This window comes from Pseudomonas sp. MWU16-30322, from assembly GCF_020515535.1.
GTDB classification, from domain to species: Bacteria; Pseudomonadota; Gammaproteobacteria; order Pseudomonadales; family Pseudomonadaceae; genus Aquipseudomonas; species Aquipseudomonas fluorescens_H.
In genome coordinates, this window is sequence record NZ_JAIWYL010000002.1 from 285,286 (window position 1) to 397,261 (window position 111,976).

General features: G+C 59.2%; 109 protein-coding genes, 5 tRNA genes and 1 riboswitch (1 of these 115 cut by a window edge). Of the genes, 64 read left to right on the forward strand and 50 right to left on the reverse strand.

Going from position 1 to position 111,976, the window contains the following annotated elements:
- Positions 1–121, forward strand: partial view of a DUF2025 family protein gene (locus LCH64_RS04210; protein ID WP_226499579.1) — the final stretch only. 206 nt of this gene lie to the left of the window's left edge; only the last 121 of its 327 coding nucleotides appear in the window; its start codon lies off the left edge, out of view; the stop codon is at positions 119–121.
- A 196-nt stretch (positions 122–317) separates the two neighbouring features.
- On the opposite strand, the gene LCH64_RS04215 is transcribed toward LCH64_RS04210, so the two are convergent.
- Together LCH64_RS04215 and LCH64_RS04220 are read right to left on the reverse strand one after the other, a co-directional pair.
- A complete protein-coding gene (locus tag LCH64_RS04215; RefSeq protein ID WP_226499580.1) occupies positions 318–632 on the reverse strand; it encodes an antibiotic biosynthesis monooxygenase in 315 nt (104 codons plus the stop codon).
- Positions 629–1,330, reverse strand: a complete 702-nt coding sequence (locus tag LCH64_RS04220; protein ID WP_226499581.1) for a CTP synthase — start codon at positions 1,328–1,330, stop codon at positions 629–631. Before LCH64_RS04220 ends, LCH64_RS04215 begins: the two co-directional genes overlap by 4 nt.
- A 43-nt stretch (positions 1,331–1,373) precedes the next feature.
- Here LCH64_RS04220 and LCH64_RS04225 point away from each other — a divergent pair, with 43 nt between their 5' ends.
- A complete protein-coding gene (locus tag LCH64_RS04225; RefSeq protein ID WP_226499732.1) occupies positions 1,374–2,315 on the forward strand; it encodes a LysR family transcriptional regulator in 942 nt (313 codons plus the stop codon).
- Here LCH64_RS04225 and LCH64_RS04230 read toward each other — a convergent pair whose 3' ends face one another.
- From LCH64_RS04230 to LCH64_RS04245, 4 genes are all read right to left on the reverse strand, one after another.
- Complete coding sequence (locus LCH64_RS04230; protein WP_103522549.1) at positions 2,316–2,849, reverse strand: DUF1003 domain-containing protein; 534 nt, start codon at positions 2,847–2,849, stop codon at positions 2,316–2,318.
- Positions 2,850–2,993: 144 nt separating this feature from the next.
- A complete protein-coding gene (locus tag LCH64_RS04235) occupies positions 2,994–4,313 on the reverse strand; it encodes a PAS domain-containing methyl-accepting chemotaxis protein (protein WP_226499582.1) in 1,320 nt (439 codons plus the stop codon).
- A gap of 184 nt (positions 4,314–4,497) precedes the next feature.
- The gene (locus LCH64_RS04240) at positions 4,498–5,571 is read right to left on the reverse strand and encodes a diguanylate cyclase (RefSeq protein ID WP_201137090.1); all 1,074 of its coding nucleotides are present in this window, start codon (positions 5,569–5,571) and stop codon (positions 4,498–4,500) included.
- A gap of 156 nt (positions 5,572–5,727) precedes the next feature.
- Entirely contained in the window at positions 5,728–6,336 is a 609-nt protein-coding gene (locus LCH64_RS04245; RefSeq protein ID WP_103520091.1) for a TetR/AcrR family transcriptional regulator, read from the reverse strand.
- A gap of 216 nt (positions 6,337–6,552) precedes the next feature.
- Between LCH64_RS04245 and LCH64_RS04250 the strand changes: the two genes are divergently transcribed.
- Positions 6,553–7,608: an MBL fold metallo-hydrolase gene (locus LCH64_RS04250; RefSeq protein ID WP_226499583.1), complete on the forward strand. Its 1,056-nt coding sequence runs from the start codon at positions 6,553–6,555 to the stop codon at positions 7,606–7,608.
- A gap of 59 nt (positions 7,609–7,667) precedes the next feature.
- Here the strand turns inward: LCH64_RS04250 and LCH64_RS04255 are convergent, their stop codons facing one another.
- Together LCH64_RS04255 and LCH64_RS04260 are read right to left on the reverse strand one after the other, a co-directional pair.
- On the reverse strand, positions 7,668–7,982 hold the full coding sequence (locus LCH64_RS04255; RefSeq protein ID WP_123588732.1) for an XRE family transcriptional regulator: 315 nt from the start codon (positions 7,980–7,982) through the stop codon (positions 7,668–7,670).
- Positions 7,983–8,075: 93 nt separating this feature from the next.
- Positions 8,076–8,843, reverse strand: a complete 768-nt coding sequence (locus LCH64_RS04260; RefSeq protein ID WP_226499584.1) for a helix-turn-helix transcriptional regulator — start codon at positions 8,841–8,843, stop codon at positions 8,076–8,078.
- Between the two features lie 112 nt (positions 8,844–8,955).
- On the opposite strand from LCH64_RS04260, the gene LCH64_RS04265 reads away from it, so the two are divergent.
- Both LCH64_RS04265 and LCH64_RS04270 read left to right on the forward strand, forming a co-directional pair.
- Positions 8,956–9,771 (forward strand): sulfite exporter TauE/SafE family protein, encoded by an 816-nt coding sequence (locus LCH64_RS04265; protein ID WP_226499585.1) that lies wholly within the window; start codon positions 8,956–8,958, stop codon positions 9,769–9,771.
- Positions 9,772–9,834: 63 nt separating this feature from the next.
- The gene (locus LCH64_RS04270; RefSeq protein WP_226499586.1) at positions 9,835–10,971 is read left to right on the forward strand and encodes a hypothetical protein; all 1,137 of its coding nucleotides are present in this window, start codon (positions 9,835–9,837) and stop codon (positions 10,969–10,971) included.
- 3 nt (positions 10,972–10,974) lie between these two features.
- On the opposite strand, the gene LCH64_RS04275 is transcribed toward LCH64_RS04270, so the two are convergent.
- The 5 genes from LCH64_RS04275 to LCH64_RS04295 form a co-directional block, all read right to left on the reverse strand.
- The gene (locus tag LCH64_RS04275) at positions 10,975–11,958 is read right to left on the reverse strand and encodes a hypothetical protein (RefSeq protein ID WP_226499587.1); all 984 of its coding nucleotides are present in this window, start codon (positions 11,956–11,958) and stop codon (positions 10,975–10,977) included.
- Between the two features lie 251 nt (positions 11,959–12,209).
- On the reverse strand, positions 12,210–12,923 hold the full coding sequence (locus LCH64_RS04280; protein WP_226499588.1) for an HNH endonuclease signature motif containing protein: 714 nt from the start codon (positions 12,921–12,923) through the stop codon (positions 12,210–12,212).
- Between the two features lie 113 nt (positions 12,924–13,036).
- On the reverse strand, positions 13,037–13,570 hold the full coding sequence (locus tag LCH64_RS04285; RefSeq protein ID WP_226499589.1) for a Bro-N domain-containing protein: 534 nt from the start codon (positions 13,568–13,570) through the stop codon (positions 13,037–13,039).
- A gap of 346 nt (positions 13,571–13,916) precedes the next feature.
- Positions 13,917–15,167, reverse strand: a complete 1,251-nt coding sequence (locus tag LCH64_RS04290; RefSeq protein ID WP_003227292.1) for a ribonucleotide-diphosphate reductase subunit beta — start codon at positions 15,165–15,167, stop codon at positions 13,917–13,919.
- A gap of 553 nt (positions 15,168–15,720) precedes the next feature.
- Positions 15,721–15,981 (reverse strand): DUF2790 domain-containing protein, encoded by a 261-nt coding sequence (locus LCH64_RS04295; protein ID WP_003227290.1) that lies wholly within the window; start codon positions 15,979–15,981, stop codon positions 15,721–15,723.
- Between the two features lie 462 nt (positions 15,982–16,443).
- Between LCH64_RS04295 and acs the strand changes: the two genes are divergently transcribed.
- The 7 genes from acs to argR all read left to right on the forward strand — a co-directional run bounded on the left by acs (position 16,444) and on the right by argR (position 24,573).
- Entirely contained in the window at positions 16,444–18,399 is a 1,956-nt protein-coding gene (gene acs / locus LCH64_RS04300; protein WP_047599664.1) for an acetate--CoA ligase, read from the forward strand.
- Between the two features lie 795 nt (positions 18,400–19,194).
- Positions 19,195–19,968, forward strand: coding sequence for an ABC transporter substrate-binding protein (locus tag LCH64_RS04305; RefSeq protein ID WP_003227288.1), 774 nt, complete (start codon positions 19,195–19,197; stop codon positions 19,966–19,968).
- Positions 19,969–20,059: 91 nt separating this feature from the next.
- A complete protein-coding gene (locus LCH64_RS04310) occupies positions 20,060–20,749 on the forward strand; it encodes an ABC transporter permease (protein ID WP_003227287.1) in 690 nt (229 codons plus the stop codon).
- Positions 20,746–21,444, forward strand: a complete 699-nt coding sequence (locus LCH64_RS04315; protein WP_226499590.1) for an ABC transporter permease — start codon at positions 20,746–20,748, stop codon at positions 21,442–21,444. Before LCH64_RS04310 ends, LCH64_RS04315 begins: the two co-directional genes overlap by 4 nt.
- A 1-nt stretch (position 21,445) precedes the next feature.
- The gene (locus LCH64_RS04320) at positions 21,446–22,558 is read left to right on the forward strand and encodes a M14 family metallopeptidase (protein ID WP_226499591.1); all 1,113 of its coding nucleotides are present in this window, start codon (positions 21,446–21,448) and stop codon (positions 22,556–22,558) included.
- 27 nt (positions 22,559–22,585) lie between these two features.
- Positions 22,586–23,350, forward strand: coding sequence for an ATP-binding cassette domain-containing protein (locus LCH64_RS04325; protein WP_003227281.1), 765 nt, complete (start codon positions 22,586–22,588; stop codon positions 23,348–23,350).
- Between the two features lie 230 nt (positions 23,351–23,580).
- The gene (gene argR, locus LCH64_RS04330; protein ID WP_003227280.1) at positions 23,581–24,573 is read left to right on the forward strand and encodes a transcriptional regulator ArgR; all 993 of its coding nucleotides are present in this window, start codon (positions 23,581–23,583) and stop codon (positions 24,571–24,573) included.
- 26 nt (positions 24,574–24,599) lie between these two features.
- Here the strand turns inward: argR and LCH64_RS04335 are convergent, their stop codons facing one another.
- Positions 24,600–29,645: a DUF6543 domain-containing protein gene (locus LCH64_RS04335; protein WP_226499592.1), complete on the reverse strand. Its 5,046-nt coding sequence runs from the start codon at positions 29,643–29,645 to the stop codon at positions 24,600–24,602.
- Positions 29,646–29,954: 309 nt separating this feature from the next.
- Here LCH64_RS04335 and LCH64_RS04340 point away from each other — a divergent pair, with 309 nt between their 5' ends.
- From LCH64_RS04340 to astE, 7 genes are all read left to right on the forward strand, one after another.
- Complete coding sequence (locus LCH64_RS04340; protein ID WP_103522294.1) at positions 29,955–31,175, forward strand: aspartate aminotransferase family protein; 1,221 nt, start codon at positions 29,955–29,957, stop codon at positions 31,173–31,175.
- A 202-nt stretch (positions 31,176–31,377) separates the two neighbouring features.
- Complete coding sequence (gene aruF, locus LCH64_RS04345; RefSeq protein WP_007951057.1) at positions 31,378–32,397, forward strand: arginine/ornithine succinyltransferase subunit alpha; 1,020 nt, start codon at positions 31,378–31,380, stop codon at positions 32,395–32,397.
- A 51-nt stretch (positions 32,398–32,448) separates the two neighbouring features.
- Positions 32,449–33,474: an arginine N-succinyltransferase gene (astA, locus tag LCH64_RS04350; protein WP_103485851.1), complete on the forward strand. Its 1,026-nt coding sequence runs from the start codon at positions 32,449–32,451 to the stop codon at positions 33,472–33,474.
- Positions 33,471–34,940 carry a succinylglutamate-semialdehyde dehydrogenase gene (astD, locus tag LCH64_RS04355; protein WP_226499733.1) on the forward strand — a complete coding sequence of 490 codons (1,470 nt, stop codon included), beginning with the start codon at positions 33,471–33,473 and terminating at the stop codon, positions 34,938–34,940. Before astA ends, astD begins: the two co-directional genes overlap by 4 nt.
- A gap of 163 nt (positions 34,941–35,103) precedes the next feature.
- The gene (gene astB / locus LCH64_RS04360; protein ID WP_226499593.1) at positions 35,104–36,450 is read left to right on the forward strand and encodes an N-succinylarginine dihydrolase; all 1,347 of its coding nucleotides are present in this window, start codon (positions 35,104–35,106) and stop codon (positions 36,448–36,450) included.
- Positions 36,451–36,507: 57 nt separating this feature from the next.
- Positions 36,508–36,798 carry a hypothetical protein gene (locus tag LCH64_RS04365; RefSeq protein ID WP_003227270.1) on the forward strand — a complete coding sequence of 97 codons (291 nt, stop codon included), beginning with the start codon at positions 36,508–36,510 and terminating at the stop codon, positions 36,796–36,798.
- A gap of 12 nt (positions 36,799–36,810) precedes the next feature.
- On the forward strand, positions 36,811–37,821 hold the full coding sequence (gene astE / locus LCH64_RS04370) for a succinylglutamate desuccinylase (protein WP_226499594.1): 1,011 nt from the start codon (positions 36,811–36,813) through the stop codon (positions 37,819–37,821).
- Positions 37,822–37,943: 122 nt separating this feature from the next.
- On the opposite strand, the gene LCH64_RS04375 is transcribed toward astE, so the two are convergent.
- Complete coding sequence (locus LCH64_RS04375; RefSeq protein WP_003227266.1) at positions 37,944–38,453, reverse strand: 6,7-dimethyl-8-ribityllumazine synthase; 510 nt, start codon at positions 38,451–38,453, stop codon at positions 37,944–37,946.
- 101 nt (positions 38,454–38,554) lie between these two features.
- A riboswitch (FMN riboswitch) is annotated at positions 38,555–38,725 on the reverse strand.
- A gap of 277 nt (positions 38,726–39,002) precedes the next feature.
- Between LCH64_RS04375 and ltaE the strand changes: the two genes are divergently transcribed.
- The 8 genes from ltaE (at position 39,003) to LCH64_RS04415 (ending at position 45,114) form a co-directional block, all read left to right on the forward strand.
- Complete coding sequence (gene ltaE / locus LCH64_RS04380) at positions 39,003–40,007, forward strand: low-specificity L-threonine aldolase (RefSeq protein ID WP_226499595.1); 1,005 nt, start codon at positions 39,003–39,005, stop codon at positions 40,005–40,007.
- 146 nt (positions 40,008–40,153) lie between these two features.
- The gene (gene alaS / locus LCH64_RS04385) at positions 40,154–42,772 is read left to right on the forward strand and encodes an alanine--tRNA ligase (RefSeq protein ID WP_226499596.1); all 2,619 of its coding nucleotides are present in this window, start codon (positions 40,154–40,156) and stop codon (positions 42,770–42,772) included.
- Between the two features lie 90 nt (positions 42,773–42,862).
- Entirely contained in the window at positions 42,863–44,104 is a 1,242-nt protein-coding gene (locus LCH64_RS04390; RefSeq protein WP_003227260.1) for an aspartate kinase, read from the forward strand.
- Between the two features lie 187 nt (positions 44,105–44,291).
- On the forward strand, positions 44,292–44,480 hold the full coding sequence (csrA, locus tag LCH64_RS04395; RefSeq protein WP_002554426.1) for a carbon storage regulator CsrA: 189 nt from the start codon (positions 44,292–44,294) through the stop codon (positions 44,478–44,480).
- A gap of 62 nt (positions 44,481–44,542) precedes the next feature.
- Positions 44,543–44,633, forward strand: a tRNA-Ser gene (locus tag LCH64_RS04400).
- 107 nt (positions 44,634–44,740) lie between these two features.
- Positions 44,741–44,817 (forward strand) — tRNA-Arg (locus LCH64_RS04405).
- A gap of 71 nt (positions 44,818–44,888) precedes the next feature.
- A tRNA-Arg gene (locus LCH64_RS04410) sits at positions 44,889–44,965 on the forward strand.
- A 72-nt stretch (positions 44,966–45,037) separates the two neighbouring features.
- A tRNA-Arg gene (locus LCH64_RS04415) sits at positions 45,038–45,114 on the forward strand.
- A gap of 18 nt (positions 45,115–45,132) precedes the next feature.
- Here the strand turns inward: LCH64_RS04415 and LCH64_RS04420 are convergent.
- Positions 45,133–45,651 carry a cell envelope protein SmpA gene (locus LCH64_RS04420; RefSeq protein ID WP_226499597.1) on the reverse strand — a complete coding sequence of 173 codons (519 nt, stop codon included), beginning with the start codon at positions 45,649–45,651 and terminating at the stop codon, positions 45,133–45,135.
- 321 nt (positions 45,652–45,972) lie between these two features.
- Here LCH64_RS04420 and mgtE point away from each other — a divergent pair, with 321 nt between their 5' ends.
- Positions 45,973–47,415, forward strand: a complete 1,443-nt coding sequence (gene mgtE / locus LCH64_RS04425; RefSeq protein WP_003227256.1) for a magnesium transporter — start codon at positions 45,973–45,975, stop codon at positions 47,413–47,415.
- A 224-nt stretch (positions 47,416–47,639) separates the two neighbouring features.
- Here mgtE and LCH64_RS04430 read toward each other — a convergent pair whose 3' ends face one another.
- Positions 47,640–47,966 (reverse strand): Arc family DNA-binding protein, encoded by a 327-nt coding sequence (locus LCH64_RS04430; RefSeq protein ID WP_003178899.1) that lies wholly within the window; start codon positions 47,964–47,966, stop codon positions 47,640–47,642.
- A 389-nt stretch (positions 47,967–48,355) separates the two neighbouring features.
- On the opposite strand from LCH64_RS04430, the gene phnN reads away from it, so the two are divergent.
- Positions 48,356–48,925: a phosphonate metabolism protein/1,5-bisphosphokinase (PRPP-forming) PhnN gene (gene phnN, locus LCH64_RS04435; RefSeq protein WP_003227252.1), complete on the forward strand. Its 570-nt coding sequence runs from the start codon at positions 48,356–48,358 to the stop codon at positions 48,923–48,925.
- On the opposite strand, the gene LCH64_RS04440 is transcribed toward phnN, so the two are convergent.
- Positions 48,900–49,079, reverse strand: coding sequence for a PA3371 family protein (locus tag LCH64_RS04440; protein ID WP_003227249.1), 180 nt, complete (start codon positions 49,077–49,079; stop codon positions 48,900–48,902). The genes phnN and LCH64_RS04440 overlap by 26 nt on opposite strands.
- A 20-nt stretch (positions 49,080–49,099) precedes the next feature.
- On the reverse strand, positions 49,100–49,330 hold the full coding sequence (locus LCH64_RS04445; protein ID WP_226499598.1) for a hypothetical protein: 231 nt from the start codon (positions 49,328–49,330) through the stop codon (positions 49,100–49,102).
- 294 nt (positions 49,331–49,624) lie between these two features.
- On the opposite strand from LCH64_RS04445, the gene LCH64_RS04450 reads away from it, so the two are divergent.
- From LCH64_RS04450 to LCH64_RS04460, 3 genes are all read left to right on the forward strand, one after another.
- Positions 49,625–49,701 (forward strand) — tRNA-Arg (locus LCH64_RS04450).
- Positions 49,702–49,926: 225 nt separating this feature from the next.
- Positions 49,927–50,205: a type II toxin-antitoxin system RelE/ParE family toxin gene (locus LCH64_RS04455; RefSeq protein WP_226499599.1), complete on the forward strand. Its 279-nt coding sequence runs from the start codon at positions 49,927–49,929 to the stop codon at positions 50,203–50,205.
- A 16-nt stretch (positions 50,206–50,221) separates the two neighbouring features.
- Positions 50,222–50,506, forward strand: a complete 285-nt coding sequence (locus LCH64_RS04460) for a HigA family addiction module antitoxin (RefSeq protein ID WP_226499734.1) — start codon at positions 50,222–50,224, stop codon at positions 50,504–50,506.
- Between the two features lie 48 nt (positions 50,507–50,554).
- Here the strand turns inward: LCH64_RS04460 and LCH64_RS04465 are convergent, their stop codons facing one another.
- Positions 50,555–51,172, reverse strand: coding sequence for a recombinase family protein (locus tag LCH64_RS04465; protein WP_226499600.1), 618 nt, complete (start codon positions 51,170–51,172; stop codon positions 50,555–50,557).
- A gap of 175 nt (positions 51,173–51,347) precedes the next feature.
- Here LCH64_RS04465 and LCH64_RS04470 point away from each other — a divergent pair, with 175 nt between their 5' ends.
- Positions 51,348–52,004 (forward strand): DUF4145 domain-containing protein, encoded by a 657-nt coding sequence (locus tag LCH64_RS04470; protein ID WP_226499601.1) that lies wholly within the window; start codon positions 51,348–51,350, stop codon positions 52,002–52,004.
- A gap of 357 nt (positions 52,005–52,361) precedes the next feature.
- Here LCH64_RS04470 and LCH64_RS04475 read toward each other — a convergent pair whose 3' ends face one another.
- The 6 genes from LCH64_RS04475 to LCH64_RS04500 are packed head-to-tail and all read right to left on the reverse strand — an operon-like array spanning position 52,362 to position 55,245.
- A complete protein-coding gene (locus tag LCH64_RS04475) occupies positions 52,362–52,946 on the reverse strand; it encodes a tail assembly protein (protein WP_226499602.1) in 585 nt (194 codons plus the stop codon).
- A gap of 2 nt (positions 52,947–52,948) precedes the next feature.
- On the reverse strand, positions 52,949–53,311 hold the full coding sequence (locus LCH64_RS04480; protein WP_226499603.1) for a hypothetical protein: 363 nt from the start codon (positions 53,309–53,311) through the stop codon (positions 52,949–52,951).
- Between the two features lie 52 nt (positions 53,312–53,363).
- Positions 53,364–54,197: a hypothetical protein gene (locus LCH64_RS04485; protein WP_226499604.1), complete on the reverse strand. Its 834-nt coding sequence runs from the start codon at positions 54,195–54,197 to the stop codon at positions 53,364–53,366.
- 4 nt (positions 54,198–54,201) lie between these two features.
- Entirely contained in the window at positions 54,202–54,414 is a 213-nt protein-coding gene (locus LCH64_RS04490) for a hypothetical protein (protein WP_226499605.1), read from the reverse strand.
- On the reverse strand, positions 54,401–54,832 hold the full coding sequence (locus tag LCH64_RS04495) for a hypothetical protein (protein ID WP_226499606.1): 432 nt from the start codon (positions 54,830–54,832) through the stop codon (positions 54,401–54,403). Before LCH64_RS04495 ends, LCH64_RS04490 begins: the two co-directional genes overlap by 14 nt.
- Positions 54,829–55,245, reverse strand: a complete 417-nt coding sequence (locus LCH64_RS04500; protein ID WP_150647854.1) for a DUF5681 domain-containing protein — start codon at positions 55,243–55,245, stop codon at positions 54,829–54,831. The genes LCH64_RS04495 and LCH64_RS04500 overlap by 4 nt, the downstream gene beginning before the upstream one ends.
- 784 nt (positions 55,246–56,029) lie before the next feature.
- Between LCH64_RS04500 and LCH64_RS04505 the strand changes: the two genes are divergently transcribed.
- Positions 56,030–56,428, forward strand: a complete 399-nt coding sequence (locus tag LCH64_RS04505; protein ID WP_226499607.1) for a hypothetical protein — start codon at positions 56,030–56,032, stop codon at positions 56,426–56,428.
- A 253-nt stretch (positions 56,429–56,681) separates the two neighbouring features.
- Here the strand turns inward: LCH64_RS04505 and LCH64_RS04510 are convergent, their stop codons facing one another.
- Positions 56,682–58,532, reverse strand: coding sequence for a hypothetical protein (locus tag LCH64_RS04510; RefSeq protein ID WP_226499608.1), 1,851 nt, complete (start codon positions 58,530–58,532; stop codon positions 56,682–56,684).
- 547 nt (positions 58,533–59,079) lie between these two features.
- Here LCH64_RS04510 and LCH64_RS04515 point away from each other — a divergent pair.
- The 4 genes from LCH64_RS04515 to LCH64_RS04530 all read left to right on the forward strand — a co-directional run bounded on the left by LCH64_RS04515 (position 59,080) and on the right by LCH64_RS04530 (position 60,161).
- Positions 59,080–59,307, forward strand: coding sequence for a hypothetical protein (locus LCH64_RS04515; RefSeq protein ID WP_226499609.1), 228 nt, complete (start codon positions 59,080–59,082; stop codon positions 59,305–59,307).
- 103 nt (positions 59,308–59,410) lie between these two features.
- The gene (locus LCH64_RS04520) at positions 59,411–59,596 is read left to right on the forward strand and encodes a hypothetical protein (protein WP_226499610.1); all 186 of its coding nucleotides are present in this window, start codon (positions 59,411–59,413) and stop codon (positions 59,594–59,596) included.
- On the forward strand, positions 59,593–59,838 hold the full coding sequence (locus LCH64_RS04525; protein ID WP_226499611.1) for a hypothetical protein: 246 nt from the start codon (positions 59,593–59,595) through the stop codon (positions 59,836–59,838). The genes LCH64_RS04520 and LCH64_RS04525 overlap by 4 nt, the downstream gene beginning before the upstream one ends.
- Complete coding sequence (locus LCH64_RS04530) at positions 59,835–60,161, forward strand: hypothetical protein (RefSeq protein ID WP_226499612.1); 327 nt, start codon at positions 59,835–59,837, stop codon at positions 60,159–60,161. Before LCH64_RS04525 ends, LCH64_RS04530 begins: the two co-directional genes overlap by 4 nt.
- A gap of 451 nt (positions 60,162–60,612) precedes the next feature.
- Here the strand turns inward: LCH64_RS04530 and LCH64_RS04535 are convergent, their stop codons facing one another.
- The 4 genes from LCH64_RS04535 to LCH64_RS04550 form a co-directional block, all read right to left on the reverse strand.
- Positions 60,613–61,014, reverse strand: coding sequence for a MarR family transcriptional regulator (locus tag LCH64_RS04535; protein WP_085730383.1), 402 nt, complete (start codon positions 61,012–61,014; stop codon positions 60,613–60,615).
- 63 nt (positions 61,015–61,077) lie between these two features.
- The gene (locus tag LCH64_RS04540; protein ID WP_226499613.1) at positions 61,078–61,314 is read right to left on the reverse strand and encodes a helix-turn-helix domain-containing protein; all 237 of its coding nucleotides are present in this window, start codon (positions 61,312–61,314) and stop codon (positions 61,078–61,080) included.
- Positions 61,315–61,417: 103 nt separating this feature from the next.
- On the reverse strand, positions 61,418–61,606 hold the full coding sequence (locus LCH64_RS04545; RefSeq protein ID WP_226499614.1) for a hypothetical protein: 189 nt from the start codon (positions 61,604–61,606) through the stop codon (positions 61,418–61,420).
- Entirely contained in the window at positions 61,603–61,803 is a 201-nt protein-coding gene (locus LCH64_RS04550; protein ID WP_161776283.1) for a helix-turn-helix domain-containing protein, read from the reverse strand. Before LCH64_RS04550 ends, LCH64_RS04545 begins: the two co-directional genes overlap by 4 nt.
- A 162-nt stretch (positions 61,804–61,965) precedes the next feature.
- Here LCH64_RS04550 and LCH64_RS04555 point away from each other — a divergent pair, with 162 nt between their 5' ends.
- On the forward strand, positions 61,966–62,463 hold the full coding sequence (locus LCH64_RS04555) for a hypothetical protein (protein WP_226499615.1): 498 nt from the start codon (positions 61,966–61,968) through the stop codon (positions 62,461–62,463).
- Here LCH64_RS04555 and LCH64_RS04560 read toward each other — a convergent pair.
- Positions 62,460–63,671: a site-specific integrase gene (locus tag LCH64_RS04560; RefSeq protein ID WP_226499616.1), complete on the reverse strand. Its 1,212-nt coding sequence runs from the start codon at positions 63,669–63,671 to the stop codon at positions 62,460–62,462. The genes LCH64_RS04555 and LCH64_RS04560 overlap by 4 nt on opposite strands.
- Before the next feature lie 254 nt (positions 63,672–63,925).
- Positions 63,926–65,401 carry a lysozyme inhibitor LprI family protein gene (locus LCH64_RS04565; RefSeq protein ID WP_226499617.1) on the reverse strand — a complete coding sequence of 492 codons (1,476 nt, stop codon included), beginning with the start codon at positions 65,399–65,401 and terminating at the stop codon, positions 63,926–63,928.
- 114 nt (positions 65,402–65,515) lie between these two features.
- Between LCH64_RS04565 and LCH64_RS04570 the strand changes: the two genes are divergently transcribed.
- The 4 genes from LCH64_RS04570 (at position 65,516) to LCH64_RS04585 (ending at position 70,691) form a co-directional block, all read left to right on the forward strand.
- A complete protein-coding gene (locus LCH64_RS04570; protein WP_003227240.1) occupies positions 65,516–67,120 on the forward strand; it encodes a tetratricopeptide repeat-containing response regulator in 1,605 nt (534 codons plus the stop codon).
- Positions 67,117–67,809, forward strand: a complete 693-nt coding sequence (locus LCH64_RS04575; protein WP_103521700.1) for a HAMP domain-containing sensor histidine kinase — start codon at positions 67,117–67,119, stop codon at positions 67,807–67,809. Before LCH64_RS04570 ends, LCH64_RS04575 begins: the two co-directional genes overlap by 4 nt.
- A 200-nt stretch (positions 67,810–68,009) precedes the next feature.
- Positions 68,010–69,251, forward strand: a complete 1,242-nt coding sequence (locus tag LCH64_RS04580; protein WP_193774894.1) for a glutamine synthetase family protein — start codon at positions 68,010–68,012, stop codon at positions 69,249–69,251.
- A 69-nt stretch (positions 69,252–69,320) separates the two neighbouring features.
- Positions 69,321–70,691, forward strand: coding sequence for an MFS transporter (locus LCH64_RS04585; RefSeq protein WP_226499618.1), 1,371 nt, complete (start codon positions 69,321–69,323; stop codon positions 70,689–70,691).
- Between the two features lie 229 nt (positions 70,692–70,920).
- Here LCH64_RS04585 and LCH64_RS04590 read toward each other — a convergent pair whose 3' ends face one another.
- From LCH64_RS04590 to flgA, 4 genes are all read right to left on the reverse strand, one after another.
- Positions 70,921–71,667 carry a flagellar brake protein gene (locus LCH64_RS04590; RefSeq protein WP_003227230.1) on the reverse strand — a complete coding sequence of 249 codons (747 nt, stop codon included), beginning with the start codon at positions 71,665–71,667 and terminating at the stop codon, positions 70,921–70,923.
- Positions 71,668–71,759: 92 nt separating this feature from the next.
- Complete coding sequence (locus tag LCH64_RS04595; RefSeq protein ID WP_226499619.1) at positions 71,760–72,227, reverse strand: flagellar protein FlgN; 468 nt, start codon at positions 72,225–72,227, stop codon at positions 71,760–71,762.
- 48 nt (positions 72,228–72,275) lie between these two features.
- A complete protein-coding gene (gene flgM, locus LCH64_RS04600) occupies positions 72,276–72,602 on the reverse strand; it encodes a flagellar biosynthesis anti-sigma factor FlgM (RefSeq protein WP_003227226.1) in 327 nt (108 codons plus the stop codon).
- A gap of 159 nt (positions 72,603–72,761) precedes the next feature.
- Positions 72,762–73,523 carry a flagellar basal body P-ring formation chaperone FlgA gene (gene flgA, locus LCH64_RS04605; protein ID WP_080593261.1) on the reverse strand — a complete coding sequence of 254 codons (762 nt, stop codon included), beginning with the start codon at positions 73,521–73,523 and terminating at the stop codon, positions 72,762–72,764.
- 82 nt (positions 73,524–73,605) lie between these two features.
- On the opposite strand from flgA, the gene LCH64_RS04610 reads away from it, so the two are divergent.
- From LCH64_RS04610 to flgE, 6 genes are all read left to right on the forward strand, one after another.
- Positions 73,606–74,538 carry a chemotaxis protein CheV gene (locus tag LCH64_RS04610; protein WP_003227223.1) on the forward strand — a complete coding sequence of 311 codons (933 nt, stop codon included), beginning with the start codon at positions 73,606–73,608 and terminating at the stop codon, positions 74,536–74,538.
- A gap of 46 nt (positions 74,539–74,584) precedes the next feature.
- A complete protein-coding gene (cheR, locus tag LCH64_RS04615; RefSeq protein WP_003227220.1) occupies positions 74,585–75,412 on the forward strand; it encodes a protein-glutamate O-methyltransferase CheR in 828 nt (275 codons plus the stop codon).
- 371 nt (positions 75,413–75,783) lie between these two features.
- Positions 75,784–76,191, forward strand: a complete 408-nt coding sequence (gene flgB, locus LCH64_RS04620) for a flagellar basal body rod protein FlgB (protein ID WP_108592368.1) — start codon at positions 75,784–75,786, stop codon at positions 76,189–76,191.
- A gap of 3 nt (positions 76,192–76,194) precedes the next feature.
- Positions 76,195–76,638 carry a flagellar basal body rod protein FlgC gene (gene flgC / locus LCH64_RS04625; protein ID WP_003227217.1) on the forward strand — a complete coding sequence of 148 codons (444 nt, stop codon included), beginning with the start codon at positions 76,195–76,197 and terminating at the stop codon, positions 76,636–76,638.
- 15 nt (positions 76,639–76,653) lie between these two features.
- Positions 76,654–77,379: a flagellar hook assembly protein FlgD gene (gene flgD / locus LCH64_RS04630; RefSeq protein WP_003227214.1), complete on the forward strand. Its 726-nt coding sequence runs from the start codon at positions 76,654–76,656 to the stop codon at positions 77,377–77,379.
- Between the two features lie 30 nt (positions 77,380–77,409).
- Entirely contained in the window at positions 77,410–78,741 is a 1,332-nt protein-coding gene (gene flgE / locus LCH64_RS04635; RefSeq protein ID WP_003227213.1) for a flagellar hook protein FlgE, read from the forward strand.
- Between the two features lie 698 nt (positions 78,742–79,439).
- Here the strand turns inward: flgE and LCH64_RS04640 are convergent.
- On the reverse strand, positions 79,440–82,334 hold the full coding sequence (locus LCH64_RS04640) for a ribonucleoside-diphosphate reductase subunit alpha (protein WP_003227212.1): 2,895 nt from the start codon (positions 82,332–82,334) through the stop codon (positions 79,440–79,442).
- A gap of 849 nt (positions 82,335–83,183) precedes the next feature.
- On the opposite strand from LCH64_RS04640, the gene LCH64_RS04645 reads away from it, so the two are divergent.
- Both LCH64_RS04645 and LCH64_RS04650 read left to right on the forward strand, forming a co-directional pair.
- On the forward strand, positions 83,184–83,906 hold the full coding sequence (locus LCH64_RS04645; protein WP_003227210.1) for a response regulator: 723 nt from the start codon (positions 83,184–83,186) through the stop codon (positions 83,904–83,906).
- Positions 83,903–85,513 (forward strand): ATP-binding protein, encoded by a 1,611-nt coding sequence (locus LCH64_RS04650; RefSeq protein WP_226499620.1) that lies wholly within the window; start codon positions 83,903–83,905, stop codon positions 85,511–85,513. Before LCH64_RS04645 ends, LCH64_RS04650 begins: the two co-directional genes overlap by 4 nt.
- Before the next feature lie 115 nt (positions 85,514–85,628).
- On the opposite strand, the gene LCH64_RS04655 is transcribed toward LCH64_RS04650, so the two are convergent.
- Both LCH64_RS04655 and LCH64_RS04660 read right to left on the reverse strand, forming a co-directional pair.
- Positions 85,629–86,354, reverse strand: a complete 726-nt coding sequence (locus LCH64_RS04655; protein WP_226499621.1) for a 4'-phosphopantetheinyl transferase superfamily protein — start codon at positions 86,352–86,354, stop codon at positions 85,629–85,631.
- A gap of 191 nt (positions 86,355–86,545) precedes the next feature.
- The gene (locus tag LCH64_RS04660; protein ID WP_226499622.1) at positions 86,546–87,337 is read right to left on the reverse strand and encodes a dienelactone hydrolase family protein; all 792 of its coding nucleotides are present in this window, start codon (positions 87,335–87,337) and stop codon (positions 86,546–86,548) included.
- 220 nt (positions 87,338–87,557) lie between these two features.
- Between LCH64_RS04660 and LCH64_RS04665 the strand changes: the two genes are divergently transcribed.
- Positions 87,558–88,235, forward strand: a complete 678-nt coding sequence (locus LCH64_RS04665; RefSeq protein ID WP_103485452.1) for a response regulator transcription factor — start codon at positions 87,558–87,560, stop codon at positions 88,233–88,235.
- A complete protein-coding gene (locus tag LCH64_RS04670; protein ID WP_045122590.1) occupies positions 88,232–89,578 on the forward strand; it encodes an ATP-binding protein in 1,347 nt (448 codons plus the stop codon). Before LCH64_RS04665 ends, LCH64_RS04670 begins: the two co-directional genes overlap by 4 nt.
- Positions 89,579–89,689: 111 nt before the next feature.
- On the opposite strand, the gene LCH64_RS04675 is transcribed toward LCH64_RS04670, so the two are convergent.
- Positions 89,690–90,688: an AraC family transcriptional regulator gene (locus LCH64_RS04675; RefSeq protein ID WP_103485453.1), complete on the reverse strand. Its 999-nt coding sequence runs from the start codon at positions 90,686–90,688 to the stop codon at positions 89,690–89,692.
- 351 nt (positions 90,689–91,039) lie between these two features.
- On the opposite strand from LCH64_RS04675, the gene LCH64_RS04680 reads away from it, so the two are divergent.
- Positions 91,040–92,374, forward strand: a complete 1,335-nt coding sequence (locus LCH64_RS04680; RefSeq protein WP_226499623.1) for a dicarboxylate/amino acid:cation symporter — start codon at positions 91,040–91,042, stop codon at positions 92,372–92,374.
- 257 nt (positions 92,375–92,631) lie between these two features.
- On the forward strand, positions 92,632–93,813 hold the full coding sequence (locus LCH64_RS04685; protein ID WP_226499624.1) for a CaiB/BaiF CoA-transferase family protein: 1,182 nt from the start codon (positions 92,632–92,634) through the stop codon (positions 93,811–93,813).
- Positions 93,814–93,925: 112 nt separating this feature from the next.
- Here the strand turns inward: LCH64_RS04685 and LCH64_RS04690 are convergent, their stop codons facing one another.
- Complete coding sequence (locus tag LCH64_RS04690; RefSeq protein WP_041067555.1) at positions 93,926–94,420, reverse strand: SprT family zinc-dependent metalloprotease; 495 nt, start codon at positions 94,418–94,420, stop codon at positions 93,926–93,928.
- A 148-nt stretch (positions 94,421–94,568) separates the two neighbouring features.
- Positions 94,569–95,171 carry a Yip1 family protein gene (locus LCH64_RS04695; protein WP_003227189.1) on the reverse strand — a complete coding sequence of 201 codons (603 nt, stop codon included), beginning with the start codon at positions 95,169–95,171 and terminating at the stop codon, positions 94,569–94,571.
- A 444-nt stretch (positions 95,172–95,615) separates the two neighbouring features.
- Here LCH64_RS04695 and ttcA point away from each other — a divergent pair, with 444 nt between their 5' ends.
- Positions 95,616–96,440: a tRNA 2-thiocytidine(32) synthetase TtcA gene (gene ttcA / locus LCH64_RS04700; RefSeq protein WP_003227187.1), complete on the forward strand. Its 825-nt coding sequence runs from the start codon at positions 95,616–95,618 to the stop codon at positions 96,438–96,440.
- Between the two features lie 131 nt (positions 96,441–96,571).
- The gene (locus LCH64_RS04705) at positions 96,572–97,246 is read left to right on the forward strand and encodes a DNA-3-methyladenine glycosylase I (RefSeq protein WP_103485456.1); all 675 of its coding nucleotides are present in this window, start codon (positions 96,572–96,574) and stop codon (positions 97,244–97,246) included.
- A gap of 90 nt (positions 97,247–97,336) precedes the next feature.
- Here the strand turns inward: LCH64_RS04705 and LCH64_RS04710 are convergent, their stop codons facing one another.
- From LCH64_RS04710 to arsC, 3 genes are read right to left on the reverse strand one after another with little or no spacing between them, the layout of a single operon-like run.
- Entirely contained in the window at positions 97,337–97,762 is a 426-nt protein-coding gene (locus LCH64_RS04710) for a DUF2069 domain-containing protein (RefSeq protein WP_103485457.1), read from the reverse strand.
- A gap of 2 nt (positions 97,763–97,764) precedes the next feature.
- Entirely contained in the window at positions 97,765–98,361 is a 597-nt protein-coding gene (gene wrbA, locus LCH64_RS04715; RefSeq protein WP_003227181.1) for an NAD(P)H:quinone oxidoreductase, read from the reverse strand.
- Positions 98,358–98,711 (reverse strand): arsenate reductase (glutaredoxin), encoded by a 354-nt coding sequence (gene arsC / locus LCH64_RS04720; protein WP_201136851.1) that lies wholly within the window; start codon positions 98,709–98,711, stop codon positions 98,358–98,360. Before arsC ends, wrbA begins: the two co-directional genes overlap by 4 nt.
- A gap of 114 nt (positions 98,712–98,825) precedes the next feature.
- Here arsC and LCH64_RS04725 point away from each other — a divergent pair, with 114 nt between their 5' ends.
- On the forward strand, positions 98,826–99,293 hold the full coding sequence (locus LCH64_RS04725) for a TlpA disulfide reductase family protein (protein WP_096796797.1): 468 nt from the start codon (positions 98,826–98,828) through the stop codon (positions 99,291–99,293).
- 173 nt (positions 99,294–99,466) lie between these two features.
- On the opposite strand, the gene LCH64_RS04730 is transcribed toward LCH64_RS04725, so the two are convergent.
- Positions 99,467–99,871: an META domain-containing protein gene (locus LCH64_RS04730; protein ID WP_003227175.1), complete on the reverse strand. Its 405-nt coding sequence runs from the start codon at positions 99,869–99,871 to the stop codon at positions 99,467–99,469.
- Positions 99,871–100,305 carry a hypothetical protein gene (locus tag LCH64_RS04735; protein WP_226499625.1) on the reverse strand — a complete coding sequence of 145 codons (435 nt, stop codon included), beginning with the start codon at positions 100,303–100,305 and terminating at the stop codon, positions 99,871–99,873. Before LCH64_RS04735 ends, LCH64_RS04730 begins: the two co-directional genes overlap by 1 nt.
- Positions 100,306–100,438: 133 nt before the next feature.
- Here LCH64_RS04735 and LCH64_RS04740 point away from each other — a divergent pair, with 133 nt between their 5' ends.
- Complete coding sequence (locus LCH64_RS04740) at positions 100,439–100,891, forward strand: hypothetical protein (RefSeq protein ID WP_226499626.1); 453 nt, start codon at positions 100,439–100,441, stop codon at positions 100,889–100,891.
- Positions 100,892–100,902: 11 nt separating this feature from the next.
- Here the strand turns inward: LCH64_RS04740 and LCH64_RS04745 are convergent, their stop codons facing one another.
- On the reverse strand, positions 100,903–101,892 hold the full coding sequence (locus tag LCH64_RS04745; protein ID WP_201136853.1) for a 2-hydroxyacid dehydrogenase: 990 nt from the start codon (positions 101,890–101,892) through the stop codon (positions 100,903–100,905).
- Between the two features lie 82 nt (positions 101,893–101,974).
- Complete coding sequence (locus LCH64_RS04750; protein ID WP_003227166.1) at positions 101,975–104,728, reverse strand: response regulator; 2,754 nt, start codon at positions 104,726–104,728, stop codon at positions 101,975–101,977.
- A gap of 217 nt (positions 104,729–104,945) precedes the next feature.
- On the opposite strand from LCH64_RS04750, the gene LCH64_RS04755 reads away from it, so the two are divergent.
- From LCH64_RS04755 to relA, 5 genes are all read left to right on the forward strand, one after another.
- A complete protein-coding gene (locus LCH64_RS04755) occupies positions 104,946–105,668 on the forward strand; it encodes a response regulator transcription factor (RefSeq protein ID WP_103521841.1) in 723 nt (240 codons plus the stop codon).
- The gene (locus tag LCH64_RS04760) at positions 105,655–107,079 is read left to right on the forward strand and encodes a sensor histidine kinase (RefSeq protein ID WP_226499627.1); all 1,425 of its coding nucleotides are present in this window, start codon (positions 105,655–105,657) and stop codon (positions 107,077–107,079) included. Before LCH64_RS04755 ends, LCH64_RS04760 begins: the two co-directional genes overlap by 14 nt.
- Positions 107,080–107,272: 193 nt before the next feature.
- Positions 107,273–108,175 carry a cysteine synthase CysM gene (gene cysM / locus LCH64_RS04765; protein ID WP_027612303.1) on the forward strand — a complete coding sequence of 301 codons (903 nt, stop codon included), beginning with the start codon at positions 107,273–107,275 and terminating at the stop codon, positions 108,173–108,175.
- Positions 108,175–109,551, forward strand: a complete 1,377-nt coding sequence (gene rlmD / locus LCH64_RS04770; protein ID WP_226499628.1) for a 23S rRNA (uracil(1939)-C(5))-methyltransferase RlmD — start codon at positions 108,175–108,177, stop codon at positions 109,549–109,551. The genes cysM and rlmD overlap by 1 nt, the downstream gene beginning before the upstream one ends.
- Before the next feature lie 101 nt (positions 109,552–109,652).
- Complete coding sequence (relA, locus tag LCH64_RS04775) at positions 109,653–111,896, forward strand: GTP diphosphokinase (protein ID WP_003227159.1); 2,244 nt, start codon at positions 109,653–109,655, stop codon at positions 111,894–111,896.
- Positions 111,897–111,976 lie beyond the last annotated feature (80 nt).

Consider the following 111,976-nt stretch of genomic DNA (forward strand, 5'->3'; position numbering starts at 1 on the left):
CCAGTTGTTGCTGGATCAGAACATTGATGACCGGATCAACATCACCGAGCCGTTGCGGGTGTACATGAGCAAGGTTGAGGTGCCGGAGATTGTGGCGGCGCGCAGTCTGGTGAAAGGCTGAAGTTTTTGTAGTGGCTGTTGCGGCCTCTTCGCGAGCAAGCCCGCTCCCACATTGGATCTGTGGCGTTCACAAATTCCTGTGGGAGCTGGCTTGCCAGCGATGAGGCCAGTGAGAACACAACCAAATTCAAAGCCCAAACGCTGTACCTGTGGGAGCGGGCTTGCTCGCGAAGAGGCCAGTCAGCACGCCGCCATCGTCACTGCCCAAACCGGTATTCCCGCTCCACCCGACACACCCGCGTCTGAAACTTGGAATACCACTCTGCCCGCCCACGCGCCTGAATCACCCGGTGCTCGGGATGCTCGCGCCAGGCCAGAATCGCCGCCTCGCTTTGCCAGTACGAAATGGTGATTCCGACCCCGTCTTCCCCGCGAATCGAATCAATGCCGAGAAACCCCGGTTGCTCGCTGACCAGTTCCATCATGCGCTCGGAGGCCGCGGTGTAACCGTTGTCACCCTCGGTGCGGGTCGAGGTGAAAATCACGGCGAAACAGGTTTGGTCCGGCTTCATGGGCGCTGCGCCACGCACGCTTCGACGAACGCCCGCACCAGCGGCGGGATCTGGCCCTTGAGCGCGGCGCGTTCCGGCTGGAACAGCGTGGCGATAAAAAACACATGGTCTTTCAATTCGATCGCCCGCAAGTCGCCCGCCGAATCGTGCCCCACGGCGTGTAACTGATGAGTCAGCAATTCTCGTTCGAACTGCGGATTCACCCCGAATCGGCAGCGATAGCCTTCATGAATCTCCGACGTTTCGTACGCCTTGGCAATCAACGAGCCGGCGACCAGATGAATGCTGTCCACTGCCTCCACCAATGAGCAGGTAAGCGGCGTGAGCACCGCTCGCTGCGAGTCCGGCGACGTTTCACCATGCTCGGCATCGGCCCAGCCCAGCACGTTGCGGGAAAATTCCAGCACCGCATGCTGAAAACCGCCGCAGGTGCCGAGGAAAGGACGCTGTTGTTCGCGGGCAAAACGGATGGCCCTGAGTGCGCCAGCTTCACTCTTGTAGGGACTGGCCGGGACGCACCAGAAACCGTCGAAGTTTTGCAGCGGAGTATCGGCGTGGATCTGCTCGGTGGGCAGCCATTCGAATTGCACATCGCAGCCGCTCTGCTCGGCGATCAGGCCGAGGGCAACGGGGATCGCCTGGTGGGCGGTGACTTGGGGATCGTGATCGCCGATCAGGGCGATGGAAATAGCGTCCATGGGATTTCCTTGATTTGAGTGAGTGATGAATCTCTGTGTGCAGTTGTCGATCACCGGGGCTCACTATAGATTGGCGTTCACGCACTCAATATTGGCGTTTCCCCAAGTGATCAATGCAGCGACGCACTATCGGCTCGACTATCCGGATCTGGCGCTGATCCTCGCTTTGGTGCGTGGCGGCTCTCTGGCCCGGGCGTCGCAGTTGCTCAGGGTCGATGTGTCGACGGTGTTTCGCGCGGTGCGTCGTCTGGAGTCAGCGCTGGGTCAGCAATTGTTCGAAAAGAGCCGCGCCGGTTACCTGCCAACCACCCTCGCGCAGACTTTGGCCGAGCAGGCCGAACGCGCCGAGCAGGCACTGGAAGCGGCGCGAATCGGCGTGGAGCAGGGCGGCGAAGTGGTCAGCGGCACGGTGCGCCTGACCTGTACCGATTCGGTGCTGCAAGGTCTGCTGCTACCGGCGTTGGCGCAGTTCATGCCGAACTATCCGGCGCTGACCATCGAGCTGAGCACCACCAACGATTTCGCCAACCTCAGCCGCCGCGATGCCGACATCGCCCTGCGCCTGACGCGTACGCCGCCGGAGCACCTGGTCGGACGGCAATTGGCGAAGGTTTCCTACCGGGTCTGCGCCAGTGCGCGCTACCTGCAAAACGTCGATGCGACGGATCTGGCGGCGCTGACCTGGATTGCTCCGGACGAGTTTTTGCCCGATCACCCGACCGTCGCCTGGCGGCGCCAACAGTTGCCCGGCGTGACCCCGAGTTATCGCTGCAACAGCATGCTTTCGGTCACTGAACTGGTGCGTGCCGGGCTGGGCGTGGCGGCGTTGCCGGACTTTCTGATGACCGAGGGTTTACAGGCCTTGAGCGAACCGCTGCACGGTTATGACACCGCGCTGTGGTTGCTGACCCGCCCGGACTGCCGGGCGTTGCGCTCGGTGGTCACGCTGTTCGATGAACTCGGGCGGGCGCTGCGACTGGCGTGATCAGGGCTGGCGAGTCTGGCAAATGTGTTCGTGCAACTCGCGGGTCAAACCCTCAATGCGTTCGGTCAGGCTTTTGGTCATTTTGGTGAGCTGGGTGTTCTGCTCCAACAACTCGAGCAGTTGCGCAGTGGTCTTCGCCGCCTGCGCCTGACGTTCGGTGTTGGCCTCCGCCAGCGCTTCGCGGTGCTGTGCATCGGCATCCGCTTGCGCTTTGTCGCGCGCGGCCTGACGGGTTTGTGCCAGCAGAATCAACGGTGCGGCATAAGCCGATTGCAGGCTGAACGCGAGGTTCAGAAGAATAAACGGGTAAACGTCGAAGGTGGTGACGCCCGTCACGTTGAGTGCAACCCATAACAGCACGATCAGGGTTTGCGCGCCCAGAAACGTCGGCGTGCCGAAAAATCGCGCGAACGCCTCGGCGCGCAGGGCGAACTTGTCGTTGCCGAAAGTGGTGTTCAAGTGGGCGTGAGTGCGGTGGAAACGCAGGTGATCGACTGGGGCAGCGGCGGGCGTGTCAGGTTTTTCTGTGGTCATGATGGGCTCGGCAGGACTTGGGACTGAAGGTCACTATAGTCCTGCATCGAGGCTTATGGCCCTTTCGCGAGCAGGCTCGCTCCTACAGGGGAACGCATTCCAATGTGGGAGCGAGCCTGCTCGCGAAGGCCGCGACGCGGTCTCTCAGCCCGGCGCCCGCTCATTGGCAAACATGCTCACCGCCTGCACCGCTTCACTGGCGCCATCGCGAATCTGCAGAATCACGCTGCCGGCCTGATCCGCCAGTTCAACGCCTTGTGCTGCCCGCCCTCGGGTGCCTTCCATGCTTTTGATCGCCTGGCGGGTTTCGCTCTGGATCAAACCGATCATGTTGGAAATCTCCGCCGTCGAGCCGCTGGTGCGCGCCGCCAGTTGCCGCACCTCATCCGCCACCACCGCAAAGCCGCGGCCCTGATCCCCGGCGCGCGCCGCTTCAATGGCGGCATTGAGCGCCAGCAGGTTGGTCTGGTCGGCAATCGCGCGGATCGTGTTGACGATCGCCGTGATCTGCTCCGAACGTTCGCCGAGTTGCGCGATCAAGGTCGACGACTGCGCGATGTCGTCAGCGATCTCCCGCATTTCACTGGCCGCTTGCTGGATCACCTGGGTGCCTTGCTCGGCGACTTTCCGGGTTTCCACGGAGATGTGATAAGCCGCGCTGGCGCTGCGGGCATCCTGCTCATGTTGCTCGACGCGGGTGGTGACGTCCGTGGCGAATTTCACCACTTTGCACAGGCGCCCGGAGGCGTCGTACACCGGGTTGTAGTTGGCCTCGAGCCACACTGTCTGCCCGCGCTTGTCGACGCGCTCGAACTGACCCTGAAACAACTCACCCTGGTTCAGCCGCCGCCAGAAATCCTCGTAAGCGCTGCTGTTGACCAGCTCCGGTCGGCAGAACAAGCGGTGATGTTTACCCTTGAGTTCGGCGAGTGTGTAACCCATGCGCGTCAGAAAATTCTGGTTCGCTGTGAGAATACTGCCGTCGAGGTTGAATTCGATCACCGCCATCGCCCGGTCGATTGCCTGAAGCTTGGCGTTGGCCTCGCTTTCCTGCTGCACCTTGGTCGTCACGTTCATGGCGAACTTGACCACTTTGACCACGCGCCCCGACGCATCCTTGATCGGGTTGTAGTTGGCTTCGAGCCAGATCGGCTGCCCCTTGCTGTCCACGCGCTCGAAGGTACCGGACTGGAACTGGCCGTTTTTCAGGCGAGACCACAATTCGGTGTATTGCGCGCTACGGCCAAACTCCGGGGTGCAGAACAAGCGATGAGGCTGGCCGATCACCTGTTCGGCGTGGTAGCCCATGGTTTTGAGGAAGTTGTCATTGGCCTTCAACACCACGCCATCGAGGTCGAACTCGATCACCGCCATGGAGCGGTTGATGGCTTCGAGCAGGCCATTCTGTTCGGTGATGGTGTGTTGAAGGTCGTTGAGAGCGGACTGATGGCGATTGAAAAACATGTGAGCAGTACCTGGAAGTAGGGAAAGACGAGGTTTGTGTCCCTGTTTCCGCGCTGGCAGAGCAAATGCCGGATGAACATTTGCCATTAACTGCAAAGTGCCAGCATCCAGGCTGACGCGCCAATCTTATACAAACTAATTAGTCTTGTACAAGAAAGTGCGCGCCAACATGTGTAGAGCTTTTTCAAAGGCTGAATTGGCTGGCGTCGTTTGAGCTCGGACGACCCAGCGCCACGCTGATCGTGTTGCGCCCCGTGTGTTTGGCGGTGTACAGCGCCTTGTCGGCGTCATCCAGCCAGGCAATCGCATCGGTGTAGGAAGGCTGAAAGCGCGCCAGGCCGATACTCAGGCTGACCCGCAATTCCGGCACATCGGGATGACGGTACTGGTGCAAGGCCTGGCGCAATTGTTCCATCCGCGCCTCGGCCTTGAGCAGTGGTTGGTCGGGCAGGATCACGCAGAACTCGTCGCCGCCATACCGGCCCGCCGGTTCACCTTCGGCCAACAGTTTGAGTTCACGGGCCAGATGGCGCAGCACGGCGTCACCAATGATGTGCCCGTAGTTATCGTTGATGGTCTTGAAGTGATCGATGTCGATCAGCGCCAGAATGTCCGGGACGTGCTGCTGCTGGCAGCGCTCGAATTTGCTGTGCAGCAGATCTTTCCAGGCGCCGTGATTGAGCAGCCCGGTGAGGCTGTCGGTGCGGCTCAGGGCGCTCAACGCTCGTTTGTGCTGGGCGAGTTTGATCGCCAGTTGATAAGACACCATGCCCAGTGCCAATGGATAAAGGGTGAGCATCGGCAGGCAGGCCCAGACCTGGATCTGCGTCATGGTCAGGCTGAACTTGAAACCGAAAATTGCCCAGCCCAGCAGCACCCCGGCGAACTGGGCGAGTGCACCGAATACGAACAGGCGTCGGCCCCCGGCGGCGACATTGTTCATGGTCATCATCGACAGGATGGTCACGGTGGTCAGCGGGTTGAACTGAAAACACGCGGTCCAGAAGCCGCCGCACAACGAGTCGTACAACAGATTGCGACGTTCGGCGTGGTAGGGAAAGTTCGAGCGGGTCGAAACCTGAAAGGCCAGATGCGGCCAGATAAAACCGTTGAACACCAGCAGCGCCCATAGCCAGGCCGGCATGTGCAGCGGATACAGTGCTGCCGCGACGCTGAAAAAGCCGACGCCCAGACCGATGGCCCTGGGCAGATAGATGCGTCTGGCGAATGACAAGCCTTTGCCGCGTTGGTTTTCCATGATGTCCTGCGCCAGATTCATCCTGAAATACTTTGCAGTGTCTTTTTCAGGCTGACCGTTCGTCGGTCAAATGTCGGACATTGTCATTTATTCCAGCGGGAATAATCAGTGTCCTTCCGAGCCATTTAATCGCGGTGTCCGCAGGAGAGGGGCGGTCTAGAGATGGTAGCGCGCCAGAAACATCTCCATTGCCGACTCGGCCACGGCTTGTTGTGTTGCCGCATCCAGCGGCGCCTGGCCCATGGAAATCTGCGGCCAGAAACCAAACGACTTCAACAGCCCCTGCACCTGCTGCGCGGCGAACTCCGGATCAACGGCTTTGAGCCGACCATCCGCCTGAGCGGCGCGAATCCACACCGTCAAGCCTTCTTCCCGCTCGCCCATGCGCGCCACCATATCCTGCGCGCGCTCCGGAGAATGGATGGTGGCGGCAATCGCCACCCGCGCCAGACCGAGAAAATTGTCATCGGCCATCATCTGCAGTTTAGCCAACAACATCTGCTGCAGTTGCTCGCGCAGCGGCTGATCCGGGCGATAGGTCACGGCCTGTTCGGCAGTGATGCGTGCCCAGAGCTGGTTGAGAATTTCGGCGAACAGTTCTTCTTTGCTCGGGAAATGGTTGTACACCGTGCGCTTCGACACCCCGGCGGTGGCCGCGATCTTGTCCATGCTGGTGATCTCGAACCCGTTGGCACGGAATTCGGCAATCGCCGCCTGAATGATGGCTTCGCGTTTGCGGTCGGTGAGGCGCTTTGGAGCTGTCATAAGTACGCTTCGGCAGAGAAGGGGGGGAATTACACTTGGCAGTTTACTTGTCATCCGGTTTGATGCAACCTAGAAACTACACCGCCCAGTGTAATGTTGCGTTAATCCGCGCAACCTAAAAACCAGACAGTTCGGCTGATGCGTGCGTGCCTTGGCCATTTATCGTCCCACCGTGAAAAACCGTGAATTGCGCGGTTTTTCTGGAGTCTCTCAGTCATGGCCAATCCAGATTTCCCTGCGGATCAAACTTCCACGCCTGAAGCCTCTCGCCAGGATCAAGGACTGTTCCGTAACCATGCGCCGGTACAACGCGAAGGCCTGCGCAAGATGCTGCGGATCATGTGGAACATGATCTTTCACAAGCCACACAATACCCGTCCCGCCGCTGCGATCCCGGTGCATGCGCTGACGCGTGAAGACTTGCTGGCAGCCCCCAACCACAGCGTCTATCGCCTCGGACACTCGACCTTGCTGCTGAAGCTGCGCGACAAATTCTGGATCACCGATCCGGTCTTCGCCGAGCGCGCCTCGCCAGTGCAATGGGCCGGCCCGAAACGCTTTCACCAGCCGCCGATCAGCATCGACCAGTTGCCGCCGATCGAAGCGGTGATCCTGTCGCACAACCACTACGACCACCTCGATTATCAGGCGGTACTGAAACTGGCGGCTAAAACCAATTACTTCCTGACCCCGCTGGGCGTCGGCGATACCCTGATCAAGTGGGGCATCGACGCCAGCAAAGTCCGTCAATACGACTGGTGGCAGGGCACTGAAATTGCCGGCATCCGCTTCGTCGCCACCCCGTCGCAGCACTTCTCCGGCCGTGGCCTGTTCGACGGCAACAGCACCCTCTGGGCCTCATGGGTGATGATCGACGGCGACACGCGGATCTTCTTCAGCGGCGACAGCGGCTACTTCGACGGTTTCAAACGCATCGGCGAACAGTACGGCCCGTTCGACCTGACCCTGATGGAAACCGGCGCCTACAACGTCGAATGGCCGCACGTGCATATGCAACCCGAAGAAACCCTGCAAGCGCACATCGACCTCAAGGGCCGTTGGCTGTTTCCGATCCACAACGGCACCTTCGACTTGGCGATGCACGCCTGGCACGAACCGTTTGATCGCATCCTGTCACTGGCCTGGGAACGCAGTGTTGCGATCACCACGCCGCAAATGGGCGAGGCGTTCAACCTGATGCAGCCGCAGCGCGGGAGTGCGTGGTGGTTGGCGGTTGAAGGGGAGAGTGAGGGCGTGGTTCAGAACGCGTGACCCCCATTAGTGATGCTGATGTTTGGTGGTGAGGGGGTAAATCCCCTCACCACAAATGTTCATTCAGCCATCGCATAATCCCCACGCCCCACTGCTTCCGATGGCGCGCCCATACTCGCACTGCGACCCGGCGCAAACCCCGGAAAAAACACCAGCCCCTGCGCCTCAAACCGGTAAGCCAACGCCAGCCGCGCCGCATCCGCCACGTCCTGCTGCGCTTCAAACCGCTGAATATCGTCCACCGCAACCTGCGCCTCGCGCGACAGCTGTTCCACGCTCCAGCCCAGCATCGCTCGGGCCTGGACGCAGTGCGTCGGGGTGAACTGGAAAAGGGCAATGCGTTCGAGGATGTGGTTCATCGCAAGAGAGGCCATGGTGTGCTCCGGGCTCAAGAGTGCTGATTGAAAATGTACTGTGTTTTTGTACAGTTGTTTTCGGCCGGGATCAAACGCATTTTTTGATTTGCCCTAGTTCGCCGCCTCCAACCAGACGGACGGTGCCTGTCCGAGGATGCGCCGGAACATCGTCGAGAATGCCGCCGGGCTCTCATAACCGAAATCCAGAGCGATCCGCGTCACCGCCTCACCGGCGGCCAACCGCGCCAGCGCCAGCACCACGCAGGCCTGTTGCCGCCATTGGCTGAAGCTCAACCCGGTCTGCTGCCGAAACAGTCTGTTGAAGGTGCGCAAGCTTATGTGCAACTGCTCGGCCCAGTATTGCGGCGACTGATGGGCGTTCGGCTGAAGCAGAAAGGTCTGACACAAAGCCAGGAGCTTTCCGTCAGTCGGCAGCGGAATGTGCAAGGGCAGGGGCGCACTGCGCGCCAGTTCATGCAGCAGCAGGTCGATCAATACCCCGTCGCGTCCTTCGAGGTCATAAGTCAGCGGCACTTCCACGGCTTCCATCAACAAGTGCCGCATCAACGGCGAAACGCTGATCACCTGGCAGCGCCCACCCAAGTCCACCGCCCCCGGCTCGATGTACAAACTGCGCGTACTCACGCCGAGCATCAGCACCTCATGCGCCACTCCCGGCGGAATCCACACTGCCCGTTGCGGCGGCACCACCCAGTTGCCGTCATGGGTGCGAACCTGCATGACCCCGGTCGCGCCGTACAACAATTGCGCCCGTCGATGCGTATGAAATGGCAACAGATGGCCGTGGGAATAATCCGTACCGATCGCCACCACCGGGCGTGGCGTGTCATCCAGCTGATTGATCGAAACATTGCGCATCGAGCGTTTTCCGGTAGTTGGCGTAAACGCAAACATTATTGGCTGAGTTGCTGAAGCAGGCCAAGCCGCGTCGTTCTATCGTCGACCGCTCGCCACCACCGGAAGACGCGCCATGTTCTACCTCCTGCTGACTCTCTTCGGCTGCCTGACCGGCATCACCGCCGTCCTGTTCGGCTTCGGCGGCGGCTTCGTCGTTGTGCCGTTGCTCTATCGCATGCTCAGCGCCAGCCACGGCACCGACGACCCCATCGGCCAATCGGCCATGCACATCGCCGTCGCCACTTCGACCTGCGTGATGATCGTCAACGCACTGATCGCCACCGACAAACACCGCCGGGCCGGCAACCTGATCCGCCAATACCTGTGGCCGCTCGGCGGTTTCATCGCCCTCGGCGCGATCATCGGCGCGATAGCCGCGGTGTGGGCCAGCGGCGAAATCATTCGCTACGCCTTCATCGCCTACCTCGGCGTGACCATCATCGACTGCCTGCTCAGACGCGGCTTCCTCACCCGCAGCGAAGGCGTCATCCCACGCCGACTCCGCAGAACAGAAATGTCCGCCGGCGGTGCAGGCATCGGCGCCATCGCCACGTTCCTCGGTGTAGGAGGAAGCGTCATGACCGTGCCGCTCCTGCGCCGCTGCGGACTGAGCATGTCCCAGGCCACGTCCATGGCGAACCCGTTGAGCGTGCCGGTGGCAGTGGCCGGGACGCTGACCTACATGGCACTGGCCGGTTTCAGCGAGACGGATCTGGGCGCATGGTTTGTCGGGTATGTGGACTTGCTGGCGTTTGCGGTGCTGACGGCGGGGTCGTTGGTCGGGATTCGCTTGGCCACGCCGTGGATCGGGCGGATACCGGATCGGCTGCATGCTTGGGTGTATATCGGTCTGTTAATCGTCGTGATGCTGGGCATGCTGCTCAAGTAGAGCCTCGATTCCTCCGCGCATCCTCTGCATACTTCGCAGCCTCATTCATTCAGGGATCGATCCATGCTCAAGGGACTGCTGCGCCTGGCGCCATACGCTGCGGCGCTGTTCACACTGATTTCCACCGCCCATGCCGAAGATGGCCGGCGCGTGTTCACCGGTACGCTGGGCAAGATGCCGATTGTGGTGGAGCTCAACACCACGCAGCAGGACGAAGTCACCGGCCGCTACTTCTATGAGAAGTATCACCGCGACCTGGAACTCAGCGGCTCGCTGCAGGACAGCACGTTGAACTTGGTTGAAGGCAACAACCGCTATGGCGACGACAAACCGCTGCCAACCCTGAAGTTGAAATCCACCGCCAATGGCTGGCAGGGCGAATGGCAAAACCCCAAGGGCAAGAAGCTGCCGGTGCAACTGACCGAAGCCAAACTTCCTGCGCCGAGCGCAACTACGCTGCCCTTTATTGCCACTTTGCCGAAGAGCGATCCCTACGAGTATTTGCGCTTGCAGGGACTCAAACTCAAACCGGAGAAGAAAGAAAACTTCATGGGCTACGACCTGCAATGGTGGACGGAGCCTGAGTCGAAGATATCGTTGTTCAGTGTCGAGTCCGGCTATACGAAAGAAGAGCAGCAGCGGATCAATAACCACTTGCTCGGACGGCTCTGGACTGAAGTCATCGACTATCACCGTTGCATGATGGATGGCGGGGAATACGCCGAGTTCGATCAAGGTGCTGCCCCGGAGTTTTTCTCGCCCGACGTGGTCAGCCTGGACATCTCCACCGGTTACAGCTGCGGCGGTGCCCACCCGGATTTCGGCAGTTCGCCAATCAACCTCGACGTCCACACCGGCGAATTGTTGAAACTCAAAGATGTACTGTGGATTGGTGAACCGAATAGCGCGGCCACCGAATACGATCAGATGAAAGTCATGGCGCCGTGGCTGGTCAAACAGTTCGCCACGCTCTATCCCGAAGAGATGAAGAAGCCCGCCGAAGATGACGGCAGTTGCGATTACTCCGATGAAAGTGTCTGGGGTTATTCCAACTGGCACTTCACGCCGAAGGGGATTTACCTGGGTGCTTACTTCGCCCGTTACCAACGTAACTGCGACAACCCCGATTGGTCAGTGCTGCCGTACTCGCTGGTCAACCAGCACCGTGGCGCAGCCAAACTGCAATTGCCCAAAGGCTAACCGTCACGCCAACCCCGGCGCCTCCCGCACAATAAAGTGATCCAGGTTCTCGATGTTGGCACTGAACACCCCGAACGTCTGTTCGGGGTTCTTCTTGCTCGGCACTTGCTTCAACTCCGGCGTCACGCCATAGAAGAAACAGAACAACTCCTTGTCGCTATCGATCGCGTGCTTGATCTCCTCCAGAAACGCCTTGCGCTTGCGGTAGTTGTCGATCAACTTCTTGCTCAAGTAAACGTTCACCGAATACGGCTTCTTCTTCGCCTCATCCGCCTGCTTGAACCAGACCTTCTGCTCGAAATCGATGCGAAAACTCTGGGTGTAATCCTTGATCTCCTTGATCCTGCCCCAGTAAATCAGCCCCTTGTTGTCCGTCAGATACTCGATCTTCTTGAAGAACGAGCCATAAGGCGCCGTGTGCTCGCCGATCTTCAACGGCATGCGCTTGAGCAACTCCTTGTCGGCGAAGTTCGACACAAAACACTCCACCGGATGCGCAAACACACTGGTCTTGTCCGGCGCCGTCTCACGCCCCGGCGACTCCCTGGAACTCACCTGCGCCACCCGCACCGGATCATCCCGCAACACATCCGCCGCCCCCGCAGGCGCAGCAGGCTTGCGCACATACTCACGCCGCGTCAGCAACAACTCCGATGGGAAATGTTCCTCGCGAGCGTCATCCGTTTCGCCATCCGCCGTCTCAACGCCAGATGCCGACGCCTTCAAACTCACATACGGACAACCCGCCACATGCTGCGTCGTGGGCAGATTCTTGAAGTGCGGTGTACGCACGTAATTCACGTTCTTGGCGTTGAACGTGCCCAACTCGTTGGAGGTATCAAATGCCAAACGACAGGCATCGTTGGGGCACTGGAAATGCTCCTTGGCCGAATCGAACGCTACCGTCTCATCGAAATTGAGATCGCGAACGTCATAGATCGACAACTTGTCGTCGAGGCTGAGGCAGTAGGCGAGATCGAATTTCATGGCGGGGCTCGGATCCTTGAGTGGGGGAGGGGTATTAATAGCGGGCGGCGGCGCGGGTTGCACTGATTGTTTTCAGGATGATGCGGAATCTGTAGGAGTCAGCCTGCTGGCGATTCCAGGCATCAACCAGATTTCAATCCTCACCCCGCCACTGCGGTCCACACATCACCCCTGTGGCGAGGGAGCTTGCTCCCGCTGGGCTGCGAAGCAGCCCCAAGATCAGCCAATACGGGTAGTCAGATAAACCGCGATTATTCCTTTTCGAGTCTTCCAACGTTGTCATACAGCCAAGCAGTGAAAGCCTCTCTGTCGTCCGAATGGTGGCAACGTTGGTGACAGTTGGGACACAACGCCACAACATTCGAAGGAAGGTCAGAACCCTCTTGCGACATATGTTTAACGTGATGCGCTTCCAGAAACGGTTTCCCATTCTTTTTAAATGGCGCTTCTTCGCCACAGCCTTCGCACTTTCCATTGGCCTGCTGACGAACCCAGCCCCTCAATTCAGGATCGCGAAAGTAAGTCTTCCTGGTGGACTCGGTCCAAACAGGATTTTTTATCCCTTTTGGGACGTACAGGAATGGTTGCCGCTCAAATTTGGCCGCACGCTGTTCTAGCTTTTCTTCGTCCGCCGTGGGATCAGAGTCCTCAGGAGTAACAACGCTAGAAGCATCGAGCGCTGTACGAATACTACGCGCGACATTAGCGCCGACATTCTTGGCAGGTTTGTAACCCTTGATAGGTTCACGGCCCAACTCGACCATGACGGAAGAAATGTTCTGCATCCGAAATTCGATAGAGCTCTTGGTTCGGTCAGCCAGTACGCCCTCGCGAAGCACGCGATTCTCGTGTGCCTTGTTGTATGCCTGCTCTTTCTGTTCACACGACCTCATCCGTAGATAGGCGTCGACCGCCGCCTGAATCTCTACGTCGCTCCAGTCGCTATTACTTTTTTCCATAACCATACAGTCGCCGAGGGTTGAAAACCCTCGGACGATACTGAGTGGCCATTACTGCTGTCTACGAAAATTCCTACAGAAAATAGCGACGGATCCCGCGCGATCCTACAAACCCATGCCTAGCCCATCGAGTGCTTCGAGGACTGAAACACCTGCGTAACTCTTCGCCACCAGGGTTTCTCTAGAGAAGCTCGTCGTGGATTTTGATCGTTCAACAGACAAGGCATATCCCGAAGCCGAATCCAGCCCTCATCCTGCCAATGCAGCAAACTCAAAGACATCTCCGGCCAATCCAACAAGCTCAACATTGGCCGATTCGAATCTCCTGAATCCGCAGCATCGCGCAATGTCGGCACCACCTCATTGGTCAGCCATTCCCGCAACAACCGATTACCCGGAACGTAGTGATAGACCAACAGCGCGTACACCCCGGACTCACTGAGCATCAGATGCTGTTCTGGTTCTCGAAAGTACTCAATCCACATGACGCGGCGCTGATCGCTATCTAGCTTGTTGACCACCCGATCATTCAGATAGAAACCCATCAAGCGGCCGACATCGCGAGCGGAGAACCAAGGCTGGTTTTCTAATAGAAGGGCATGGAGAGAAAGGTTGTGGCGAGAGAACACTATTACCGGGAGCGGATCAGACATATCTATGACCTCTACGTTAGATTTTGGGAGGGCCTGACCCCAACGTAGAGCGGACTTAAGAAATCCCAACGAGCAGAGCAGTTGTCACCGACGAATCACACGTCTGTGTCACTGACCAAGCTTTCTACGTTGGGCGTTTCTTAGGCACCTGCGATAGAGCTTAGTAGTGCTTGTAGCGGGCTTCAACGGGACGCGGCTGTAAGTGCTGTAGGAGATTGAGCGCTGTGACGTAGGCGTAAAAAACGATTACCAATCGTCCATAAAAAAGCCCCGATCAAATCGGGGCTTTTGATTTCTCGACTTTTCGACTCAAGCAGCAATCATCAAATCGTGCCGAGCGAGACCATTAGTCCCAGCTCAACGCACCACCAGTTTGGTATTCGATCACTCTCGTCTCAAAGAAATTCTTCTCTTTCTTCAAGTCCATAATCTCGCTCATCCAAGGGAACGGGTTCGTAGTCCCTGGGTATTCCTCTTTCAAACCAATCTGCGACAGACGACGGTTAGCGATGAACTTCAGGTAGTCCTCCATCATCGCCGCGTTCATGCCCAACACGCCGCGAGGCATGGTGTCGCGCGCGTATTCGATCTCCAGCTGCGTACCCTGCAGGATCATCTGGGTCGCTTCTTCTTTCATCTCGGCATCCCACAGGTGTGGGTTTTCGATTTTGATCTGGTTGATCACGTCGATGCCGAAGTTCAGGTGCATGGATTCGTCGCGCAGGATGTATTGGAACTGCTCGGCGACGCCGGTCATTTTGTTGCGGCGGCCCATGGACAGGATCTGGGTGAAGCCGCAGTAGAAGAAGATGCCTTCCAGAACGCAGTAGTAGGCGATCAGGTTGCGCAGCAGTTCTTTGTCGGTGTCCGGGGTGCCGGTTTCGAACTTCGGATCGGAGATCGAACGGGTGTATTTCAGGCCCCAGGCTGCCTTTTTCGCGACCGATGGGATCTCGTGGTACATGTTGAAGATCTCGCCTTCATCCATGGCCAGCGATTCGATGCAGTACTGGTAGGCGTGGGTGTGGATCGCCTCTTCGAACGCCTGGCGCAGGATGTACTGGCGGCATTCCGGGTTGGTGATCAGGCGGTACACGGCCAGGACCAGGTTGTTGGCAACCAGGGAGTCGGCGGTGGAGAAGAAGCCGAGGTTGCGCATCACGATGCGGCGCTCGTCGTCGGTCAGGCCTTCCGGGTTTTTCCAGAGGGCGATGTCGGCGGTCATGTTGACTTCTTGCGGCATCCAGTGGTTTGCGCAGCCGTCCAGGTACTTCTGCCAGGCCCAGTCGTACTTGAAAGGTACGAGTTGGTTGAGGTCGGCGCGGCAGTTGATCATGCGCTTTTCGTCAACGGCGACACGGGCGGAGGCGCCTTCGAGTTCGGCGAGGCCTTCGGCGACGTCGAGGGAATCCAGTGCTGCCTTGGCGCGGGCCACGGCGGCCGAGTCGTCGGCGGTCACGGCGCGGGCTTCCAGCGCTGCGGCACCGCCGGCGCTGTCGAGGCGGTCCATGTTGGCTTCAGTAGCGTGGCCGGCGTTGGCGCCTTTCACGGTTGCTACTTCACTGTCTTCTTTGTCGAATTCGTCCCAGCTCAGCATGACGTGTCGTCTCCTGCGTGAGGGCCTGTCGCCCCGTGTGAAACCTGATTGGTTGGTTGTTCACACGGTCGTACAGACCGCGTTGGATCTTAAGGAATCGTTTTTTGCGGCAGCCAAGGCAGGCAATAAAACAGAATTTTGTACGGGTTTCCGAGAGCCTCTGACGGGCGCAGATCAGCGTTGACGCTGCTGCGGGGCTTCAGAATGGCTTTTGCTCCCTGTAAGGGAATATTGCTGACCCGATTAGGGCGGCATTATAGGGAAAAAAACACGGCTGTGCTGAGGCGAATCCGCGCATGGAGCGGTCGAGGAGGCTGGTTTTTCGATGAGAGTGCGGGTTTACAGGGCTTTGGCGGGGATAGATTTTTTTTCGTAAAAATCTCGCGATTGTGGATTTGCTCAAAAAACGAACAAAAAAACCGGTTTTTCACTACATCTAGTGTTTTGCAAGCATTTTTGACGACTCCAGACACAACTGAGCCCGACCGAAGTCGGGCTGGAATCGGCCCTCAAATGAGGCGCTGAGCGGTCCGATTCGGTGCAGTCTCAATCATCAATTGGTGCAGCCGTTACCCATGACGCTGTAGCGCAGGATGTGACGCTGACCCTTGGAGTCGTCGTATTCCATTTTCATCGGAACAACTTCGCAGACGTTTGGAACTTCGCTCATGGACACTACGTTGGCGATGTCCAGGTGAGTCGAGTAAGTGTATTCCTCGATAGCCGGTTGCTGCTGTGCGACATCAGTCGGGACCTCGTCTGCCATGGCGGTTGCGCACAGACTGCTGAGGGCCAGAACCAATAAAGCTTTCATTTCAGATTTACCTTTTTGAGGTCGAGTGGGGTCACGCAACCTTTTTAGGGTTGCGTGTGGAACTTCATTACTTGGATAAGTTGATTAACGGCCTTCGTGGGGGCTGTAACGTTGTTAATCGGTTTGCCTTGTCGGCGATGCGGATTTTAGGGAGGTGGGGTGGGGGTAAACAGGTGGGGTTTTGATAAACACTTTTCGCGGTTTTGGTAACAATCGGTCGTTAGGGTGGGGAAGAGCGTTTTCTGGCGATGCAATTTGTATGGGACACCGAGTTGTCTGGATCGCTTGCAGGCAAGCTCCTACAAGGGGTTTGGGGTGTTTGGGGGTAGTGCGCTGGGCTTGCTGTCTGGGTATCGCCATGTTTTGTAGGGGCTTGTTACTACCATCGTCGAATGGTTCTATGGGCCCGGCCCGGCTACAACGGGGTCATACAAAAACAACTATTTCACCGAGGTAAGAAAGATGAGTGCGGCTTCTCTGTATCCCGTTCGTCCCGAGGTTCTGGCCAATACGCTGACTGACGAGGCGACCTACAAAGCCATGTACCAGCAGTCGGTCGTCAACCCTGACGGTTTCTGGCGCGAGCAAGCCAAGCGCCTCGACTGGATCAAGCCTTTCACCACGGTGAAGCAGACTTCCTTCGACGATCACCATGTCGACATCAAATGGTTCGCCGACGGCACTCTGAACGTTTCCTACAACTGCCTCGACCGTCATCTGGCCGAGCGCGGCGATCAGATCGCAATCATCTGGGAAGGCGATGACCCTTCCGAAAGCCGCAACATCACCTACCGCGAACTCCACGAACAAGTCTGCAAACTGGCCAACGCCCTGCGTGGTCAGGACGTGCACCGCGGCGACGTGGTGACTATCTATATGCCGATGATCCCCGAAGCCGTGGTCGCCATGCTGGCCTGCACGCGGATCGGCGCGATTCACTCGGTGGTGTTCGGCGGCTTCTCGCCGGAAGCGCTGGCGGGGCGGATCATCGACTGCAAATCGAAAGTGGTGATCACCGCTGACGAAGGCATTCGCGCCGGCAAGAAGATCTCGCTGAAAGCCAACGTCGACGACGCGCTGACCAATCCGGAAACCAGCAGCATCCAGAAAGTCATCGTGTGCAAGCGCACCGGTGGCGACATCAAGTGGAACCAGCATCGCGACATCTGGTACGAAGACCTGATGAAAGTGGCGGGCACCGTCTGCGCGCCGAAAGAGATGGGCGCTGAAGAGGCGCTGTTCATCCTTTACACATCCGGTTCGACCGGCAAGCCGAAGGGCGTGCAGCACACTACCGGCGGTTATCTGCTGTATGCGGCGATGACCCACGAGCGCGTGTTCGACTACCGCCCGGGCGAAATCTACTGGTGCACCGCCGATGTCGGCTGGGTCACCGGTCACAGCTACATCGTCTACGGCCCGCTGGCCAATGGCGCGACCACCCTGCTGTTCGAAGGCGTGCCGAACTATCCGGACATCACCCGGGTGGCGAAGATCGTCGACAAGCACAAGGTCAACATCCTCTACACCGCGCCGACCGCGATCCGCGCGATGATGGCTTCGGGCACCGCCGCCGTTGAGGGCGCGGATGGCAGCAGCCTGCGTCTGCTCGGTTCGGTGGGCGAGCCGATCAACCCGGAAGCCTGGGACTGGTACTACAAGAATGTCGGCAAGTCGCGTTGCCCGATCGTCGATACCTGGTGGCAGACCGAAACAGGCGGCAACATGATGAGCCCGCTGCCGGGGGCGCATGCGCTGAAGCCGGGTTCGGCGGCACGTCCGTTCTTTGGTGTGGTACCGGCGCTGGTCGACAACCTCGGCAACATCATCGAGGGCGAGGCCGAGGGCAATCTGGTGATTCTCGATTCGTGGCCGGGTCAGGCGCGTACGCTGTATGGCGATCATGACCGCTTTGTCGACACCTACTTCAAGACCTTCCGTGGCATGTACTTCACCGGTGACGGTGCGCGTCGTGACGCCGATGGTTACTACTGGATCACCGGGCGGGTCGACGACGTACTCAACGTCTCCGGCCACCGCATGGGCACCGCCGAGATCGAAAGCGCCATGGTTGCGCACCCGAAAGTCGCCGAAGCGGCGGTGGTCGGTGTGCCGCACGACATCAAGGGGCAGGGGATTTATGTCTATGTCACCCTGAAGAATGGCGAGGAGCCGAGTGAGCAACTGCGTCTGGAGCTGAAGAACTGGGTGCGCAAAGAGATCGGCCCGATTGCTTCGCCGGATGTGATCCAGTGGGCGCCTGGGTTGCCAAAGACCCGTTCGGGCAAGATCATGCGGCGGATTCTGCGCAAGATTGCTACGGCTGAGTACGATGGGTTGGGGGACATCTCGACCCTGGCGGATCCGGGTGTGGTGCAGCATTTGATTGATACGCACAAGACGATGAATGTGGCGTAAGCGTTAGCTCTGTAGAAGCCCTGTCCGGTGATGCCGGGCGGGGCTTTTTTGTGTCTGGAGGGTTTGTGTTGGCTGTGCCGGCCTCATCGCGAGCAAGCCCGCTCCCACTGGTTGATGTGTGTTCTGTCTGGAAGAATGCAATCCAGCTGAGGGTTTGCGTTGGCTGTGCTGGCCTCATCGCGAGCAGGCTCACTCCTACAGTTGATTGGAGCGCGATCACTGTAGGAGTGAGCCTGCTCGCGATAGCCATCTGTCAGACACCGGTGCAATCCGCTGTCGGAATCCAAACCCACCCAACCAATAATTATCGATTTCCTGCGCAAGCCCTTTCCCGCTGTTACCCGCACTCATCCGAGTAACCAAATGTGTAACCGCCCGCCCCGCAGCGGGGCGAAGGGAAACGCAATGCCCCGTTTTAGAGCCTTAAAACGCCCAGTGAAAAATAAGACACAACGCTGCGCTTGCCGGATTAGAAGGGTTTGCGAATAATAGGCCCGCAATTTGCAGCATAGATCGGTTCACTGTCTTTCGCTCTTGCATGAATTTGCAAGGCTGTCAATGCGCTCAAGCGGGTTTCTCTGTGCATCTGTAATTAGTTGTCGCATTGAAGAAATATCGGCTTCGGGCCTGTCGTTAGAATGCCGATCACTCGCTCATCGTGGCTGACGTTGAAAACCCCGAGGGTTTCAATGGGAAATTTCCCACCGATGCTGCGCCGCTTTCCCGATTCACCCATTCGCATATTGGGCTGTCGCTCACTCTGCCGTTTTTGCCCTTTACCGATGGAGTCCCAAGATGAAGAAACTTGTGCTGCTTGGCGCCCTGGCACTGTCCGTGCTGTCGCTGAATTCCTTCGCTGATGAAAAACCTCTGAAGATCGGTATCGAAGCGGCTTACCCTCCGTTCGCTTCCAAAGCGCCGGATGGCAGCATCGTCGGTTTCGACTACGACATCGGCAACGCCCTGTGCGAGCAGATGCAGGTCAAGTGTGTGTGGGTCGAGCAAGAGTTCGACGGTCTGATCCCGGCACTGAAAGTGCGCAAGATCGACGCGATCCTGTCGTCCATGTCGATCACCGAAGACCGCAAGAAATCCGTGGACTTCACCAACAAGTACTACAACACCCCGGCCCGTCTGGTCATGAAGCAAGGCACCGTTGTCAGCGACAACCTGTCTGAGCTCAAGGGCAAGAACATCGGTGTGCAACGTGGTTCGATCCACGAGCGTTTCGCTCGCGAAGTCCTGGCCCCGCTGGGTGCCGAGATCAAGCCATACGGCTCGCAGAACGAAATCTACCTCGACGTGGCCGCTGGTCGCCTCGACGGTACCGTGGCTGACGCCACCCTGCTGCAGGACGGTTTCCTGAACACTGATTCCGGCAAAGGCTTCGCCTTCGTTGGTCCGCAGTTCACCGACGTCAAATACTTCGGCGACGGCGTAGGCATCGCTGTGCGCAAGGGCGACGCGCTGAAAGACAAGATCAACGCGGCCATCGCGGCCATCCGTGAAAACGGTAAATACAAAGCCATCCAGGACAAGTACTTCGCCTTCGATATCTACGGCAAGTAACACGTCTCTGCGACAAGTCAGAAATGGCGCAAGCAACAGGATCTCTGCGGTTTGCGCCATTTTTTCATCCCAACTTTCGAGGACCTGAATCATGTTGAAAGGCTACGGGGCTGTCATCCTCGATGGCGCATGGCTGACGCTTCAGCTCGCCTTGTCGTCCATGGCCCTGGCCATCGTTCTCGGGCTGATCGGGGTCGCGTTGCGCCTGTCGCCGATTCGTTGGCTGGCGTGGCTGGGCGATCTGTACTCCACGGTGATCCGCGGGATTCCCGACCTGGTACTGATCCTGCTGATCTTTTACGGCGGTCAGGACTTGCTCAACCGTGTTGCGCCGATGCTCGGTTATGACGACTACATCGACCTGAACCCGCTGGCCGCCGGTATCGGCACCCTCGGTTTCATCTTCGGTGCGTACCTGTCCGAGACGTTCCGTGGCGCGTTCATGGCCATCCCCAAGGGCCAGGCCGAAGCCGGCATGGCCTACGGCATGAGCAGTTTTCAGGTGTTCTTCCGGGTGATGGTGCCGCAGATGATTCGTCTGGCGATCCCTGGTTTCACCAACAACTGGCTGGTGCTGACCAAGGCCACCGCGCTGATTTCGGTGGTCGGTCTGCAAGACATGATGTTCAAGGCCAAGCAGGCGGCGGATGCCACCCGCGAGCCTTTCACCTTCTTCCTCGCAGTGGCGGCGATGTACCTGGTGATCACCAGTGTCTCGTTGCTGGCGCTGCGTCACCTTGAGAAGCGCTACTCGGTAGGCGTAAGGGCGGCTGATCTATGATCTTCGACTACAACGTCATTTGGGAGGCCATGCCGCTGTACCTCGGCGGCCTGCTGACCACCCTCAAACTGCTCGCGCTGTCGCTGTTGTTCGGTCTGTTGGCGGCACTGCCGCTGGGCCTGATGCGCGTCTCCAAGAACCCGATCGTCAACGGCTCCGCGTGGCTCTACACCTACGTGATCCGCGGCACGCCGATGCTGGTGCAGCTGTTTTTGATCTACTACGGTCTGGCGCAATTCGAAGCAGTACGTGAAAGCTTCTTGTGGCCGTGGCTGTCCAGCGCGACGTTCTGTGCGTGCCTGGCGTTCGCGATCAACACCAGCGCCTACACCGCCGAGATCATTGCCGGCAGCCTCAAGGCCACGCCGAACGGCGAGATCGAAGCCGCCAAGGCCATGGGCATGTCGCGCTTCAAACTGTACAAGCGCATCCTGTTGCCATCGGCCCTGCGCCGGGCGCTGCCGCAGTACAGCAACGAAGTGATCATGATGCTGCAGACCACCAGTCTGGCGTCCATCGTGACCCTGATCGACATCACCGGCGCGGCCCGTACCGTCAACGCGCAGTACTACCTGCCGTTCGAGGCGTACATCACCGCCGGCGTGTTCTACCTGTGCCTGACCTTCATTCTGGTGAAGCTGTTCAAGCTGGCCGAGCGCCGCTGGTTGAGCTACCTGGCCCCGCGGAAGCACTGATATGGAACGCATCGACCACGTATTGCCGTGGAGCCACTTGGGCAGCGAGCGCAAGATCTCGGTCTTCCGCTTCGGTCAGGGCGAGCGCAAGGCTTACATTCAAGCGAGCCTGCACGCTGACGAACTGCCCGGCATGCGCACCGCCTGGGAGCTGAAAAAGCGTCTCGGCGAGCTCGAAGCCCAAGGCTTGCTCAACGGCGTGATCGAACTGGTGCCGGTCGCCAACCCGCTAGGCCTCGGCCAGTTGCTGCAAGGCAATCATCAGGGGCGTTTCGAGGCAGGCAGCGGCAAGAATTTCAACCGTGATTTCGTCGAGCTGAGCGCACCGGTCGCGGCGGCGCTGGCCGAGCGTCTCGGTGACGATCCGCACGCCAACATTCGCCTGATCCGTCAGGCCATGGCTGATCATCTGGCGGCACTGCCCGAAGCGAGCAGCCAGTTGCAAGGCATGCAGCGCGTTTTGCTCAGCCACGCCTGCACCGCCGATGTGGTGCTCGACTTGCATTGCGACGCTGAAGCCGCGCTGCACATGTATGCGCTGCCGCAGCACTGGCCGCAATGGCGTTCGCTGGCCGCGCACCTGAATGTGAAGGTCGGTCTGCTGGCGGAAGATTCCGGTGGCAGCTCCTTCGATGAAGCGTGCTCGTTGCCGTGGTTGCGTCTGTCGCGGCAGTTCCCGGACGCGCAGATTCCGCTGGCGTGCCTGGCGACTACCGTCGAGCTCGGCGGTCAGGCCAATACCGACCGCGCTGATGCGGTGGCCTGGGCCGAAGGCATTCTGGCGTTCCTTGCCGAGCAGGGCCTGATCACGGGCGAGTGGCCGAAACCGGCCAACGAAGCGTGCGAAGGCATGCCGTTCGAAGGCACTGAATTACTGTTGGCACCGCACCCCGGTGTGGTGAGTTTTCTGCGTAAGCCCGGCGAGTGGGTTGAAGCCGGGGATGAGATTTTCGAAGTGATCGACCCTGTGTCCGATCGGGTCAGCACGGTGTGTGCTGGTACGTCCGGGGTGCTGTTTGCCATTGAACGGCTGCGCTATGCCCAACCCGGTTTCTGGCTGGCCAAGGTGGCGGGGCGCGAAGCGCTGCGTCACGGGCGCTTGCTCAACGACTGACTGACTGTTTTTGTGAGAACCGACCGCATGTACAAACTTGAAGTCCAAGACCTGCATAAACGCTATGGCAGTCACGAAGTGCTCAAGGGCGTGTCCCTGAAAGCGGCAGCCGGCGATGTGATCAGCATCATCGGCTCCAGTGGCTCCGGCAAAAGTACTTTCCTGCGCTGCATCAACCTGCTTGAGCAGCCGCACGCGGGCAAGATCCTGCTCAACAACGAAGAGCTGAAGCTGGTCGCCAACAAGGACGGCGCGCTGAAAGCCGCTGATCCGAAACAGCTGCAGCGCATGCGCTCGCGCCTGTCGATGGTGTTCCAGCATTTCAACCTGTGGTCGCACATGACCGCGCTGGAAAACATCATGGAAGCGCCGGTCCACGTACTGGGCGTGTCCAAGGCTGAAGCGCGCGAGAAGGCCGAGCACTACCTGAACAAGGTTGGCGTGGCCCATCGTAAAGACGCGTTCCCGGGGCACATGTCCGGTGGCGAGCAGCAACGCGTGGCAATTGCCCGTGCGCTGGCGATGGAACCGGAAGTGATGCTGTTCGACGAACCGACTTCGGCCCTCGACCCGGAGCTGGTTGGCGACGTGCTGAAAGTGATGCAAGCGCTGGCTCAGGAAGGCCGCACCATGGTCGTGGTCACGCACGAAATGGGCTTCGCCCGTGAAGTGTCGAACCAGTTGGTGTTCCTGCACAAAGGTGTGGTGGAAGAGAGCGGCAACCCGCGCGAAGTGCTGGTCAATCCGCAATCCGAGCGCTTGCAACAATTCCTGTCGGGTAGCCTCAAGTAATCGCTCCCGTTATGCACCAAATTAGGTCATGCTTCGCGACCTGAAGACTTGCTCGGCCCTCTGTGGGAGCGGGCTTGCTCGCGAAAGCGGTGTTTCAGTCGACATCATTGGTGTCTGATCTACCGCATTCGCGAGCAAGCCCGCTCCCACAATGGATCTGCGACAGTTTCGATTACGGGCTAGCATTGGCCCTTGCCTCATCACCGTTCTTCGTTTCGGATTGCCCGCCCATGACTGCCCATCGAATTGGTTTCCTGATTTGGCCCAGCACTAAAGCTCTGACGCTGGCGCTGGCGGAGGAGGCCTTGCGTGTTGCTCAGCGGGTGCACCCGGAGGTGGTTTACGAGCTGTCGTTCCTGCAGGCCGAAGCCAGCACCGAAGCCACGGCCGAAGGCGCCTGGCAACTGCCGGGCGAGGCCTGGACCGGCAAGCTGGAAAACTTCCAGAAACTGTTCCTGCTCGCCGACGAGCCGCCGACCACCCTGGCCCCGGCACTCAGCAGCGCGCTCAAGCAACTGGTGCGGGCCGGTTGCGTGATCGGTGGCCTGTCGGCGGGCGTGTATCCGTTGGCGCAACTCGGTCTGCTCGACGGCTACCGCGCGGCCGTGCACTGGCGCTGGCAGGACGATTTCGCCGAGCGCTTCCCGAAAGTCATCGCCACCAGTCACCTGTTCGACTGGGATCGCGATCGCCTGACCGCGTGCGGCGGCATGTCGGTACTCGACCTGCTGCTGGCAGTGCTGGCCCGTGATCATGGAGCAGAACTGGCCGGTGCTGTCTCCGAAGAACTGGTGGTCGAGCGCATCCGCGAGGGCGGCGAGCGTCAGCGCATCCCATTGCAGAACCGCCTCGGTTCCAGCCATCCGAAGCTCACGCAAGCCGTGTTGCTGATGGAAGCCAATATCGAAGAGCCGCTGACCACCGACGAAATCGCCCAGCACGTGTGCGTGTCCCGTCGACAGCTGGAGCGGATCTTCAAGCAATACCTCAACCGCGTGCCGAGCCAGTACTACCTGGAACTGCGCCTGAACAAGGCCCGGCAGATGTTGATGCAGACCAGCAAGTCGATCATCCAGATCGGCCTGTCCTGCGGTTTCTCCTCGGGACCGCATTTCTCCAGCGCCTATCGCAACTTCTTCGGCGCCACGCCGCGGGAAGATCGCAACCAGCGGCGCAGCAGCAGTCCGTTCGAACTGTCGTCGGTGCCGCCGGAGCGCGGTTGACGCGTCCCGGCCAATCGCGCTGAACATCACTCGTCGGCTTCGGATTCTTCGGACGTCGACACCTCCATTTCCGCCCGGTCGATGACCGCCTCCACGCCAAAGTCGATGCGGTATTTTCTGAAGTAGGCGATCAGCCGTTGAATGCTGATTTCAGAGAGCGGGTTGTCCCGCAGGTTGATTTTGTCTGCGCGCTCCTCGGGCAGTTCAAGGATGTCGCTGGGGATATCGCTGATGGCGTTGCCATCCAGCGCGACGACATCCAGATGTTCGAGCTGCAGCAAGCCACGGGGCAGGCCGGTAATGCCGGTGTTGTCCAGCAGCAGAGTCGACAGGTCGCTCATCTGGCTGACATCCGGAATTTCTCCCAGTGGGTTGTCGCTCAGATCCAAATGATCCAGGCGCTCCATTTGCGCCAGCTCCAGAGCTGTTTCGCGGGTCAGGGTGATGTGGCATTCCGAGAGCGACAGGTAGCTGAGGTCGGCCATCCGGAATATCGCCGCAGGAATCTGTTCGAGCCGGAACTGGTAGAGCGTCAGCGCCTTCAGGTTGGGAAAGGTTTGCAGAAACTCCGCAGTGCCAGAGGTGTGTCCCGGTCGGCTCCTCATGTAGAGATGCGTGAGGTGGGAAAAGTCGGCGTTGAGCGCGGGCAGATCACCGGTGATGGTCATGGACAGGTTCAGGTCGTAGAGCGGTTGGCTGTCCTGATCAAAATCATCCTGTTCGGTTTCCCGGCGCCAGCTCTGTTCGATGCGGTTCTTGAATTCGAGGCGCGCTTCCTGCTCGTTCAATACCTCTTCGAGGGTAAAGGGTTCGCCACTGATCGGATGCAGCAAGGGGTGTTCGGTGCTCCAGTCGGCGAGGCTGTCGCTCATGTTGCGAAACTCGGACTCGCGGCGCGTCAGCTCGACTCGGCCCTCAGCCAGCGTGCCGGGCAGCAGGTAGAAGAGCTCGCTGGCCTGTTCCTGATCCATCTGGGTGTACAGCGCTTGCACGCGCTGCAGGTCGGCGGACTCGGCCAGTACGCCGAAGTCCTGACGGGTTTGATTGAAGTGATGTTTGATCCGTTCGCGGTCTGCGGCACCGATCGGGTTACCCCCGAGGTCGAAGCCCTCCGGAATGTTGTTGGGCAGTTCGAAAAGTGCCGGGGGTAACGCTTCGATCGCGTTGTCATTGAGCAATGCGGTGCGCAGTTGCTGGCGCGACAACAGGCCGGCCGGCAGCGTCGAAATGCCGGTTTCCGAGACGTCGATGTAACTCAGCCTGGCCATTCTCTCGACGTTGGGCGCAAGGCCCAGCGGGTTATGGAACAGGTCGAGGATTTTCAGATTTGTCTGGGCTGCCAGTGTTGCTTGAGTTTCGGGCGTCAGGGTAATGCCGCACTCGCTGAGCACCAGTTCGCGCAGTTGCGGTGAACGGTTGATGGCTTGCGGCAGTTCGCCCAGAGGCATGCTGCGCAACACCAGGCGCCGCAGGCCGGAGAAGTTGTTGAGGAACCCGTGCACCCCCCGAGTGCCGGCGACACCTTCGATCGTCAGGTAATCCACGTGACTGAAATTGACCTCCACTTGCGGCAGCTCGCCGAGAATCGGATGGGACAGGCGCAGGTCGATCGTGTGCTCGGTGTCTTCCGGCAGCACCACCTGTTGCTTCCAGCAGTCGATGAGGTCGACGCGCATTTGCCGTCGGCGCTGGCGCTGGATGGCGTACTGCTCGGTGTTGAGCTGGCCCCCGGTTTCCGGGTGCACTTGCGGCACCGCATCGACCCACGGATCGAGGACTGCGACCAGGCGCTGACGCTCGGTGATCAACCGGTACAGCTCGCTGCGCGGACCATTCGGGTGGCGTTGCAGGCGGGTGACAAATTCTTCCAGCTCTTCCGGAAGCAAGTGCGGCAGCAGCCAGTGCGCGTGTGTTTGCAAGGTCGGCGTGTCGGTGGGCATGCGCCGATGGCCGGTGGCGCCTCCGCGCAAGCGCATGATCGTCGGGTCGTAGGCAGGTTTGCGGTTCGGGTTTTGTGCGAGCAGTGCCAGTAGCGTTTCCCGGGGCAGCGAGTGTTGGCGAATCAGCTGTTCGAACGCTGTCATTTCGCCAATGCCGATGTTCAGCGCCGAGCGCTCGGTGTCTGGCAAGGCTTGCAGCAGGCTGGATGACAGTGAACCGGAGGTGCGCAGCGGTTGGTCGGTCTCATCGAAGGGCTGATAGTCACCCTGTTCAGTCAGCACCAGTGTCCTGCGAATGGTAGCGCTCTGCGGGCCAATGCTGTCGAGCAGGCGCCCGTTGCGGCTGTAATGCCTGACTTCAAGGCGCAACGAATCCGACCAGCCCGGCAGGCGTGGCAGCGTGTGCAGGATCAGGCGATCCGTGTCGAGATTGTGCGCTGTGGCTTTCAGCGTCAGGCCCTCCAGGGCTCGGCTTGCGCGCACTTGCAGGCGCGCCTCCTGAGTCAGTTCGACCAGACGCTGGGACAGCGTCGAGCGCTGCAGTTGCTGGCACTCGGCGTCACTCGCGGTTTCGACGATCGCCTGGGCCAGATGCCTGGGCAGGCCGGGTTCGGCGTCCATCAATGCCTGGGTCAGCGCGCCGGCACCCCGTTGCAGTTGGCGATAGCGATCTTCGAACAGGCGTTGGCGCTGCTGTTGCGCCAGTTCGGCAACGGTGTGGCGCAGGCGCGTGGCACCGGCCTCTGGCGTGGGGGCCGTTGCCTGCGGGGCTTCGCCCAGCAGTGTGTTTCTTTGTGCAGGGGTCAGACGTTGCAGCCAGGTTTTCAGCAGGTCGCCATCGTCCAGCCGTGTTCCTTCAATCTGGATGAATGGCACATCGGCGACGGGACTGCGCCACAGGGTTCGCCCCTGGCGATCAATCAGTTTCAGGCCGCAGTCGGCGGGCCAGTGGCCGTGGTCAAACAGCAGTTGCAGTTGCCTGGCGGGATCGGCCTTGAGGTAGTCCTCGGCGCGGTGGCTGCCGACCTGTTCGATGAACAGTTGAAGGTCCTGGTCGATCTGCCAGCGTTCGAGCGTGTCGACCAGCAGCGGTGGCAACTGACCGAGCTCGACATGCATCTGGCGCAAGGCGTTTTCTTCGCAGCCGCTGATGTTCAGCAGACGTTCTTGCAGCTCGGCGGGAAGACGCTGCATCAACGGGCTGCTGCGGCTCAGCACGGTGGCGCGGTCCCAGCCCAGTGGCTGGTCGAGTTCGCTTTGCCAGGCGCCGGCGGCGTTGTGCCGCAGGGCCGGTTTGTAGGCCTCGGGACGCGTCGGATGGTCGATGCGATGCGCGCCCGTTTCGGCGGCGCGGCTGACGGCATAGCGCTTTTGTCCCAGGGGCAGCAGGGTCTTGCCTTGGTGGTGTTGCAGGCCCAATGCGTCGGTTTGCAGGTCTTTGGGCAAGGCGCCGGGCAATTCGTAGGGGCGCAAGTCGGGCTTCCAGTAGAGGGTCTTGCCATTCGCGGCCTTCACCGGAATGAAACGGTCGATGAACTTGACGACATCGCTCGGCAGCAGTGCACGAAACTCGCCGGCCGTGATGACGCCACCGGCTGCAAAGGTGCCGACTTGCACAACGGCTTCCACGGCGCCCATGAAGTGCCCGAGGGCTTCACGTGGCAGTCCTTCAGCCCAGTCGACGATACTTTCGAACGCCTCGTCGAGCATCTGGTAGGCGGTGTAGGCGAGCATCAGTTCACCGAGAAACGGCACGAATGGCAGGGCGACGAAAGCGACGATATTGAGCAGGGTCTGAGCGATTTCGGTGAAGGAATCCCAGAGTGCCCAGCGCGCTTTGCGATCGACCGTGGCGGTCGAAACGGCGACGACGCGGGCATCGTTGAGCATCTTGTCGAGCTTGCGTTGGTACAGATGGGTGAACAGCTCAGCGCGAATCGGGGTCGCGGCTATTTGCAGGAGCGGGCGTTCAGTCGCGGTCTCGCGCCAGGTGGGACGTGGGTCGCCGGTCTGTACCGGTTGCCAGGTGACAGGGCCGAGGAGGTTGTTCAACCGGCCGAAAAAATGACCGCGCTCGGCATGCTCGATAAAGCGGCTGAAAAAGGCCTGGTATTGCGGATCGCGCAGGCGCTGGGCCAGCTCCTCGGTAAAGGCGCCGGTGCTGGCGTACTCCTTGATCGGGTGCAGCGGGTCATCGGGAATGTACACCACCACCCGCGCTGGCGCGTTTGCTGCTTCAAGGTTCGGCGCGAACAGCACGATGCCGGTCAGGCTGGCGTCCAGCATCGTCAGCGCATGGCATTGCCACGCCTGACGATTGAGGCGCAAATGCTGCAAGCCATCGAGCAGGCCGAGAATCAGGCGATGCACATCGGCGCCGAGGTTTTTTTGCATGTAGGCCATCTGCAGGGCGGCGACCAGCGCGGCTTTTTCGCTGGCGCAGACTCTGGCTTGCAGCACCGCCGCGACCAGCGGATTGCTCAAGCCCAGGTTGTCTTGCAGATACACGCTGTAGCGCCGGCCGATATCCAGTTCGCGGCACAGGCGGGTGAAGGCGATGATCGGCATCGACTCAAGCATGCCCGGCAATATGCGGAACCGGCCTTCGGGTGAAGGCTGGCTGATATAGGCCGAAGCGGGTTCGAAAGCGTCATCGGTGGTCTCGCTGCTTTCAAAATTGTGCAGCGCGGCGTCCAGCAGCGAGACGGTCCAGGTGCGCGCGGCGCCGGATTTGATTCGCAGCCACGGAACTTGAGCTGGCAGGTACAGGCGCAGGAAAACCTGTCTGACATCCAGCAGCAGGCCAAAGCGTTTTTGCAGCTCGGCGCGCAGTAACGGTTCGGCGAAGGTTTTGGCGTCTTGCAGGCGGGCAAGGCTTTGCTCGACTCGGTTGTGTGCAGTCCAGTGCGCGGCATTCAGCGTGCGCAGCTTTTCATGGTCGTTGCGCGATGCTCGCACGAGGCTGACGGGCAGTAGAGGACTGGCCTGTTTCAAAGCTTCGCGCTTGTGTGCTGCAGCCTTGCTCAACCATGTCGGAATGGCTTGGAGCAGCGGTTGATAGTGTGCGTCCTGCCGGGGAAGCAGCAGTGCGTCGGGCAGTGTCGCGAGGGTGGAGGTGGTTTCGTGAATCATGGGGTGAGGCCATTTGCCTGGGAAAGGTCCATAGCAAACACCGGCCGTTGATTCGATGTGCGGTACATATATACCGCACCCCATAAAACTCTCTTGCGTAAGATCCCGAGTACGTCTGCGCAAACGGCGGCGCGCAGTTTAAACTGCGCCTTTGCGACGCTATATGTCGCATTGCCGTAAACCCGGGAAAATCCGGGGTTTGCGCTATAAGAAGTTGTCGCTTGGCGGCAAGGCCGGGCTGAAAACTGTCCTTACAATCCCCCCATCGCTCGCCAGTTTCAGGCGGGTGGCCCTCATCAGGAGACTCCGATGTCCGTTGAGCACGCTGCGGTACAACGCGCCGATTTCGACCAGGTAATGGTTCCCAACTACGCGCCTGCCGCTTTCATTCCGGTGCGTGGCGCCGGTTCCCGCGTCTGGGATCAGGCCGGCCGCGAGCTGATCGACTTTGCCGGCGGCATCGCCGTTAACGTATTGGGCCATGCGCATCCGGCGCTGGTCGGTGCCTTGACCGAGCAAGCGAACAAGCTGTGGCACGTATCCAACGTGTTCACCAACGAGCCGGCCCTGCGCCTGGCGCACAAGCTGATCGACGCCACGTTCGCCGAGCGCGTGTTCTTCTGCAACTCCGGCGCTGAAGCCAACGAGGCCGCATTCAAGCTGGCCCGTCGCGTAGCGTTCGACCGTTTCGGCAGCGAGAAGTACGAGATCATCGCCGCGCTCAACAGCTTCCACGGCCGTACCCTGTTCACCGTCAACGTCGGTGGCCAGTCGAAGTACTCCGACGGTTTCGGTCCGAAAATCACCGGCATCACCCACGTCCCTTACAACGATCTGGCCGCGCTGAAAGCGGCGGTTTCCGACAAGACCTGTGCGGTCGTGCTCGAACCGATCCAGGGCGAGGGCGGTGTACTGCCGGCCGAGCTGGCTTACCTGCAAGGTGCCCGCGAACTGTGCGACGCGAACAACGCGCTGCTGGTGTTCGACGAAGTGCAGACCGGCATGGGCCGTACCGGCCACCTGTTCGCCTATCAGCATTACGGCGTGACCCCGGACATCCTGACCAGCGCCAAGAGCCTGGGCGGTGGTTTCCCGATCGCCGCGATGCTGACCACCGAAGCGCTGGCCAAGCATCTGGTCGTCGGCACCCACGGCACCACTTACGGCGGCAACCCGCTGGCGTGCGCCGTTGCCGAGGCAGTGATCGACGTGATCAACACCCCTGAGGTGCTGAACGGCGTCAACGCCAAGCACGACAAATTCAAGACCCGCCTGCAGCAGATCGGCGAGAAGTACGGCCTGTTCACTCAGGTGCGTGGCCTCGGTCTGTTGATCGGTTGTGTGCTGAGCGAAGCCTGGAAAGGCAAGGCCAAGGACATCTTCAACGCCGCTGAAAAAGAAGGCCTGATGATTCTGCAAGCCGGCCCGGACGTGATTCGTTTCGCCCCGAGCCTGGTGGTGGAAGACGCCGATATCGACGCCGGTCTGGACCGCTTCGAACGCGCCGCCGCAACACTGACGCAAGCCTGATAGACCCTTCGACGCCCGAGGATTTGGGCGTCGATCAAAATTTTATGCCGGACCAGATCAACTGTAGGAGTGAGCCTGCTCGCGATTGCGGTATGTCAGTCGACTTATTGGTTTCTGACAGGCCGCAATCGCGAGCAGGCTCACTCCTACAAGGTCCGGTGTTTTTTCTTCTGTAAATTTATAAGAGAAAAGGAGTGACACCATGCTGGTGATGCGCCCTGCGCAAATGGCTGATCTGGGCGAGGTACAGCGTCTGGCCGCGGACAGCCCGATTGGTGTCACTTCCTTGCCGGATGACGTGGAACGCCTGAGCGACAAGATCGCCGCAAGCGAAGCCTCGTTCGCCGCCGAAGTGAGCTTCAACGGTGAAGAGAGCTACTTCTTCGTCCTCGAAGACACCGCCACCGGCAAACTGGTCGGCTGCTCGGCGATCGTTGCCTCGGCCGGTTACTCGGAGCCGTTCTACAGCTTCCGCAACGAGACCTTCGTCCACGCGTCCCGCGAGCTGAAGATCCACAACAAGATCCACGTGCTCTCGCAATGCCACGACCTGACCGGCAACAGCCTGCTGACCAGTTTCTACGTGCAACGCGAGCTGGTCGGTTCGCCGTGGTCTGAGCTCAACTCCCGGGGTCGCTTGCTGTTTGTCGCCAGCCACCCGGAGCGTTTCGCCGATTCGGTGGTGACCGAGATCGTCGGCTACAGCGACGAGAACGGCGACTCGCCGTTCTGGGATGCCATCGGTCGCAACTTCTTCGACCTCAACTACGCCGAGGCCGAGCGCCTGTGTGGCCTGAAGAGCCGCACGTTCCTCGCCGAACTGATGCCGCATTACCCGATCTACGTGCCGCTGCTGCCGGATTCCGCTCAAGAAGCGATGGGCCAGGTGCACCCGCGTGCGCAGATCACCTTCGACATCCTGATGCGCGAAGGCTTCGAGACCGATCACTACATCGACATTTTTGACGGTGGCCCGACCCTGCATGCGCGTGTTTCGGGGATCCGTTCGATCGCTCAGAGCCGTGTGGTGCCGGTGAAGATCGGCGAGCCGGTCAAAGGCGCCGGGCGCCAGTATCTGGTGGCCAACGCGCAGTTGCAGGATTACCGCGCGGTGCTGCTGGAACTCGATTACGCGCCGGGCAAACCGGTGACCCTGGATCTGGAAGCAGCCGAAGCCCTGGGCGTCGGTGAAGGTGCCAGCGTGCGCCTGGTGGCGGTTTAACGCCTTAGCGAGTTTCACGGGTGGCGAAGGCGGCCCGTTTGAGGAGATAGCATGATTGTTCGTCCCGTACGCAGCAGCGATTTATCCGCGCTGATCGACCTGGCCCGCAGCACCGGCACCGGCCTGACCACTTTGCCGGCCAACGAAGAGCGCCTGACCCACCGGGTCGGCTGGGCCGAGAAGACCTTTCGCGGCGAAGCCGGCCGTGGCGATGCGGACTACCTGTTCGTGCTCGAAGACGACAACGGTCGCGTGGTGGGGATTTCCGCCATCGCCGGCGCGGTCGGTCTGCGTGAGCCGTGGTACAACTTCCGCGTCGGCCTGACCGTCAGCGCCTCGCAAGAGCTGAACATCTATCGCGAGATTCCGACGCTGTTCCTCGCCAACGACCTGACCGGCAACTCCGAGCTGTGCTCGCTGTTCCTGCACGCCGATTACCGCACCGGTCTGAACGGCCGCATGCTGTCCAAGGCGCGCATGCTGTTCATCGCCGAGTTCCCTGAGCTGTTCGGCAACAAGATCATCGCCGAGATGCGCGGTGTGTCCGATGAAGCCGGACGTTCGCCGTTCTGGGAGAGCCTGGGCCGGCACTTCTTCAAGATGGAATTCAGCCAGGCCGATTACCTGACCGGGGTTGGCAACAAGGCGTTCATCGCCGAACTGATGCCGAAATTCCCGCTGTACACCTGCTTCCTGTCGCCGGATGCGCGCAACGTTATCGGTCAGGTGCACCCGGACACCGAGCCGGCGCTGGCGATGCTCAAGAGCGAAGGTTTCAGCTATCAAGGCTATGTCGACATCTTCGACGCCGGCCCGGCCATCGAATGCGAAACCAGCAAGATCCGCGCAGTCCGCGACAGCGAAGCGCTGGTGCTGGCGGTCGGTACGCCGGGCGATGACGCCACGCCGTTCATCATCCATAACCGCAAGCGCGAAGACTGCCGCATCACAGCTGCGCCGGCCCGTCTGGCTGCCGGCACACTGGTGGTTGATCCGCAGACCGCCAAACGTCTTCAACTCAACGCCGGCGATCAAGTGCGCGCCGTGGCGTTGTCTGCTGCTCGGGAGTCGAAATAATGAATTCGCTATACATCGCAGGTGAATGGCTGGCCGGTCAGGGTGAAGCCTTTCAGTCGCTGAACCCGGTGACCCAGCAAGTGCTGTGGTCGGGGGAGGGCGCCACCGCCGCTCAGGTCGAGTCCGCCGTGCAGGCTGCGCGTCAGGCGTTTCCGGGCTGGGCGCGGCATTCGCTGGACGAGCGTATCAGTGTGCTCGAAGCCTTTGCTGCCGCTCTGAAAAACCACAGTGACGAACTGGCCCGCACCATTGGCGAGGAAACCGGCAAGCCTCTGTGGGAGGCTGCGACCGAAGTCACCAGCATGGTCAACAAGATCGCGATCTCGGTGCAGAGCTACCGCGAGCGTACCGGCGAGAAGAGCGGCCCGCTGGGCGACGCCACCGCCGTGCTGCGCCACAAGCCACACGGTGTGGTTGCAGTGTTCGGCCCTTACAACTTCCCTGGCCACTTGCCGAACGGACACATTGTGCCAGCACTGCTGGCCGGCAACAGCGTGCTGTTCAAGCCAAGCGAACTGACGCCGAAAGTCGCCGAGCTGACGGTCAAGTGCTGGATCGAAGCCGGTTTGCCGGCTGGCGTGTTGAACCTGCTGCAAGGCGCTCGCGAAACCGGTATTGCGCTGGCGGCGAACCCGGGCATCGACGGTCTGTTCTTCACTGGCTCCAGCCGCACCGGCAATCACCTGCACCAGCAGTTCGCCGGGCGTCCGGACAAGATTCTTGCTTTGGAAATGGGCGGCAACAACCCGCTGGTGGTCGATCAGGTCGCTGATCTGGACGCGGCGGTTTACACGATCATTCAGTCGGCCTTCATCTCCGCCGGTCAGCGCTGCACCTGTGCGCGTCGTCTGCTGGTGCCGCAAGGCGCGTGGGGCGACAGCCTGCTCAAGCGTCTGGTGGAAGTCAGCTCGACGATTGAAGTCGGTGCGTTCGATCAACAGCCGGCGCCGTTCATGGGCTCGGTGATTTCCCTTGGCGCGGCGAAAGCGCTGATGGATGCCCAACAACATCTGCTGGCCAATGGCGCGGTGTCGCTGCTGGAGATGACGCAGCCGCAGGCGCAGTCGGCATTGCTGACCCCGGGCATTCTTGACGTGACGGCGGTGGCCGAGCGTCCGGACGAAGAGCTGTTCGGCCCGTTGCTGCAGGTGATTCGCTACGCCGATTTTGCTGCGGCGATCGCTGAGGCCAACGATACCGCTTATGGTCTGGCGGCAGGTTTGCTGTCGGATTCCGAAGCGCGTTATCAGCAGTTCTGGCTGGAAAGCCGCGCCGGCATCGTCAACTGGAACAAACAGCTGACCGGCGCTGCGAGCAGCGCGCCGTTCGGCGGTGTCGGGGCTTCGGGCAACCATCGCGCCAGCGCTTACTACGCCGCAGATTACTGCGCGTACCCGGTGGCCTCGCTGGAAACGCCGAGCCTGACGTTGCCGGCGGCGCTGACGCCTGGCGTGAAAATGGCGTAACGGCCATCGCGAGCAGGCTCACTCCTACAGGATTTGTGTCGTACACAACATGTGTGTTCCCCGCCAAACCTGTAGGAGTGAGCCTGCTCGCGATAGCCGCGACGCGGTCTGACTGAATTGTTACTTGAAGCCTATAACAACAGATTCTCGTGGAGCCTCGCTGATGAAATCCTATGAAGTCAATTTTGACGGTCTAGTGGGGCCGACCCATAACTACGGCGGTCTGTCCTACGGCAACGTTGCGTCCCAGAGCAACAGCCAGCAATCTTCGAATCCGAAGGAAGCGGCGCTGCAAGGTCTGGCGAAAATGAAAGCGCTGATGGAAATGGGCTTTCAGCAAGGCGTGCTGGCGCCGCAGGAGCGTCCGGACGTGGCCGCGTTGCGCCGCTTGGGTTTCAGCGGCACCGACGCGCAAGTGATTGAGCGCGCCGCGAAGGAAGCCATGCCGTTGCTGGTTGCCAGTTGCTCGGCATCGAGCATGTGGGTGGCCAACGCCGCCACCGTCAGCCCGAGTGCCGACACCGCTGACGGTCGCGTGCATTTCACCGCCGCCAACCTCAACTGCAAATACCATCGCAGCATCGAACACCCGACCACCAGCCGCGTGCTCGGCGCGATGTTCGCCGATCAGCAGCACTTCGCCCATCACGCCGCACTGCCAGCCGTTGCGCAGTTCGGTGACGAAGGCGCGGCCAACCACACGCGTTTCTGCCGTGAGTACGGCGAGGCCGGTGTCGAGTTTTTCGTGTTCGGTCGCAGTGCGTTCGACACCCGTTACCCGGCGCCACAGAAGTACCCGGCGCGCCAGACCCTGGAGGCCTCGCAAGCGGTGGCGCGTCTGCACGGTCTGCGTAACGAAGGCGTGGTTTACGCGCAGCAGAACCCGGCGGTGATCGACCAGGGCGTATTCCACAACGACGTGATCGCGGTGGGTAACGGCGAGGTGCTGTTCTATCACGAGGATGCGTTCCTCGACACCGAGCAGATGCTGGCCGAGTTGCAGGGCAAACTGGCCAAGGTCGGCGGCAAGTTCCAGTCGATCTGTGTGCCGCGTTCGGCGGTTACTGTCGACGACGCTGTGCGCTCCTATTTGTTCAACAGCCAGTTGCTGTCGCGTCCTGACGGTTCGATGCTGCTGATCGTGCCGGAAGAGTGCCGGGGCAACGAGCGCGTGTGGAACTACCTGCAAGGGCTGACCAGCTCCGGCGGCCTGATCCGCGAAGTGAAAGTCTTCGACCTCAAGCAAAGCATGCAGAACGGCGGTGGCCCGGCGTGCCTGCGACTGCGCGTCGCGCTCAACGAAACCGAGCTGGCGGCCGTCAATCCAGGGGTTATCATGACAGCCCCGTTGTACGGTTCGTTGACCGCATGGGTTGAAAAGCACTACCGCGACCGCCTGAGCGAAACCGATCTGGCGGACCCGCAGTTGCTGCTTGAATGCCGGACGGCACTGGATGAACTGACGCAAATCCTTAAACTGGGCGCGGTTTATCCATTCCAGATCAATTGATGGCCGGCGCGTCGCCTGAACGCGGCGCGCGGCTTGTCTACCCAAGAGAGTAAAAACATGAGCGATTCCCTGCAGCTGATCCTTGAAGACACCGACGGCACGCAACTGCAAACCTCGTGCACCCGCGTCGCGGTCATGTGGCAAGGCAAAGAGCTGTGGATCCAGCAGGACGGCCGTGGCCAACTGCTGATCGGTGTGGACGTCGAGGAAGGTGACGAAGAGTACGCCAACCTGCTGCTGCGCCCATTGGCAACTAATCTGGTAAGTCTGCAACTGGAAATGGAACCGGCTGACCTCGGCGATGACGAGGAACATGTGCACGGCCCGGATTGCAACCACGACCACTAAGGAAACCGCTCTATGCTCGCCCTCGGCAAACTGCTTGAACTGACCCTCGCCGGCCGCGAACCGGCGGAGAAGACTCAACTGACTGTCGAAGGCGTGCGCATGCGCTGGTTGAGCGAGGGTGCGCTGGAAGTCCGGCCACCCGAAGCGCGCGACAATGGTCTGGACCTGCTGCTGTCGGCAGGCATCCACGGCAATGAAACAGCGCCGATCGAGTTGCTTGATCGGCTGCTGCATGACATCGCTCGCGGCGATCTGAAGCCGCGTGCACGCATTCTGTTCCTGTTCGGTAACCCGGAAGCGATTCGCAAAGGCGAGCGCTTCGTCGAGCAGGACGTCAATCGGCTGTTCAACGGCCGGCATGAACAAACCAGCGGCTCCGAAGCCATTCGCGCCTGCGAGCTGGAACGGCTGGCGGCAAGTTTCTTCAGCCTGCCGGACCGTCAGCGCCTGCACTATGACCTGCACACGGCGATTCGTGGTTCGAAGATCGAGCAGTTCGCGCTGTACCCGTGGAAAGAAGGTCGCCAGCATTCGCGCCGCGAACTGGCGCGCCTGCGCGCTGCCGGGATGGAAGCGGTGTTGCTGCAGAACAAGCCGTCGATCGTTTTCAGTTCCTACACCTACGACAAGCTCGGGGCCGAGTCCTTCACCCTGGAGCTGGGCAAGGCGCGGCCGTTCGGGCAGAACGAAGGGGTGGATGTTTCACGTCTGGAAACCCGTCTGAAGCAGATCATCGAAGGCAATGAGCCGGATCTGGCCGAAGAAGGCCTGGACGGTTTGCAGCTGTTCAGCGTCGCCCGGGAAATCATCAAGCACAGCGATGCGTTCCGCCTGAACCTGCCGGCGGACATCGAAAACTTTTCCGAGCTGGATGTGGGTTATGTACTGGCCGAAGATCTGGCCAATACCCGCTGGATCATCGAGGAAGAGGGCGCACGGATCATATTCCCCAATCCCAAGGTCAAGAACGGCTTACGTGCCGGCATCCTGATCGTGCCGACCACCGACGAACATCTCGCCTGAGTTCAACACCTATCCAATGTAGGAGTGAGCCTGCTCGCGATCGCAATGTGTCAGTCGCCATCGTGGTCGACTGATACTCCGCTATCGCGAGCAGGCTCACTCCTACAGGTTTGGTTTCGTGATCAGACGGCGACTGCACGTGGCTCTGTACGACGCAGCGCACGAACCTTCTGCAGCGTGTCCGCGCAAGTTCTCGCCGCTTCCTGACCCTTGTGCACGAAGTGCTCGAAGAAGAACTTCTGATGTTCTTCACCGGCATGGAAGTGGTGCGGGGTCAGGGACACCGAGAACACCGGCACTTCGGTTTCCAGCTGCACCTGCATCAGGCCGCTGACCACGGACTGGGCAACGAACTCGTGACGGTAGATGCCGCCGTCCACGACCAGCGCAGCCGCGACGATGCCGGCATAACGACCGGTCTTGGCCAGCAACTTGGCGTGCAGCGGCATTTCAAAGGCGCCGCCGACTTCGAAGAAATCGATGTCCGATTCCTGATAACCCTGAGCCAGCATTTCGGCGACGAACCCTTTACGGCTCTGGTCGACGATTTCCTTGTGCCAGCAGGCCTGGATGAACGCAACGCGCTCGCCGTGAGGGTGTTTGGTTTTGCTGTCGATAGCGGTGGGTTGCATGTTCTGACTCCTGTTTGTGTGAAAAACAGGGCGTTATGAATCGAAAGGGATTCAAGGGTACGCACGAGCACACAAGCGCGCGGGCGGCCCTTTGGCGTCAATCCCGTTCTCTCTTCATCCGGACTATGACCGTCGGCCCCGGAATCACACCGGGTCTGCTGACCTTGCCGCCGATCACCGCCAATGCCGTGTCGTCGCCAAGCGCTCGCGGGCTATGCGCATTGCGCGCAATTACCGCCGGTGGGGAATTACACCCCGCCCTGAGAACGTTTTTGCCGCCCTTTCTCGGGCGGCGCAGCGTTTTTATCACAGATTTTCCGGCCTTGCACAGAACCTGTGGGAGCGGGCTTGCTCGCGAAGGCGGTGTGTCAGCCAGCAAATTGATTGGTTGACACACCGCTTTCGCGAGCAAGCCCGCTCCCACATTGGGTTGCGTCCTTTCAATAAGTAATGTGCTTTTTCTCACTCAAGGGTTGATTAATCGGCGCCATGACCGCAGTAATTCACCTTCGAAAAGGGATTTCCCCTGCTGACTCTGAGGCCAGGTTCATGAGCGTTATCGATCTTCGCAGCGACACCGTCACCCAACCGACTCCTGCCATGCTCGACGCGATGACTGCGGCGGCCACCGGTGATGACGTGTACGGCGAAGATCCGACGGTCAATCGTCTGGAGGCGGAACTGGCAAAACGCCTGGGCTTTGCCGCCGCGCTGTTCGTGCCAACCGGCACCATGAGCAATCTGCTGGGCCTGATGGCGCACTGCGGGCGTGGTGACGAATACATCGTCGGCCAGCAGGCGCACACCTACAAGTACGAGGGCGGTGGCGCGGCGGTGCTCGGTTCGATCCAGCCGCAGCCGCTGGAAGTGCAGGCCGACGGTTCGCTGGATCTGGCTCACGTGGCGGCAGCGATCAAGCCGGACGACTTCCATTTCGCCCGTACCCGTCTGCTGGCGCTGGAAAACACCATGCAGGGCAAGGTGCTGCCGCTGGAGTATCTGGCCCGCGCGCGCCAATTCACTCAGGACCATGGGTTGCAGTTGCACCTGGACGGCGCGCGGCTGTACAACGCGGCGGTCAAGCTCGGGGTGGGTGCCCGGGAAATCACCCGGCATTTCGATTCGGTGTCGGTATGCCTGTCCAAGGGCCTCGGCGCGCCGGTCGGTTCGGTGCTGTGTGGCACTGAGCAACTGATCGGCAAGGCCCGGCGTCTGCGCAAAATGGTTGGCGGCGGCATGCGTCAGGCCGGGTTGCTCGCGGCGGCGGGGCTGTATGCGCTGGATCACAATATCGAGCGCCTGGCGGATGACCATGCCAACGCACAGTTTTTGGCTGAAGGCTTGCGCGAGGCCGGGTTCAGCGTCGAGCCGGTGCAGACCAACATGGCTTACGTGCAAATGGGCGATCAGGCTGAAGCGCTCAAGGCGTTTGCCGCCGAACGCGGGATCAAGTTGAGCGCCGCGGCGCGCTTGCGCATGGTCACGCACATGGACGTCAGTCGCTCGCAAATCGAGCAAGTGATCGCGACATTCGTCGAGTTTTCGCGCAAGTGACAGCGTTAGCCGCCCAATTGACCGTTACTATCGTATAAACACGCTGTACCCCACGCGAAGGGCCGATATAATGCGGCCCTTTGCCGTCGTTTCGTCTGTTGACGTTTCGTACAGGCCTTTGGCCGCAGCCTCCGTGGAAGAACCTAATGAAAAGCGCAGAAATCCGTGAAGCCTTCCTTCGCTTCTTCGAAGAGCAAGGCCACACCCGTGTAGCCTCCAGCTCTTTGATTCCGGGCAACGACCCAACCCTGCTGTTCACCAACGCGGGGATGAACCAGTTCAAGGACTGCTTCCTGGGTCAGGAAAAGCGCGCGTACACCCGCGCAACCAGCAGCCAGAAGTGCGTGCGTGCCGGTGGCAAGAACAGCGACCTGGAAAACGTCGGTTATACCGCTCGTCACCACACATTCTTCGAAATGCTCGGTAACTTCAGCTTCGGTGACTATTTCAAGCACGACGCGATTACCTTCGCCTGGACCTTCCTGACCGGCGTTCTGAAACTGCCGAAGGAAAAACTCTGGGTCACCGTCTACGCCTCCGACGACGAAGCGTATGACATCTGGACCAAGCAGATCGGCGTGCCGGTCGAGCGCATGATCCGTATCGGCGACAACAAAGGCGCGCCTTACGCCTCCGACAACTTCTGGACCATGGGCGATACCGGCCCGTGCGGCCCATGCACCGAGATTTTCTACGATCACGGCGACCACATCTGGGGCGGCCCACCGGGTTCGCCGGAAGAAGACGGCGACCGTTACATCGAGATCTGGAACAACGTGTTCATGCAGTTCAACCGCACCGCCGATGGCGTGTTGCATCCGTTGCCAGCGCCGTCGGTCGACACCGGCATGGGCCTGGAGCGGATCAGTGCGGTGATGCAGCACGTCAATTCCAACTACGACATCGACCTGTTCAAGAACCTGCTGAAGGCCTCGGCTGAAGCCATCGGCTGCGAAAATGGCGATCAGTCGTCGCTGAAAGTGGTGTCCGACCACATCCGTTCGTGCGGTTTCCTGATCGCCGACGGCGTGCTGCCGTCCAACGAAGGCCGCGGCTACGTGCTGCGCCGGATCATTCGTCGCGCCTGCCGTCACGGCAACAAGCTGGGCGCCACCGGCAGCTTCTTCTACAAGATCGTTGCCGCGCTGGTCGCCGAGATGGGCGAAGCCTTCCCGGAACTGCAGAAGCAGCAGAGCAACATCGAGCGCGTACTCAAGGCCGAAGAAGAACAGTTCTCCAAGACCCTGGAGCACGGCCTGAAGATCCTCGAACAGGATCTGCTGGAACTCAAAGGCACCGTGGTGCCGGGCGACGTGGTGTTCAAACTCTACGACACCTACGGTTTCCCGATGGACCTGACCGCCGACATCGCTCGCGAGCGCGGCCTGACGGTCGACGAAGTCGGCTTCGAGCGTGAAATGGAAGCTCAGCGTGTTCGTGCGCGTTCCGCCAGTTCGTTCGGTCTGGACTACAACACGCTGGTCAAGGTTGATGTGGCCACCGAGTTCACCGGTTACACCGACACCAGCGGTTCGGCAAAAATCGTCGCTATCTATAAAGATGGCCAGTCGGTCGACGTCTTGAGTGAAGGCGAAGAGGCGGTGATCGTGCTGAATCAGACGCCGTTCTACGCTGAATCCGGCGGCCAGATCGGCGACTGCGGTTTCCTGCAGGCGGGCAACGCGCGTTTCGACGTCCGTGACACCACCAAGACCGGCGGCGCATTCCTGCATCACGGCGTGCTGGATTCCGGCAGCCTGACCATTGGCGCTCCGGTGGAAACTCACGTGGATGCCGAAGTGCGTCACGCGACCTCGCTGAACCACTCGGCCACCCACTTGCTGCACGCTGCGCTGCGTCAGGTACTGGGCGAGCACGTTCAGCAGAAGGGTTCGTTGGTGGATAGCCAGCGTCTGCGCTTCGACTTCAGCCACTTTGAAGCGATCAAGCCGGAGCAGATCAAAGCGCTGGAAGACATCGTCAACGCCGAGATCCGCAAGAACTCCGCGGTTGAAACCGAAGAAACCGACATCGAAACCGCCAAGCAGAAAGGCGCAATGGCGCTGTTCGGCGAGAAGTACGGCGACAACGTGCGCGTGCTGAGCATGGGCGGCGATTTCTCTGTCGAGCTGTGCGGCGGTATCCACGCCAACCGTACCGGCGACATCGGCCTGCTGAAAATCATCAGCGAAGGCGGTGTGGCATCGGGCGTGCGTCGTATCGAGGCAGTCACCGGTGCTGCGGCACTGGCCTACTTGAACGCTGCAGAAGAACAACTCAAGGAAGCGGCCAACCTGGTCAAGGGCAGCCGCGACAATCTGATCGACAAGCTGTCGGCCGTGCTGGAGCGCAACCGCGCGCTGGAAAAGCAACTCGAGCAGTTGCAGGCCAAGGCTGCCAGCGCCGCGGGCGACGATCTGTCGAACTCGGCAGTCGACGTCAAGGGCGTGAAGGTTCTGGCCGCACGTCTGGATGGTCAGGATGGCAAGGCGCTGCTGGCGCTGGTCGATCAGCTGAAAAACAAACTCGGCCGCGCAGTGATCCTGCTCGGCAGTGTCCATGAGGAAAAGGTCGTACTGGTTGCCGGTGTAACCAAGGACCTGACTGGCCAACTCAAAGCCGGTGATTTGATGAAACAGGCTGCTGCGGCAGTGGGCGGGAAGGGCGGTGGTCGTCCGGACATGGCGCAGGGCGGCGGTGTCGACGCCGGCGCACTGGATGGCGCACTGGCGCTGACCGTTCCATTCGTCGAGCAGGGTTTATAAGACGGCCCGTCGGGCCTGCAGTCTAGTGGCGGGCCCGGCGGCTGTTCGAGTGATTATTGGGCGCCCTTCATGGGCAGAGGCGGCTTTGAAATGGCTTTGATCGTACAGAAATTTGGAGGCACCTCGGTCGGTACTGTCGAGAGAATCGAGCAGGTCGCCGACAAGGTTAAGAAATTCCGCGATGCCGGCGATGACCTGGTGGTTGTGCTGTCTGCAATGAGCGGCGAAACCAACCGTCTGATCGATCTGGCCAAGCAAATCAGTGGCGACGCGCAACCGGTTCCGCGTGAACTGGACGTGATCGTCTCCACCGGTGAGCAGGTGACGATTGCCCTGTTGGCCATGGCGCTGATTAAGCGCGGTGTGCCGGCGGTGTCGTACACCGGTAATCAGGTGCGGATCCTGACGGACAGTGCGCACAATAAAGCGCGTATCTTGCAGATTGATGACCAGAAGATTCGCGGTGATCTGAAAGCAGGTCGCGTGGTGGTTGTCGCCGGTTTCCAGGGCGTCGACGAGCACGGCAACATCACCACCCTCGGTCGTGGCGGTTCCGACACCACGGGCGTGGCACTGGCGGCGGCATTGAAGGCTGACGAGTGCCAGATCTACACCGACGTCGATGGTGTCTACACCACTGACCCGCGTGTGGTGCCGGTCGCCCAGCGTCTGGACAAGATCACCTTCGAAGAGATGCTGGAAATGGCCAGCCTCGGTTCCAAGGTGCTGCAGATCCGCGCGGTGGAATTCGCCGGCAAGTACAACGTTCCGCTGCGCGTACTGCACAGCTTCAAGGAGGGTCCGGGCACCCTCATTACTATTGATGAAGAGGAAACCATGGAACAGCCGATCATTTCCGGCATCGCTTTCAACCGCGATGAAGCCAAGCTGACCATCCGTGGCGTGCCAGACACCCCGGGCGTGGCGTTCAAGATTCTCGGCCCGATCAGTGCCGCGAACATCGAAGTCGACATGATCGTGCAGAACGTTGCGCACGATAACACCACCGACTTCACCTTCACCGTGCACCGCAACGACTACCAAGCCGCACAGACCGTGCTGGAAAACACCGCTCGCGAGATCGGTGCCCGGGAAGTGGTGGGCGACACCAAGATTGCCAAGGTCTCGATCGTCGGCGTCGGCATGCGTTCCCACGCAGGCGTGGCCAGCCGCATGTTCGAATCCCTGGCCAAGGAAAGCATCAACATCCAGATGATCTCGACGTCGGAAATCAAGGTTTCCGTGGTGATCGAAGAGAAGTACCTGGAACTGGCTGTGCGCGCTCTGCACACGGCTTTCGAACTGGACGCTCCGGCCCGTCAGGGCGAGTAATCCGGTCATCTGAAGGGCGCGGTCTGACCGCGCCCTTTATTTTTGAATGGCGCGAGCCCCTGAACTGTTCTTTTGCTCGCGCTGGTCAATACTCAGGCATGTAGGGCTACGATCGCTCCGGTTGTAGGTCGGGTGCCTTTTTTTTGCAGACTGTTGTCCCTGAAATGAAATGCGTGAGGAGAAAGGTATGCTGATTCTGACTCGTCGGTGCGCAGAAAGCCTGATTATCGGTGATGGCGAAATCACCGTGACCGTGCTCGGCGTCAAAGGAAATCAAGTGCGTATCGGCGTCAACGCCCCGAAAGAGGTTGCCGTGCACCGTGAGGAAATTTACCTGCGTATAAAGAAAGAGAAGGACGAAGAACCAAGCCATTAATTTTTATCGATTTTTATGTTTGCAAACGGGGAAGAAGGTGGTTAATATACGCCCCGTGTTGCGGAGAGCTGGCCGAGTGGCCGAAGGCGCTCCCCTGCTAAGGGAGTACACCTCAAAAGGGTGTCGGGGGTTCGAATCCCCCGTTCTCCGCCATTATTTGCTTAGTACGTTGTAATCTGGCTTTTTCTGTAAGTTGTTGAATTTATTAGAAAAAGTGGTTGGAATAGAGATTAGACGGGCTATAATGCGGCGCAACAAATGCACTCGTAGCTCAGCTGGATAGAGTACTCGGCTACGAACCGAGCGGTCACAGGTTCGAATCCTGTCGAGTGCACCATTTAAGAGTTGTTTATAGCGATATAAAGAACTCGGCTTCAGCCAGTTGTGGTCTGGTTTAAAAACACAAATGCACTCGTAGCTCAGCTGGATAGAGTACTCGGCTACGAACCGAGCGGTCACAGGTTCGAATCCTGTCGAGTGCACCATTTAAGAGTTGTTTGTAGCAATACAGGCAACTCGGCTTCAACCAGTTGTGGTCTGGTCTAAAAACACAAAATGCACTCGTAGCTCAGCTGGATAGAGTACTCGGCTACGAACCGAGCGGTCACAGGTTCGAATCCTGTCGAGTGCACCATATTCAAGAAGCCCGCGTTTAACGCGGGCTTTTTGTTGTCTGCGATTTGGCTTTTCCTTTCACGCAGCCCTTCTCATCAAAATCGACTTGAGCACTGCGGCCTCGTTTCAGGTCGTATCGATAGCTCGTCGTCGACGTTCGAATATTCACCTTGTCCGGTTTGCCCAGAGCGCTTTCAACATCCTGTTGGCTCATGCCGGCAATCACTCGTTGATTGATGATCGCCGCGCGGCGCTGCCTGGCATTGATCAGGTTGCCGCATTTATCCTCCAGGCGGCCAACGATGCCTGGTTCACGTCCCCTGATTGTCATACCGGATATTTCTTCGTGGTTGTGTTCCGGCATGATCGGCACGACAGATCCGGGCGAGTAGGGCTTAACTTGCTGCAGCGAGCGCTGCTCATCGTTCGCACAACTCAGGGTGGTGAAGGTGATGCCGCCGTCGGGTGCTTCGCAGCGGTGAAGGGTGTTGGCAACCCCGGCGGGCGGCAGGCAGAGCAGGCTGGCGACTACAAAACGGAATGTTCTGGATAGCATTCGACGTCCTCCATGACGATCTACGCTCAAGGGTAGTCGCTACATTTTTCAGCGCCGGTGTGTTTTCTTTTCAAGATGAGTCGTCGCATCTGCACGGGTCAGGACAGTGCTCAGCTTTGTCGCGCAAGCGCTTGTTTCGACCGCGATTTTTTAACGTTTAAAACTGTCAGGCGGTGTATCATTGCGCCCGTCAGCCCCGCCGGGGCTTATGGAAAACCTCCATGGACTTACCCAGTAGTTACTCAGTAACCCGTTTCACCAATCATGAATTGACTGATTGATCCTTCCGGCGTGCCCCGCTGCTGGGAGTGGAGTTCGCCTATGTCCGAAATCGAAGTAAAGAAAACACAGGAAAGCCTGCAGGATCGCCTGGCTCAGGTCGTTGAGCTGCTGCAGCGCCAGAAGGTCGTCGAAGACCTGACTCATCGCCAGGAAGGCGCGCATCACGACCGGGTCGAGAACCTGGTTCACCGGCAGAACCTCGTCGAGCTGCAACGCAAACTCGATGATCTGCACTCCGCCGACGTTGCCTACATCCTTGAAGCCTTGCCGCTGGACGACCGTCTGACGCTCTGGCAACTGGTCAAGGCTGATCGCGACGGCGACATTCTTCTCGAAGTATCCGACTCCGTTCGTGAAACGCTGATCGCCGACATGGACGATCACGAGCTCCTGGCTGCGGCCAAGGACATGGACGCCGACGAACTTGCTGACCTGGCCTCCGAGCTGCCGCGAGACGTCGTCCATGAGCTGATGGAGACGCTAGATCAGCAACAACGCGAGCGCGTGCGTTCGGCCCTGTCCTATGACGAGGAGCAGGTCGGTGCGCTGATGGACTTCGAGATGGTGACCATCCGTGAGGATGTCAGTCTCGAAGTGGTTCTGCGTTACCTGCGCCGTCTCAAGGAATTGCCGGGGCACACCGATAAACTGTTCGTCGTCGATTACGACGGTGTGCTCAAGGGTGTGCTGCCGATCAAGCGTCTGCTGGTCAACGATCCGGACAAACAGGTTTCTGAAGTCATGGCCAGCGATCCGGTGAGTTTTCACCCGGACGAAGACGCCTATGACGCTGCTCAGGCGTTCGAACGTTACGACTTGATCTCGGCCCCGGTGGTCGACAAGAACGGCAAGCTGATCGGCCGTCTGACCATTGACGAAATGGTCGACCTGATTCGTGAGGAGAGCGAAAGCGAAGTCCTCAACATGGCGGGTCTGCGGGAAGAGGAAGACATCTTCGCCTCCGTCTGGAAATCCCTGCGCAACCGCTGGGCGTGGCTGGCAATCAACCTGATCACTGCCTTCGTCGCTTCGCGGGTGATCGGCCTGTTCGAAGGCTCGATCGAGAAACTGGTGGCGCTGGCGGCGCTGATGCCGATCGTGGCGGGTATTGGCGGTAACTCCGGTAACCAGACGATCACCATGATCGTGCGCGCCATGGCGCTCGACCAGGTCAGCACGGGCAACACCTCGCGCCTGATGCGCAAGGAACTGGCGGTGGCATTGATCAACGGTCTGGTCTGGGGCGGGGTGATCGGTGTGGTCGCTTACTTGCTCTACGGCAGTTGGTCGCTGGGCGTGGTAATGACGGCGGCGATGACCCTCAATTTGCTGCTCGCAGCGTTGATGGGGGTGCTGATCCCGATGACGCTGGCGAAGATGGGGCGCGACCCGGCGATGGGCGCCAGTGTGATGATCACGGCCATGACCGACAGCGGTGGCTTCTTCATCTTTCTGGGGTTGGCGACGATCTTCCTGCTCTGATTCTGTGCAATGCAAAAGCCCGCCAATTGGCGGGCTTTTTTGTGTCTGTGTATTTATCTGTGGCGAGGGGATTTATCCCCGATGGGTTGCGCAGCGACCCCAGGAGAGGCCTTGGTACCATCGGGGATAAATCCCCTCATTACAGGTCTACCTCGGATTGTCGTTATTAAAATCCGGGCAAAAAAAAGCCAGCACTTAAGCTGGCTTGAGATGTTCGGTGTGGCTCAGGACGCGTCTGCGGCCATTTCGGCGTCGTGAGCGATCAGCGACACCAGAGCGTTCTGTTGACGGTGCGACAGCTGACGGAAGCGTTGCAGCAGCTCACGCTCGTGCAGCGAAAGCTCAGGGCTGTCCAGGCGCATGCTCAACTCTTCGCCCAGTGCACCTTCCTGAATAAGACTCTGCTCAAGGCGCGCAATGATTTCGGAGTTCATGCTGCGATGATGATTGCGAGCCACCTCGGCAATGCGTTCACGCATCCCGTCTGGCAGACGTACGACGAACTTGTCAGCCGTACGGCTGGAATAAATTGCCTGTTTCAATGGGCGCATATATTTAACCGGTTAGTTCAGGGGAGCGGTTCTCGGGATTGGCCGCAGGATGTGTGGTAGGACAAGCATCCGCGCCAAATGGTTCAACCTGAATTGTTAAGAGGCCCGCATCATGCCTCAAAATTGCCAGATCATTGGCGTCAATTCTGTGACAAATATTGAGCTGGGTAAAGGCGTAATGCCAGCACCAATTATCAGAAATGCGGACTGGTTTGAAAACTTTGCCTTGGTCCGCATCAACGACCGCTTCCGGGTACACATCTGTTGATGTCCAAAGACGTCAGAACGTGCATGCTATGCGGCTTTCGATCCTTGTTCCTTACCTGTACAGGATAGTGGCAATTTGCCGATTTACTAGGGGCAAACACCGGCCGGAGGGCGTTTTCAGGATGGATGGCAAGCTTATTTATCTGATGGGGCCCTCCGGTTCAGGCAAGGACAGCCTGATCGAGGCCGCGCGTGAGCCTTTGCGCGAGTTGAACTGCGAAGTCATGCGTCGAGTAATTACCCGATCAGCGGAATCCGTGGGCGAGGACGCTATCGGCGTGACGCCCGAAGAGTTCGAGCGACGCCAGCAAGCGGGGGGCTTCTCGCTGGCCTGGCACGCCAATGGGCTGGCTTATGGCATCCCGGCAGAAATGGACGAATGGTTGCGTGCCGGGCGACGCGTACTGGTGAACGGCTCACGCGCCAACCTGCGTCAGGCGCTTGAGCGCTACCCGACACTGCTGCCGGTGCTGCTGACGGTCAAGGACGAAGTCTTGCGTGAACGCCTGCTCAGGCGTGGTCGGGAGACGCCTGAGCAGATTGATGCGAGGCTGGCGCGCAATGCGCTGTTCAAGGACAGAAGGGCAACTGATTTGCCCGTGCATCTGATCGACAACTCGGGCGACTTGGCGGACGCCGTTAAGCAACTGCTGAACTTGATCCGGCTTAACGCAGCACCGGATCAAATTTGATCTTGCGCCCGGCCACCAGGGCCAGCACAAACAACACTGCAAATACGCCGCAGCCAATCAGGGGAAGGGTGACTGCGGTTTCCTCGAACAGCGAAAAATGCACAACGCCACTCAATAAGGCGAGGATCAGAAACCCTGCGGCTGATTTGGACATGCTGTACTCCTGAAGATATTTCAAAAAACCAGACGTTCGGTGTCGCGCGTCGGCAGTGCTTGCTCAGGCTCATTGACCGCCTGCGCCGCGAAGTCGCTCTGATTGCTCAGCACCGCCCACTGCGGCGCTTTCTGCACCTGCAAGTAATGCGGCATACGCTGAGCAACGGGTTCAGCACTCTCTGGGACAAAATGAAAGCCAACCAAAACCGCCAGTGCGATTGCGTTTGCGAGCAGGAGAGTGCTGTTCATGGGGCGGACTCCGTTTGTTCTGTTATGAGAACAGACATAGCAGCCGTCGTGCCAACAGTCTAACCGCTGTGAAGTCCTTTAAAAACAAGCATTTGGAAGGGTTTTTCATAAGGCGCGGGTTGCAATCTGCAATGATGGCTTTTTTGGGGAGTGCAAATTGCACGGTAAATGTTCCCGCAGCATTGCAAGGCGCCTGCCTACACTTAAAAAGCCCACGGACGACATGACAAATCAAGGGCCGGCCGTTAACATGCACGCCGTCCGTCGCGCCGTGTCCGGCCGCGATAACTCAGTGTCTCAGTAGCTCAATTGGATAGAGCATCCCCCTCCTAAGGGGAAGGTTGGCAGTTCGAACCTGCCCTGGGACACCATATATTCCGGGCCTCTCCAGCATTTCTGCATTCTTCGTTTTTTCTCTGTGACAGCAGGGTGGCAGCAGGAGGATCAGAAACGACTGGCGCAGCCGTCGAAGTTTTTATCCGTGAATGAGCGAATCGCCACGTATTTCAAGCTTTCGACATTCATGTTGCTCCCCATAGCAACAATCAATGGGGCGTTGCCTTGCTGGGTGTTCGGCCCCACCCTACACTCCGATCATGATAACGACCTTCAAGCATAAGGGCCTTCGGGACTTTTTCTTAACACGGACGACCCGGGGTATTCAGGCCGAGCACGCTGCTCGCTTGATCCGTATCCTTGGTGCTCTTGACGTCGCTGTTAAACCGAGTGATATGGACATTCCGGGCTATCGCTTGCATCAACTCAAGGGGAACCTGGCGAGTTTCTGGTCGGTCACAGTTTCAGGCAACTGGCGCGTGATCTTCCAATTCAACGGCTCAGATGTTGAGCTTTTGGATTATTGCGATTACCACTGACAGGAGGGTAATGACTATGCCTATGCACAATCCGCCCCACCCTGGGGAAATCTTACGCGAAGACGTGCTTCCGGCATTGAAAATGGGTGTTGGAGATTTAGCTGAGCACCTGGGCTATTCGCGCGCGCACTTTTCTACTGTCCTTAATGGGCACACCAGCATAAGCGCTGAGATGGCGTTTCGTTTGGAAATGGCCGGACTGAGCAGCGGCCGCCAGTGGCTGGCGATGCAGTCTGCTTATGATCTGTGGGAAGCAAAAAGTCGTGAGCATCCAGACATCACTCGGCTAGAGCCCGTCTGATACTTAGGAAGCCAAAGCCCTGCACTTGCAGGGCTTTTTGTTTTGTACTCAGACCTTAGCCAAATCCCTTATCCGTAGAACTGTCGTTGTCGAGCAGTTGGCGTGGCGAGCTGTAGCGCGAATGCCCAGGCCGGCGCCGAGCAATTCCGAAACGCGCTTGTGTAGATCCTCGTCGACTGGGCGACCCTGGTACTTGCCTGCGGCTTTCGCCTTCTCGATACCCTGGGCCTGCCGTTCGCGGCGTTGCTCGTAATCCTTGCGCGCGATCGCCGCCATCATTTCCACCAGCATGGAATTGATCGCGCCCAGCATCCGACCGGTGAACTCGTCGCCCTTTGTCTCCTGCATTCCCTGGTGGCTGGTCGGCAGGTCGAGCGCCACGATGCGCAGGCCCTTGGAGTCGATCGCCGACTTCAGCTTCTGCCAGTCCTCCACAGGAAGTCGCGAGAGGCGGTCTATCGACTCCACCAGCAGGACGTCACCCTTGCGCGCATCTTTGAGCAGGCGCAGCAGCTCAGGCCGATCTGCCGATGCGCCACTGGCGTTCTCCAGGTACACACTCGCAATCACCTTGTTGTGGTCGCTGGCGAATTGCTCGAGCGAAGCCCGGGCGCGGCCGGCGTCTTGCTCTTCGGTCGATGCTCGGAGGTATGCGCGGATGAACATGATGTGCTGTCCGTATCAGTTAAGGTGTTCTACTAATACTGTTGCACTATGAGTGTCACTTATCAAGCGAAACGCGCAAATAAACACGAATTTGCGCGTATCAGCTCAGGCATACCCTGATGCTGCAGTACTACAATGTGTGATTGATAAGCGCGCACGCTAGGAAGGAATCTGTATGGCTGGTGAAAATGTTCCACCTAAATTCAAGTCCAGGGCTTATACGTGCATTTTCTGCTCAACCTTGACGTCGATGAGGTGGGAGCCTCTGATCGCTCACCCGTATGACAATCCTTACCAAACAGTTTTTTATTTATGCACTTGTACTCACTGTCGGAAAGAGAGTGTGTGGAAGCGGTTTGATACAGAATTGGAAGATGGAGAGTTGGTGTATCCAGATATCTTGCCGGCTCCGGAAGCGCACGAGCATCTGCCTGAGGACTGCAAGCGAGATTTTGAAGAGGCGAGAGAGACGTGTGCCAAATCCCCGCGAGGCGCGGCGGCACTGTTGAGGCTTTGCCTCCAAAAGCTATTGGCACACATAGGTGGCAAGGGCGAGCACATTGATACCGATATCAAGACGCTGGTTGCAGCAGGGCTGGACGCTCACGTTCAGCAGGCTCTTGATGTGATTAGGGTGACGGGAAATAACGCTGTGCATCCACTAGAGATGAACCTGGAAGATGATCAGGATAGCGTCCTCGTTTTGTTCGAAATGATCAACTTCATAGTTGAAGCGCGGATCAGTCGGCCTAAAAAAACTCTCAATCGCTTCGCAAATCTCCCTGAAAAGGCTCGTCTTGCGATTGAGAAACGGGATAAATCAAAGATCTAGATGTGAGCAGTTTTGCTCCCATCTAAATACGCATAGGTTGACGTTCTAATAGCGTCCAGCGAATGTCTCATTCAGGCAAATGAGGATGAACTTTGAATCATGAATTATGGCTCGAACCCGATGGCTTACAGCTGTTCTGTCACTCTGGGCCTCATGGAGATGAATCGCGCGCCCTCCTTGAGCCCGGCTCGAAGCTGGTTTGGGAAGTTGAAGCGGCAAGCCGTTTCGAAGCGATGACTAAGTATTATGAGTACATGGATTGGGGGGAGTGGACCACGGATTTTCCCGAGCTGGATAAGACTCCTTACGGAGGGCCTGGCTGGGAGGACTATCCTGCATGACATATGGAGGGTGTGGTTATGTTTTATCCTCCGCGTGAATCGATGCCGAGATAATTATGCCGCCCCACCGGCGCTCACCGATGCAGATCGGCACAGGATTGCCGCTGGCGGTTGTATTTTTCGCGCTGCCGAACGCGTAAGACGGAGCGTTTTCAGGGGATGCACTTTGTTTCAGGCCGGTAGCCTGTGGACTTAGCATTTGAATGACGCCGCCGGCGGCAAGTGCAATCCCTGGTGCTAATGTCGCGCCGTTCGTTACTGAGCTCATGGCGATCAGAACGACGCCAAGTACAGTTTGGAACAAACCTGCACGCTTGCTCCCTGCAATTACCGGGACGATCCGGATCTCTTGAGCTCCACCCAGCTTCAACTCCTTCTCGCCGATGTTCTTCCGATTCCGGAACACGGCGAACTCGAGACCATTTCGTTTTGCATCAGCGAGGTATTTCGCGAATCCTGGATAGTTAACGTCGATAGCCTTCACCGCTTCTCGCGTATCACCTGTGGCAAGCTCGTAAATGTGCTCGCGCCCGAACATCTTTCCGGCCGATCCACTGAGCAAGATTCGCGTTTTGGTGCCGTAGTTGGTGGCCATAACCATGGTTACTCCTTGGCGCTCTGGGCGCTGTCGTTGGGGGCTTCAACACCCAGTCGTATGCCGAGCAGCGAGCGCGACATTTGCGCTTGGTCCACAGTTACCTGTTCGTGCCGCGGGTCGTAGTTCCAGATCCGGTCGTAAATCCCCTGGTAGGCCCTGGCACCGCGGAAGGTGCCCCGAAGAAGATCGGCCGACACCCGGGCTTCTTCTTCGGTAAAGAACGGCCCGTCAATCATCACCTTCTGGCCGTCGCGGACGTGCTGGACATCCCACACGACGTAACCGGAGTCAGGGCCTTGTTTCAGCGTGTAGGGTGCAAAGCGGGTTGTCTTGCACGCCTCGGCGAAGCGTTCCTGGTAAGTGGTCAAGGTATTTGCTCCCAGTTGGCGGCCGCACCGTGACGGCCGCAAGTCGAACCGCTTACGCGGCTTCGGATTCTTCCTCTGCAGCCTTCGGCTTGCCTCGAGCTGGGATCTTTTCCAGCCAAGCGCGCAACGCCTCTGAGCCGTCACAACCCGATCGCCACTTTTCAAATCGACCTGCATAGCCAGTTGAGTTCGCAACCATTCCACTGAGCGATACGCCGACCTGCGAAGTGGTAGCAAGTACATCGTCGTAGACGGCCAGCATTTGGCGAAGAGCTTCAAGGTCATCAGCGCGGGAGGCGGCAATGCCTGCTCGGGAAAGGCTCGCTGCTGCTTCAGAGTTGAGGCCAGAGAGCATCGGGTTTGCTCTCAACACTGCTTCGACGATATCGGGATGGCCACCTTGACGAGCCTCAGACATGAGGTTGCGGCGCTCTTCTGGACTGAGTTCGCGCACAAGCGCTCTCAGCTCTTGGTCTGCGAGAAAGCCCGCGATGTCACTACTCGCGCGCGGAGTGACTGGGGAGAAGCCTTGGGTGACGGTTTCTGCGAGTGTGCGCATATCCTTTGCAACTGACTGCATAGCTGGAAGGAGCGCGGTTGAAACAGCCTCGATTTTTTCTTTGCTCAATCGCTCGATCGCGGACGAGTTGAAATCTTTGTTTTCCCGGATCGAGACGATCTCTTCGCCGAAGTCTTTGAAGGTCTCCAGCGCCAGTGTTTGAAGCTGGCGAGCGGACTTCATCAAACCGCCGGCTTGCCATACTCCTTTGGTCCCGTCCGGACGCTGGATAGAGAAGGTGTGAGCCTCAATGCGAGAGTGCTCGTATTCGGAGTAGTGGAGGTTGGCCAGGCCGACCTTGAGAACTGAGCGTTTGCCGATTTTCATTGCGTTACCTTTGGATTGTTTGGGATAGGGGTAGGACGGTCGAGGATGTAGATGCGTTGAAAACATCGAGAAGAGAGACTTCCCCGATGGCGGCGGCACCGCCAACGGCTTCGGCGCTCAACTCGTCCATCAGCTGACTGATCTGCCGAACGTCGCTGCTAAATTGGGAGTCGCCGGCCGCCTGCTTCAGTCGGGCGATTTGGTCACGGATGTTCATTGCGCACCTCAACGATCCGCTGGTAATGCTCTGCAGCGTGCTGCTCAACCGAGACACCTTCAGGAGGCCAGGTAACGATCCAAGCCCCTTCCTCGGGTGCGACGCGCATATCGAGAATGCCGACTTGAGCTGTCCGGCCGGCGCGCTCAATTTGTCGAGTGTGAAGAATGATGGCTTTCGCCATTTGCTCACCTTGGTCGCTATCCATCTCTGCGAAGGGGAAGAACAGCGATACATTCCGCCCCTGAATTCGATAGTCGACTTGATGCCCAGCGGTTTTCGGGAAGTCTTCTTCCGCTTGGATCTCTCTGGTATTTGCTCGGATCACCGCGAGCACAATCAGCAGCACTGTTTCATCTGCGGCGCCGATCTTTTGGGCGATCCTTTGCAGTTCTGCTTTCAATGACTTGATGCTCATTGCTGCATTCCCTCCATTTGCGTGCGGAGTTCTTCGACGGCCTTTTGAAGCTCAGCGACCTCTATCACCCGGGCTACGGCGCTCAAGCCTTCGATGAGCGACTTACCCTGGTCGGGCGCGAGTTGTCCGCCGGCAACTGCACGCATGATTGACTTGGCTGCGCTCGGTAGGTCCGTATCGTCGAGTTCGAATTGCACCGGCTCGGAGGTCGGTTTGATTGGCGGGACAAGGCGCTCAAGAATCAGTCGGCAAGCCTGCATATCGCCCTTCTTGGCAGCCGTGAGCACCTTCTTCGTAACTGCGTCCGCACCCTCGGCAAGTCGAGCGCGAAGCTCCTGTGTTTGCCCGGAGCGTCCACCTGGGTTGCCTGACTGCCCGGGCTTCCATTTCCCGCTCTTGTCGCGCTCAGTCATGCGGTGGGAGATTCCATGGCAATGACCGGTTTGTTTTCCGCAAGCGCGATGAGGAGGGCGGATGCCTGGATGCTTCCTTCGCTGGCAGCGTCGCGCAGGCGACCCCACGCCGCGGCTACCTCTGAGCGAGTCGGTTTGTGTTGTCGACCTCGAGCGGTCTTGGCTGTGTTCATGGGATGACCTCAAGTGGATTTGAATAAGCTTCAAACTCACATTAGGCATGATCTGATCTTATATCCAGTGTTTTTTGGGTGCACCTAATGTGCTACACGGAACGGGACTGAATGGGACGGAAACAGTTGGTTTTGCCGGACGAGAAAGGGGAATTTTTGTTGCAGTAAGTGAACGACAGCCAAAGTGATACACGGCCGAGTTTTCGGCCCAGTCATCCTGTGGTGCAGGAGGTTACGGTGGAGTGGTGGGACTTTTCCTCAAATTGAGGAAGTACCCCCAATGGGGGAAGTTGAACGATCCAACCCCCGCTGGGGGGCGGACCTGTCATCCCATTTTGGTAGGGCAGGTGTCGCGACACGTTTTGCGGGATCTGAAAACGTGTCGCGTACCAATTACAGGCTTCTGCATTAGCGAGGGAAGGTTTACACCACCGGTGGAGACCTTTTCTCAATCGTCGTGATCCACCACTGGTGAAATACCCATGAGGGGCGGGGATTTCAAATCTGGGAACATTCCAGTCGGTTCATCCTGGCGAGACGATTTGCCAGCTTTACCTTAAGGTTCATTTGGCGCAGCCGAAACAGTCTCAAACTACTTGGGAAAAATTGCGATGCTCTCTTACCTTGGCATTACCGGATCAGCGATCGAACTCATCCTGAAAACCGTCTCTGGCATCAGCATCAAAACCGAAGCTCCAGAAGAGCTTAACCACGCAAAGCTGCAAGCAGAAACAATGGCCAGCATCGTTATGGCCCAGGCCAAAGCTCAGCAGGAGCAGGCAATTGCGCTTAGGATAGCCTGTGCGGAAGAAGTCCAAATTGAGGAATATTACGACACCACGGGCAAAGGACACTTGGGGGTCAGTGCGAAGGAGGAGGGCATCACTGCCGGGCTCGGTGGTGAAGGTCGCCGGGTGACCAAGCGAATCATCAAATTCACCGGGAATCCATGCCCCGAGGAGATTTATCAGAATTTCCTGATCGGAAGCGGCGTCGACTCTAACAAGTGATTTTTGTAGTGTGCCTGCTCCAGCCTGCTGTCAGGCTTCGCTTCGATCGGATGATGAAGAGTTAACGATGATGCGAGACGGAACGCAGCCGTTGCTGGTTTGACCAGCGCATCGCGTATGAGGAAGCTGCCGAAAGATGAATGTGAGTCTCTATCATTGGGAGGCATCATGATGTCGAGGCCTGACCTAACACTGAAATCTAACTGTTGAACCCTCTTGTTCACCTTCTTGAACAAGAGGGTTTTGTTAAGGTCTATTGTGGCTTGCTAAGTTTCGCGACTCTATTAACTTGTGAAAGTATTGAGATGTTTTTCTTGTCATTGCTTTTTGGTAGTGATTTGAGTTGTATATGTTCTGTGACTTGTCTTATGGCGGGCATTTTTTCAATAATTTTGTTTTTTGCCATGTCGCTGTACTTTATTATTGTCGATAGGAACGGGATGAAACAGCCTGCCGTGTCTATTCCTAGGTCTAGTGCGTGTTGTGTTTTTTTCTTTGTGGAAAGTGCTGCGGCCAAATCTTTGTTGTACTGAGTAACTCGTAGGGACCTATCCTCGGTACTAAGTGAAGAAAGCTCGGAAAATAGAGATGCCATCCCTTGTCGTAGTACTGAGCTAGATATTTCGCTTTCGTATTCCTGTATTGATATAAAATCATTAACTTGAAATGTTGATATTAAGTCAAGTGTAGGGTTGCCTTGCTCCTTGGTGGTGGTAAGTATGTTGAAGTCATTTATTGTGTTGTAGGTGCTGTTTTTATAAAAATTTAGTGTGTTTCCCATGGCTAGCGCGAAAGGATGGTCGGTATAGTCCTCTCCTTCGGTATAAAATGGGAAGTACGTTGCATCAAGTGCATGTGCTAGATGTATCTGGTCACTATTTACTACAAATTCAAATTCTAGTTTTTCTTTAAACTCACTTGGCAAGCTATTTGAGATTGGTTTGTTAACGCCATATCGCGCGACACCCATCGGGCCGGCTTCGTTTAGAGTGTTAAAGCTAGAGCGTAACGCTTGCTTTGGCCATAGCAGATAATTCGCTATTTGGTCGGCATTCTGCCCAGTTGCTTTCGATACCTCCATAATGAAAGGGTGTATTAGGTGGTCGATTGCGGGATCGCTTAGAACGTAGGAGCTATTTATAGATACCAAGTCAATAGCGCACAAGGCGGCTAGAGCCCGCCGGCTTACTACCGCGTTGTTATTTTCTTGATAAGCCTCATTGATAAAGCCGTAGTCTAAGCGCGACTCCGGCTGTAAGTTTAGAATTTTGATTCGCCCTTTAGAAATTAGATGAAGGATGTCATCTTTTGTAATGCGTTGCTCTCTTAGAAAGGAAGACATGTTTTCTTTGAGTGGTAAAACGCAGTATACGATGTCGTAAAGAAGAATGAGGCTTCTTAAGTTGCAGTTTTTAAACTTCGAAAAGTTGGCAAGGCAGGATGTTTTTTTGCTTTCTATAAAATATAGGTCGTTTTTTTTGTATTTCCCTTCGTAGATATCTTCGAGCTTTTCAAACCAAAGATTTTCGTCCCTCTCCAAAAAGACGCAGTTCATTGATTTTGCTGCTGATGCTGGGCCTATAAAAAACACTTCACCGATAGGTCCGCCTTTTGCTTCGGTAACTCCTCCTGTTGTAACTTCAAAATTCATGAGAGGTTTAAGGAGTTTTAGTTTTTCTGTGAGATTTAGAATTTGATCTGATGAAGGTTCTCCTTTTAGCGTAAGGATGAAAATGTTTCGATCAAAATCTTCCTTGATTGAACTGACTTCTATCGTGGGGAAGGCACAGGCCAGATGATTGTAAATTTGCTCAGTGGTAAAGGGTAATCCTTCGAAGTTTGAAGGTATTTGGTTGTCGCTAATGTTTGCGATTGTTGATTCGTATTTGTGTGGTTCTTCCCAGGTCAAATGCACTGGAGCAGTTAAGTAGCGGATGCTGTCGTCAAATATGTGAACAAGCTGCTCCTTGTTTTCTGTGTCTTGATTCACTTTTATGAGGAAATTGTTTTTTTCTATTTTATATATGGTTGTTGTGAAGTAAGGGTATTTCGAGCGGAAATCAAGATCAATCCGCCTACACCATCCTTCGTAATCTATAGACATAAGCTTTTCCTCAGCGATTTTTGATTTTTATCTTGGTTATGGTCATGAAGCATAGTCACTCTTAAGCTGGAAAGCAGAGTTTATTGATTTTTGACTAGTCTAAATGCTAGATGCAACACAGAAGCCTTGCTGATTACAATAAGACGCTGATTTTTTGCCTTTCTTCCAGATCCAAGGTATGGGCGTATCTTAGCCCGCTATAAGGCAACGCAGTGATCCACGCCAGGTCATTCGAGAGATGCGGTTGTAATCTCCTCAGTGTTGAGGGGATCACACCAGTGGTGGAAACCTCGATGCGCCACCAATGGTGGAACACCAAGACTTCCACCACCGGTGTAAGTCTCCACGCCTTTTACGACCTTCTCGCGAAAGTGTCGGCGAGCCCGGCACCGAACAGCAAAGCGGGAATTCCCACTTTCAGATCTGTAATCCAGATGTGAGCAAAAGTCCGCGCATCTGGGGGGGGTAATTTTTTTGCATCCCTCCATTGCGTTAGTACTAACCTTGTGTAAGTATGCTGTCAACGTTAGTACAAACGAGATGCCAGATGACCGAAGTCAAAAGAACGACACCCAAGACCAGCAACGAGCGCCAGAGAGATCTCAAGGCACGCAGGATCGCCGAGGGATACAAGCACACTACGGTGTGGATTCACGAAGAAACAGCAAGGGAGGGGATCATGGCAGCGCGGGCAGGGCAGCCACTTGAGCCGATGGAGTCGAAAGACCCCTTGAGCTGGGCGGCGGGCTGGATCAGCGAGAAGAGCAAGCAGTAACGGGTGAAGCGGTGGCTCAGATTGAGCCATCAGAGAAGAGGTGCCAAGCCGCTGCGTCAACAGCGGCCTGGCGATTACACGACGACACTTGAAGGTACACGTCATGCAATTTAGGCAGAATACCATCCAAATTTTGGACGCGCACGGCCAGGTCATCACCACCATGGTGCTGCCGGCCAATATCAAGCTGGCCCAGTTGGCGCCATTGAAGATCCTCGGCGACATCAGCCTGAAGGTTTTGCCAAGCGCCGCGCCATTCTGCGGAATCTGCGTAGGGGGTGCGCAATGAACCAGCCAGCCGCCCGTATCGCCGACGAAGCCCTTGAACTACTGCGCGCTACACACGAACGCATCAACAATATGCGGGTGCTGTTCAACGCGATCACGAAGGACCTGAAGCACGGCAAGTCGCACGACGTCGAAGAGCTGGCTAGCCTCGGCAGCTTCCTTGGCTACGACTGGGCGAACTACGTCGACAGCGAAGTCGAGCAGATGCAGAAGGCGCTCGACGCGGCGGAGGTGGCCCAATGAGCGCCTCTATTCGATCACGGGACGACCTGAGCTTCACGCAACGCGATGATGCCGGTCGCCTTATCAATTGGCCGCGGTACAACTACGGCGTGCCTGGGGACTGGGAGAAGGGTATCGCCTGCTTCGATGCCGAGATTGCCGAGTTGGCCGCCTACGACGAAACAGAGGCGTTCCATGCGATCCAATTCGCGATCGTGGGAATGGGAGGGCGCTGCACAAGTCTGGAAACGGGCTTCATCGACCGAGTGGCCCGGGCGGCGGTGCTTGGTCTGCGTTCACTGCGGGCTGGTGCTGAGCAGTTCGCTCCTACAGACATCGACTGAAAAACTACGAAAGCTTCGTAATATCGAAGGCACTACCCTGCAACGGGGTGGTGCCTTTTTCCATCAGGGTATCAACCCCGTCGCGAGCTTTCGAAGATCGCTATCAGATCTGGTCGGAGTGAGCGCGCGCATTCACGGCAGTAACCCGCGGCAGTCCAAGGCAACCAATCGACGACAAGGAATGTCATTCCACCAGCCTGCGCACACTGCCTGTAGTCCATGCCAATACAGCGACCTTGCTTGAAGTTCTGGATCATCTAAAACCCCCTATGGGGATGGTAATTTATAAAGGTGTCCATTTTCTGGACTCACAAAACCCTTGAAATCGGCTAAAGCAGTCCATTTTCTGGACTGGTATTTCTAGGCTCTGGAACAACCGGACGTAACCGGAAAATGTGAGTCCATTTTCTGGACTGGTGCAGTCCATTTTCTGGACTAGAAATTCTGTTAATCAGAGGAGCAATTTCCGCTTTGGCGTCTCTGTTGGGCCTTCCTCGAGGTCGGCGCCCGGACACTCGTCGATTGGTAGCCAGGTCAGTGCATAGAGGTTCGGTCTACCATTGTCCCGGCTCCGGTCGTACCCCCTCGTCTTCTGAATCAGGTTCCGCTCAGTGAGCTCTCTCAGGGATGCCGCCAATACCGTTTTGGACATCCCGCCCCAGTCGGCCATCATTACGTGTGTTGCTGCGAGATTGCCGTTGTTTCTCCCGTTGAACTGGTACTCCAGGACCTCCAAGACCTTGCGGGCGGCCCATGACATTTCCCGGTATTCCTGCTGGGCCATGAGTACCTTCGGCTTGGCGAACGCGCCCCTAGGCCCCCAATTTGATTTGGCTATTTTTTTCTTGGCCATTCAGTGACTCGCAGGCAGGAGCAGAGATATCCCCAAAGGTGGGGACATCTCCGCTTCGCTGAGTTACGACGCTTCGCGCAGGAGGATGTATTTGGCCACTCGGTGAGGCGGCCGCCCCGGCTCGGTGGACTGATGCGTCCAGTAGGTCTGGATTTCGTGCCCCTTTTTCCTGAGGCGGCGGATGGTGCTTGGTGGTTGAACGATGTCGAGTGCCTGGGCGGCCTCGACAGAGGAGATCGGGCCGTTTCTCAGCGCGTCTATCATCTTGCGGTCTTGCTCAGTTGAAGAATGGCGTGTCATAGTTTGCCCTTCACGTTGGTGCTATCCAGTGTGTTTTCGCCCAGGCGGTGTTCCCGCACCGCCTTGGCAACTTCTCGCGCATTCCTGCGCAATTTCTCCCTGATCATTTGTCGCTCGGCTCGTCGACGAAGCGACTTAGAACAAGCCAAAGGACGGCGGATTTCTCCTCCTCCCAGCGCTTGTACAGTCGTTCGTATTTGGTGGTAGTGGTGCTCATCCCCTGCATGGCCCGGAACGTGTCGCAGGCGGACTGAAGCATCAGCTGCTCGTTATCGGTAAATTCCAAGATCATCGCGCACCTTCTTTCGCTGCCCGCTCAATCCAAACCTTAAGTTCGGTCATCAAAATCAAGCGACGCCGGCCAAGCTTGAACGTTTTGATTTCTCCCTTGGCGATCAACTCATAAACGCCCGATCGCGAATATCCGACGATCCTAGCTGCGTCTTCGACGCTAACGGACAAGGCTGCTGGTTGTTCTGCTGCAAGCATTTTGACTCTCCATCGACCATAGGATTTGAGTGGTCGTGGATCAATCCTAGTTTGATTGAATACTGTACGTCAACTGATGCTATATGATTTGTATGAACGTATGGACTCGGTCGGACGTACGGATTAGGATTGCCGCTCGATTTATGGCTCGGAGATTCTGAAATGGCCAAGAACAAACCCAACCAAGGATCGCGGAAGACAGAAACACTCACCCTCCGATTAGACCCGAAGGTCAAATTCACGATTGATGTCATATCTCGGGTGAAACGGCAGTCAATTACTGGGGTGGTAGAGGCTGCAGTCGAGGCGTTGGTTTTTGATCTTGACGTCCCATTTCATGATGGTGGGAACACAGAGAGTTGGTCGGTAGCTAGCGCCGTAACCGAGGTGTGGTCTACGGACGAAAGCGAAAGATTTATAAACCTTTGCTACCACCTCCCCAACCTTCTCACGTACGAAGAGCAGCGAATCTGGGAAACCATCAAGGCATCCCCGGTGTTTCTGGATAAGGGGGCTGCAAAGATAGGAACCCATTGGCAGATCGAAGGTGTAGGGCGACTGGATCGGGGATACATCCGGATGTTCTGGAGCAACCTGTTAGAGCACGTGGAAGAAAACAAAGAGAGCCGTACTATCGTGCCCTTTGAACCTCCTTTTTAAATTAGCTCTACAGCAGCAGCTTTTGTGCCGGGCGCGAGATGGGCATATCTCAGCGTCATCTTGATATCAGCGTGCCCCAGCAGATCCCGCACCGTGTTGAGTGGCACGCCGGCCATCACTAGCCGAGACGCGAAATCGTGACGCATATCGTGCCAGCGGAACCCTTCGATATTGGCTCGCTCTAGCAGCTTGAGCCAGGCGCTTTTAACGTCCTCCAGACGGCCGCCTTCCTGACTCGGGAACACATATTGAGATTTGCCGGCCAGCCTCTTCCAGTCTTCCAGCACGCGCACCGTTTCCTTGTTCATTGGGATGTGTCGTGTGTCACTTGTTTTGGTGGTGGCGCCGGCGGCGGTGATCGTCTTCGTTTGGAAGTTCACCGCGGACCATTTCAGGTCGAACAGCTCTCCGCGTCTCATGCCTGTATTCAGCGATACCAGGACCAAAGGCTTTAGGTGGTCAGTGAATGGGACCTGCAGCAAGCTCGGCATTAGCTCCTTACCGCGATCCGTTCTCCACTTGTTCGCACTCTCACGCTCTGCCCGCGCTTCGTCTTGACGCGCGTCGAGCGCTTCCCGAAGCCGTTTGGTCTCTTCAGCATCCAAGTATCGGACCAGCCCCAATGAGTCGACCTTTAAGGCTTTGAGCCTGTCCATGGGGTGGGCATCGATGTACTCCCATTCAACGGCTCTGCTGAATACGCCGCTGATAGAGCCCATTTTCCGGTTGACCGTCGACGGCTTGTTGCCTGACTGCATCCATCCTGTGCGGATCTGGTCCAGATCGCGGCCGGTGATGTCGCCTAGGCGCCGCGGCATGATCGCGTCGAAGTTGTTATTAAGCGTGTGCAGGGTTTTCTCATGCCCTTTATGGTGCGTCTTGAACCACGGCATATAGGTGTCGTCGATGAATTCGCGAAGAGACGGCAGGGCAATCCCCTTTCGACCCTGAGCAACTGCCAGTGGCTCGCCGTGGGCGTGCGCGTCGGCCAGGTACTGAGCGGCCTCGGTTCTGGCTTGATCGAGCGTTAGGACACCAACGCGCCCCAAGGTCGCGTTCTTGTTGCGCCCCCATGTGACCATATAGGACTTGTGACCGCTGGGCAGAATGCGGATAAAGAAACCCGGCTGCACGGTGTCATGCACGCGGTATGCTTTCGCCTCGGCGGCCAGGCTGCCAATTAGCTTTTGAGTGATTTTGGTTTTCAAGGGTTCGTCCGTGACAGCAGGGTGGCAGCAAAAATTACTATACCGTTCTGGTTTCATGGACTCAATGGGACGAGAAAGCCCGGTAATACGTGGCTTATGCCTGATCCAGCTGGGTCTGAATTGCCCCTCCTAAGGGGAAGGTTGGCAGTTCGAACCTGCCCTGGGACACCATCATTCAGAGCCTCGCCAAGGTTCGCAAAAAAGCCCCGCACAGGATGATCTGGTGGGGCTTTTTCATGCTCGTAATAAGTGGCTCAGTTCAGTGCTCCGCCGTCGGCCTTGCCAATTGAGGTGCTGACTTCGATCACATGCCGGCGCCCGTTGACCTCGTAACTGCGCCCATCTGCATCAACGTCCGGTTTGCGCAGTGCCAGTTGTGCAAACAAGCCATGTTTTTCGTCGTAGCTGCCAAACCAGTCAACCAGTTTTCCGATGTAGCATTCGTTACCGATAATCACCGGCAGGTCGAAAACATCTTCCACCGAGTAATGCACCGGACCGTAGCTGTAGTAATCGCTCTCGCCTGCGCCTGTTGCAGGAATCGGGCAAAGAGGCGTGCGCTGAGTGTCCGATTTATGGGGGCGTGTTTCGTTCGCCTTGGTGATTGCCTGGTTGAGCGTAAGCCGCAGATCAGGTTCCAACTCAAAGGTGCTGGTGCCGTCATCCTTGTATTGAGTGGTGGGCACATTCAGTGAGTAGCCGTATCGCACTGTCACGGTGGGGACTTCACGGTTGATCTTCAACGGATTGAGCAAGTAGATGTGATCAACGCCGTAGGCACCGTTGCGGTAGGCGAGGTAAATATTGCCCCGAGCCTTGATCCAGTACGCCGATTGGTTGGCTCCGCGATCATTGGTATAGAACAGCGCGCTTTCAGGCTCAGGAGATCTTTTGACAAAACGGTCACCGTCTCGGCGCCAGGTTTCCACGTAGGTAAACATGCCGGTGCCACCGGCGTAAGTCTGGACGATCAGGTCTCGTTGCCCGTCGCCGTCCATGTCCAGCAACGAGTAGGAGGTTTGACCGGTTTCTGCTGCCGCATCGAGTTCGGTCGCGGTCAGTGCCTTCCATTCATCCGGTGTAACGTCTTTGGGAATCGAAGCTGGAAAGTGCGTTTGCTCGCCGGGGTTTTCTTTGTCGGAGTCGCCTGAAAACGATGTCTCTTCAGAGTTGAAAGCCAGTGAAGCCAGCACTCGTTCAACCGCCACCTCGCGATTGCCGCCCTCGCTGGCCGCTTGAATGCTGCGTTGCAGATCTTCCAGAACCTGTTTGTCGATGCCGGTCGGTCTGTGCGCAATGGCATCCATCTGGTGCGCCTGTAATAACTTCAGCCGGCCACGATAACTTTGTTCAAGGCAAGCAATATCCGCTTCGCACTGATTACGTGTCTTGAGCCACAACCGTTGTGTGCGCTTGAGTTCAGATTGCTCATCACCGGAGATCTTCATCAGCTCCCGATAAGCCGCACCCATCTGCGCATCCAGCGCATACAACCCTTTATCCGCACAAACAGCATTCTCCACGGCACTCGCCGCTTTCGCACAATCCATTCCTCCCGCCATTGCCTGCTGAAAAAACAGCAGCGCACAGGCGGACACGATGCAACGTCCTTTGATGTACACGAGATAAACCCTGTAGTGAAAAGATGACTCGGCGCGCAGGGTAATCGCTGCCCAAGGAATCTTGAACCCCTCCACTTCAGAGAACCCCACTCCTTGCCGATAACTCATTCGGCGACCTCAGACTCGCGCGAAATCGCTTGATAGCATTTGACCTCCAGCTATCATCTGCGCGCCTGTGAAAACGCCCCCGGTTCACCTACTTCAATTGCCTGGAAATCCTCGATGCTGTCGTATCACCAAAAGAGTTTTCTGATCGTCGATGATTTCTCGGATTTCCGCAGTTCCGTACGCTCGATGCTGCGCGAGCTGGGGGTCAAGGACGTGGATACCGCCGATACCGGCGAGCAGGCGCTGAAGATGTGTGCGCAGAAGTCTTATGACTTCATCTTGCAGGATTTCCACCTCGGTGACGGCAAGAAGAACGGCCAGCAGGTGCTGGAAGACCTGATGTCGGAAAAGCTCATCAGCCATGAAGCGGTGTTTGTCATGGTGACGGCCGAGACCAGTCAGGCGATGGTGCTCAGTGCCCTGGAGCATGAGCCGGATGCCTACCTGACCAAGCCGTTCAACCGCTCCGGCCTGGCGCAGCGCCTGGAGCGTCTGGAGCAGCGCAAGACGTTGCTCAAACCGATTCTGCAAGCCCTTGATCGCGGTAAACCGGTCGAGGTGCTCAATGCCTGCATTGCGCTATGCAAGCAGGACATCCGTTATTCGCCGCTGTGCCTGCGTTATCGCGCCGATGCGCTGCGTGACATGAATCAGAACGAAGCCCTTGAACGCCTTTACGACAGCATCATCGCTGACCGGCCGTTGCCGTGGGCGTTTGCCGGGCTGGGCAAGTTGTTGTTCAAGCGTGGGCAAGTGGCGCAGGCCAAGGGTGTCTACGAAAAAGCGCTCAAGGTGTTCCCGATGATGCCGGCGCTGTATGACGGCATGGCCGATGTGCTGGTCGCCGAGGGCGATACCAAAGGCGCGCAGCGGGTGCTGGAGGAGGCCATTCGTTTGTCGCCGCTGGCGGTGCGCCGGCAGGCGTTGCTCGGCAAACTGGCGATGGCCAACGAGGACTTTGATACCGCGTCCCGGGCGTATCGCCAGGCTGTAGCGCAGGGCGCGCAGTCGCGGTTCAAGGACCCGGAAAGCAACCTCGGTCTGGCCCATGCCTTGATCAGCAAGGGCAGTGAGCGCGGTCTCGACACGCGCACGCGGCTGGAGATCAACACCACGCTCAGCGCCGTCGCCAAAGAGAACCCGTCTGACCCGGGCCTGCAGATTCGTGCGCGCCTGATGAAGGCTACCAGTCTGCTGCTCAACGATGCCGAGACCGCCGACAAGCTCACCGAACAAGCGCTGATGCGCCTCGACGGCATGGAGCAGTTCATGAGTCCCGAGGCGGCGTTGCTGGTCGCCAAGCAGTTGCAGATGCTCGGTCAGGCCGAGGCGGGCACTTCGATGCTCAAGAGCTGTGCGGAGATTTACGGCGACGATCCGGCGGTGATGAAAGACATCGCCAAGCTCACCGATGACCCGACTATTCTCAGTTCGAGCAACGCCGCCGCCGACCTCAACCGTCAGGGCGTGCGCGTGTACAAGACCGGCAATCTGGTGGAGGCCCGCGAGGTGTTCCGCAAGGCACTGAAGATGCAACCGAAGAACATCAGTATCGCGCTGAACATGGCCCAGTCGCTGCTGCACGGCACCGACACCAGTGTGCCGTCGGCGGAGCTGGAAGAATGTCGGGCCTGCCTGAAAATGGTCGGCCTGATGCCCGACACCGACGCGCGTTATGCGCGTTATCAGAAGCTGAAAAGCAAGGCGTTTGGCGAATGAACCAAGACGAGCAGGCGCTGGATTTCTCCACGGTGATCGCCTCCACCGTTCACGATATGAAAAACTCGCTGGCGATGCTGATGCAGGCCCACAGCCAGTGGCTGGCGCGGTTGCCCGAAGGGCAGCGCGGTGGGGCGGAGCAGGGTGTGATCGATTTCGAGTTCGCCCACCTCAACGGCATGCTGGTGCAGTTGCTCGGGCTGTACAAGCTCGGCGTCAACCAGATGCCGCTGCAACCGGCGTATCACGAACTTGATGATTTCATCGAGGCGCAACTGGCATCGCACCAAGAGGTGTTCGCCAGTCGCGGGATCATCGCCACCTATGAAGTCGATCCGCTGAGCCCGTTGGGTTTCTTCGATCGCGAGTTGGTTGCCTCGGTGTTGGGCAACTGCATCAACAACGCGATTCGTTACGCCCGCGAGTCGCTGCTGATTACCGTCAGCGATGAGGCCGGGCAACTGGTGTTGAGCATCAACGATGACGGCGACGGTTACCCGGCCGAGATGCTCGAGCGGCAGGCCGATTACGTGCAGGGCATCAATCACAGCAGTGGCAGCACCGGGTTGGGTCTGTATTTCGCCAACCGGATTGCCGCGTTGCATCAGCGCAATGGCGTGGTCGGGCACACCGAAATTCGCAATGGCGGAGCACTGGGTGGCGGGGTGTTCAGCCTTTATCTGCCGTGACCAGGGTTTTTGTTTGACGCTGCTTGATATTCCGAACAGCCGGAGCCTATTTTGTACGGGTCGCCGTTCGCGGCTCGCACAATAACAAGGATTGCGTCATGACAACCGATGGCCAGCGTTCACTCGCGCAGCGACTGACCGGCATTGATGAGATTGAATGTGTCACGCCGGATTTGAACGGCGTGCCGCGCGGCAAAGTGATGACCGCCGAGGGTTTCCTCGAAGGGCGGCGTTTGCAGATGGCACGGGGGGTGCTGCTGCAATGCATCATGGGCGGTTATCCGCCGGCGCGGTTTTACGGCAGCGATGACGGCGACCTGGCACTGGTGGCCGAGCCGAGCATGATTCATCCTCTGCCATGGAGCGACGAGCCACGTGCCCTGGCCATCTGCGATGCCGACGAACTGAGCGGCGAAAGCTCCAATCTGTCGACCCGCGGTCAACTCAAAAAAGTCATCGCCCGTTACGCTGCGCGCGGTCTGGCGCCGGTGGTGGCGACCGAGCTGGAATTTTTTGTCTTCGCCCCGAACACCGATCCGACTCAGCCGTTCCGTCCGCCGGTAGGCCTGGATGGACGCCGCGAGGATGGTCAGTCGGCGTTCAGCGTCAGTTCCAACAATGGTCTGCGGCCGTTTTTCAGCGAAGTCTATAAATGCATGGCGGCCCTCGGTCTGCCACGCGATACCTTCATGCATGAAATGGGCGTCAGCCAGTTCGAGATCAACTTGCTGCACGGTGATCCGCTGTTGCTGGCCGACCAGACTTTCCTGTTCAAACACCTGCTCAAGGAAGTCGCGCTCAAGCATGGTCTGAGCGTGGTGTGCATGGCCAAGCCGCTGGCACACACGCCCGGTAGTTCGATGCACATTCACCAGAGCATCGTCGAGATCGCCACTGGCAACAACGTGTTCAGCGACGAGAACGGCCAGCCGACCGCAATGTTCCGCCATTTCATCGGCGGGCAGCAGGCGGGCATGGCGGATTTCACCGCACTGTTTGCACCGAACGTGAACTCCTATCAGCGTCTGTGTCACCCGTATGCTTCGCCGAACAATGCCTGCTGGTCCCACGACAATCGCGCGGCAGGACTGCGGATTCCGGCCAGTTCGCCGGTGGCCCGGCGGGTCGAGAACCGTTTGCCTGGCGCCGATGCCAATCCGTATCTGGCGATTGCCGCGAGCCTGGCCGCCGGCTTGCATGGTATCGAGCATGAGCTGGAGCCGAGCGCTGCGATTCAGGGCGAATTCGAAGTGCCGGACAATCTTTCGTTGCCGTGTACCTTGCATGCCGCGCTCGAGCGTCTGAAACGTAGCCAATTGGCCAGGGAACTGTTCGGACAGGAGTTCATCGAAGGCTACATCGCTTCGAAGACCATGGAGTTGACCAGCTTCTTTGATGAAATCACTCCCTGGGAACGGCGTGTTCTAGCAGCCCAGGCCTGACGAACTGTCGTCATCGGGCTATCGTTTGGATAGCCCGATACTTACTGCAAGGAGCCGCTCGGAACGCCGATGCGCCAAATCTGGAAATCCTTTCGAGCGCTGTATTTCGCCTCGCTGATGATGTTGATCGGCTCGGGCCTTCTATCTACATACCTGGCTTTGCGCCTGGCCGCTGACCATGTCGATGGGCTGTGGGTTGGTGCGCTGATGGCGGCCAACTATTTCGGCCTGGTGCTGGGCGGCAAGATTGGTCACCGACTGATCGCCAGGGTCGGGCACATTCGGGCTTATTCGGCGTGTGCCGGGATCGTCGGCGCGGCGGTGCTCGGACATGGTCTGGTCGACTGGCTGCCGGCATGGCTGGTGCTGCGGACCATCGTCGGTCTGGGCATGATGTGCCAATACATGGTGATCGAGAGCTGGCTCAACGAGCAGGCCGACGCCAACCAGCGCGGGCTGGTGTTCAGCGGTTACATGATCGCTTCGTATCTGGGGCTGGTGCTGGGTCAGCTGATTCTGGTCATGCACCCGGGCCTCGGCCTGGAGCTGCTGATGCTGGTCGCGCTGTGTTTTGCCTTGTGTCTGGTGCCGGTGGCGCTGACTCGACGGATCCACCCGGCGCCACTGCATCCGGCACCGATGGAGCCGCGCTTCTTTATCAAGCGGGTGCCGCAGTCGTTGAGCACGGTGCTGGGGGCCGGTCTGATCATCGGCTCGTTCTACGGTCTGGCGCCGCTGTATGCGTCGCAGCAGGGGCTGTCGACCGAGCAGGTTGGTCTGTTCATGGGTAGCTGCATTTTTGCCGGGCTGCTGGTGCAGTGGCCGTTGGGCTGGTTGTCCGACCGTTATGACCGGGCGCTGCTGATCCGTTGCTTTGCCGGGTTCCTGGCGGTGGCGGCGTTGCCGTTGGCGATCCTGCCGCAGGTGCCGCTGGAGGTGCTGTTTGTGGTTGGCTTCCTCTGCTCGCTGGTGCAGTTCTGCCTGTATCCGCTGGCGGTGGCGTTCTCCAACGACCACGTCGAGGGCGATCGCCGGGTGTCGCTGACGGCGATGTTGCTGGTGACCTACGGTGTCGGCGCGAGTATCGGCCCGCTGCTGGCGGGTGTGCTGATGAAGTTGTTCGGCAGTCAGAGTCTGTACGCGTTCTTCAGCTTCTTTGCACTGGTGCTGGTCTGGCGCATTCGCCCGAAAGCCGTGACCAATCTGCATCAGGTCGACGACGCACCGCTGCATCACGTGGCGATGCCGGACAGCATGTCGAGTTCGCCGCTGGTGGCAGCACTCGATCCGCGAGTGGATGAGCAGGTGGTGCAGGAGCAGATGCAGACCACGGTTACGCCGGAGCCGGAGCCCGAGGTTCAGCCTGAAGCAGCGGTGGAAAGTGATGCGGCTGAGGGCAGCGATAAACCGACACCGGACATCAGTGGGGCCAGACCCTGAATCGAGTTAGGGTAAGGCTGTTCAGAGGCAGACACTGTAACTGTGGCGAGGGAGCTTGCTCCCGCTGGACTGCGCAGCAGGCCCCGCTTGCCAGATAAAGGGTGGGGGCGCTTCGCGCCCCAGCGGGAGCAAGCTCCCTCGCCACAGGTGTCCGTTGCTGGCAGAAAGATTTTTGGCATAAAAAAGGGCAGTCCCGCGAGGGGCTGCCCTTTCTATTTGCCTGTACGAATCACAGATCGTCTTTATCGAACCGGCGTGCTTCACGCTGCAGTTGATAAACGAAGCGCTCGACGTTGCGCGCCGCCTGACCACTGATGTTGTGGAAACGCAGGCCGGCGAAGGTGATGTTGAGCTTTTCTTCGAAGTGCAGATAACGCAATTCGACCGAAGTCGGCTGATTGCCGAACAGCGGGGTGGCGATCATGCGGTCATAAACCTGGCCCAGTTGCAGGCGGTCGGTGATGTCGCCTTCAAAGCGCAGTTTGCAACCGGTGGCGGAAATATCCAGCAGTTTACCGTTGATCGGTGCCTTGAGCTTTTCGCCGCCGAGTTCAACGCTGACCAGATCGGTCAGTTTCAGGGCCGCGCGAAAAGCGTTGCGGCGCTGGTGGTAAACCACTTCGGTCGGCAGTTCGCCGGTGTAGAAGCGGTCGCCTTCGGATTCTTCAATGTTCAGCGTGCCGTTGCATTCCCAGGCGATGCGCACGCCTTCGTGGAAGCCTTCGACCTTGAACGGTTCGCCGGCCAGCAGAAAACGCTCGCCATCGCGCGGGATCATCTCGTCCAGTGCAATCGTCGCGGTTTCCCGGTCAACTTTGATCAGGTAGCTCTGGAAGCGCTGACTGCGCTCGTGAAAGGTGATGATCAGCGGATCGTGGCTTTCTTGCAGCTGGCGCAGGTTGCTGGAGATTTCCAGGGGCGTGGTCAGCACCTTTGGTGGCTGCGGAGTATCATCCGCGCTTAGGGCGTTTGGCACGTTTTCTCAATCTCCAGACAAAATTTGACTACGACTAGCCAGCATTTTGCCAGCATGTTTCGCGGGTTGATAGTGCAGGCACATCGAATGGCTCACGCCTGGCTGAGCGTACGCGGCTTGGTGGGCTTGGCGAAAGTGCCTGTGGCGTCATACAACGCTGGTGGCTCGCCCCCGGTGAGGATTTTCAGCTGATTGGCCGTGGCGGCCTGCTGAATCTGGATCGACTGACCGTTTTTGACATTGGCCGCCTGGCACTGGGCAATCAGGTCGGTCAACACATCGCTCTGGGCCAGCAACTGGTCGCCAATGCTCGACTGGCTGGCCAGTTGCTCCAGGCCCTGACGATCAAGCGGCAGGTTGAGGCTGGCGAGGATTTCGCTGCGCTTGCGGCCATGCTGTTCAAGCAGAATGATCAATGCCTGTTTGCGCGCCAGAATATCTTCGAGCAAGGGCATGTCGCGACCGTGCAAGGCGAGGGACTCGGTTTGCAATAACTCCAGCAATTGTTGAGCTGGAGCAAAGTCGTCGGTGATCAGTTGCAATAAATTAGTGTCGTGCATGGCTGGCCTTGGGTTCTAAGCGTCCAAAAGCCTGGCGCCGGCAAAAGCCTAGCGCTGGGCTTCGAAGTTGAGCAGTTTGCTGGCTACACGGTTGCTGTCGACTTTATAGCTGCCATCGGCAATCGCTGCTTTCAACTCGGCCACTCGGGCTTTGTCGACGGCAGGCTGATCGCGCAGCTTGTCAGTGACCTTCTGCAACTGTTGAGCCTCATTGCTGAGGTGTACCGATTCCCCGCTTTTTACGGTACTGGCCGTTTCGGCCGGGGTATTCAGCGGCGCGGAGGTGCCGGTATCGGCGGTTTCCTTGGCGTTGCTGGTACGTGTACTGCCCGTAAGTGACGAGGAGCTGTTCAAACGGCTGAAATCGATGACCATGTTAAAAACCTCTGGGAATTTGGACGCTTGCCATGTTCTCGGCCATCCCCTGGAAAACTTTAGGCTCATTTGCAATGAGCTGCATGCGTCGAAGCGTGTCCTGCTTCGGCACAGTTTAGGGAAGCGTCGAGGCCGGCGCCAGTTTTCTGCGTGAGCGTTTTACATGGCCACTTCCACTTGGCCCGGCGCGATGACCTGCGCCTTGATCACCCGGTTGGAGTTCAGGTTTTTCACCCGGATCTGTTCCTTCAGACCGCCATTGGCCAAGGCTTCGCCGGGCATGCGTACGGCGAGCGTACCGCTGCGGGCGATGATGACCACCTGATCGCCCTTGCGCACCACTTCAGCCTGTTCCAGATGCACCAGAGTAATGACCTGATCGGCGACCGTTGGTCGGGTTAATTTTTGCCCGATGGCTTCATCCACCGACGTCAGGAAACCCTGATTGATCTGGCTGACGTCGCGTTCACGCAAGGTCACGTCCTGCGGCTCGATAATCCCGGCGCGTTTGAGCGGTCGGGTGGTGGTGACAATCTCGCGAAACAGGCGGACTTGAGCGGGCACGAACACCGTCCAGGGCGAGCTTCCCTCGCAACGGACCTTGACCGTGACCCGGCCCAGCGGACGTGCCGGACTCTCCAGCGACGCTGTCAATTCCTTGTCGCACATAGGCATGCGCATACGTGGATCGAGCTGGTTGACCTCGATTTCGTAGCGGCCTTCGGTTTGACTGGTAGCCAGATAGTCTTCTACGGTGAACTCAAGAAAGCCCTGAGTGACGCCGATAAGCATGTCAGGCAAGGTAACCGTATCAGCACCGGCAGGGCTGCCAGCGAAAAACAAGCAGACGGCAGACGTCGCGCACAACGCTTTGCGGGTGCGGGAGGTCAGGCGTCGGAAAAATGTCGTTTGAGCGTTCATACGAGTTAAAAAGCAAGCGCCGTGCCGTTTAGCAATGAATGTGCGTCGCAACAACACTTGGCGTTGGTGTAGGAGTCTGGGCATGGCTGGTGTAATGGATTCGGTGAACCAGCGCACGCAACTGGTAGGGCAGAATCGCCTGGAGCTGTTGTTGTTCCGTCTCGACGGTCAACAGCTCTACGGGATCAACGTGTTCAAGGTGCGGGAAGTGCTGCAATGCCCGTCGCTGACGTTGATGCCCAAGTCCAGTCCTGTCGTGTGCGGGGTGGCGAATATCCGGGGGGCGACCATTCCGATCCTTGATCTGGCAATGGCGACCGGTTCCGGGGCGTTGAAAGACAAGAAAAATCCGTTCGTGATCATCACGGAGTACAACACCAAGACCCAGGGTTTCCTGGTCCGCTCGGTGGAGCGCATCGTCAACATGAACTGGGAAGAGATCCATCCGCCGCCCAAGGGCACGGGGCGCGATCATTACCTGACCGCTGTGACTCGAGTCGACAATCAGTTAGTCGAAATCATCGACGTCGAGAAGGTGCTGGCGGAAGTCGCGCCGACCCCCGAGGCGATTTCGGTCGGTGTGGTCGATGTCGAGACCCAGAGCAAGGCGTTGTCGCTGCGGGTATTGACGGTCGATGACTCGTCGGTGGCGCGCAAGCAGGTCACGCGTTGCCTGCAGACGGTCGGTGTCGAAGTGGTGGCGCTGAACGACGGCAAGCAGGCGCTGGATTACCTGCGCAAGCTGGTCGATGAGGGCAAGAAGCCGGAAGAAGAGTTCCTGATGATGATTTCCGACATCGAGATGCCGGAGATGGACGGGTACACCCTGACGGCGGAGATTCGCAGCGACCCGCGCATGCAAAAGCTTCATATCATCCTGCATACTTCGTTGTCGGGGGTTTTCAATCAGGCGATGGTCAAGAAAGTCGGTGCCGATGACTTCCTGGCCAAATTCCGTCCTGATGACCTGGCATCCCGGGTAGTCGACCGGATCAAAGCAGCAGATATCAGCTAGGGGCCTTCTGCCCCTGGCGGTCAACACGATTTAAGAGGCGGCATCATTGTCTACGGGTAATTTGGATTTCGAACAGTTCCGGGTCTTCCTGGAAAAAGCCTGTGGCATTTTGCTCGGTGAAAACAAGCAGTACCTGGTCTCGAGCCGTCTCAACAAACTGATGGAGCAGCAAGGCATCAAGTCCCTGGGTGAGCTGGTACAGCGCATCCAGACCCAGCCGCGCAGCGGTTTGCGCGAGCAGGTGGTCGATGCCATGACGACCAACGAAACCCTGTGGTTTCGTGACACCTATCCGTTTGAAGTCTTGAAGAACAAGGTGCTGCCCGAGGCGATCAAGGCCAGTCCCAACCAGCGTCTGCGGATCTGGTCGGCGGCGTGCTCGTCCGGTCAGGAACCGTATTCGCTGTCGATGTCGATCGATGAGTTCGAGCGCAGCAACCTCGGTCAGTTGAAGATGGGTGTGCAGATCGTTGCCACCGACCTGTCCGGCAGCATGCTGAACAACTGCAAGACCGGCGAGTACGACAGTCTGGCGATCGGTCGCGGTTTGTCCGCCGATCGTCTGCAGCGCTACTTCGACCCGAAAGGGCCGGGGCGCTGGGCAGTCAAGGCGCCGATCAAGAATCGCGTGGAGTTCCGCTCGTTCAACCTGCTCGACAGCTATGCGAGTCTTGGCAAGTTCGACATCGTGTTTTGCCGCAACGTGCTGATCTACTTCTCCGCCGAGGTGAAGAAAGACATCCTGTTGCGCATTCACAGCACGCTGAAGCCGGGCGGGTATCTGTTCCTCGGCGCTTCCGAAGCGCTGAACGGTTTGCCGGATCATTACCAGATGGTCCAGTGCAGCCCGGGGATCATTTACCAGGCGAAGTGATTGCATCGGCAACATAAAAAAAACGGGAGGCCCGCAAAGGCCTCCCTTTTTTTATGCCTGGTTTTAGGTCCGGATCCACCCCGAAACCCTGTGGGAGCGAGCCTGCTCGCGAAAGCGGTTTCTCATTCAGAATAATAGGTGACTGACACACCGCCTTCGCGAGCAGGCTCGCTCCCACAGGGTTCAGTGTTGGCTGATAGAACGCGGGCAAGCGGCAGAAAAGCGGCAGCCAGCGGAAGCCGTTTGCCGCTTTTCTGGCATTGCCGCTTTGCCAATGCCCCGCAAGGCCCCGGTTTTCGGGGGTTTCTCGCATTGGCACGCGGCTTGCTAAAGCTCAGGTACGAAAAACCGGTCACCCGAAGGTTCCCGACATGAGCATCAGCTTCGATAAAGCGCTCGGCATTCACGAAAAGGCATTGGGCTTCCGCGCCCAGCGCGCCGAAGTGTTGGCCAACAACATCGCCAACGCCGATACCCCGAACTACAAGGCTCGGGATCTGGACTTCTCCAAAGTGCTTGAAGCACAGACCCAGAAGAACGCCAACGGCACCATCGCCCTGAACATGACCAACAGCCGTCACATCGAAGCTGAAGGCGTGGGCAATGGCGACGAGTCGCTGATGTATCGCACGCCGATGCAGCCTTCGATCGACCAGAACACCGTTGATGCTCAGCTTGAGCAGTCGAACTACGCGGAAAACGCGGTCGGCTTCCAGGCCAGCTTCACTCTGCTCAACAGCAAATTCAAAGGGCTGGTGTCAGCCCTGCGCGGAGAGTAATCCATGTCCCTGTCCAGCGTTTTCAACATTGCCGGCAGCGGCATGAGCGCACAAACCACGCGTCTGAACACCGTGGCTTCGAACATCGCCAACGCCGAAACCGTCTCATCGAGCATCGACCAGACCTACCGTGCCCGTCACCCGGTGTTCGCCACCATGTTCCAGGGCGGCCAGAACAGTGGCAGCAACTCGCTGTTCCAGAGCCAGGACGCTGCAGGGCAGGGCGTACAGGTGCTTGGCGTGGTCGAAGACCAGAGCAACCTCGAAGCGCGCTACGAGCCGAACCATCCGGCAGCTGACGCCAAGGGCTACGTCTACTACCCGAACGTCAACGTGGTGGAAGAAATGGCTGACATGATTTCCGCGAGCCGGTCGTTCCAGACCAACGCCGAAATGATGAACACCGCCAAAACCATGATGCAGAAGGTGCTGACCCTCGGTCAGTAATAAGGGGCGACGGCCATGAGTGTTTCCGATACCACCAGCAGCTTGAGCATGAATGACATCCTGGCGAACTCGTCGAAAAAGACCAGTTCGACCGCCGATGGCATTGCTTCTGCAACTAACAGTTCCACCGGCGGTCAGGCGCTGGGCAAGGATGCGTTCCTGCAATTGCTGGTCACCCAGCTGAAAAACCAGAACCCGCTCGACCCGCAGGACAACAGCGCGTTCGTTGCGCAGTTGGCGCAGTTCAGCAGTCTGGAAGGCATCACCACGCTTAACAGCACCGTCAGCTCGCTGGCCGGCAACTACAACTCCTCGCAGGCCCTTCAGGCGTCGTCGCTGGTGGGCCGCAACGTGATCGTGCAGACCAACACCGTTCAATTGGACGACCCGAGCAAAGGCATGACCGGTTCGGTCACCGTTCCGTCGTCGATTGCCGGCGGCACCGTCAGCATTACCGACAGCAGCGGCACGGTCGTTCGCACCATCGATCTGGGCAGTCGCGCCGCAGGCAGCGCGAGCTTCACCTGGGACGGCAAGGACAAGGACGGCAATCTGGTCAAGACCGGTACCTACACCGTCAAGGCCAACGCATCGATCAATGGCACCTCGACCGATATGGCGACCTATCTGCCAGCCACGGTCAACAGTGTGACCATCAGCCAGACCGGTGGCGAGCTGATGCTCAACCTGTCCGGCAAGGGCACCGTCGCCCTGTCCAAAGTACAAACCATTGGTATATAGAGCCGACTAACCGGCACAAAGGAGTGGAATATGTCTTTCAATATCGGCCTTAGCGGTCTCTATGCAGCCAACAAACAACTGGACGTGACCGGCAACAACATCGCCAACGTCGCGACCGCCGGTTTCAAATCGTCCCGTGCAGAATTCGAAGACGTCTACTCGGCCACTCGTCTGGGTAGCGGCAGCAAGGTCATCGGCAACGGTGTGCGCCTGGCCAACGTGTCCCAGCAGTTCACCCAGGGTGACATCAACAACACCGGTAACGTGCTGGACATGGGTATCAACGGTTCCGGTTTCTTCACCATGAGCAACAACGGCGCGATCACCTACACCCGTGCCGGTACGTTCAAGGTCGATAATAACGGCTTCATCACCAACACCGACTACACCTCGCGCCTGCAAGGTTATGGTGTGGATGCCAACGGCAAGATCATCAACGGCGTGTTGACCGACCTGAAGATCGACACTTCGAACCTGGCGCCAAAATCGACTTCGCTGGTGACTTCGAGCATCAACCTGAACTCGTCGGCACCAGTGATCGACGACACAGCGGCAGCAGGCAAGTTCGACCCGGCGAAACTCGAAACCTACACCAAGTCGTTCAGCACACCGATCTATGACTCTCAGGGCAACTCGCACGTCATGGATCAGTACATGGTGAAAACCGGTCAAAACACCTGGAAGGTCTACACCCTGGTGGACGGGCGCAATCCGGATGCAACCGGCAGCGATCCAACCAAGACCGCCCCGACTGCTTCGACACTGACGTTCGACAGTTCGGGCAATCTCACTCAGGTCAGCACGCCTAACCCGGCGGATGCGACCAAGCCGATCATCAGCAGCGACTTGAAGCTGACCGGCTGGGTACCGGGTACCGTGACCAACGGCACCTTCACGCCAAACGGCGCGTCTGCCAACACCAATGGCGTGACCATTTCCATGGCCAAGACCACTCAGTTCAACGCTGATACCGCGCGTTCGATCCCGACTCAGGATGGTTACGCCACTGGCCAGATCACCAACCTGACCATCGACGGTACCGGTACGCTGTTCGCCAACTTCAGCAACAACCAGAGCAAGGCCATCGGCCAGGTCGCGCTGGCCAGCTTCACCAACGAACAAGGCCTGCAGGCTGTCGGCGGTACCAGTTGGAAAGAGACGTTCGCCTCGGGTATCCCGGGCTACGATGCGCCGGAAACCGGTACGCTGGGTTCGATCGCGTCCAACTCGCTGGAAGAGTCCAACGTTAACCTGACCAACGAGCTGGTGGATCTGATCAAGGGCCAGAGCAACTATCAGGCGAACGCCAAGACCATTTCGACCCAGAGCACTATCATGCAGACCATCATTCAGATGACCTGATTGCGGTTTCTGGTTGTGCAAGAGCCCCTCTTTTTGAGGGGCTTTTTTGTGGGCGGCTATTGGGTGGCAGCTGTTTTGATTGGGTGAATATCCGGTTCTTTGGGTGCTGCGGCTGGCTGTTTCGCCCTTACGGCGAGTCACTTTTTCAGACGCCAAAAAGTAACCAAAAGGCTTGGCCCCAGCGTTCGGCCCTCGCTTAGGCTCGGGTTCCTTCGCTGCGGGATTCATCCGGGGGCATCGCCTACGGTTTGCTTCGCTGCACCTCCTCTCGATGTGTTTGGCTTCGCCAAACGGTCGCTTCGCTCCCACCCCCGGATAAATCCCTCCACTCAGCCTGCCGACGGGGCCGGTACGGCAAAATCAAAAGCTTTCGGCGAGCTGACACTCGGCCATTAAGTGGTGAAAAGCATGCGCTTGGCTTTTGCTCTTCTGTGGAATCCAGCCTGCTGGCGATGGCGGCCCGCGAGCCAACTAATCTCCGTCAGATTCATGTAATCACTGTAGGAGCTGCCGAAGGCTGCGATCTTTTGATCTATGGCAGCAGCACTGAAGATCAAAAGATCGCAGCCTCGTTGCTCTCGACAGCTCCTACAGGTAAATGGCGGGCAAAAGAAAACCCCCGACAAACCAGAAGTCTGTCGGGGGTTTTCTTTTGCCTGGAAGAATCAGGCGTCTCGCAACGCCTGATTCAGCTCAGCTTATTGGCAAGCTTCGCAATCCGGCTCGTCGATCGCGCAAGCCTTTGGCACTGGAGCCGGACCTGCCGGAGCTGCCAGAACCGAATCGTCGCCGTGGTTGCCGCCGCTGGAAACAGCGTTCAGCTTGCCGGTGTTGATGGTGGACTTCTCGGTGCTGGTCGCGGCCAGGGCACGGAGGTAGTAAGTGGTTTTCAGACCACGGTACCAGGCCATGCGGTAGGTCACGTCGAGCTTCTTGCCCGAGGCGCCGGCGATGTACAGGTTCAGCGACTGAGCCTGGTCGATCCACTTCTGACGACGGCTGGCGGCGTCAACGATCCACTTGGTGTCCACTTCAAACGCGGTCGCGTAGAGCTCTTTGAGTTCTTGCGGGATGCGCTCGATCTGCTGCACCGAACCGTCGTAGTACTTCAGGTCGTTGATCATGACCGAGTCCCACAGACCGCGAGCCTTGAGGTCGCGAACCAGGTACGGGTTGATCACGGTGAATTCGCCCGACAGGTTCGATTTCACATACAGGTTCTGGTAGGTCGGTTCGATCGACTGCGATACGCCGGTGATGTTGGCGATGGTTGCGGTCGGTGCGATGGCCATGATGTTGGAGTTACGAATGCCTTTCTGAACACGGGCGCGAACCGGTGCCCAGTCCAGGGTTTCGTTCAGGTCAACGTCGATGTACTTCTGGCCACGTTGCTCGATCAGGATCTGTTGCGAATCCAGTGGCAGGATGCCTTTGGACCACAGCGAACCGTTGAAGGTCTCGTAAGCACCACGCTCGTCTGCCAGGTCGCAGGACGCCTGGATCGCGTAGTAGCTGACCGCTTCCATCGACTTGTCGGCGAACTCGACGGCAGCGTCGGAACCGTAAGGGATGTGCTGCAGGTACAGCGCGTCCTGGAAGCCCATGATGCCGAGACCGACCGGACGGTGGCGGAAGTTGGAGTTCTTCGCTTGCGGCACCGAGTAGTAGTTGATGTCGATCACGTTGTCGAGCATGCGCACGGCAGTGTTCACGGTGCGTTGCAGCTTGGCGGTGTCCAGCTTGCCGTCGACGATGTGGTTCGGCAGGTTGATCGAGCCCAGGTTGCAAACGGCGATCTCGTCCTTGTTGGTGTTCAAGGTGATCTCGGTGCACAGGTTCGAGCTGTGAACCACGCCGACGTGCTGCTGCGGGCTACGCAGGTTGCACGGGTCTTTGAACGTCAGCCATGGGTGGCCGGTTTCGAACAGCATGGAGAGCATTTTGCGCCACAGGTCTTTGGCCTGGATGGTCTTGAACAGCTTGACCTTGCCCGGGTACTCGGTCAGGGCTTCGTAGTACTCGTAGCGCTCTTCGAAGGCTTTACCGGTCAGGTCGTGCAGGTCCGGAACTTCGGATGGCGAGAACAGGGTCCACTTGCCGTCATCGAAGACGCGCTTCATGAACAGGTCAGGGATCCAGTTGGCGGTGTTCATGTCGTGGGTACGACGACGATCATCACCGGTGTTCTTGCGCAGCTCGATGAACTCTTCGATGTCCATGTGCCAGGTTTCCAGGTAGGCACACACAGCGCCTTTGCGCTTGCCACCCTGGTTAACGGCTACGGCGGTGTCGTTCACCACTTTCAGGAACGGCACCACGCCTTGCGACTTGCCGTTGGTGCCCTTGATGTACGAGCCCAGTGCACGAACCGGGGTCCAGTCGTTGCCCAGGCCGCCAGCGAATTTCGACAGCATGGCGTTGTCGTGGATCGCGTGGTAGATGCCCGACAGGTCGTCCGGAACGGTGGTCAGGTAGCAGCTCGACAGCTGTGGACGCAGGGTGCCGGCGTTGAACAGGGTCGGAGTCGACGCCATGTAGTCGAAGGACGACAGCAGGTTGTAGAACTCGATCGCACGGTCTTCTTTCTGCTTCTCTTCGATTGCCAGGCCCATGGCCACGCGCATGAAGAAGATCTGCGGCAGTTCGAAACGCACGCCATCCTTGTGGATGAAGTAACGGTCGTACAGGGTCTGCAGGCCCAGGTAGGTGAATTGCTGATCACGCTCGTGGTTGATCGCCTTGCCCAGTTTTTCCAGGTCGAAGGTGGCCAGCACAGGGTTCAGCAGTTCGAACTCGATACCTTTGGCAACGTAGGCTGGCAGCGCCTTGGCGTACAGCTCGGCCATTTCGTGGTGAGTGGCGCTTTCGGCCACACCCAGGAAGCCCAGGCCTTCGGCACGCAGGGTGTCCATCAGCAGGCGCGCGGTCACGAACGAGTAGTTCGGCTCACGTTCAACCAGGGTACGCGCGGTCATTACCAGTGCGGTGTTGACGTCGTTCAGGGCCACGCCGTCGTACAGGTTCTTCAGGGTTTCGCGCTGGATCAGGTCGCCATCGACTTCAGCCAGGCCTTCGCAGGCCTCGGTGACGATGGTGTTCAGGCGGCCCATGTCCAGCGGCGCGAGGCTGCCGTCGGCGCGGGTGATACGGATCGACGGGTGCGCGTCGACCGCAGCTTCGACCGGAGCGTGGGCAGCGCGTTCTTTCGAACGGCCGTCACGGTAGATCACGTAGTCACGAGCGACTTTCTGCTCGCCGGCACGCATCAGGGCCAGTTCGACCTGGTCCTGGATTTCTTCGATGTGGATGGTGCCGCCCGACGGCATGCGACGCTTGAAGGTCGCGGTGACTTGTTCGGTCAGACGGGCAACGGTGTCGTGGATTCGCGACGAAGCGGCAGCGGTGCCGCCCTCAACTGCGAGAAACGCTTTGGTGATAGCGACGGTGATCTTGTCATCGGTGTAAGGAACGACAGTGCCATTACGCTTGATCACGCGCAGTTGACCAGGCGCGGTGGCGGCCAGATCCGAATTCGAATCGGCGGCCTGCGGCAAGGTGCCCTGCGGGTTCTCGCGAGTTGTGTCGGTTTGCATGGGGGGTGATCTCCACATTCTCTATGTTTGTTTGGGCACCATCATGGTGCTCACCGTTCTGGTCCGAAGCACTACAACCGACGGGCGTCGGGCATAACAACTTCGGACCAGTAGGAAAAAGGCTAATGACGCCGCATCCTTGCCGAAGTTTTTGGCTGCGAGCCAGGGCTCGAGCCGGATTCCTTCCAGGGTGACAGTCATGACTGCAACACCCGTACCGTTCCGGTCGTTTCCAACCTAAAAAACGGTGCCATCCGCAAGTGCGGTTTGGGCTTTGAAAAACTTGCTTGGTTTAACCGGAAACCGGCAATAAAGCGCTTGAGTTTCAGGTCCGAAATGTGGTTGGGCGTTTGAGCGGAAAACCCTATATGTAGGGTCTCTCCTTGCGCCGTGCTACAAGATAATGCGTTTCGAGGGGGCTTGCAACGTACTAACTGTGGATAAGCCTGTGCGTAAATTGTGTAAGAAACCAGGAATTCCCGTGTAGGCCGCGAACCTGCTGAGCTAGACCGTTTGTCACTGTTTTTCACTCGGGAAAAACGCTTCAGCGGATTTTTAAGGGCGCGAACCCTATCACAAAAAACCGGGTTGTCCGAACGCATTTGGCGACTTGTGTTCTGGTTGTACGCCGTTTATACAATCGGGCAGTGTTTACCCATTCTTATCCTCCCGAAAGATGACAAAAAGACGGGAGAAATGTGGGAGCGGGCTTGCTCGCGAAAGCGGTGGGTCAGGCAATATCCATGTTGACCATGCCGCCGTCTTCGCGAGCAAGCCCGCTCCCACAGGGGAATTGAGTCAGGCCGAGCATTCTTCCTTATTAATAAAAACAGCAAGCAGAGGTCACTGGTGGAGCAAGAAGCCTGGCAGGTATTGATAGTCGAGGACGACCAGCGTCTGGCCGAACTCACCCGCGAATACCTGCAAGCCAATGGATTGCAGGTGGAGATTGAAGGTAACGGCGCGCTGGCGGCGGCGCGGATCATCAAGGAGCAGCCGGATCTGGTGATCCTCGACCTGATGCTGCCCGGTGAAGACGGTCTGAGCATCTGCCGCAAGGTGCGCGACCGTTATGACGGGCCGATCCTGATGCTCACCGCGCGCACCGACGATGCCGACCAGATCCAGGGCCTCGACCTCGGCGCCGACGATTACGTGTGCAAACCGGTGCGTCCACGGCTGTTGCTGGCGCGGATTCAGGCCTTGCTGCGACGCAGTGACACAGCCGAACCCGTCGCGGAGAAAAGCCGTCGCCTGCAATTCGGCCCGCTGGTGGTGGACAACGCCTTGCGCGAAGCCTGGCTCAGCGACAGCGGCATCGAACTGACCAGCGCTGAATTCGACCTGCTCTGGCTGCTGGTGTCGAATGCCGGGCGAATCCTCTCTCGCGAAGAGATATTTACTGCGCTGCGGGGCATCGGTTACGACGGCCAGGACCGCTCGATCGATGTGCGTATCTCGCGCATTCGCCCGAAAATCGGCGACGACCCCGACCACCCGCGCCTGATCAAGACTATCCGCAGCAAAGGCTATCTGTTCGTCCCTGAAGCCTGCGTAGACCTGGTGCTGTGAACTCGATCTTCCTGCGCATCTACGGCGGCATGTGCACGGCGCTGATTCTGGTGGCGGTGCTCGGCGTGCTGGCGCTGCACCTGCTCAATCAGGTGCGCAGCGAGCAGTACCGCGAGCGCCTCGCCCACGGCACGTTTTCGTTGATGGCCGACAACCTGCAACCGATGAACGAAACCGAGCGCCATCGGGCGCTGTTGGTGTGGGAGCGGCTGCTGGGGATTCCGCTGGCGCTGAAGAAGTTTTCCGAGACTGATCTGGACTTGTCACAGCGCACCCGGGTGCAACGCGGTCAAGCGTTGGTGGAGCAGACCGGCCCGCATGCGGCGCGGGTCTATCGACTGGTCAGCGACAAGGAACAGTTGCTGCTGACCGGTGACGTACAACAGATCAGCGAACAACTGGCCCGTGCGACCATTTATCTGCTGGCCGATGAGCTGGTGCGTTTTCCGGTGGGCGAACAACCCAAGCGGCTGGCGCAGTTAAAGGAAGAGAAGGGCTTCGGTTTTGATCTGCGACTGGTCACGGTCAACGAGGCCGATATGGACGAAGACCAGAGCCGTCGCGTGTCCGAGGGCGACACGGTGATGGCGCTGGGCAAGGGTGGTGACTCGATCCGGGTGTTTGCCGGTATGGTCGGCACGCCGTGGGTGCTGGAAATCGGCCCGCTGTATCAGATGAATCCGTACCCGCCGCAATGGCTGGTGCTGATCGCCGTGCTCGGCCTGAGTCTGATTGGCCTGATCGTTTACCTGTTGGTGCGCCAGCTCGAACGGCGTTTGCGCGGCCTCGAAGCCGCCGCCACGCGCATCGCCAAGGGCAGCCTGGAAACCCGCGTGCCGGCCCGGGGCGCTGACTCGGTAGGACGGCTGGCGGCAGCGTTCAACGGCATGGCCGAGCACTTGCAGCAGTTGCTGGCAATCCAGCGTGAGCTGGTGCGCGCGGTGTCCCACGAACTGCGTACACCGGTGGCACGTCTGCGTTTCGGTCTGGAGATGATCGGCTCGGCCACCACCCCGCAGGCGCTGGAGAAGTACCGCGAGGGCATGGATCACGACATCGAGGATCTCGATAAGCTGGTGGACGAGATGCTCACCTACGCGCGACTGGAGCAGGGCTCGCCGGCGCTGACCTTTCAGCGCATCGACCTCGATGCGTTGGTCAATCAGGTGATCGAAGAGCTGGCGCCGTTGCGTGCCGGGGTCACGGTGCAGCGTGGAATGTGCCTGTCATCCACCGATAACGACGGCGCCTGGGTCGAGGCCGAACCGCGCTTCCTGCACCGGGCGTTGCAGAATCTGGTGAGCAACGCGATGCGCCATGCGCGCTCGAAAGTCACGGTGAGTTATCAGGTCGGGCAGTTGCGCTGCCGGGTCGATGTCGAGGATGACGGGCCGGGCGTGCCGGAGGTGGCGTGGGAGCGCATCTTCACGCCGTTTCTGCGTCTGGATGACAGCCGTACCCGTGCGTCGGGCGGGCATGGGCTGGGGCTGTCGATTGTGCGGCGGATCATCCATTGGCATGACGGCCGGGCGCTGATCAACAAGAGCAAGAGTCTGGGCGGGGCCTGCTTCAGTCTGAGTTGGCCGCGGAATCAGGAACGCCGCTGAGTTTTGTGGTGGCAGGGATGATGCCTTCGCGAGCAAGCCCGCTTCCACAGGGGAATGCATTTCAAGGGTGGGAGCGGGCTTGCTCGCGAAGGCGGCGGAACAGGCTGAAAAATCTTCAGGCAGGAATGCTGACCAGACTCAACAACTGCCCCTCCTGCACACCAAACTGCGCCTCCAGCTCGGTGCCATTACGCCATTCAGCAGACAAGTCAGTCAGCAAACGCAACCGAACCTGCCCTTGCTCTGTCCACTCCAGTACCTCGGCGTGCTCGAAATAAAAGCGCTTCTGCACAATCGGGTACAACGCCTTGAACAGGCTTTCTTTCACCGAAAACGTCAGCGTCACCAGCAACGCCAGTTGTTCCCTCGAACCGGCGGCCATGCGCTGCAGTTCCACAGGCGTCAGGATCTCCCCGGCCAGGCGTTCGGCGCGGTCGGTGTCGAGCAGGTTTTCCAGGTCCATGCCCAAGCCACGCCAATGCTGCTTGTTGGCGACAATCGCCGCCGCACGCCCGGTGCTGTGGGTGATCGAGCCGCAGATGTGCGCCGGCCATACCGGTGCACGGTCTTCGCCAATCGCCGGAATCACGCTTGAGCCTTCCAGTTGCTGCAACGCCGCCCGGGCGCAAATCCGCCCGGCAAGAAACTCTGCCTGGCGCTTGGCAACCGAACGCTGAATGCTCGGCGGCGGCTCGATGGCGCTGCGCTGGAAGTCGTCGCCGAGCAATTGTTTCGGGTCGAAACGGGTGCTCAGCAGGACGGTCTCGGGCAGCACGCTGGGCAACGGCCAGTGAGCGTCGAGCGCGGTGCAGCAGGTGGGGAGGATCGGGCTGGAATTCATGGCGGGCATTTTGCCGGTTGAAGCCACGACTGGGTAGAGGCTGCACACTTTTGTGGCGAGGGAGCTTGCTCCCGCTGGGGGCAAAGCCCCCCAAATCTGTGGACGAGGTCTGTCAGGTAAACCGCATCGGCAGGTTTTTGCGACGGCTTTGCCGCCGAGCGGGAGCAAGCTCCCTCGCCACAGGGGCAATGTCAGCCAAAGATTTTCTGGAAGAACGCTTTCATGTCCGCCCAGGATTTTTCATCGGCCGCTTTGTTGTAGCCGATATCCGGGCCACCGTGTTCACCGTGGCTCAAACGATCGGCATCGGGATTGGTGAAACCATGCTTGGCGCCGTCGAGGCTGACGAATGTGTAGTCGGCGCCGGCCTTGTCCATCTCGGATTTGAATGCGGTGACGTTGTCTGGAGTGACCATGCTGTCCAGCGCACCGTGCTCGACCAGAACTTTCGCCTTCACACTGCCGGGCGTCGCCGGGGTGTTGGTCGCCAGTGCACCGTGGAAACTCACCACGCCCGCCAGCGGCTCGCCCTGACGCGCCGCGTTGAGCACCACGCCGCCGCCGAAGCAGTAACCGATGGCGGCGATTTTATTCACGTCGGTCTGTGGCTGCTTTTTCAGCAGGTTCAGCCCGGCCTCGAAGCGCTTGCTGGAGGCGGCGGCATCCTGGGTCGCGGCCTGCATGAATGCCATTGCATCCTTGGGGTGCTCGGTGTTCTTGCCTTCGCCGTACATATCGATCGCCAGAGCGCTGTAGCCCAGCTCAGCGAGGTCGCGGGCGCGGCGTTTGGCGTAGTCGTTCAGCCCCCACCATTCATGCACCACGACGATCCCCGGGCGCTTGCCCTTGATCGCGTCGTCGTAGGCGTAGTAGCCGATCAGTCTGGTGCCGTCGGCACTCTGGTAGGGAATCTCCTGAGTCTTGATCGCGGCGTTGGCCAGGCTGCTGGCGGCGAGCAGGGCGAGGGCGAGGAACAGGCGCATGGTCGGTCTCCTTATCGAAAGTGGTCAGGACAGCCTAGTCGATTTGATTCAGTGCAGGTTCACCGAGCGTTCAGGGCAGGTACAGGGGCGGCTTGCTAACCTTGCATCCAGTCGAACAGCAATGAGAAAGTCGTCGCCCGTGCCGTCGCCTTCGCGAGCAGACTCGCTCTCACAGGTATGCTGTTGAAGTTGGAGCTTTTGATTTACCCGGGAGAGCGTTATGAAACTGTTGGTCGTCGAAGATGAAGCGCTGTTGCGCCATCACCTGCAAACCCGCCTGACGGAGAGCGGTCATGTGGTCGAGTCCGTGGCCAATGCCGAAGAGGCGCTGTACCAGACCGGGCAGTTCAACTTCGATCTGGCGGTCATCGACCTCGGTCTGCCGGGCATGGGCGGTCTGGACTTGATCCGGCAGTTGCGCTCGACCGGCAAGACGTTTCCGGTGTTGATCCTCACTGCGCGCGGCAACTGGCAGGACAAGGTCGAAGGCCTGGCCGCCGGTGCCGACGATTACGTGGTCAAGCCGTTCCAGTTCGAAGAACTCGATGCACGACTCAACGCCTTGCTGCGTCGCTCCAGCGGGTTCACCCAGTCGACCATCGTCGCCGGACCGCTGTTGCTGGACCTCAATCGCAAGCAGGCATCGCTGGATGAAGAGCCACTGGCGCTGACTGCCTACGAATACCGCATCCTCGAATACCTGATGCGCCACCACCAGCAAGTGGTGCCCAAGGATCGCCTGATGGAGCAGCTCTATCCGGACGACGACGAGCGCGATCCGAACGTGATCGAAGTGCTGGTCGGCCGCCTGCGCCGCAAGCTCGAAGGCACGCGCGGGTTCAAGCCGATCGATACCGTGCGCGGTCTCGGCTATCTGTTCAATGAGCCTTGCACTTGATTCGTTCTCTTCGCGTTCGCTTGATGCTCGCCGCCACCACGTTGGCGGTGTTGTTCATGCTCGGCTTGCTCCCCGCCATGCAGGGCGCGTTCAGCCTGGCGTTGCAGGACTCGATCGAGCAGCGGCTGGCCTCGGACGCCACCACGCTGATCTCTGCCGCCCGCATCGAGAACGGCCGCCTGATGATGCCGGCGCAATTGCCCGATGAGCGTTTCAACCTCACCGACAACCGCTTGCTCGGCTACATCTACGACCGCGAAGGCAAACTGGTCTGGCGCTCGAAAGGCACGCAGGAAGAGCAGATCAACTACAAGCCGCGTTACGACGGCATGGGTAACGAGTTCGCGCGGATCCGCGAGAGCGACGGTCAGGAGTTCTTCGTCTACGACGTCGAAGTCAAACTGCTTGGCGGTAAAAGTGCCGCGTTCAGTATCGTTGCTCTGCAACCGGTGCGTGAATACGAAAACACCCTCGAAGGCCTGCGCGAAAATCTCTATCTGGGCTTCGGTGCCGCATTGCTGGTGTTGCTGGCGCTGTTGTGGATCGGCCTGACCTGGGGCCTCAAGGCGCTGCGCCAGCTCAGCCAGGAACTCGACGAAATCGAAAGCGGCACCCGCGAAAGCCTCACCGAGCAGCACCCGCGCGAACTGCTGCGCCTGACCGGCTCGCTGAACCGTTTGCTGCTCAGCGAACGCCAGCAGCGCAGCCGCTACCGCGACTCTCTCGATGATCTGGCGCACAGCCTGAAAACCCCTCTGGCGGTGTTGCAAGGGGTCAGCGAAGACATGGCGAAACGTCCCGAAGATCGTGATCAAGCCTGGGTGCTGCAAACCCAGATCGAGCGCATGAGTCAGCAGATCAGCTACCAACTGCAACGCGCCAGCCTGCGCAAAAGCGGGCTGGTGCGCCACCAGGTCCGTCTGCAGCCGGTGCTCAAAAGCCTGTGCGACACACTGGACAAGGTCTACCGCGACAAACGTGTGCGGGTGGCCTTCGATCTGCCGGAGCACTGCTATGTGCCGATCGAGCAGGGCGCTTTGCTGGAAATGATGGGCAACCTGCTGGAGAACGCCTATCGCCTGTGTCTGGGCGAAGTGCGCATCAGCGTTCGCGAGAGTCTGGCCGGGACCGAGTTGTGCATCGAAGACGACGGCCCGGGCGTACCGCCGAATCAACGGGCGCGGATTCTGGAGCGTGGCGAGCGTCTGGATCGACAGCATCCGGGGCAGGGCATCGGGCTGGCGGTGGTCAAGGACATTATCGAGAGCTACAACGCCAAACTGATGCTCGGGGATTCACCGATGGGCGGGGCGGCGTTCAGGATTCAGTTTCCTGCGGTTTAGGTGTTGGCCTTTCGGACGCCATCGCGAGCAGGCTCACTCCCACAAGGGGAATGCATTTCAAATGTAGGAGTGAGCCTGCTCGCGATAGCCCCAGTCAGTTCACCGCAGGTCTTACTGCTCCTGCGCCCGATACGCCCCCGGCGTCAGCCCCGTCCATTTCTTGAACGCCCGGTGAAACGCCGACGGCTCGGAAAACCCCAACTGCTCGGCAATCTGTTGCAACGACAGATCCGCCCGTCCCAGATGATAAATGGCGATGTCGCGGCGCAACTGATCCTTCAATTCCTGAAAACTGGTGCCTTCCTCACGCAAATGCCGACGCAGGGTTTGCGGGCTGATGTGCAGGTGCGCGGCCACCGCTTCCAGATCCGGCCAGTGCGCGCTGTCGCGACTGAGCAAGCGGCGCAGGCGGCTGCTGAGACTGTCGCCGTCGTCCGGGCGTGACAGCAGGTCGGCGGGGGAGCGTTCAAGGAAGTGCTTGAGGGTGCGTTCGTCCTGCAACAGTGGCATGTGCAGGTAGCGGCTGTGAAACAGCAGGCTGCTTTGGCCCTCGGCAAACACCAGCGGGCAGGGGAACAGCAGGTCGTACTCGGCACCATGCGCCGGTTTCGGGTAACTGAAAGTGGCCTGCTCCAGACGAATCCGCTGGCCGATCAGCCAACTGCCGAGGCGATGCCAGATCACCAGCAGGCTCTCGCTGAGAAAGTGATCCGGGTCCCATAACTGCGAATCATCGAGGCTCAGGCGCACCCATTCGTCTTCGCGGCTCAGGTCCAGGCGCGGGGCCCCCGGGAATAGGCTATAAAACAATAAACCGCGTTGCAGTGCCTTCTCCAGGTTGCGGCAGTGGATCAAGGCGTGGCACATCATCGCGAAGCTGCCGGGTTTGCTCGGTACGTTGCCGAAACCCAGGTATTCGTCATCCAGCGCCAGCCACAGGCTCTGGATCAGTTGGGTGAATTGCTCCGGTGCAATTCGCGCCCGCGGCTCATCCAGCAACTCGGGACTGATGCCCAGTCGCTGCAGCAGTGGCGAATAGTCGAAGCCCGAACGGCGTGCGCCACCGAGGGCAGCACGGGCGAAATGGCTGGCGATGGTGCGTTCGCGCATAAGCGGCAGATCCTTCCTCTGGCGCCGGATGGTAGCCGGGGCATGCGCATGGCAACAAGGCGGATTTCCGCCAAATTGTAGGACGAGAGCCAACGAGTTGGCGGAAATCCGCCACATTTACGTCACCGGGCAGTGACAAAAATTACCCTGCACTCCCTGATATCAAAAGGCTTGTAGCGAATTGCACCAATGTGGCACGGCGTTTGCGATAAGAGCGACAGAAGTGTGCGTCTATCCCGCCGGAGAAGCGCCGCTCGACACAACAAATCCCTCCAGTGCAGGAGGGTTCGCAATTCAGGTTTTGCGCTCGACAGATGGATGTTGCCCGCAGGACGCTTGAGGAAACTTGCAATGACGACTCGTCAGCCACTCTACAAATCCCTGTATTTCCAGGTGATCGTCGCAATCATCATCGGTATTGCACTCGGTCACTACTACCCGCAGTTCGGTGTCGCGGTAAAGCCGCTGGGTGACGGGTTCATCAAACTGATCAAGATGATCATTGCCCCGATCATCTTCTGCACCGTGGTCAGCGGCATCGCCGGCATGCAAAGCATGAAATCGGTCGGCAAGACCGGTGGTTACGCACTCCTGTACTTCGAAATCGTTTCGACCATCGCGCTGCTGGTCGGCCTGATCGTGGTCAACATCGTGCAGCCGGGCAACGGCATGCACATCGACGTCAGCACTCTGGACGCTTCGAAAGTTGCCACCTACGTGGCTCAAGGTGCTGATCAGAGCGTTGTCGGCTTCCTGCTCAACGTGATCCCGACCACCATCGTCGGCGCGTTCGCCACCGGTGACATCCTGCAAGTACTGATGTTCTCGGTGATCTTCGGTTTCGCCCTGCATCGCCTGGGTGACTACGGCCGTCCGATCCTCGACTTCATCGATCGTTTCGCCCACGTGATGTTCAACATCATCAACATGATCATGAAGCTCGCGCCAATCGGTGCCTTCGGTGCGATGGCATTCACCATCGGTGCCTACGGTGTCGGCTCGCTGGTGCAGTTGGGTCAACTGATGGCCTGCTTCTACATCACTTGCGTGCTGTTCATCCTGATCGTGCTGGGTGCCATCGCCCGCATGCACGGCTTCAGCGTGCTGAAGATGATTCGCTACATCCGTGAAGAGCTGCTGATCGTACTGGGTACTTCTTCGTCGGAATCGGTACTGCCACGCATGCTGATCAAGATGGAGCGTCTGGGCGCGAAGAAATCGGTAGTGGGTCTGGTGATCCCGACCGGTTACTCGTTCAACCTCGACGGTACCGCGATCTACCTGACCATGGCCGCGGTGTTCATTGCTCAGGCCACCGACACGCACATGGACATCACGCACCAGATCACCCTGCTGGTGGTGTTGCTGCTGTCCTCCAAAGGCGCAGCCGGTGTGACCGGTTCGGGCTTCATCGTGCTGGCAGCCACCCTGTCGGCGGTCGGTCACCTGCCGGTGGCCGGTCTGGCGCTGATTCTGGGTATCGACCGTTTCATGTCCGAAGCCCGCGCCCTGACCAACCTGGTCGGCAATGCTGTAGCGACCATCGTGGTTGCCAAGTGGGTCAAAGAGCTGGACACCGACGTGCTGCAATCCGAGCTGGCCTCGGGCGGTCGCGGTATCGCGGATACCCGTCCGGAAGATGACCTGGGTGTGGCTGAAGGTGCTACTCCGAGCAACGTCAAGTAACTGCAATTTGGTAATACCTTGTGGCGAGGGAGCTTGCTCCCGCTGGACTGCGCAGCAGGCCCCTCTTTGAAGAGCGAGCCCGCTTCGCGCCCCAGCGGGAGCAAGCTCCCTCGCCACACAGGCACTGAAGAACCTGCCTCGGCAGGTTTTTTATTGCCGGCGATTTGAGCATTACGGTCACTGCCGCTGATGCATCCGGTGATTGCCGTGCGCGGCAGCGCTGCCTAGGCTGGGTGTATCGCCCAAGGAGATCGCCCATGTCTGCGCCGCTGGCCTCACTGAGAATTCTGGATTTCTCGACCCTGCTGCCGGGGCCGTTCGCCTCGCTGTTGCTCGCGGATATGGGCGCCGAGGTGCTGCGCATTGAGTCACCGACGCGCATGGATCTGCTGCGGGTGCTGCCGCCGCACGATCAGGGCATGTCGGCCAGCCACGCTTACCTGAACCGCAACAAGCGCAGTCTGGCGCTGGATCTCAAGCAGCCTGAAGCGCTGGAGGTGGTCCGGCAGTTGCTGACTGAATACGACATCGTCCTCGAGCAGTTTCGTCCCGGTGTGATGGAGCGCCTGGGCCTGGGTTATGAGGCGCTTAAGGCGATCAACCCGAAGCTGATTTACGTGTCGATCACCGGCTATGGCCAGACCGGCCCGTACAAGGACCGCGCCGGGCATGACATCAACTATCTGGCGCTGGCCGGGCTTGCCAGTTACACCGGCCGCGCCGACAGCGGGCCGTTGCCGCTGGGCATGCAGGTGGCGGATATCGCGGGTGGTTCGCTGCATGGGGTGATCGGCCTGCTGGCGGCGGTTATCGCCCGGCAGCAGACAGGGCAGGGCACGCACCTGGACGTGAGCATGACCGATTGCGCCTTCAGCCTGAACGCCATGGCCGGCGCCGGGTATCTGGCCTGTGGCGAGGAACCGCATTGGGAAGAGCAGATGCTCAATGGCGGCAGCTTCTATGACTACTACCGTTCGCGCGACGGGCGCTGGCTGTCAGTGGGCAGTCTGGAACCTGCGTTCATGCAGCAACTGTGTCAGGCGTTGGGCCGGCCGGAGCTGGCGGCGCAGGGCTTGTCGCCGAAACCCGAGCAGCAGCGGTTATTGAAGGACGCGCTGAAAGTTGAATTCGAGAAGCACGACTTTGCCGAACTGTGCGAGTTGTTTGCCGGGGTCGATGCCTGTGTCGAGCCGGTATTGAACCTGAGCGAGGCGGTGCAGCATCCGCAGTTGCAGGCGCGTGAATTGGTGACCCAGGTGCCGCGCGAGGACGGTACGACGCAGGCGCAGATTGCCTGTCCGCTGAAGTTCTCCGAGGCGCTGCCGGCGCCGCGGCATGTTGGTGCGGGGTTGGGGCAGCATACGGAGCAGGTGTTGGGGGAGTTGGGGTTTAGTGCTGAGCGGATTGCCGAGTTGCGGCGTGCCAAGGTGATTCTCTAGCGTCTGTGCCGCCCTCTTCGCGAGCAGGCTCGCTCCCACATTTTGAAATGCGTTCCCCCTGTGGGAGCGAGCCTGCTCGCGAAGGGGCCAGTCGGGGCAATACAAAAACCGACTACTCCACCCGCATCTCACCACTGAACACCAAGGTGTTGCGACAGCGCCGGCACAAATACCGTCGCCCCTGCCGTACCAGACTATGGCGCTGCGCCGAAAACGGAAAATCACTGTCGGCGCACGGGCATTTGTAGATGTAGCGCGTCACGCTGCGGCGTTTCACGGCGTAGGTGTGGCAGCGATCCGGCGGCAGTTCGTAAACCCCGCGCATGATCAGTTGCCACTCCTCGCCATGCGGCTGGATGCGGTCGCCGAACAGTTGGTGGGCGATCAGGTGCGCGACTTCGTGGGCCACGGTCTGCTTGAGGAAGTGTTCGGTGTTTTCCCGGTACAGCTGCGGATTGAAGCGCAGCAGGTTCTCGTGCAGATGCGCGACACCGGCTTTTTGCCCACGCAGCTTGAGGCTGACGACGGGGCGTTGGAAATGACGTTTGAAAAAGGCTTCAGCGAGTTGGTAACAGTCTTCGACGCGGGTATTGAGTTGCTCGGGCATGCTTGATGGATCTCCAGAGGCGTCGAGTATGCCGCAACCTCCCGGACTTGCGAATCGCTGACCTGCCGAATGGTCATCCGCCATACGAGAAGGCCGCCTTGCGGCGGCCTGTATTGGCAGATCTTGTTGTTCTCGGGGGTGAAGCATCTCAGTTGGTGTACACCGGCCCCACGCCGAGGCCCCAGACAATCACGGTGAACGCCATGATGGCCACCAGCACCACCAGACCCACCGCCAGCACCGAGCTGGAAAACAGGAAGCCTTCGTCCGACGGAATGTTCATGAACGTCGGCAACCCCACATACAGCAGATAAACCGTGTAGCAGATGGCCGCCGTGCCGACGATCATCCCCAGCCACATATGCGGATACAGTGCCGCCAGCCCGCCGACGAACAACGGTGTCGCGGTGTAGGTGGCGAAGGCCACGCAACGGGCCAGGCTCGGGTTGGCGTCATAGGTGCGGGCCATCCAGTGCACGAACGCGCCCATCACCGCGACGCCGCCAAGCATCGCCAGGTACGACATTACGGTCATCCAGATCGCGCTTTCCACGGTGAGCATCACCGGCGCGCGGCTGCCGATCACCCAGCCGACCTGAGTGGTGCCGATAAACGCCGAAACGGCCGGGATCGCCGCCAGGATCAGCGTGTGCGTCAGGTACATGTGGCTGATGCTTTCCTCTTGGTCGCCACGGATTTCCTTCCATTCCTGATCGGGGTGGGTAAACAGTCCCACTACGTGATGGATCATGCCAGTCACTCCTCTTGTTATTGCCATCGCCCCCCAGCGGAGCGCCTACGGGCCAAGGTGGCCGAGCAAATTCAGGTCTTCAGATGTGTGCGACCTTATGTCGCAGTATAGAAAGGACTTAACCGCACAGGTGATAGGGGCTTAGAGCAAATCGCGCTGTAAACAGGGGGCGTAATCGCGGCAGGGTCTTGCACGCTTGAGGCCGGATCACCTCTGTGGCGAGGGAGCTTGCTCCCGCTCGGCTGCGCAGCAGTCGCCAATCCTTCCGGTTCGGTGCGTCAGGAAAACAGCGGCTGCAGGTTTGGGGGCGCTTCGCACCCCAGCGGGAGCAAGCTCCCTCGCCACAGGGGATCGGGTGAAAGGGACAGACCCACGGCCCTTCGCCCCCAGCGGGTTTTTTGCGTAAAATGCCCGCCTTTCGTCACACCTCACGGATTTCGCGTCATGGGCACTCTTACGGTCAACCAGAACAAACTGCAAAAGCGCCTGCGCCGCCTGGCCGGCGAAGCGGTCGCCGATTTCAACATGATCGAAGACGGCGACAAGGTCATGGTCTGCCTGTCCGGGGGCAAGGACAGCTACACCATGCTCGACGTGCTGATGCACCTGCAGAAGGTTGCACCGATCAAGTTCGAGATCGTCGCGGTGAACATGGATCAGAAGCAGCCGGGCTTTCCCGAGCATGTGCTGCCGGCCTATCTGAAAGAGCTGGGCGTCGAGTACCACATCGTCGAGAAGGACACCTACTCGGTGGTCAAGGAACTGGTGCCGGAAGGCAAGACCACCTGCTCGCTGTGCTCGCGCCTGCGTCGCGGCACGCTGTACACCTTCGCCGACGAAATCGGCGCGACCAAAATGGCCCTCGGTCACCATCGCGATGACATCGTCGAGACGTTCTTCCTCAACATGTTCTTCAACGGCACCCTCAAGGCGATGCCGCCGAAGCTGCGCGCCGACGACGGGCGTAACGTGGTGATCCGCCCGCTGGCCTACTGCAACGAGAAAGACATCCAGGCCTACTCGGACTTCAAGGAATTCCCGATCATCCCGTGCAACCTCTGCGGTTCGCAGGAAAATCTGCAGCGTCAGGTGGTCAAGGAAATGCTTCAGGACTGGGAGCGCAAGACTCCGGGTCGAACTGAAAGCATCTTCCGCAGTCTGCAGAACGTGGTGCCGTCGCAACTGGCCGACCGCAACCTGTTCGACTTCACCAGCCTGAAGATCGACGAGACGGCGGCTTCGCGCTTCGTCAACGTGGTCAACCTTTAATCACCACCTGTAGGAGTGAGCCTGCTCGCGATTGCGGTGTGTCTGTCAGCATCATCGTTGGATGACACACCGCAATCGCGAGCAGGCTCACTCCTACAATAGTTTTTTCGTTTCAATTCCCGGGAGAGGGCATGCGCGATTACAAGTGGCTGCACGAATACTGTCTGAACCGCTTCGGTTCGGCGGCTGAACTGGAAGCCCATCTGCCCGTTCCCAAGACTCCCGCGCAATTGCGCAAGATCAGCGACGATCGTTACCTCTCGACCATGGCCCTGCGGGTATTCCGTGCCGGGCTCAAGCACAGCCTGGTGGACGCCAAGTGGCCGGCCTTCGAAGAAGTGTTCTTCAAGTTCGACCCGGAAAAGGTCGTGCTGATGAGCGCCGAGCACCTCGAACGCCTGATGCAGGACGCGCGAATCATCCGCCACCTGGGCAAGCTCAAGAGCGTGCCGCGCAATGCGCAGTTCATTCTCGATGTGGAGAAGGACAAGGGCAGTTTCGGCGCACTGATCGCCGACTGGCCGGTGACCGACATCGTCGGTCTGTGGACCTACCTGAAAAAGCACGGCCATCAGTTGGGCGGGCTGTCGGCGCCACGCTTCTTGCGCATGGTTGGCAAGGACACCTTTGTGCCGAGCTATGACGTGGTCGCGGCGCTGAATGCGCAGAAGATCGTCGACAAAGTGCCGACCAGTCTGCGCGATCTGGCGATTGTGCAGAACGCGTTCAACCAGTGGCATGAACAGAGTGGTGGACGGCCGATGAGCCAGATTTCGATGATGCTGGCTTACACCGTCAATCATTAAGAACGCGTCGCCCCATTCGCGAGCAGGCTCGCTCCCACAGAGGGAATACATTTCAAATGTGGGAGCGGGCTTGCTCGCGAAGGCGTCAGCTCAGGCGACGGAAATCTCGCCCTCGCCAGCCAGCTTGCGATTCAACTGATACCGCCACCGCACATACAGCAACGCCGAGCAGAACAGCGCCAGGCTCGCGACCATCTCCAATACGCCAAACAGCTGCCGGTTCGGGTCATACGCCGCCAGTGCGCCCTTGATGAAATACAGATTCACCACAAAACACATCCACGAATGCCCACGGGCGCTGCCCATGATCATTGCCGGGGCGAGAACGATCCACGGGATCAGCTCGACCAGCAAAATCACCCACGGTCGGGCGCCATGCAGGTCGGCGAATACCAGGTAGTAAGCGGCGAGCAGCCCGGCGAGGCCGAAGAAGCACAGCAGGCTGAGGGCCCGCATCGCCTTGACGCGGGGTTCGAGCCACTCCACCGAGGGCAGGATTTTCGCCTTCTTCGCCACCCTCAGCCCTCCAGTTTTTGCGCGGTTTTCGCCAGGCGTGCGCCGAGTGCACGACACAGCGCCATCTCGTGCTGATCCAGACCTTTCTTGCCATCGGCGCCAGCGTGATGACTGGCGCCATATGGCGTGCCGCCGCCCTGGGTTTCCAGCAGCGCGGACTCGCTGTACGGCAGGCCGGTGATCAGCATGCCGTGGTGCAACAGCGGCAGCATCATCGACAGCAGGGTGGTTTCCTGGCCGCCGTGCAGGCTGGCGGTGGAGGTGAACACGCCGGCCGGTTTACCGACCAGTGCACCGGTCAGCCACAGGTTACTGGTGCCGTCGAGGAAGTACTTGAGCGGTGCGGCCATGTTGCCGAAACGCGTCGGGCTGCCGAGTGCGAGGCCAGCGCAGTTCTTCAGATCGTCGAGGGTGGCGTAGAGCGCACCTTCTTCCGGGATCTGTGGGGCGACCGCCTCACATTCGGTGGAAATCGCCGGCACGGTACGCAGGCGCGCTTCGAGGCCGGCCTGCTCGACACCGCGGGCGATCTGCCGGGCCATCTCGTTGGTCGAACCGTTGCGGCTGTAATACAGAACCAGAATGTATGGCGCGCTCACGGCAACAGCTCCAGGATCTGCTCCGGAGGACGGCCGATCACGGCCTTGTCGCCGACTTCGAGAATTGGCCGTTCCATCAGTTTCGGGTGTTCGGCGATGGCGGCGATCAGTTGCGCTTCGCTGAGGCTCGTGTCCGCCAGCTGAAGCATTTTGTATTCATCTTCTCCCGTGCGCAGCAGTTGCCGTGCGCTGATACCGAGCTTGCCGAGCAAGGCCTTGATCTGCGCGGCGTCCAGCGGCGTTTCCAGGTAACGCACCACGTTCGGGGTCAGGCCACGGGCCTCGAGAAGTTCCAGTGCGCCGCGGGATTTCGAGCAGCGCGGATTGTGATAAAGCGTCAGATCGGTCATGGCGGGTCGCTTCTGGCGTAAAGTGGCGGCTATTCTAACTGTGCAGCGCGCAATCCAGAACCTTCAGAGGCGATGGGTCGCAGGCGCATCCAATTTTTGACCAGGGAACACGACATGACACGGCGATTGGCAGCGGCATTGACGATAATCGGGGCGTTGATGCTGGGGGGCTGCGGAAATGACTACGGCATTGACCAGAATGGTCAGAAGGTGGCGTCCGAGCGTCTGGATAAACAATGGGTAGTCATCAATTACTGGGCCGAATGGTGTGGCCCGTGCCGCACGGAAATTCCTGAACTCAATCATTTGGCTGACGAACTCAAGAGCAAGAATATTGGGGTGTTCGGGGTCAACTTCGACAACGTGCAGGGTGAAGACCTGAAGAGCGCCAGCGAGAAGCTGGGCATCAAGTTCACCGTACTGGCGCAGGATCCGGCGGACCTGTTCGACCTGCCGCGCAGTGAGGCCTTGCCGGTGACCTACATCATCGACAACAAGGGCAAGGTGCGTGAGCAACTGATGGGCGAGCAGACGGCGGCGGGGGTGATGGCCAAGCTGGAGGCGTTGCAGGCGACCAAGTGAGTTGAATGGGCTTTTGTGGCGAGGGAGCTTGCTCCCGCTGGGCCGCGAAGCGGCCCCAAACCCTGCTGACTCGGTGTCTCCGGCAACGCGCGGTTAACGGTTTTGCGACTGCTGCGCAGCCGAGCGGGAGCAAGCTCCCTCGCCACAGTAACCTCAGTGTGCGTCTAAGGGGGTTAACCCTCTTCCAGCCACCAACGCAACGGCTTGCCTTCCGCCGGCCAGAAACGCATCTGCTCGATCGGCGAGATGTCCCAGCGTTCCACGCCTTGCAGCGCCTGCAGGAAGCGTTGTTCCTGCTCCATCAGCGCCGGGGCGCAGAGTTTGCGGGTCTTGCCGATCGGGCCGAAGCTCAGCTTGTCACCCTCGAGGGTGTACGGTGCGAACCAGTGGTTGCAGCCGCCATTGCCATACGCGCGGCCATCGTCACCGAGGGTCACGGTCAGGTGGCTGTAATCCATCAATGGCCGCTCGCCGATCCACTCCAGAATGTAGCTGCGGTTCTGTTGCAACTGCACTGGCTCTGCGGCGCAGCCCACCAGACCGGCACCGACCAACAGGGGCAGGGCAAGGCGTTTCATCACGCAGGCTCCTGGCATTTCGGGCACAGGTGTTTGTCGCCGGAGGCTTTCCAGCCCAGCTCGGCGATGCGCGCCGTGGCGGCTGGTTTCTCGGCAGTCTTGCCCAGCTTGGCATCCACCGCGAACTCGAAATTCAGTTCTTTGGCGCAGCTGTCGCAGTTGACCTGCCAGGTGTGGATCGCCAGTTCGCCGAATACCGGGCCCGTGGTCATCGCGGTCCATTGGCCCGGCGGATTGATCAGGTGGCGCACGGAGTCGACGGTCAGGCGCATGGACAAATCCTTGCTGCCTTTGAGGGTGACCAACAGGACGTCACCGTTACGGATCGAGCCACCGTTGCCGGTGACCTGATAGCGGCCCGGTACGAGGGCGCGGCATTCGGTGAGGGTGTGTTGCGGGTTCATCAGGGTGTAGCGGAAATCGTGTTCGACCATGGGTCCTCCAAATCTGCGCGACATGCTAGCACGGGCTGGATTGCAGGATGGCGTACGTGTGCGACCTTCGATCCGGTTCAAATTGCTCGGCGCTCATGGCAAACTGCCGCCCTTCAATCTGAGGGAACGGAACATGGCGCTGATCGAATGTTATGAATGCAAGCGGAGCATCAGCTCTGAAGTCAAGGCGTGCATTCATTGTGGTGCTCCGATGGCGCAGCAACACGGGCACAATCCGCAGCAGGCGACGGTCGCCGCTGCCGCGACGACGATTTCATTTGGCAGTCTGCCGCGCAACAAGTCGGTGCCTGAAGCCTTCGTCCCGCCGCCAGCCCCGGAGCCCGCGCCGAAAGTGACACCGGCAGCAGTCGGTCGCCGTCGTCGGCAGCCCGAGCCAACCCCTCAACTTCAGCCCGACGCCGACGGTTCGCGCCCGGTGGAAGGCTGGTTGAAGATCATGGTGTTTCTGTTGCCGATGGTCTTTGTCTGGTTCCTGCTGCGTAACGGTCATTCGATGAAGCAGCGTTTTTTCGGTTTTGGCTGGCTGGCCCTGCTGATCCTGGCCTCGTCGCTGTCGCCGAAATAAGCCGGTAATCCTCAGCCCTCGACCTGGTTCTGCGGCGCGCCTGCAGCCCAGGTCGCGATGTTGTGCAGAGTGGTCGCGGCAATCGCGCCCAGCGCCTCGTGGGTCAGAAACGCCTGATGCGCGGTGATGATCACATTCGGGAAGGTCAGCAGCCGCGCCAGCACATCATCCTGCAACGGCAAGTCGCTGCGATCCTCGAAAAACAGCTGCGCCTCTTCCTCATACACATCCAGGCCCAGATAGCCCAGTTGGCCGTCCTTCAAGGCGTCGATCAGCGCGGGTGTGTCCACCAGACCGCCACGTCCGGTGTTGATCAGCATCGCCCCCGGTTGCAAATGTGCGAGTGACTCACGGTTGATCAAGTGTTTGCTCTGCGCGTTGAGCGGGCAGTGCAGGCTGATGATCCGCGACTGCGCGAGCAGCTCCGGCAGGCTCAGATAACGCGCGCCCAAGGCCACAACCTCGGGGTTTGGATACGGGTCGTACGCCAGCAACTCACAACCGAAGCCGTGCATGATTTTCGCGAAGGTCGCGCCGATCTGCCCGGTGCCGACGATGCCGACGGTCTTGCCCACCAGATCGAAACCGGTCAGGCCGTGCAGCGTGAAATCGCCTTCGCGGGTACGGTTGTAGGCACGGTGCAGGCGCCGGTTGAGCGCGAGAATCAACGCCACCGCATGTTCGGCCACCGCATGCGGCGAGTAGGCTGGAACCCGCACCACGGACAGCCCGAGGCGTTTCGCCGCGACCAGATCGACATGGTTGTAGCCCGCCGAGCGCAGCGCGATCAGCCGCGTGCCGCCGGCCGCCAGCCGCTCCAGCACCGGCGCACTGAGATCGTCATTGATGAAGGCGCAGACCACCTCGTGCTGTTCGGCCAGGGCGGCGGTGTCGAGACTGAGCCGGGCCGGCTGAAAGTGCAGTTCTATTCCGGCCGGGCAATCGACGGCGAGGAAACTGTCGCGGTCATAGGTCTGGCTGCTGAAGACGATCGTGCGCATCAATTCCTCCTGGAACGGGGTGGCGAGTCAGCGTTGACGGCACCACTTTAACGGCGAATGCCGCTGCCGGCATTGCCGTGGATCAGGCGCTGATCCTGGCCTGAGTGGCGAGGCGATTGATCGCCCGCTCCAGCTCTTCCAGCGCCGCCACGGCTTTGGGATCGCCCTGTTTGAGCAGGGTTTCACTGCGCTGACAGGCCGCGCGCAATTGCGGCACGCCACAATATCGGGTCGCACCGTGCAGGCGATGCACGCGCTCAATCAATGCGTTCTGATCACGGGCTTCGCTGGCGGCACGAATCGCTTCGCGGTCGGCTTCCAGCGAGGCGAGCAGCATTGCCAGCATGTCGGCGGCAAGGTCCGCCTTGCCGGCGGCCAGGCGCAGGCCTTCCTCATGGTCGAGCACCGGCAGCTCATTGCTGCCTGCTGCGCTGTCGCTGGCGCGCTCCGGGCCTTGATTACGCAAGGCCAGACCGGTCCATTTCAGCACCACTTGCGCCAGTTGCCGCTCGCTGATCGGTTTGGTCAGGTAGTCATCCATGCCGCTTTGCAGCAAGGCGCGTTTTTCGTTGGCCATGGCGTGGGCGGTGAGGGCCACGATCGGCAGCGGCGTGCAATGCCGTTCGCTTTCCCACTGGCGGATGGTTTCGGTGGTCTGGCGTCCGTCCATGCCCGGCATCTGCACGTCCATCAGCACCAGATCGAAGGATTCGCTCTGCACCGCTTTGACCGCCGCATAGCCGCTTTCTACGGCTAGAACCTTGGCGCCCATGTCTTCGAGCAAGGTCTGCACCAGCAACAGGTTGGCCGGGTTGTCGTCGACGCACAGTACTTTCGGCGCGCGACTCGACAGCGGTTCGCCCGGTTCGCTACGCGGCTGGCGCGGGTTGGCCAGATCGGCCAGTGCCCGGCGCAGTTTGCGCGTGCAGGCCGGTTTGGCCTGCAACTGGCTATGTGGGTTCGGTACCGAGAGATGGAACAGCGTCTGTTCGGTGGTCGGGCACAGCACCAGTACTTTGCAGCCCAGGTGCTCCAGATCCCAGATGTGCTGGTTCAGACGCTCCGGGAGCATGTCGTTGCTGGTGATGCCGAGCACCGCAAGGTCGATGGCCTGATCGGTCTGGTGCGCGCCGGTGACGCCGTTGGTCAGGCTCTCCAGCGTATTGAACGGCGTGACGTCGAGGCCGCAGTCTTCCAGTTGATGCTGCAGGGCCTGGCGCGCCAGTTCGTGATTTTCCAGTACGGCCACACGGCGTCCGAGCAGTGGCGGGGCCGGCAGGTCTTCGGTGTCGTCGCGGGCTTTGGGCAGGCTCAGGCTGATCCAGAATTCCGAACCTTCGCCGGGGGTGCTGTCGACGCCGATTTCGCCGCCCATCTGTTCGATCAGGCGCTTGGAAATCACCAGACCCAGACCGGTACCGCCAGGCTGGCGCGACAACGAGTTGTCGGCCTGACTGAACGCCTGGAACAACGCGCGCACATCCTGACTCGACAGACCGATGCCAGTGTCCTGAATGCTGATGCGCAGCTGCACGCTGTCTTCGTGTTCTTCTTCGAGCATGGCGCGGGCGACGATAGTGCCTTCGCGGGTGAACTTGATCGCATTGCTGACCAGGTTGGTGAGGATCTGCTTCAGGCGCAGCGGGTCACCGACCAGCGACAGCGGTGTGTCGCGATAGACCAGACTGACCAGCTCCAATTGCTTGGCGTGGGCTGCCGGGGCCAGGATGGTCAGGGTGTCCTGCAACAGGTCGCGCAGGTTGAACGGAATATGGTCGAGCACCAGTTTGCCGGCCTCGATCTTCGAGAAATCGAGGATCTCGTTGATGATCCCGAGCAGGCTGTCGGCGGACTTTTCGATGGTGCCCAGATAGTCGAGCTGGCGCGGGGTCAGCTCGCTTTTCTGCAACAGATGCGTGAAACCGAGAATGCCGTTGAGCGGCGTGCGGATCTCGTGGCTCATGTTGGCAAGGAACTCGGATTTGATCCGGCTCGCCTCCAGCGCCTCTTTGCGTGCCAGATCCAGTTCGATGTTCTGGATCTCGATGGTTTCCAGATTCTGGCGCACGTCTTCGGTGGCCTGATCGACGCTGTGCTGCAGTTCTTCGCGGGCGTTCTGCAGCGTGCCGGCCATGCGGTTGATGCCCGAGGCGAGCTCGTCCAGTTCCTGACTGCCGAGCGGTGGCAGACGGGTTTCCAGATGACCGTCCTTGAGCTGGGCGACCGCGTGTTTGATCTGGCTCAGCGGGCGATTGATGGTGCGGCCCATGCGCAATGCGAGCAGGGCCGCGCCGGCAAGGCCAGCGGCAATCAACAGCAGGCTGGCAAACAGGCTGCGATAACCGCGCAGCAGCATGCCGTTGTGCGACAGCTCCAGTTCGACCCAGCCGAGCAGCCGGTCGGACTCTTGCGGAATCACGTCGCCGGCAAGATTGCGATGCTTGCCGAACACCGGCATCAGGTAACGGGTGGCGTCATTGCCGCTGCGCCGTTGCAGTTGCGCACTGTCGCCGCTGGGCGCCTGATTGAGCATGGTCGGGCCGGCGTGCGCCAGCGGTGTGCGGTCGGGGGCGAGGAAGGTGACGGCACGCACGTCGGGTTGTTCGAGAGACTGGGTGGCGATGCGTTCCAGCAGATCGGTGTTGCCGTGGCCCATGGCGGGCGCCACCAGCGGCGCCAGTTGCTCGGCGATCATCTCGCCGCGCTGCATCAATTGGGTCTGCAGGTCGGACTGTTGCATCCAGGTGAAATAACCACCGAGAACCAATGCCATCAGGCTGGTCGGCAACAGGGTCAGCAACAATACGCGACCTTTGATTCCCAGTTTCTTGAGCACACCCATCTCCTGCATCCCGCTGAACTGTTGACTCTTACGTGCATCCGGCACGCGACATTGGCGCAGTGTAGCGATTTGCAGGCAGGCAATCTCCGGAAAAATGATGTCGTCATCGGTCGACGGCGCATGGCGCGTTTGTCCGCCAGGTCAACCTTGGGTTGCCCGATAGCGGGCAATCTTGAATAATCGGCCAACTGAGAATTATTTGCAGATACTCATGACGCTTGCCTCCAACGATTTCCCACGCATTCTTGCCATCGAGGACGACCCGGTTCTGGGCGCCTATGTTCACGAACATCTGGGGCGCAGCGGTTTTAAGGTGACCTGGTGCCAGAACGGTCAGGAAGGGCTGAACATCGCGCGTCGCCAGCCGTTCGATGTGGTGCTGATGGACATACTGTTGCCGGGGCTCGATGGCCTGAATGTGCTGACCCAATTGCGCCAGAGCCATTCGACGCCGGTGCTGCTGATGTCCGCCCTGGGTGCCGAGGCCGATCGCATCAGTGGCTTTCGCCTGGGGGCCGATGATTATCTGCCAAAGCCGTTCAGCATGGCCGAGCTGCACGTGCGCATCGAGGCGATTCTGCGGCGGGTGGCCCTTGATCGGCGCCCGGCGGCAGTTACTCCGTCGGTGGCCAGTGGCACGCTGCGCTTTGACGATGAACAGTGCGAGGTTTTCTATAACGCGCAAGCCGCCGGCCTGACCCGCAGCGAATACCGCCTGCTGGAAACCCTCAATCGCAACGATGAAGAAGTGTTGAGCAAGGCCTTCCTTTATCAGCATGTTCTGCAACGCGGTTACGCGGCCCACGACCGCAGCCTTGACATGCACATCAGCCAGATCCGCCGCAAACTCAAGGCCATCGGTTACCTCGAGCGTGAAGTGCGCACGGTGTGGGGCAAGGGCTACGTGCTGAGTGCGCCCGATGAAAATCTCTGACCTGCCGGGCCGGCATTCGCTGTTCTGGAAACTGGCGTGCCTGCTGGTGGCGTTCTGTCTGCTGATGATCTGGCTGAGCTGGTCCTGGGGCCGCTACATGGAGGAGCGCAACCAGTTTCTCTCCGACGAGGCGCGCGGCACGCTGAGCCGTTATGCCGCTGAAGCCGAACGGGCGTGGCAGCGCGGTGAGCGTGACGGGATCGATAACTGGTTGCAGAGCATGGAGCTGCGCGAGGCGGGTTGGGTCGGAGTGATCGATCGCAATCTGCAGTCGTTGAGCAGCGATCCGCTGAATGAAAAGGAAATCCAGCACCTGACTTTTTTGCGCGGGCTCGACTGGCCGATCCACAAGCAGGGCCGACCGTGGCTGCGGGTGCCGTTTCCCCAGGACCCGTCTGCCGGCAGTCTGGTGATCGAGTTGCCCGAGCGATTCCTGCCGGGTAAATACCGGGTGTTCTGGAGGGTGATCACCAACGGGGTGATTCCGGGATTGTTCACCTTGCTGCTGTGTGTCGGCCTGTATCGCTTGCTGGTGGTGCCGCTGAACAACCTGCGCGAGCAGGCCAACGCCTGGCGCGCCGATCAACTGAATGTGCGCCTGTCGAGCGGCATCACCGAGCGCCCGGACGAACTCGGCGAGCTGGCGCGGGCTTTCGACTCGATGTCCGAGCGCCTGCAGTCCACCGTTGCCCTGCAACAGCAGCTGCTGCGCGATCTGTCCCACGAACTGCGCACGCCGCTGAGTCGATTGCGGGTGGCCAGTGAAAGCGAACAGGATCTGCGGCAACTGCGCGAGCGCATCGGCCGTGAGGTCGACGGCATGCAACGGCTGGTCGAGGACACCCTGCAACTGGCCTGGCTCGACACCGAGCGTGCACCGCTGCCGGACGAGGCGATCCAGATTCAGGCGCTGTGGGAAATGCTCACCGACAACGCCTGTTATGAAAGCGGCTGGCCGAGCCTGCAATTGCAGTGCGCGGTGCCGTCGTCGTGCTGGGTGCGCGGTAATCTCAATAGTTTGGCGCAGGCGCTGGAGAACATTCTGCGCAACGCCATTCGTCATTCGCCCGAGGGCGGCATCGTGCGCCTCGATGGACGGCGTGACGGCGATTACTGGCATCTGTGGCTGGAAGATCAGGGCGGCGGTGTGGCTAAAGCGGATCTGGAACGGATCTTCTCGCCGTTCACCCGCCTCGACGGCTCGCGCCCGGGGGATGGCGGGTTTGGGCTGGGGTTGAGCATTGCGAGGAATGCGGTGCAAAGGCAGGGTGGGATGTTGTGGGCGGAGAATAGTGGGGCAGGGTTGCGCTTGAATTTTCGGCTGATTGCCGATGACGGCGGCGTGACGGCTGACGCCTTCGCGAGCAAGCCCGCTCCCACAGTGGATGTGGGGCGTCCGCAGATTGTATAACCAACACCGCCACCCTCCTGTGGGAGCGGGCTTGCTCGCGAAGGGTCCCTTCGATTCAACTAATAGTCTCACCACTGGTGAGAGTATTACTGCTTATTCCCAGAAACCATAAGCACCATACTTTGCGTGATATGGCCTGCGAACGTTTGCCGGTATGATAGGCGCCCCCGCACGTCTGGATTGCGAATACGCCATGACCCTGCAGTACCCAACCATCGCCGATTGCGTCGGCAACACTCCGCTGGTGCGTTTGCAGCGCCTGCCCGGTGCCACCAGCAACACCCTATTGCTCAAGCTCGAAGGGAACAACCCGGCGGGTTCGGTCAAGGATCGTCCGGCGCTGTCGATGATCACCCGTGCCGAACTGCGCGGGCAGATCCACGCGGGTGACACGCTGATCGAAGCGACCTCGGGCAACACCGGGATTGCGCTGGCCATGGCCGCCGCGATCAAGGGTTACAAGATGATCCTGATCATGCCGGACAACTCCAGCGCCGAGCGCAAGGCGGCGATGACCGCTTACGGTGCCGAGCTGATTCTGGTCAGTCAGGAAGAGGGCATGGAAGGCGCTCGCGATCTCGCCCAGCGCATGGAAGCCGAAGGCCGTGGCAAGGTGCTCGATCAGTTCGCCAACGGCGACAACCCGGAAGCGCACTACACCACCACCGGCCCGGAAATCTGGCGTCAGACCCAGGGCACCATCACCCATTTCGTCAGTTCGATGGGCACCACCGGCACCATCATGGGCGTGTCGCGCTACTTGAAAGAGCAGAGCGACAGCGTGCAGATCATCGGCCTGCAACCGATGGAAGGCTCGGCCATTCCGGGCATCCGCCGCTGGCCGCAGGAATACCTGCCGAAGATCTATCAGGCCGACCGCGTCGACCGCATTGTTGACATGGCGCAAAGCGAAGCCGAGGACGTCACCCGGCGTCTGGCCCGCGAAGAAGGCATCTTTTGTGGCGTGTCCTCGGGCGGTGCGGTGGCAGCGATGCTGCGCCTGTCCAAGGAAGTTGAAAACGCGGTGATCGTCGCGATCATCTGCGACCGTGGCGACCGTTATCTGTCGACCGGCATTTTCGACGCGCCCAACTGATGGCCAAGCACGAGAGAGGCCTGCGCTTCCAGCCCACCGGCGGCAGCAAGGCCGCGCAAATCCCGACCGGTAAAAAACAGCGCTTGAACATCGAGCGCCTGGCCAATGACGGTCGCGGCATCGCGTTTTTCGAAGGCCGCACCTGGTTCGTCCTCGGCGCCCTCGCCGGTGAAGAAGTCGAGGCGCGGGTGCTCGGCACCCACGGCAAAGTGGTCGAGGCGCGCACCGAACGCGTGTTCAAGGCCAGCGAGTTGCGTCGCCCGGCAGCGTGTCAGCATGCCGGTCGCTGCGGCGGTTGCAGTGTTCAACACTTGCCCCACGCCGAACAGCTTGCCCTGAAACAGCGCATGCTCGCCGAGCAGCTGTCGAAGGTCGCCGGGGTCGAGCCTGAAGAATGGGCGGCGCCGTTGACCGGCCCGGAGTTCGGCTATCGCCGCCGCGCGCGGATCGCCGTGCGTTGGGACATGAAAGCGAAGAAGCTCGAAGTGGGTTTCCGCGCCGCCGGCAGCCAGGACATCGTCGCCATCAACGAATGCCCGGTGCTGGTACAGCCCTTGCAACCGATCATGACCCGTTTGCCGGAGATGCTCCGTCGTTTGAGCAAACCGCAGGCGCTGGGGCATGTCGAGTTGTTCAGTGGTTCATCGCTGGCGGTGTTGCTGCGACACATGGCGCCACTGTCCGAAGCTGACCTGACGATCCTCAAGGATTTCTGCCAGTTCCATGACGCACAACTGTGGTTGCATGGTGAAGGCGAGCCACAACCGGTGGATGCCACGCAGTCGCTGGGCTATCGCCTGGAGCAGTGGGATCTGGAACTGGCCTGGCGGCCGGGGGATTTCATCCAGGTCAACGCCAGGGTCAATGAGGCGATGGTCGCGCAGGCGCTGGACTGGCTGAAGCCGACCGGTGACGAGCGCGTGCTCGACCTGTTCTGCGGTCTGGGCAACTTCGCCTTGCCACTGGCCAAAAGCGTGCGTGAAGTGGTGGCGGTGGAGGGCGTGCAGACCATGGTCGACCGTGCCGCTGCCAACGCCGCTAGTAACAATTTGCATAACACAAAGTTTTTTCAAGCCGATTTATCCCAGCCTTTGACCGATGCTCAGTGGATCGGAAACGGCTTTTCTGCGGTACTCTTGGACCCACCGCGTGACGGTGCTTTCGAGGTGGTGCGCAAGCTCGCGACCCTGGGTGCCAAACGGTTGGTGTATGTGTCGTGCAACCCTGCAACTCTGGCGCGCGATACGGTCGAATTGATCAAGCAGGGCTACCGGTTAAAACGTGCCGGGATTCTCGATATGTTTCCTCAGACGGCGCATGTCGAGGCCATGGCGTTATTTGAAGCGAGCCAGGATGGCTCGTCTGAATCCGTCTGACCTGTCCGGGCGGCGCTCGCTTTAGCCCCGCGAGCGCATCCGGGCATTGGGGGTCAGCGATTTGACGCATTGAATCTGCGTCGTAGGGAAGGTAAAGCAGCATGGTACAGGTGAGAGCACACCAGCCGATCAACACTGACGGCAGTATCAATCTCGAGGCTTGGCTCGATCACGCGGTCAGTGTCGACATGGCGCTGGATCGCGAAGCCTTGAAAGAAGCCTGCGAGTTCGCTCGCGAGGCCGAACAGCAGTCCAACGCCGCGAAGAATCTGTGGGCCGAGGGCAGCGGCAGTTTCAGTACGGGACTTGAGATCGCCGAGATCCTCGCCGACCTCAAGCTCGACCAGGACTCGCTGGTCGCGGCGGTGCTGTATCGCGGCGTCCGCGAAGGCCAGATCGAACTCGCGGCGGTCAGCCAGCGCTTCGGCCCCGTGGTGGCCAAACTGATCGACGGCGTGCAGCGCATGGCGGCGATCAGTGCCAGCCTCAGCCCGCGCCAGTCGATGGTGATGGGCACTCAGGGCCAGGTGGAAAACCTGCGCAAGATGCTGGTGGCGATGGTCGACGACGTTCGCGTCGCGCTGATCAAACTGGCCGAACGTACCTGCGCAATCCGCGCGGTGAAAACCGCTGACGACGAAAAGCGCAACCGCGTCGCCCGGGAAGTCTTCGACATCTATGCGCCGCTCGCGCACCGACTCGGCATCGGTCATATCAAGTGGGAACTGGAGGACTTGTCCTTCCGTTACCTGGAACCCGATCAATACAAACAGATCGCCAAGCTGCTCCACGAGCGGCGGCTGGACCGTGAGCGGTTCATCGCTGACGTGATGACCCAGCTCAAGGACGAATTGCAGGCCACCGGTGTCGACGCCGACATCAGCGGCCGCGCCAAGCACATCTATTCGATCTGGCGCAAAATGCAGCGCAAGGGGCTGGAATTCAGCCAGATCTACGACGTGCGCGCCGTGCGCGTGCTGGTGCCGGAAATGCGCGACTGCTACACCGCGCTCGGCATCGTCCACACCCTGTGGCGGCACATCCCGAAAGAATTCGACGACTACATCGCCAACCCGAAAGAGAACGGCTACCGCTCGCTGCACACGGCGGTAATCGGCCCGGAAGGCAAGGTCCTCGAAGTGCAGATCCGTACGCACTCGATGCACGAAGAGGCCGAGCTCGGCGTCTGCGCGCACTGGCGCTACAAGGGCACTGACGTCAAGTCCGGTTCCAACCACTACGAAGAGAAAATCTCCTGGCTGCGTCAGGTGCTGGAGTGGCACGAGGAGCTGGGCGATATCGGTGGTCTGGCCGAACAGCTGCGGGTCGATATCGAACCGGATCGGGTGTACATCTTCACCCCCGACGGTCACGCCATCGATTTGCCGAAAGGCGCGACGCCGCTGGACTTCGCCTACCGCGTGCACACCGAAATCGGTCACAACTGCCGTGGCGCGAAGATCAACGGGCGGATCGTGCCGCTCAACTACAGCCTGCAGACCGGTGAGCAGGTCGAGATCATCACCAGCAAGCACGGTACGCCGAGCCGCGACTGGCTGAACCCGAACCTGGGCTACGTCACCACCTCGCGGGCGCGGGCGAAGATCGTTCACTGGTTCAAGTTGCAGGCCCGTGACCAGAACGTTGCGGCCGGTAAAACCCTGATCGAACGCGAACTCAATCGCCTCGGTCTGCCGGCGGTGGATTTCGACAAGCTGGCTGAAAAGGCCAACATGAAAACCGCCGAAGACATGTTCGCCGCCCTCGGTGCCGGCGACCTGCGTCTGGCGCAACTGGTCAACCTGGCGCAGCAACTGGTCGAGCCGGAACGCGGCAACGAACAGCTGGAACTGATCCCGCGCAAGGCCACCGGTTACAAACCGGGCAAGCGTGGCGACATTCAGATCCAGGGCGTCGGCAACCTGATGACGCAGATGGCTGGCTGCTGCCAGCCGCTGCCGGGCGACGCGATCGTCGGCTACATCACTCAGGGGCGTGGCGTGAGCATTCACCGTCAGGACTGTGCCTCGGTGCTGCAACTGGCCGGGCGCGAGCCGGAGCGGATCATCCAGGTCAGCTGGGGCCCGGTGCCGGTGCTCACCTATCCGGTGGACATCGTCATCCGCGCCTACGACCGTTCCGGTCTGCTGCGTGACGTCTCGCAGGTGCTGCTCAACGAGCGGATCAACGTGCTGGCGGTCAACACCCGCTCGAACAAGGAAGACAACACCGCGCTGATGTCGCTGACCATCGAGATTCCCGGGCTGGATGCGCTCGGGCGCTTGCTGGGACGGATTTCGCAGTTGCCGAACATCATCGAGACGCGGCGTAACCGTACTCCGTGAAGATGGCTTCGTTCGAATGTGGGAGCGGGCTTACTCGCGAAGAGGGCGTGTCAGTCGATATTTACGCTGAATGACACACC

Excerpts from the sequence above, each read along its gene's own strand:
- LCH64_RS04215 (WP_226499580.1), bottom strand. The coding sequence starts at position 632 with ATGAAGCCGGACCAAACCTGTTTCGCCGTGATTTTCACCTCGACCCGC.
- LCH64_RS04220 (WP_226499581.1), bottom strand. The coding sequence starts at position 1,330 with ATGGACGCTATTTCCATCGCCCTGATCGGCGATCACGATCCCCAAGTC.
- LCH64_RS04230 (WP_103522549.1), bottom strand. The coding sequence starts at position 2,849 with ATGACCACAGAAAAACCTGACACGCCCGCCGCTGCCCCAGTCGATCAC.
- LCH64_RS04235 (WP_226499582.1), bottom strand. The coding sequence starts at position 4,313 with ATGTTTTTCAATCGCCATCAGTCCGCTCTCAACGACCTTCAACACACC.
- LCH64_RS04240 (WP_201137090.1), bottom strand. The coding sequence starts at position 5,571 with ATGGAAAACCAACGCGGCAAAGGCTTGTCATTCGCCAGACGCATCTAT.
- LCH64_RS04245 (WP_103520091.1), bottom strand. The coding sequence starts at position 6,336 with ATGACAGCTCCAAAGCGCCTCACCGACCGCAAACGCGAAGCCATCATT.
- LCH64_RS04250 (WP_226499583.1), top strand. The coding sequence starts at position 6,553 with ATGGCCAATCCAGATTTCCCTGCGGATCAAACTTCCACGCCTGAAGCC.
- LCH64_RS04255 (WP_123588732.1), bottom strand. The coding sequence starts at position 7,982 with ATGGCCTCTCTTGCGATGAACCACATCCTCGAACGCATTGCCCTTTTC.
- LCH64_RS04260 (WP_226499584.1), bottom strand. The coding sequence starts at position 8,843 with ATGCGCAATGTTTCGATCAATCAGCTGGATGACACGCCACGCCCGGTG.
- LCH64_RS04265 (WP_226499585.1), top strand. The coding sequence starts at position 8,956 with ATGTTCTACCTCCTGCTGACTCTCTTCGGCTGCCTGACCGGCATCACC.
- LCH64_RS04270 (WP_226499586.1), top strand. The coding sequence starts at position 9,835 with ATGCTCAAGGGACTGCTGCGCCTGGCGCCATACGCTGCGGCGCTGTTC.
- LCH64_RS04275 (WP_226499587.1), bottom strand. The coding sequence starts at position 11,958 with ATGAAATTCGATCTCGCCTACTGCCTCAGCCTCGACGACAAGTTGTCG.
- LCH64_RS04280 (WP_226499588.1), bottom strand. The coding sequence starts at position 12,923 with ATGGTTATGGAAAAAAGTAATAGCGACTGGAGCGACGTAGAGATTCAG.
- LCH64_RS04285 (WP_226499589.1), bottom strand. The coding sequence starts at position 13,570 with ATGTCTGATCCGCTCCCGGTAATAGTGTTCTCTCGCCACAACCTTTCT.
- LCH64_RS04290 (WP_003227292.1), bottom strand. The coding sequence starts at position 15,167 with ATGCTGAGCTGGGACGAATTCGACAAAGAAGACAGTGAAGTAGCAACC.
- LCH64_RS04295 (WP_003227290.1), bottom strand. The coding sequence starts at position 15,981 with ATGAAAGCTTTATTGGTTCTGGCCCTCAGCAGTCTGTGCGCAACCGCC.
- acs (WP_047599664.1), top strand. The coding sequence starts at position 16,444 with ATGAGTGCGGCTTCTCTGTATCCCGTTCGTCCCGAGGTTCTGGCCAAT.
- LCH64_RS04305 (WP_003227288.1), top strand. The coding sequence starts at position 19,195 with ATGAAGAAACTTGTGCTGCTTGGCGCCCTGGCACTGTCCGTGCTGTCG.
- LCH64_RS04310 (WP_003227287.1), top strand. The coding sequence starts at position 20,060 with ATGTTGAAAGGCTACGGGGCTGTCATCCTCGATGGCGCATGGCTGACG.
- LCH64_RS04315 (WP_226499590.1), top strand. The coding sequence starts at position 20,746 with ATGATCTTCGACTACAACGTCATTTGGGAGGCCATGCCGCTGTACCTC.
- LCH64_RS04320 (WP_226499591.1), top strand. The coding sequence starts at position 21,446 with ATGGAACGCATCGACCACGTATTGCCGTGGAGCCACTTGGGCAGCGAG.
- LCH64_RS04325 (WP_003227281.1), top strand. The coding sequence starts at position 22,586 with ATGTACAAACTTGAAGTCCAAGACCTGCATAAACGCTATGGCAGTCAC.
- argR (WP_003227280.1), top strand. The coding sequence starts at position 23,581 with ATGACTGCCCATCGAATTGGTTTCCTGATTTGGCCCAGCACTAAAGCT.
- LCH64_RS04335 (WP_226499592.1), bottom strand. The coding sequence starts at position 29,645 with ATGATTCACGAAACCACCTCCACCCTCGCGACACTGCCCGACGCACTG.
- LCH64_RS04340 (WP_103522294.1), top strand. The coding sequence starts at position 29,955 with ATGTCCGTTGAGCACGCTGCGGTACAACGCGCCGATTTCGACCAGGTA.
- aruF (WP_007951057.1), top strand. The coding sequence starts at position 31,378 with ATGCTGGTGATGCGCCCTGCGCAAATGGCTGATCTGGGCGAGGTACAG.
- astA (WP_103485851.1), top strand. The coding sequence starts at position 32,449 with ATGATTGTTCGTCCCGTACGCAGCAGCGATTTATCCGCGCTGATCGAC.
- astB (WP_226499593.1), top strand. The coding sequence starts at position 35,104 with ATGAAATCCTATGAAGTCAATTTTGACGGTCTAGTGGGGCCGACCCAT.
- LCH64_RS04365 (WP_003227270.1), top strand. The coding sequence starts at position 36,508 with ATGAGCGATTCCCTGCAGCTGATCCTTGAAGACACCGACGGCACGCAA.
- astE (WP_226499594.1), top strand. The coding sequence starts at position 36,811 with ATGCTCGCCCTCGGCAAACTGCTTGAACTGACCCTCGCCGGCCGCGAA.
- LCH64_RS04375 (WP_003227266.1), bottom strand. The coding sequence starts at position 38,453 with ATGCAACCCACCGCTATCGACAGCAAAACCAAACACCCTCACGGCGAG.
- ltaE (WP_226499595.1), top strand. The coding sequence starts at position 39,003 with ATGAGCGTTATCGATCTTCGCAGCGACACCGTCACCCAACCGACTCCT.
- alaS (WP_226499596.1), top strand. The coding sequence starts at position 40,154 with ATGAAAAGCGCAGAAATCCGTGAAGCCTTCCTTCGCTTCTTCGAAGAG.
- LCH64_RS04390 (WP_003227260.1), top strand. The coding sequence starts at position 42,863 with ATGGCTTTGATCGTACAGAAATTTGGAGGCACCTCGGTCGGTACTGTC.
- csrA (WP_002554426.1), top strand. The coding sequence starts at position 44,292 with ATGCTGATTCTGACTCGTCGGTGCGCAGAAAGCCTGATTATCGGTGAT.
- LCH64_RS04420 (WP_226499597.1), bottom strand. The coding sequence starts at position 45,651 with ATGCTATCCAGAACATTCCGTTTTGTAGTCGCCAGCCTGCTCTGCCTG.
- mgtE (WP_003227256.1), top strand. The coding sequence starts at position 45,973 with ATGTCCGAAATCGAAGTAAAGAAAACACAGGAAAGCCTGCAGGATCGC.
- LCH64_RS04430 (WP_003178899.1), bottom strand. The coding sequence starts at position 47,966 with ATGCGCCCATTGAAACAGGCAATTTATTCCAGCCGTACGGCTGACAAG.
- phnN (WP_003227252.1), top strand. The coding sequence starts at position 48,356 with ATGGATGGCAAGCTTATTTATCTGATGGGGCCCTCCGGTTCAGGCAAG.
- LCH64_RS04440 (WP_003227249.1), bottom strand. The coding sequence starts at position 49,079 with ATGTCCAAATCAGCCGCAGGGTTTCTGATCCTCGCCTTATTGAGTGGC.
- LCH64_RS04445 (WP_226499598.1), bottom strand. The coding sequence starts at position 49,330 with ATGAACAGCACTCTCCTGCTCGCAAACGCAATCGCACTGGCGGTTTTG.
- LCH64_RS04455 (WP_226499599.1), top strand. The coding sequence starts at position 49,927 with ATGATAACGACCTTCAAGCATAAGGGCCTTCGGGACTTTTTCTTAACA.
- LCH64_RS04460 (WP_226499734.1), top strand. The coding sequence starts at position 50,222 with ATGCCTATGCACAATCCGCCCCACCCTGGGGAAATCTTACGCGAAGAC.
- LCH64_RS04465 (WP_226499600.1), bottom strand. The coding sequence starts at position 51,172 with ATGTTCATCCGCGCATACCTCCGAGCATCGACCGAAGAGCAAGACGCC.
- LCH64_RS04470 (WP_226499601.1), top strand. The coding sequence starts at position 51,348 with ATGGCTGGTGAAAATGTTCCACCTAAATTCAAGTCCAGGGCTTATACG.
- LCH64_RS04475 (WP_226499602.1), bottom strand. The coding sequence starts at position 52,946 with ATGGTTATGGCCACCAACTACGGCACCAAAACGCGAATCTTGCTCAGT.
- LCH64_RS04485 (WP_226499604.1), bottom strand. The coding sequence starts at position 54,197 with ATGAAAATCGGCAAACGCTCAGTTCTCAAGGTCGGCCTGGCCAACCTC.
- LCH64_RS04490 (WP_226499605.1), bottom strand. The coding sequence starts at position 54,414 with ATGAACATCCGTGACCAAATCGCCCGACTGAAGCAGGCGGCCGGCGAC.
- LCH64_RS04495 (WP_226499606.1), bottom strand. The coding sequence starts at position 54,832 with ATGAGCATCAAGTCATTGAAAGCAGAACTGCAAAGGATCGCCCAAAAG.
- LCH64_RS04500 (WP_150647854.1), bottom strand. The coding sequence starts at position 55,245 with ATGACTGAGCGCGACAAGAGCGGGAAATGGAAGCCCGGGCAGTCAGGC.
- LCH64_RS04505 (WP_226499607.1), top strand. The coding sequence starts at position 56,030 with ATGCTCTCTTACCTTGGCATTACCGGATCAGCGATCGAACTCATCCTG.
- LCH64_RS04510 (WP_226499608.1), bottom strand. The coding sequence starts at position 58,532 with ATGTCTATAGATTACGAAGGATGGTGTAGGCGGATTGATCTTGATTTC.
- LCH64_RS04515 (WP_226499609.1), top strand. The coding sequence starts at position 59,080 with ATGACCGAAGTCAAAAGAACGACACCCAAGACCAGCAACGAGCGCCAG.
- LCH64_RS04520 (WP_226499610.1), top strand. The coding sequence starts at position 59,411 with ATGCAATTTAGGCAGAATACCATCCAAATTTTGGACGCGCACGGCCAG.
- LCH64_RS04525 (WP_226499611.1), top strand. The coding sequence starts at position 59,593 with ATGAACCAGCCAGCCGCCCGTATCGCCGACGAAGCCCTTGAACTACTG.
- LCH64_RS04530 (WP_226499612.1), top strand. The coding sequence starts at position 59,835 with ATGAGCGCCTCTATTCGATCACGGGACGACCTGAGCTTCACGCAACGC.
- LCH64_RS04535 (WP_085730383.1), bottom strand. The coding sequence starts at position 61,014 with ATGGCCAAGAAAAAAATAGCCAAATCAAATTGGGGGCCTAGGGGCGCG.
- LCH64_RS04540 (WP_226499613.1), bottom strand. The coding sequence starts at position 61,314 with ATGACACGCCATTCTTCAACTGAGCAAGACCGCAAGATGATAGACGCG.
- LCH64_RS04545 (WP_226499614.1), bottom strand. The coding sequence starts at position 61,606 with ATGATCTTGGAATTTACCGATAACGAGCAGCTGATGCTTCAGTCCGCC.
- LCH64_RS04550 (WP_161776283.1), bottom strand. The coding sequence starts at position 61,803 with ATGCTTGCAGCAGAACAACCAGCAGCCTTGTCCGTTAGCGTCGAAGAC.
- LCH64_RS04555 (WP_226499615.1), top strand. The coding sequence starts at position 61,966 with ATGGCCAAGAACAAACCCAACCAAGGATCGCGGAAGACAGAAACACTC.
- LCH64_RS04565 (WP_226499617.1), bottom strand. The coding sequence starts at position 65,401 with ATGAGTTATCGGCAAGGAGTGGGGTTCTCTGAAGTGGAGGGGTTCAAG.
- LCH64_RS04570 (WP_003227240.1), top strand. The coding sequence starts at position 65,516 with ATGCTGTCGTATCACCAAAAGAGTTTTCTGATCGTCGATGATTTCTCG.
- LCH64_RS04575 (WP_103521700.1), top strand. The coding sequence starts at position 67,117 with ATGAACCAAGACGAGCAGGCGCTGGATTTCTCCACGGTGATCGCCTCC.
- LCH64_RS04580 (WP_193774894.1), top strand. The coding sequence starts at position 68,010 with ATGACCGCCGAGGGTTTCCTCGAAGGGCGGCGTTTGCAGATGGCACGG.
- LCH64_RS04585 (WP_226499618.1), top strand. The coding sequence starts at position 69,321 with ATGCGCCAAATCTGGAAATCCTTTCGAGCGCTGTATTTCGCCTCGCTG.
- LCH64_RS04595 (WP_226499619.1), bottom strand. The coding sequence starts at position 72,227 with ATGCACGACACTAATTTATTGCAACTGATCACCGACGACTTTGCTCCA.
- flgM (WP_003227226.1), bottom strand. The coding sequence starts at position 72,602 with ATGGTCATCGATTTCAGCCGTTTGAACAGCTCCTCGTCACTTACGGGC.
- flgA (WP_080593261.1), bottom strand. The coding sequence starts at position 73,523 with ATGAACGCTCAAACGACATTTTTCCGACGCCTGACCTCCCGCACCCGC.
- LCH64_RS04610 (WP_003227223.1), top strand. The coding sequence starts at position 73,606 with ATGGCTGGTGTAATGGATTCGGTGAACCAGCGCACGCAACTGGTAGGG.
- flgB (WP_108592368.1), top strand. The coding sequence starts at position 75,784 with ATGAGCATCAGCTTCGATAAAGCGCTCGGCATTCACGAAAAGGCATTG.
- flgC (WP_003227217.1), top strand. The coding sequence starts at position 76,195 with ATGTCCCTGTCCAGCGTTTTCAACATTGCCGGCAGCGGCATGAGCGCA.
- flgD (WP_003227214.1), top strand. The coding sequence starts at position 76,654 with ATGAGTGTTTCCGATACCACCAGCAGCTTGAGCATGAATGACATCCTG.
- flgE (WP_003227213.1), top strand. The coding sequence starts at position 77,410 with ATGTCTTTCAATATCGGCCTTAGCGGTCTCTATGCAGCCAACAAACAA.
- LCH64_RS04640 (WP_003227212.1), bottom strand. The coding sequence starts at position 82,334 with ATGCAAACCGACACAACTCGCGAGAACCCGCAGGGCACCTTGCCGCAG.
- LCH64_RS04655 (WP_226499621.1), bottom strand. The coding sequence starts at position 86,354 with ATGAATTCCAGCCCGATCCTCCCCACCTGCTGCACCGCGCTCGACGCT.
- LCH64_RS04660 (WP_226499622.1), bottom strand. The coding sequence starts at position 87,337 with ATGCGCCTGTTCCTCGCCCTCGCCCTGCTCGCCGCCAGCAGCCTGGCC.
- LCH64_RS04665 (WP_103485452.1), top strand. The coding sequence starts at position 87,558 with ATGAAACTGTTGGTCGTCGAAGATGAAGCGCTGTTGCGCCATCACCTG.
- LCH64_RS04675 (WP_103485453.1), bottom strand. The coding sequence starts at position 90,688 with ATGCGCGAACGCACCATCGCCAGCCATTTCGCCCGTGCTGCCCTCGGT.
- LCH64_RS04680 (WP_226499623.1), top strand. The coding sequence starts at position 91,040 with ATGACGACTCGTCAGCCACTCTACAAATCCCTGTATTTCCAGGTGATC.
- LCH64_RS04685 (WP_226499624.1), top strand. The coding sequence starts at position 92,632 with ATGTCTGCGCCGCTGGCCTCACTGAGAATTCTGGATTTCTCGACCCTG.
- LCH64_RS04690 (WP_041067555.1), bottom strand. The coding sequence starts at position 94,420 with ATGCCCGAGCAACTCAATACCCGCGTCGAAGACTGTTACCAACTCGCT.
- LCH64_RS04695 (WP_003227189.1), bottom strand. The coding sequence starts at position 95,171 with ATGATCCATCACGTAGTGGGACTGTTTACCCACCCCGATCAGGAATGG.
- ttcA (WP_003227187.1), top strand. The coding sequence starts at position 95,616 with ATGGGCACTCTTACGGTCAACCAGAACAAACTGCAAAAGCGCCTGCGC.
- LCH64_RS04705 (WP_103485456.1), top strand. The coding sequence starts at position 96,572 with ATGCGCGATTACAAGTGGCTGCACGAATACTGTCTGAACCGCTTCGGT.
- arsC (WP_201136851.1), bottom strand. The coding sequence starts at position 98,711 with ATGACCGATCTGACGCTTTATCACAATCCGCGCTGCTCGAAATCCCGC.
- LCH64_RS04725 (WP_096796797.1), top strand. The coding sequence starts at position 98,826 with ATGACACGGCGATTGGCAGCGGCATTGACGATAATCGGGGCGTTGATG.
- LCH64_RS04730 (WP_003227175.1), bottom strand. The coding sequence starts at position 99,871 with ATGAAACGCCTTGCCCTGCCCCTGTTGGTCGGTGCCGGTCTGGTGGGC.
- LCH64_RS04735 (WP_226499625.1), bottom strand. The coding sequence starts at position 100,305 with ATGGTCGAACACGATTTCCGCTACACCCTGATGAACCCGCAACACACC.
- LCH64_RS04740 (WP_226499626.1), top strand. The coding sequence starts at position 100,439 with ATGGCGCTGATCGAATGTTATGAATGCAAGCGGAGCATCAGCTCTGAA.
- LCH64_RS04745 (WP_201136853.1), bottom strand. The coding sequence starts at position 101,892 with ATGCGCACGATCGTCTTCAGCAGCCAGACCTATGACCGCGACAGTTTC.
- LCH64_RS04755 (WP_103521841.1), top strand. The coding sequence starts at position 104,946 with ATGACGCTTGCCTCCAACGATTTCCCACGCATTCTTGCCATCGAGGAC.
- LCH64_RS04760 (WP_226499627.1), top strand. The coding sequence starts at position 105,655 with ATGAAAATCTCTGACCTGCCGGGCCGGCATTCGCTGTTCTGGAAACTG.
- cysM (WP_027612303.1), top strand. The coding sequence starts at position 107,273 with ATGACCCTGCAGTACCCAACCATCGCCGATTGCGTCGGCAACACTCCG.
- rlmD (WP_226499628.1), top strand. The coding sequence starts at position 108,175 with ATGGCCAAGCACGAGAGAGGCCTGCGCTTCCAGCCCACCGGCGGCAGC.
- relA (WP_003227159.1), top strand. The coding sequence starts at position 109,653 with ATGGTACAGGTGAGAGCACACCAGCCGATCAACACTGACGGCAGTATC.